107 protein-coding genes and 1 pseudogene (1 of these 108 cut by a window edge) are annotated in these 110,563 nt (G+C 63.2%); 61 read left to right on the forward strand and 47 right to left on the reverse strand.

Features of this window, described 5'->3' with window-relative positions; genetic code table 11:
- Nucleotides 1-160: 160 nt before the first annotated feature.
- On the reverse strand, nucleotides 161-1,390 hold the full coding sequence (locus BUB23_RS12360) for a nucleoside recognition domain-containing protein (protein WP_073103459.1): 1,230 nt from the start codon (nucleotides 1,388-1,390) through the stop codon (nucleotides 161-163).
- A 193-nt stretch (nucleotides 1,391-1,583) separates the two neighbouring features.
- Here BUB23_RS12360 and BUB23_RS12365 point away from each other — a divergent pair, with 193 nt between their 5' ends.
- Nucleotides 1,584-2,495 carry an AraC family transcriptional regulator gene (locus BUB23_RS12365; protein ID WP_073103461.1) on the forward strand — a complete coding sequence of 304 codons (912 nt, stop codon included), beginning with the start codon at nucleotides 1,584-1,586 and terminating at the stop codon, nucleotides 2,493-2,495.
- A 21-nt stretch (nucleotides 2,496-2,516) separates the two neighbouring features.
- Here BUB23_RS12365 and BUB23_RS12370 read toward each other — a convergent pair whose 3' ends face one another.
- Nucleotides 2,517-4,661 (reverse strand): ATP-dependent helicase, encoded by a 2,145-nt coding sequence (locus BUB23_RS12370; protein ID WP_073103462.1) that lies wholly within the window; start codon nucleotides 4,659-4,661, stop codon nucleotides 2,517-2,519.
- 179 nt (nucleotides 4,662-4,840) lie between these two features.
- On the opposite strand from BUB23_RS12370, the gene BUB23_RS12375 reads away from it, so the two are divergent.
- The 3 genes from BUB23_RS12375 to BUB23_RS12385 all read left to right on the forward strand — a co-directional run bounded on the left by BUB23_RS12375 (nucleotide 4,841) and on the right by BUB23_RS12385 (nucleotide 7,077).
- Nucleotides 4,841-5,476, forward strand: coding sequence for a TetR/AcrR family transcriptional regulator (locus BUB23_RS12375; protein WP_342743841.1), 636 nt, complete (start codon nucleotides 4,841-4,843; stop codon nucleotides 5,474-5,476).
- A 116-nt stretch (nucleotides 5,477-5,592) separates the two neighbouring features.
- Nucleotides 5,593-6,300: an SDR family oxidoreductase gene (locus tag BUB23_RS12380; RefSeq protein WP_073103464.1), complete on the forward strand. Its 708-nt coding sequence runs from the start codon at nucleotides 5,593-5,595 to the stop codon at nucleotides 6,298-6,300.
- A 72-nt stretch (nucleotides 6,301-6,372) separates the two neighbouring features.
- Nucleotides 6,373-7,077: a glutathione S-transferase N-terminal domain-containing protein gene (locus BUB23_RS12385; protein WP_073103465.1), complete on the forward strand. Its 705-nt coding sequence runs from the start codon at nucleotides 6,373-6,375 to the stop codon at nucleotides 7,075-7,077.
- Between the two features lie 5 nt (nucleotides 7,078-7,082).
- Here BUB23_RS12385 and BUB23_RS12390 read toward each other — a convergent pair whose 3' ends face one another.
- Nucleotides 7,083-7,448: a DUF2784 domain-containing protein gene (locus BUB23_RS12390; RefSeq protein WP_073103467.1), complete on the reverse strand. Its 366-nt coding sequence runs from the start codon at nucleotides 7,446-7,448 to the stop codon at nucleotides 7,083-7,085.
- 183 nt (nucleotides 7,449-7,631) lie between these two features.
- Between BUB23_RS12390 and tkt the strand changes: the two genes are divergently transcribed.
- From tkt to BUB23_RS12435, 9 genes are all read left to right on the forward strand, one after another.
- Entirely contained in the window at nucleotides 7,632-9,677 is a 2,046-nt protein-coding gene (tkt, locus tag BUB23_RS12395; RefSeq protein WP_073103468.1) for a transketolase, read from the forward strand.
- Between the two features lie 15 nt (nucleotides 9,678-9,692).
- A complete protein-coding gene (gene gap, locus BUB23_RS12400) occupies nucleotides 9,693-10,706 on the forward strand; it encodes a type I glyceraldehyde-3-phosphate dehydrogenase (RefSeq protein WP_073103470.1) in 1,014 nt (337 codons plus the stop codon).
- 72 nt (nucleotides 10,707-10,778) lie between these two features.
- Nucleotides 10,779-11,978, forward strand: a complete 1,200-nt coding sequence (locus BUB23_RS12405) for a phosphoglycerate kinase (RefSeq protein WP_073103471.1) — start codon at nucleotides 10,779-10,781, stop codon at nucleotides 11,976-11,978.
- A gap of 30 nt (nucleotides 11,979-12,008) precedes the next feature.
- Nucleotides 12,009-12,632 carry a molybdopterin adenylyltransferase gene (gene mog / locus BUB23_RS12410; protein ID WP_073103473.1) on the forward strand — a complete coding sequence of 208 codons (624 nt, stop codon included), beginning with the start codon at nucleotides 12,009-12,011 and terminating at the stop codon, nucleotides 12,630-12,632.
- Nucleotides 12,633-12,714: 82 nt separating this feature from the next.
- Entirely contained in the window at nucleotides 12,715-13,779 is a 1,065-nt protein-coding gene (gene fba / locus BUB23_RS12415) for a class II fructose-bisphosphate aldolase (RefSeq protein WP_073103475.1), read from the forward strand.
- Nucleotides 13,780-13,845: 66 nt separating this feature from the next.
- A complete protein-coding gene (locus tag BUB23_RS12420) occupies nucleotides 13,846-14,727 on the forward strand; it encodes a phosphoribosylaminoimidazolesuccinocarboxamide synthase (protein ID WP_073103476.1) in 882 nt (293 codons plus the stop codon).
- 49 nt (nucleotides 14,728-14,776) lie between these two features.
- On the forward strand, nucleotides 14,777-15,304 hold the full coding sequence (gene purE, locus BUB23_RS12425) for a 5-(carboxyamino)imidazole ribonucleotide mutase (protein ID WP_073103478.1): 528 nt from the start codon (nucleotides 14,777-14,779) through the stop codon (nucleotides 15,302-15,304).
- An 84-nt stretch (nucleotides 15,305-15,388) separates the two neighbouring features.
- Nucleotides 15,389-16,570, forward strand: coding sequence for a 5-(carboxyamino)imidazole ribonucleotide synthase (locus BUB23_RS12430; RefSeq protein ID WP_073103778.1), 1,182 nt, complete (start codon nucleotides 15,389-15,391; stop codon nucleotides 16,568-16,570).
- Complete coding sequence (locus tag BUB23_RS12435; RefSeq protein ID WP_073103479.1) at nucleotides 16,567-17,604, forward strand: L-threonylcarbamoyladenylate synthase; 1,038 nt, start codon at nucleotides 16,567-16,569, stop codon at nucleotides 17,602-17,604. The genes BUB23_RS12430 and BUB23_RS12435 overlap by 4 nt, the downstream gene beginning before the upstream one ends.
- On the opposite strand, the gene BUB23_RS12440 is transcribed toward BUB23_RS12435, so the two are convergent.
- Both BUB23_RS12440 and BUB23_RS12445 read right to left on the reverse strand, forming a co-directional pair.
- Nucleotides 17,564-18,412 carry an alpha/beta fold hydrolase gene (locus BUB23_RS12440; protein WP_073103481.1) on the reverse strand — a complete coding sequence of 283 codons (849 nt, stop codon included), beginning with the start codon at nucleotides 18,410-18,412 and terminating at the stop codon, nucleotides 17,564-17,566. The two genes, BUB23_RS12435 and BUB23_RS12440, sit on opposite strands and share 41 nt — an antisense overlap.
- Nucleotides 18,413-18,537: 125 nt before the next feature.
- Entirely contained in the window at nucleotides 18,538-19,104 is a 567-nt protein-coding gene (locus BUB23_RS12445; RefSeq protein ID WP_073103483.1) for a nucleotidyltransferase family protein, read from the reverse strand.
- A 121-nt stretch (nucleotides 19,105-19,225) separates the two neighbouring features.
- Between BUB23_RS12445 and BUB23_RS12450 the strand changes: the two genes are divergently transcribed.
- A complete protein-coding gene (locus BUB23_RS12450; protein ID WP_073103484.1) occupies nucleotides 19,226-19,669 on the forward strand; it encodes a MaoC family dehydratase in 444 nt (147 codons plus the stop codon).
- Nucleotides 19,670-19,693: 24 nt separating this feature from the next.
- Here the strand turns inward: BUB23_RS12450 and BUB23_RS12455 are convergent, their stop codons facing one another.
- Both BUB23_RS12455 and BUB23_RS12460 read right to left on the reverse strand, forming a co-directional pair.
- The gene (locus BUB23_RS12455) at nucleotides 19,694-20,887 is read right to left on the reverse strand and encodes an acyl-CoA dehydrogenase (RefSeq protein ID WP_073103486.1); all 1,194 of its coding nucleotides are present in this window, start codon (nucleotides 20,885-20,887) and stop codon (nucleotides 19,694-19,696) included.
- A 66-nt stretch (nucleotides 20,888-20,953) separates the two neighbouring features.
- Complete coding sequence (locus tag BUB23_RS12460; protein ID WP_073103487.1) at nucleotides 20,954-22,651, reverse strand: thiamine pyrophosphate-binding protein; 1,698 nt, start codon at nucleotides 22,649-22,651, stop codon at nucleotides 20,954-20,956.
- Nucleotides 22,652-22,792: 141 nt separating this feature from the next.
- Here BUB23_RS12460 and BUB23_RS12465 point away from each other — a divergent pair, with 141 nt between their 5' ends.
- Entirely contained in the window at nucleotides 22,793-23,701 is a 909-nt protein-coding gene (locus BUB23_RS12465) for a LysR substrate-binding domain-containing protein (RefSeq protein WP_073103489.1), read from the forward strand.
- A 143-nt stretch (nucleotides 23,702-23,844) separates the two neighbouring features.
- Nucleotides 23,845-25,569, forward strand: coding sequence for a gamma-glutamyltransferase (gene ggt, locus BUB23_RS12470; RefSeq protein ID WP_073103780.1), 1,725 nt, complete (start codon nucleotides 23,845-23,847; stop codon nucleotides 25,567-25,569).
- Between the two features lie 1,135 nt (nucleotides 25,570-26,704).
- Here ggt and purU read toward each other — a convergent pair.
- The 5 genes from purU to BUB23_RS12495 form a co-directional block, all read right to left on the reverse strand.
- Nucleotides 26,705-27,559 carry a formyltetrahydrofolate deformylase gene (gene purU, locus BUB23_RS12475; RefSeq protein ID WP_143160971.1) on the reverse strand — a complete coding sequence of 285 codons (855 nt, stop codon included), beginning with the start codon at nucleotides 27,557-27,559 and terminating at the stop codon, nucleotides 26,705-26,707.
- A gap of 3 nt (nucleotides 27,560-27,562) precedes the next feature.
- Nucleotides 27,563-28,687, reverse strand: coding sequence for an NAD(P)/FAD-dependent oxidoreductase (locus tag BUB23_RS12480; RefSeq protein ID WP_073103492.1), 1,125 nt, complete (start codon nucleotides 28,685-28,687; stop codon nucleotides 27,563-27,565).
- Between the two features lie 41 nt (nucleotides 28,688-28,728).
- On the reverse strand, nucleotides 28,729-29,253 hold the full coding sequence (locus BUB23_RS12485; protein ID WP_073103494.1) for a flavin reductase family protein: 525 nt from the start codon (nucleotides 29,251-29,253) through the stop codon (nucleotides 28,729-28,731).
- Nucleotides 29,254-29,277: 24 nt separating this feature from the next.
- On the reverse strand, nucleotides 29,278-29,910 hold the full coding sequence (gene pdxH / locus BUB23_RS12490; RefSeq protein ID WP_073103496.1) for a pyridoxamine 5'-phosphate oxidase: 633 nt from the start codon (nucleotides 29,908-29,910) through the stop codon (nucleotides 29,278-29,280).
- A gap of 101 nt (nucleotides 29,911-30,011) precedes the next feature.
- On the reverse strand, nucleotides 30,012-30,671 hold the full coding sequence (locus BUB23_RS12495; protein WP_073103781.1) for a gamma-glutamylcyclotransferase: 660 nt from the start codon (nucleotides 30,669-30,671) through the stop codon (nucleotides 30,012-30,014).
- Nucleotides 30,672-30,791: 120 nt separating this feature from the next.
- Between BUB23_RS12495 and BUB23_RS12500 the strand changes: the two genes are divergently transcribed.
- The 7 genes from BUB23_RS12500 (at nucleotide 30,792) to BUB23_RS12530 (ending at nucleotide 37,371) form a co-directional block, all read left to right on the forward strand.
- Nucleotides 30,792-31,646 carry a tRNA threonylcarbamoyladenosine dehydratase gene (locus BUB23_RS12500; protein ID WP_073103497.1) on the forward strand — a complete coding sequence of 285 codons (855 nt, stop codon included), beginning with the start codon at nucleotides 30,792-30,794 and terminating at the stop codon, nucleotides 31,644-31,646.
- Between the two features lie 94 nt (nucleotides 31,647-31,740).
- Entirely contained in the window at nucleotides 31,741-32,229 is a 489-nt protein-coding gene (locus tag BUB23_RS12505; RefSeq protein WP_073103783.1) for a hypothetical protein, read from the forward strand.
- A gap of 179 nt (nucleotides 32,230-32,408) precedes the next feature.
- Entirely contained in the window at nucleotides 32,409-33,059 is a 651-nt protein-coding gene (locus tag BUB23_RS12510; RefSeq protein ID WP_073103499.1) for a TetR/AcrR family transcriptional regulator, read from the forward strand.
- Complete coding sequence (locus tag BUB23_RS12515; RefSeq protein WP_073103500.1) at nucleotides 33,049-33,939, forward strand: hotdog family protein; 891 nt, start codon at nucleotides 33,049-33,051, stop codon at nucleotides 33,937-33,939. The genes BUB23_RS12510 and BUB23_RS12515 overlap by 11 nt, the downstream gene beginning before the upstream one ends.
- Nucleotides 33,936-35,198: a CaiB/BaiF CoA transferase family protein gene (locus BUB23_RS12520; protein ID WP_073103502.1), complete on the forward strand. Its 1,263-nt coding sequence runs from the start codon at nucleotides 33,936-33,938 to the stop codon at nucleotides 35,196-35,198. Before BUB23_RS12515 ends, BUB23_RS12520 begins: the two co-directional genes overlap by 4 nt.
- A 20-nt stretch (nucleotides 35,199-35,218) precedes the next feature.
- A complete protein-coding gene (locus BUB23_RS12525) occupies nucleotides 35,219-36,199 on the forward strand; it encodes a Bug family tripartite tricarboxylate transporter substrate binding protein (protein WP_073103504.1) in 981 nt (326 codons plus the stop codon).
- Nucleotides 36,200-36,429: 230 nt separating this feature from the next.
- Nucleotides 36,430-37,371 (forward strand): aldo/keto reductase, encoded by a 942-nt coding sequence (locus tag BUB23_RS12530; RefSeq protein WP_073103505.1) that lies wholly within the window; start codon nucleotides 36,430-36,432, stop codon nucleotides 37,369-37,371.
- A gap of 41 nt (nucleotides 37,372-37,412) precedes the next feature.
- Here BUB23_RS12530 and BUB23_RS12535 read toward each other — a convergent pair whose 3' ends face one another.
- Together BUB23_RS12535 and BUB23_RS12540 are read right to left on the reverse strand one after the other, a co-directional pair.
- Nucleotides 37,413-38,270 (reverse strand): PA4780 family RIO1-like protein kinase, encoded by an 858-nt coding sequence (locus BUB23_RS12535; RefSeq protein ID WP_073103507.1) that lies wholly within the window; start codon nucleotides 38,268-38,270, stop codon nucleotides 37,413-37,415.
- A 120-nt stretch (nucleotides 38,271-38,390) separates the two neighbouring features.
- Nucleotides 38,391-39,038 carry a VOC family protein gene (locus BUB23_RS12540; RefSeq protein ID WP_073103509.1) on the reverse strand — a complete coding sequence of 216 codons (648 nt, stop codon included), beginning with the start codon at nucleotides 39,036-39,038 and terminating at the stop codon, nucleotides 38,391-38,393.
- 144 nt (nucleotides 39,039-39,182) lie between these two features.
- Here BUB23_RS12540 and BUB23_RS12545 point away from each other — a divergent pair, with 144 nt between their 5' ends.
- A complete protein-coding gene (locus BUB23_RS12545) occupies nucleotides 39,183-39,821 on the forward strand; it encodes an aminotransferase class IV (protein ID WP_073103510.1) in 639 nt (212 codons plus the stop codon).
- Nucleotides 39,822-39,861: 40 nt separating this feature from the next.
- Here the strand turns inward: BUB23_RS12545 and BUB23_RS12550 are convergent, their stop codons facing one another.
- Both BUB23_RS12550 and uvrA read right to left on the reverse strand, forming a co-directional pair.
- Nucleotides 39,862-40,992, reverse strand: coding sequence for an aminodeoxychorismate synthase component I (locus BUB23_RS12550; RefSeq protein ID WP_073103512.1), 1,131 nt, complete (start codon nucleotides 40,990-40,992; stop codon nucleotides 39,862-39,864).
- On the reverse strand, nucleotides 40,992-46,715 hold the full coding sequence (uvrA, locus tag BUB23_RS12555) for an excinuclease ABC subunit UvrA (protein ID WP_073103785.1): 5,724 nt from the start codon (nucleotides 46,713-46,715) through the stop codon (nucleotides 40,992-40,994). Before uvrA ends, BUB23_RS12550 begins: the two co-directional genes overlap by 1 nt.
- A gap of 143 nt (nucleotides 46,716-46,858) precedes the next feature.
- Between uvrA and BUB23_RS27585 the strand changes: the two genes are divergently transcribed.
- Both BUB23_RS27585 and BUB23_RS12560 read left to right on the forward strand, forming a co-directional pair.
- The gene (locus BUB23_RS27585) at nucleotides 46,859-46,987 is read left to right on the forward strand and encodes a hypothetical protein (RefSeq protein ID WP_281255556.1); all 129 of its coding nucleotides are present in this window, start codon (nucleotides 46,859-46,861) and stop codon (nucleotides 46,985-46,987) included.
- 173 nt (nucleotides 46,988-47,160) lie between these two features.
- Complete coding sequence (locus tag BUB23_RS12560) at nucleotides 47,161-48,087, forward strand: glycosyltransferase family 2 protein (RefSeq protein ID WP_073103787.1); 927 nt, start codon at nucleotides 47,161-47,163, stop codon at nucleotides 48,085-48,087.
- 17 nt (nucleotides 48,088-48,104) lie between these two features.
- Here the strand turns inward: BUB23_RS12560 and BUB23_RS12565 are convergent, their stop codons facing one another.
- Nucleotides 48,105-48,614 carry a hypothetical protein gene (locus BUB23_RS12565; RefSeq protein WP_073103514.1) on the reverse strand — a complete coding sequence of 170 codons (510 nt, stop codon included), beginning with the start codon at nucleotides 48,612-48,614 and terminating at the stop codon, nucleotides 48,105-48,107.
- Between the two features lie 138 nt (nucleotides 48,615-48,752).
- Between BUB23_RS12565 and ettA the strand changes: the two genes are divergently transcribed.
- The 3 genes from ettA (at nucleotide 48,753) to BUB23_RS12580 (ending at nucleotide 51,338) form a co-directional block, all read left to right on the forward strand.
- Nucleotides 48,753-50,426, forward strand: coding sequence for an energy-dependent translational throttle protein EttA (gene ettA / locus BUB23_RS12570; protein WP_073103515.1), 1,674 nt, complete (start codon nucleotides 48,753-48,755; stop codon nucleotides 50,424-50,426).
- A 28-nt stretch (nucleotides 50,427-50,454) separates the two neighbouring features.
- The gene (locus BUB23_RS12575; protein WP_073103517.1) at nucleotides 50,455-50,997 is read left to right on the forward strand and encodes an isochorismatase family protein; all 543 of its coding nucleotides are present in this window, start codon (nucleotides 50,455-50,457) and stop codon (nucleotides 50,995-50,997) included.
- A 113-nt stretch (nucleotides 50,998-51,110) separates the two neighbouring features.
- Complete coding sequence (locus BUB23_RS12580) at nucleotides 51,111-51,338, forward strand: glycine zipper 2TM domain-containing protein (protein WP_073103519.1); 228 nt, start codon at nucleotides 51,111-51,113, stop codon at nucleotides 51,336-51,338.
- Nucleotides 51,339-51,464: 126 nt separating this feature from the next.
- On the opposite strand, the gene minE is transcribed toward BUB23_RS12580, so the two are convergent.
- From minE to BUB23_RS12600, 4 genes are all read right to left on the reverse strand, one after another.
- Nucleotides 51,465-51,725 (reverse strand): cell division topological specificity factor MinE, encoded by a 261-nt coding sequence (minE, locus tag BUB23_RS12585; protein ID WP_073103520.1) that lies wholly within the window; start codon nucleotides 51,723-51,725, stop codon nucleotides 51,465-51,467.
- A 1-nt stretch (nucleotide 51,726) separates the two neighbouring features.
- On the reverse strand, nucleotides 51,727-52,542 hold the full coding sequence (gene minD / locus BUB23_RS12590) for a septum site-determining protein MinD (protein WP_073103522.1): 816 nt from the start codon (nucleotides 52,540-52,542) through the stop codon (nucleotides 51,727-51,729).
- A 117-nt stretch (nucleotides 52,543-52,659) separates the two neighbouring features.
- On the reverse strand, nucleotides 52,660-53,442 hold the full coding sequence (gene minC, locus BUB23_RS12595) for a septum site-determining protein MinC (RefSeq protein WP_073103523.1): 783 nt from the start codon (nucleotides 53,440-53,442) through the stop codon (nucleotides 52,660-52,662).
- Nucleotides 53,443-53,479: 37 nt separating this feature from the next.
- Nucleotides 53,480-55,246 (reverse strand): glutamine--tRNA ligase/YqeY domain fusion protein, encoded by a 1,767-nt coding sequence (locus BUB23_RS12600; RefSeq protein WP_073103525.1) that lies wholly within the window; start codon nucleotides 55,244-55,246, stop codon nucleotides 53,480-53,482.
- A gap of 111 nt (nucleotides 55,247-55,357) precedes the next feature.
- On the opposite strand from BUB23_RS12600, the gene BUB23_RS12605 reads away from it, so the two are divergent.
- Nucleotides 55,358-56,698, forward strand: coding sequence for a cytochrome ubiquinol oxidase subunit I (locus BUB23_RS12605; protein WP_073103526.1), 1,341 nt, complete (start codon nucleotides 55,358-55,360; stop codon nucleotides 56,696-56,698).
- Nucleotides 56,695-57,792, forward strand: coding sequence for a cytochrome d ubiquinol oxidase subunit II (locus tag BUB23_RS12610; protein ID WP_073103528.1), 1,098 nt, complete (start codon nucleotides 56,695-56,697; stop codon nucleotides 57,790-57,792). Before BUB23_RS12605 ends, BUB23_RS12610 begins: the two co-directional genes overlap by 4 nt.
- Nucleotides 57,793-57,802: 10 nt before the next feature.
- Here the strand turns inward: BUB23_RS12610 and BUB23_RS12615 are convergent, their stop codons facing one another.
- Both BUB23_RS12615 and BUB23_RS12620 read right to left on the reverse strand, forming a co-directional pair.
- Nucleotides 57,803-59,251, reverse strand: a complete 1,449-nt coding sequence (locus tag BUB23_RS12615) for an ATP-binding protein (RefSeq protein ID WP_245801256.1) — start codon at nucleotides 59,249-59,251, stop codon at nucleotides 57,803-57,805.
- A complete protein-coding gene (locus BUB23_RS12620; protein WP_073103529.1) occupies nucleotides 59,221-59,922 on the reverse strand; it encodes a response regulator in 702 nt (233 codons plus the stop codon). Before BUB23_RS12620 ends, BUB23_RS12615 begins: the two co-directional genes overlap by 31 nt.
- A gap of 108 nt (nucleotides 59,923-60,030) precedes the next feature.
- Here BUB23_RS12620 and BUB23_RS12625 point away from each other — a divergent pair, with 108 nt between their 5' ends.
- From BUB23_RS12625 to recQ, 3 genes are read left to right on the forward strand one after another with little or no spacing between them, the layout of a single operon-like run.
- Nucleotides 60,031-61,818: a ClcB-like voltage-gated chloride channel protein gene (locus BUB23_RS12625; protein WP_073103530.1), complete on the forward strand. Its 1,788-nt coding sequence runs from the start codon at nucleotides 60,031-60,033 to the stop codon at nucleotides 61,816-61,818.
- A gap of 47 nt (nucleotides 61,819-61,865) precedes the next feature.
- Nucleotides 61,866-63,011: a fimbria/pilus outer membrane usher protein gene (locus tag BUB23_RS12630; RefSeq protein WP_073103532.1), complete on the forward strand. Its 1,146-nt coding sequence runs from the start codon at nucleotides 61,866-61,868 to the stop codon at nucleotides 63,009-63,011.
- Nucleotides 63,012-63,014: 3 nt separating this feature from the next.
- Nucleotides 63,015-64,829 carry a DNA helicase RecQ gene (gene recQ / locus BUB23_RS12635; protein WP_073103533.1) on the forward strand — a complete coding sequence of 605 codons (1,815 nt, stop codon included), beginning with the start codon at nucleotides 63,015-63,017 and terminating at the stop codon, nucleotides 64,827-64,829.
- Between the two features lie 6 nt (nucleotides 64,830-64,835).
- Here the strand turns inward: recQ and ruvB are convergent, their stop codons facing one another.
- A complete protein-coding gene (gene ruvB, locus BUB23_RS12640; protein ID WP_073103791.1) occupies nucleotides 64,836-65,900 on the reverse strand; it encodes a Holliday junction branch migration DNA helicase RuvB in 1,065 nt (354 codons plus the stop codon).
- Nucleotides 65,901-66,026: 126 nt separating this feature from the next.
- Between ruvB and BUB23_RS12645 the strand changes: the two genes are divergently transcribed.
- The 3 genes from BUB23_RS12645 (at nucleotide 66,027) to BUB23_RS12655 (ending at nucleotide 67,802) form a co-directional block, all read left to right on the forward strand.
- Entirely contained in the window at nucleotides 66,027-66,995 is a 969-nt protein-coding gene (locus tag BUB23_RS12645) for a threo-3-hydroxy-L-aspartate ammonia-lyase (protein WP_073103534.1), read from the forward strand.
- A gap of 118 nt (nucleotides 66,996-67,113) precedes the next feature.
- Nucleotides 67,114-67,368, forward strand: a complete 255-nt coding sequence (locus BUB23_RS12650) for a type II toxin-antitoxin system Phd/YefM family antitoxin (RefSeq protein WP_073103536.1) — start codon at nucleotides 67,114-67,116, stop codon at nucleotides 67,366-67,368.
- Nucleotides 67,365-67,802 carry a type II toxin-antitoxin system VapC family toxin gene (locus tag BUB23_RS12655; RefSeq protein ID WP_218598990.1) on the forward strand — a complete coding sequence of 146 codons (438 nt, stop codon included), beginning with the start codon at nucleotides 67,365-67,367 and terminating at the stop codon, nucleotides 67,800-67,802. The genes BUB23_RS12650 and BUB23_RS12655 overlap by 4 nt, the downstream gene beginning before the upstream one ends.
- On the opposite strand, the gene ruvA is transcribed toward BUB23_RS12655, so the two are convergent.
- Genes ruvA through BUB23_RS12685 form a run of 6 tightly spaced genes read right to left on the reverse strand, consistent with a single transcriptional unit; the run spans nucleotide 67,799 to nucleotide 73,053 of the window.
- Nucleotides 67,799-68,374, reverse strand: coding sequence for a Holliday junction branch migration protein RuvA (gene ruvA, locus BUB23_RS12660; protein ID WP_073103538.1), 576 nt, complete (start codon nucleotides 68,372-68,374; stop codon nucleotides 67,799-67,801). The two genes, BUB23_RS12655 and ruvA, sit on opposite strands and share 4 nt — an antisense overlap.
- A gap of 21 nt (nucleotides 68,375-68,395) precedes the next feature.
- Nucleotides 68,396-68,941: a crossover junction endodeoxyribonuclease RuvC gene (gene ruvC, locus BUB23_RS12665; protein WP_073103540.1), complete on the reverse strand. Its 546-nt coding sequence runs from the start codon at nucleotides 68,939-68,941 to the stop codon at nucleotides 68,396-68,398.
- Nucleotides 68,941-70,533 carry a bifunctional phosphoribosylaminoimidazolecarboxamide formyltransferase/IMP cyclohydrolase gene (gene purH, locus BUB23_RS12670; protein ID WP_073103541.1) on the reverse strand — a complete coding sequence of 531 codons (1,593 nt, stop codon included), beginning with the start codon at nucleotides 70,531-70,533 and terminating at the stop codon, nucleotides 68,941-68,943. Before purH ends, ruvC begins: the two co-directional genes overlap by 1 nt.
- Before the next feature lie 27 nt (nucleotides 70,534-70,560).
- Nucleotides 70,561-70,800: a helix-turn-helix domain-containing protein gene (locus BUB23_RS12675; protein ID WP_073103542.1), complete on the reverse strand. Its 240-nt coding sequence runs from the start codon at nucleotides 70,798-70,800 to the stop codon at nucleotides 70,561-70,563.
- A 36-nt stretch (nucleotides 70,801-70,836) separates the two neighbouring features.
- A complete protein-coding gene (gene dusB / locus BUB23_RS12680) occupies nucleotides 70,837-71,847 on the reverse strand; it encodes a tRNA dihydrouridine synthase DusB (protein WP_073103543.1) in 1,011 nt (336 codons plus the stop codon).
- 42 nt (nucleotides 71,848-71,889) lie between these two features.
- Nucleotides 71,890-73,053 carry an FAD-dependent monooxygenase gene (locus BUB23_RS12685; RefSeq protein WP_073103545.1) on the reverse strand — a complete coding sequence of 388 codons (1,164 nt, stop codon included), beginning with the start codon at nucleotides 73,051-73,053 and terminating at the stop codon, nucleotides 71,890-71,892.
- Between the two features lie 79 nt (nucleotides 73,054-73,132).
- Between BUB23_RS12685 and BUB23_RS12690 the strand changes: the two genes are divergently transcribed.
- The 4 genes from BUB23_RS12690 (at nucleotide 73,133) to BUB23_RS12705 (ending at nucleotide 76,697) form a co-directional block, all read left to right on the forward strand.
- Nucleotides 73,133-73,570 (forward strand): NINE protein, encoded by a 438-nt coding sequence (locus BUB23_RS12690; RefSeq protein ID WP_084136002.1) that lies wholly within the window; start codon nucleotides 73,133-73,135, stop codon nucleotides 73,568-73,570.
- A 359-nt stretch (nucleotides 73,571-73,929) separates the two neighbouring features.
- Nucleotides 73,930-74,268, forward strand: coding sequence for a hypothetical protein (locus BUB23_RS12695; protein ID WP_073103546.1), 339 nt, complete (start codon nucleotides 73,930-73,932; stop codon nucleotides 74,266-74,268).
- A gap of 28 nt (nucleotides 74,269-74,296) precedes the next feature.
- Nucleotides 74,297-75,160 (forward strand): cytochrome c oxidase assembly protein, encoded by an 864-nt coding sequence (locus tag BUB23_RS12700; protein WP_073103548.1) that lies wholly within the window; start codon nucleotides 74,297-74,299, stop codon nucleotides 75,158-75,160.
- A gap of 28 nt (nucleotides 75,161-75,188) precedes the next feature.
- On the forward strand, nucleotides 75,189-76,697 hold the full coding sequence (locus BUB23_RS12705) for a M48 family metalloprotease (protein ID WP_073103549.1): 1,509 nt from the start codon (nucleotides 75,189-75,191) through the stop codon (nucleotides 76,695-76,697).
- Nucleotides 76,698-76,779: 82 nt separating this feature from the next.
- On the opposite strand, the gene BUB23_RS12710 is transcribed toward BUB23_RS12705, so the two are convergent.
- From BUB23_RS12710 to BUB23_RS12725, 4 genes are read right to left on the reverse strand one after another with little or no spacing between them, the layout of a single operon-like run.
- The gene (locus BUB23_RS12710) at nucleotides 76,780-77,871 is read right to left on the reverse strand and encodes a YheT family hydrolase (RefSeq protein WP_073103550.1); all 1,092 of its coding nucleotides are present in this window, start codon (nucleotides 77,869-77,871) and stop codon (nucleotides 76,780-76,782) included.
- Between the two features lie 10 nt (nucleotides 77,872-77,881).
- Nucleotides 77,882-78,304 (reverse strand): YybH family protein, encoded by a 423-nt coding sequence (locus BUB23_RS12715; RefSeq protein ID WP_073103552.1) that lies wholly within the window; start codon nucleotides 78,302-78,304, stop codon nucleotides 77,882-77,884.
- Between the two features lie 53 nt (nucleotides 78,305-78,357).
- Nucleotides 78,358-78,570 carry a zinc-finger domain-containing protein gene (locus BUB23_RS12720; RefSeq protein WP_073103553.1) on the reverse strand — a complete coding sequence of 71 codons (213 nt, stop codon included), beginning with the start codon at nucleotides 78,568-78,570 and terminating at the stop codon, nucleotides 78,358-78,360.
- A gap of 41 nt (nucleotides 78,571-78,611) precedes the next feature.
- The gene (locus tag BUB23_RS12725) at nucleotides 78,612-79,532 is read right to left on the reverse strand and encodes a branched-chain amino acid transaminase (protein WP_073103555.1); all 921 of its coding nucleotides are present in this window, start codon (nucleotides 79,530-79,532) and stop codon (nucleotides 78,612-78,614) included.
- A 186-nt stretch (nucleotides 79,533-79,718) separates the two neighbouring features.
- Here BUB23_RS12725 and BUB23_RS12730 point away from each other — a divergent pair, with 186 nt between their 5' ends.
- The 3 genes from BUB23_RS12730 to BUB23_RS12740 all read left to right on the forward strand — a co-directional run bounded on the left by BUB23_RS12730 (nucleotide 79,719) and on the right by BUB23_RS12740 (nucleotide 82,437).
- Complete coding sequence (locus BUB23_RS12730) at nucleotides 79,719-80,483, forward strand: AzlC family ABC transporter permease (protein ID WP_084136004.1); 765 nt, start codon at nucleotides 79,719-79,721, stop codon at nucleotides 80,481-80,483.
- A complete protein-coding gene (locus tag BUB23_RS12735) occupies nucleotides 80,480-80,815 on the forward strand; it encodes an AzlD domain-containing protein (protein ID WP_073103556.1) in 336 nt (111 codons plus the stop codon). Before BUB23_RS12730 ends, BUB23_RS12735 begins: the two co-directional genes overlap by 4 nt.
- 236 nt (nucleotides 80,816-81,051) lie before the next feature.
- Nucleotides 81,052-82,437, forward strand: coding sequence for a DEAD/DEAH box helicase (locus tag BUB23_RS12740; protein WP_073103557.1), 1,386 nt, complete (start codon nucleotides 81,052-81,054; stop codon nucleotides 82,435-82,437).
- On the opposite strand, the gene BUB23_RS12745 is transcribed toward BUB23_RS12740, so the two are convergent.
- Entirely contained in the window at nucleotides 82,417-82,806 is a 390-nt protein-coding gene (locus BUB23_RS12745) for a thioredoxin family protein (protein WP_073103559.1), read from the reverse strand. The genes BUB23_RS12740 and BUB23_RS12745 overlap by 21 nt on opposite strands.
- A 60-nt stretch (nucleotides 82,807-82,866) precedes the next feature.
- On the opposite strand from BUB23_RS12745, the gene BUB23_RS12750 reads away from it, so the two are divergent.
- The 3 genes from BUB23_RS12750 (at nucleotide 82,867) to BUB23_RS12760 (ending at nucleotide 85,370) form a co-directional block, all read left to right on the forward strand.
- The gene (locus tag BUB23_RS12750; RefSeq protein WP_073103560.1) at nucleotides 82,867-83,685 is read left to right on the forward strand and encodes an EI24 domain-containing protein; all 819 of its coding nucleotides are present in this window, start codon (nucleotides 82,867-82,869) and stop codon (nucleotides 83,683-83,685) included.
- 2 nt (nucleotides 83,686-83,687) lie between these two features.
- Nucleotides 83,688-84,494: a competence/damage-inducible protein A gene (locus BUB23_RS12755; protein ID WP_143160982.1), complete on the forward strand. Its 807-nt coding sequence runs from the start codon at nucleotides 83,688-83,690 to the stop codon at nucleotides 84,492-84,494.
- 63 nt (nucleotides 84,495-84,557) lie between these two features.
- Nucleotides 84,558-85,370: an IclR family transcriptional regulator gene (locus BUB23_RS12760; protein ID WP_073103563.1), complete on the forward strand. Its 813-nt coding sequence runs from the start codon at nucleotides 84,558-84,560 to the stop codon at nucleotides 85,368-85,370.
- A gap of 66 nt (nucleotides 85,371-85,436) precedes the next feature.
- On the opposite strand, the gene BUB23_RS12765 is transcribed toward BUB23_RS12760, so the two are convergent.
- Nucleotides 85,437-86,183, reverse strand: a complete 747-nt coding sequence (locus tag BUB23_RS12765; RefSeq protein WP_073103564.1) for an IclR family transcriptional regulator — start codon at nucleotides 86,181-86,183, stop codon at nucleotides 85,437-85,439.
- A gap of 99 nt (nucleotides 86,184-86,282) precedes the next feature.
- Between BUB23_RS12765 and BUB23_RS12770 the strand changes: the two genes are divergently transcribed.
- The 5 genes from BUB23_RS12770 to BUB23_RS12790 are packed head-to-tail and all read left to right on the forward strand — an operon-like array spanning nucleotide 86,283 to nucleotide 90,161.
- Nucleotides 86,283-87,458 carry a thiolase domain-containing protein gene (locus BUB23_RS12770; RefSeq protein ID WP_073103565.1) on the forward strand — a complete coding sequence of 392 codons (1,176 nt, stop codon included), beginning with the start codon at nucleotides 86,283-86,285 and terminating at the stop codon, nucleotides 87,456-87,458.
- 4 nt (nucleotides 87,459-87,462) lie between these two features.
- Nucleotides 87,463-87,879 carry a Zn-ribbon domain-containing OB-fold protein gene (locus tag BUB23_RS12775; RefSeq protein WP_073103567.1) on the forward strand — a complete coding sequence of 139 codons (417 nt, stop codon included), beginning with the start codon at nucleotides 87,463-87,465 and terminating at the stop codon, nucleotides 87,877-87,879.
- On the forward strand, nucleotides 87,869-88,534 hold the full coding sequence (locus BUB23_RS12780; protein ID WP_073103568.1) for a 3-oxoacid CoA-transferase subunit A: 666 nt from the start codon (nucleotides 87,869-87,871) through the stop codon (nucleotides 88,532-88,534). The genes BUB23_RS12775 and BUB23_RS12780 overlap by 11 nt, the downstream gene beginning before the upstream one ends.
- A 3-nt stretch (nucleotides 88,535-88,537) precedes the next feature.
- Nucleotides 88,538-89,188 (forward strand): 3-oxoacid CoA-transferase subunit B, encoded by a 651-nt coding sequence (locus tag BUB23_RS12785; protein WP_073103570.1) that lies wholly within the window; start codon nucleotides 88,538-88,540, stop codon nucleotides 89,186-89,188.
- 4 nt (nucleotides 89,189-89,192) lie between these two features.
- Nucleotides 89,193-90,161 carry a Bug family tripartite tricarboxylate transporter substrate binding protein gene (locus BUB23_RS12790; protein ID WP_073103572.1) on the forward strand — a complete coding sequence of 323 codons (969 nt, stop codon included), beginning with the start codon at nucleotides 89,193-89,195 and terminating at the stop codon, nucleotides 90,159-90,161.
- Between the two features lie 169 nt (nucleotides 90,162-90,330).
- On the opposite strand, the gene BUB23_RS12795 is transcribed toward BUB23_RS12790, so the two are convergent.
- Nucleotides 90,331-91,311: a tripartite tricarboxylate transporter substrate binding protein BugD gene (locus BUB23_RS12795; protein ID WP_073103574.1), complete on the reverse strand. Its 981-nt coding sequence runs from the start codon at nucleotides 91,309-91,311 to the stop codon at nucleotides 90,331-90,333.
- A 445-nt stretch (nucleotides 91,312-91,756) separates the two neighbouring features.
- On the opposite strand from BUB23_RS12795, the gene phaP reads away from it, so the two are divergent.
- Nucleotides 91,757-92,338, forward strand: a complete 582-nt coding sequence (phaP, locus tag BUB23_RS12800; RefSeq protein WP_073103575.1) for a TIGR01841 family phasin — start codon at nucleotides 91,757-91,759, stop codon at nucleotides 92,336-92,338.
- Nucleotides 92,339-92,396: 58 nt separating this feature from the next.
- On the opposite strand, the gene BUB23_RS12805 is transcribed toward phaP, so the two are convergent.
- From BUB23_RS12805 to BUB23_RS12825, 5 genes are read right to left on the reverse strand one after another with little or no spacing between them, the layout of a single operon-like run.
- Entirely contained in the window at nucleotides 92,397-93,440 is a 1,044-nt protein-coding gene (locus tag BUB23_RS12805) for a quinone-dependent dihydroorotate dehydrogenase (RefSeq protein ID WP_073103577.1), read from the reverse strand.
- 6 nt (nucleotides 93,441-93,446) lie between these two features.
- Complete coding sequence (locus BUB23_RS12810; RefSeq protein WP_073103578.1) at nucleotides 93,447-94,175, reverse strand: arginyltransferase; 729 nt, start codon at nucleotides 94,173-94,175, stop codon at nucleotides 93,447-93,449.
- Between the two features lie 39 nt (nucleotides 94,176-94,214).
- Nucleotides 94,215-94,955 (reverse strand): leucyl/phenylalanyl-tRNA--protein transferase, encoded by a 741-nt coding sequence (gene aat, locus BUB23_RS12815; protein ID WP_073103580.1) that lies wholly within the window; start codon nucleotides 94,953-94,955, stop codon nucleotides 94,215-94,217.
- A 44-nt stretch (nucleotides 94,956-94,999) separates the two neighbouring features.
- Nucleotides 95,000-95,587 (reverse strand): NUDIX hydrolase, encoded by a 588-nt coding sequence (locus BUB23_RS12820; RefSeq protein WP_073103581.1) that lies wholly within the window; start codon nucleotides 95,585-95,587, stop codon nucleotides 95,000-95,002.
- A 24-nt stretch (nucleotides 95,588-95,611) separates the two neighbouring features.
- Nucleotides 95,612-96,301: a DUF2946 family protein gene (locus tag BUB23_RS12825; protein WP_073103583.1), complete on the reverse strand. Its 690-nt coding sequence runs from the start codon at nucleotides 96,299-96,301 to the stop codon at nucleotides 95,612-95,614.
- A 265-nt stretch (nucleotides 96,302-96,566) separates the two neighbouring features.
- Here BUB23_RS12825 and BUB23_RS12830 point away from each other — a divergent pair, with 265 nt between their 5' ends.
- The 8 genes and pseudogenes from BUB23_RS12830 (at nucleotide 96,567) to BUB23_RS12865 (ending at nucleotide 104,981) form a co-directional block, all read left to right on the forward strand.
- Nucleotides 96,567-97,598 (forward strand): TRAP transporter substrate-binding protein, encoded by a 1,032-nt coding sequence (locus tag BUB23_RS12830; RefSeq protein ID WP_073103585.1) that lies wholly within the window; start codon nucleotides 96,567-96,569, stop codon nucleotides 97,596-97,598.
- A complete protein-coding gene (locus BUB23_RS12835; protein ID WP_073103586.1) occupies nucleotides 97,595-99,481 on the forward strand; it encodes a TRAP transporter large permease in 1,887 nt (628 codons plus the stop codon). Before BUB23_RS12830 ends, BUB23_RS12835 begins: the two co-directional genes overlap by 4 nt.
- Before the next feature lie 29 nt (nucleotides 99,482-99,510).
- Nucleotides 99,511-100,272 carry an SDR family NAD(P)-dependent oxidoreductase gene (locus BUB23_RS12840; protein ID WP_073103588.1) on the forward strand — a complete coding sequence of 254 codons (762 nt, stop codon included), beginning with the start codon at nucleotides 99,511-99,513 and terminating at the stop codon, nucleotides 100,270-100,272.
- A 30-nt stretch (nucleotides 100,273-100,302) separates the two neighbouring features.
- Nucleotides 100,303-101,475, forward strand: coding sequence for an acetyl-CoA acetyltransferase (locus tag BUB23_RS12845; protein ID WP_073103589.1), 1,173 nt, complete (start codon nucleotides 100,303-100,305; stop codon nucleotides 101,473-101,475).
- 18 nt (nucleotides 101,476-101,493) lie between these two features.
- Nucleotides 101,494-103,074, forward strand: a pseudogene (locus BUB23_RS12850) (acyl-CoA synthetase); the annotation flags it as partial.
- A gap of 205 nt (nucleotides 103,075-103,279) precedes the next feature.
- A complete protein-coding gene (locus BUB23_RS12855; RefSeq protein WP_073103593.1) occupies nucleotides 103,280-103,684 on the forward strand; it encodes a hypothetical protein in 405 nt (134 codons plus the stop codon).
- A complete protein-coding gene (locus BUB23_RS12860; protein WP_073103594.1) occupies nucleotides 103,674-104,072 on the forward strand; it encodes a PPC domain-containing DNA-binding protein in 399 nt (132 codons plus the stop codon). The genes BUB23_RS12855 and BUB23_RS12860 overlap by 11 nt, the downstream gene beginning before the upstream one ends.
- Nucleotides 104,073-104,102: 30 nt before the next feature.
- Nucleotides 104,103-104,981, forward strand: coding sequence for a LysR family transcriptional regulator (locus BUB23_RS12865; RefSeq protein ID WP_073103596.1), 879 nt, complete (start codon nucleotides 104,103-104,105; stop codon nucleotides 104,979-104,981).
- 78 nt (nucleotides 104,982-105,059) lie between these two features.
- Here BUB23_RS12865 and BUB23_RS12870 read toward each other — a convergent pair whose 3' ends face one another.
- The 5 genes from BUB23_RS12870 to BUB23_RS12890 all read right to left on the reverse strand — a co-directional run.
- A complete protein-coding gene (locus BUB23_RS12870; protein ID WP_073103598.1) occupies nucleotides 105,060-105,860 on the reverse strand; it encodes a MetQ/NlpA family ABC transporter substrate-binding protein in 801 nt (266 codons plus the stop codon).
- Between the two features lie 49 nt (nucleotides 105,861-105,909).
- The gene (locus BUB23_RS12875) at nucleotides 105,910-106,563 is read right to left on the reverse strand and encodes a methionine ABC transporter permease (protein ID WP_073103599.1); all 654 of its coding nucleotides are present in this window, start codon (nucleotides 106,561-106,563) and stop codon (nucleotides 105,910-105,912) included.
- Nucleotides 106,544-107,602: a methionine ABC transporter ATP-binding protein gene (locus tag BUB23_RS12880; protein ID WP_073103797.1), complete on the reverse strand. Its 1,059-nt coding sequence runs from the start codon at nucleotides 107,600-107,602 to the stop codon at nucleotides 106,544-106,546. Before BUB23_RS12880 ends, BUB23_RS12875 begins: the two co-directional genes overlap by 20 nt.
- Nucleotides 107,603-107,830: 228 nt before the next feature.
- Nucleotides 107,831-109,879, reverse strand: a complete 2,049-nt coding sequence (locus BUB23_RS12885) for a polysaccharide biosynthesis protein (protein ID WP_073103601.1) — start codon at nucleotides 109,877-109,879, stop codon at nucleotides 107,831-107,833.
- Nucleotides 109,869-110,563: the 3' portion of a DegT/DnrJ/EryC1/StrS family aminotransferase gene (locus BUB23_RS12890; RefSeq protein WP_073103602.1), read on the reverse strand. The gene runs 502 nt beyond the window's last position; the window shows 695 of its 1,197 coding nt (coding positions 503-1,197); the start codon falls outside the window, past its right edge; the stop codon is at nucleotides 109,869-109,871. The genes BUB23_RS12885 and BUB23_RS12890 overlap by 11 nt, the downstream gene beginning before the upstream one ends.

Consider the following 110,563-nt stretch of genomic DNA (forward strand, 5'->3'; position numbering starts at 1 on the left):
CCCTGCGGACTGTCCTATGCCTGGCGAATCCGAGCGGCCTGCAGGCCGCGAGGTGGATAAGCCCGGACACTGAACAGTCCCCTGCGGACTGTTCAGTGCCTGGCGAATCGGAGCGGCATGCAGGCCGCGAGGTGGACGAAGGTCCTCACCGGTTCGGGCTTCAGCCGAAAAACCAGTAGCACACGCCTATGGACGCCAGCACGCCGGCCAGATCGGCGATCAGGGCGCAGCCTATCGCGTGGCGCGCCCGCTGTATGCCGACCGCGCCAAAATACACGGCCAGTACATAGAAGGTGGTTTCAGTGCTGCCCTGCACTGTGGCGGCCAGCAGGGCCGGAAAACTGTCCACGCCGAAATGCTGCATGGTTTCGATCAGCATGCCGCGCGCCGCGCTGCCCGAAAACGGCTTGACAATGGCGGTGGGCAGGGCGTCGACAAAACGGCCGTCCAGCCCCGCGGCATGGACGGCCCAGCGGATGCTGTCCAGCAAGGCGTCAAGCGCGCCCGACGCGCGCAGCACGCCGATGGCGCAGAGCATGGCCACCAGATAGGGCAGCAAATTCTTCGAGATGTCGAAGCCTTCCTTGGCGCCTTCGATAAAGCATTCGTAAACCGGAACTTTCTTCCTGGCGCCCGCCAGCAGAAAGACCATGATGATGCCGAACAGGGTGAGATTGCCCATGAGCGACGATGTGGCGCTGATGGCGGCGCTGCTGAGGCTGGCCAGCACGGCCATGAGGCTGCCGATGGCGAGGGCCAGCCCGCCGCCCCAGGCGAGCACGACCGGGTCGTAGAGCTTGAGCCTTTGCATGAAGGCCACGGCCAGCAGCCCGGCGACGGACGAGGCGGTGGTCGCCAGCAATATGGGAAGAAAAACCAGGGTGGGATCGGCGGCGCCCTGCTGGGCCCGGTACATGAAGATGGTGACGGGCAGCAGGGTCAGCGATGACGAATTGAGCACCAGAAACAGGATTTGCGCATTGGTGGCGGATTTGGGATCGGGATTGAGGGTTTGCAGTTCGCGCATGGCGCGCAGGCCTATGGGGGTGGCGGCGTTGTCCAGCCCCAGTCCGTTGGCGGCGAAGTTCAGGGTGATCAGGCCCAGGGCCGGGTGGCCGGCGGGAACGCCCGGCATCAGGCGCCGGAATAGCGGGCCGAGCAGGCGCCCAAGCAGTTCGATCAAGCCGGCGGCTTCGGCGATGCGCAGGAAGCCCAGCCAGAGTGTGAGGGTCCCGAACAGCAGGATCATCAGTTGCACCGAGAGCTCGGCCATGCCGAACAGGCTCTGCACGATGCGCGAAAAGACTTCGCTGTCTTGCAACACGATCCACTGGTACAGCCCCGAGAGGGCGGCGACGATGAAGAAGGCAAGCCAGAGGGTATTGAGCATGGAGCTTGATGGTTGGCTGTTTGGTGAGGAAGAGCACGATTGTCGCAGAGTCTGCGCTTCGGCGCCTATGCCGCGCGCCCCGGGGGTTTGCCGGGAGCTATCCGCTTCTTATACAATCCTCTCAAAACAGGGCGCAGGCTTGAAATGGCGGCGGCGAACGGCGTATCGCTGGGCCTTGAGGAAACTGGGTCTTATGATGGAATCGCTCACGGAATTACGCGTTCTGATTGAACAATACTGTAGCGACGGCGGTGTCGCTGCGGTCCTTCCGCGCGTCTCGCTGCTGCGTTCCGACGCCAGCACGCTGCCGATACAGGCTGTGTACGAACCCATGCTGTGCATCGTCGCCCAAGGGCGCAAGCGCGTATTCCTGGGCAATGGCTCGTTCGAATATGACGCCGCCAAATACCTGATCGTTTCCATTGATTTGCCGGTGACCGGCAGCATATGCGAGGCCAGCGCCGATCATCCTTATCTCGCCTTCAGCCTCAAGCTGGATCTCGCGGCGCTTGCGGCCCTGGTGCTGGACATGTCCGAGCCCGCCAATGACGCCAGGCCGCCGGCGGGGCTGGCGGTAAGCGCGCTTACCGCCGACTTGCTGGATCCGGTGGTTCGCCTGCTGCGCCTGCTCAGGCAGCCGCGCGAGATCGCCATACTGGCGCCCTTGATCGAACGCGAGATCCTTTATCGCCTGCTGCTGGGCGAGCAGGGCGCCATGCTGCGCCAGATCGCGCTGGCCAACAGCCACCTGGCGCGGATCAGCGGCGCGATCGACTGGATCAAACGCAATTATGCGCAGCCCTTCCGTATCGAAAGCGTGGCCAGAATCGCGAACATGAGCGCCTCGTCCTTCCACCGCCATTTCAAGGCGGTGACGGCGATGAGCCCGCAGCAATACCAAAAGCGGATCAGGCTCCAGGAGGCGCGCCGCCTGCTGCTGACGCAGCAGGCGGATATTGCCAGCATAGGTTTTACCGTCGGCTACGAAAGCCCCTCGCAGTTCAGCCGTGAATACAGCCGCCTCTTTGGCGCCCCGCCGGGACGGGACGCGGGCCGCCTGCGCGGTTCGCCCCAGGATCCGCAACGGCTCATGGAGCCGGTCTAGGATGGCCGCCAGGCATGCCGCCTATTCTTCGGGGAACCATGGCTTGAAAGGCTCGCGATCCAAGCCCGCCTTCACATACCAGACCTTGCGCGCCGCGTCCCACTGCGCTCCCAATGACTTGACGGTATCCTTATCCGAATAGGGGACGCGCAGCTCGAGGCGGCTCGGCGCGGCGCCGGTCTGCGCCAGGTTTTTCTGCACGGCCGCAAGGGCCCGCGCGCGCGACGACGCCAATTCCATTCTCCTGATGAACGGGCTGCGGGTCGACTCGTCTTCGGGCGAGATCAAAGTGAGCCGCGACCTGGCGCGGGTGGCTCCCACGTAGAAGAGATTCTCTTCCTCCTTGAGGTCGCGCATCGGGCTGGGGAATTCTCCGTTCTCAAGAAAGGGCAGAATGACGTGATCGAACTCCTTGCCCTTGGAATTGGCCACGCATTCCAGCAAGACAAGATTCCTGCTTCGTCTTGTCGCCACAAAGGCGTCGGCCGCGCCTATCCATTCGGAGAACTGCCGCAGATTCATGCCGGACTGCCGGGCCACCTCGATGAAGCCGTCGACCGATTTCGCGACGACCGCGGCGTCGTGAGGATGAACATAAATGCGCTGGGCGACCGCCACCAGGTCCATGCGTTCGCATATGTCCCGCAGCACGGCGTCCGCCGGCGTCTCGGCAGCGACGCCTTCCATATAGGCCACCGCGCTGGAGATGCGGGTTCTGGCCTTTTCGGATTGGCTCCTCTGGATCTGGCCGGTGAAGAACGAGTTCAATATCTGCGGGTCTTTGGCGATCACGCTCTTGGCGTAGTCCATCTCTTGCGGGGTGAATGCCACTTCGCCAAATATCGCCAGCGATTCGACGATCGCTTTCCGGATGGCCGCCGACTCGACCGATGCCAGGTTTTTCAGGGCGATGGCGATCATGCCTCGAAGGAAAAGGATTTCTTCGCGCTGCAGATAGCCCTGCATCCCTTGCGTGCGGTAGCCGATATTGGCGCGCATCAATGCGTTTTCGATGGCGACCGATTGATGCCGTTCGCGCAGCAGGATGGCGCAGGCCTCCAATGGGAAGCCGTCCGACTTCCACTTGCCGATGGCGTCAACGACGCGGGCCGCGCCTTCCTCAAGCCTTGCCTGGCCATAGTGCAACTGGATGATTTCCGTAATGACCGGCAGACTGGAGTCGACCGGCTTCTGCTTGAACGCCTCCATGGCATAGGCCAGATGCGGACCATGGCGATACGTCATGGTCAGGGGATAGCGCACACAGCCCGCATGCTTGTCGGTAAAGCGGTGTCCCAGATAACTTTCGTCGGCGCCGAGGCTGGAGTGAATCACCTGATCCCTGTCTCCCGCGCCGACGAAATACAGATCGTCCATATCGAGCAGGGCCTCCAGGACGCGGAACGAGGCTTCATTCAGGTCGTGCAGTTCATCGCCGGCCACTAGCCCGTAGCGGGGCAGCGCATTTTTCGTTTCCGGAAAATCATCCAGCTGCCGCGCAAGGTCGTATGTCGCGTCAAACGGGCCCCGGAAAAGAACCTCGTCAAAAACCCCCAGGCGGATGCGTTCATATTCGAGCGTCCACAAGTAATCCGTCAGGGGAACGCCCAGCCGTTCGGCGCTTTCCTCCAGGCCCGTATCGCCATCGTTTTCGTCAAGGGCCATCGTAGCCTTGAGGCGCAGCTGGCATTCAAGAAACTGGCTGATGGCGACGTTATGGCTGCGTATGTCCAGGAACTCCGTTGCGCCGGCATAGCCCAGGCTGACCTGCTCTATCGCGGCGAGGGCATGCGGCTTCAGCTCTTGCGCCGACCCCAGTCGCGCGGGGCCCGGCCCCTCGATGGCGCCAAGCACCTCGCCGGCGAATTCCTCGAAGGTGCGCACCTGGATCTGCGCCGCCGTGGAATGAGGGATGCCGATATCGACCAGGCGGGTTTTCATGACATCCCTGGCTTGCGGCGTAAACACCAGGGCCAGGATTTTCCCGGGCGGCATGCCCCGCGCAATCGCTTCGCCGATACGAAGCGCCAGGGTAGTCGTTTTGGCGGCCCCCGCATTGGCTTCGATCAGCGTCACCCTATGCCGGGACAGTTGTATGTCTTGTTGTTCCCGCGTGGGAACGAATCCCCGCGGGACAAATCGCACTGGGTTGGCTTTGCTCGTCATTGATTTGGCTCCAAGGCACGAATCTTACCCCGCTATGGCCCCGCCATGGCGGGGTGTCAATCGCTTTCATTCTCCCCCATGCCTCGCTGCCCGGAAACACCGCCGCGGCGCCCGCCGCCGAACCGCCGCCGCCGGCTCGCGAAATATTTCTTGACTGGCATCCAGTTTGGCATTTTAATATGATGGTCATCATATTTATCGGTTTTGATCGCATGGAAGCGAAACTCACGCGCAAAGAGGCCTCCCATCGGCGCATTGTCGAGGCCGCCGCGCGGGCGATCCGCCGTGGCGGCTACGGCGGCGTCGGCGTAGCCGACATCATGAAAGAAGCCGGCTTGACCCATGGCGGTTTCTACGCCCATTTCCCCTCGCGCGATGCCATGCTGGCCGAGGCGCTGGAGTACGCGGGGCAAGATGCCTCGGAGGCGGCCGCCAGGCGCGCGGATCAATTGCGCCGGAAGGGGGCCAGCCCGTTTCGGGCGCTGGTCGAGACTTATCTTTCCGATGCGCATTGCAAGTCGCTGGAAGCCGGATGCCCCGTCGCCGCGCTGGTTTCGGACATGCCGCGGCAGTCGCCCCAGCTGCGGGAAGCCTCAAGCCATCGCGTGCGGGACTTGCTCGGCGCGGTTCAGCGCGCTTTACCCGCCGCGGTGGCGCCCGGCGAGTCGGCGGTAATCGCCAGCACCCTGGTCGGCGCGCTGCAGCTCGCCCGCGCCCTGGGCGAGGGCGAGCAAAGGCAAGCCTTGCTGGCCGCGAATCGGGCAGCCTTGATTTCGCAGTACGACATACCCGGCGACGCCATCGCCACGCAATAACGCAGTTAGCCGGAACCCTGCCTGCCGCCGCGCAGGATTTTCTTCACCCATGAATATGATGATCATCATATTCATGGGTGGTTTGTCTCAGCAATGATTTTCGAGGAAAAAACATCATGAATATCAAGGATGCCGTCGTTCTTATCACCGGAGCCAATCGCGGCCTGGGATTGGCGTTTGCCAAAGAAGCCCTCGCGCGGGGCGCGCGCAAGGTCTATGCCGGCGCGCGCGATCCGGCCAGCGTCACGCTGGCCGGCGTGATTCCCGTGCGTCTCGACGTTACCGACGCTGGCGAGGTGAGCGCCGCGGCCGCCCTGTGCGATGACGTGACGCTGCTGATCAATAACGCCGGCATAGCCCATCTGGGCGGGTTCCTGGAAACAGGCAGCGTGGACGCGGCGCGCAAACACCTGGAAACCAATTTCTTCGGTGTCCTGCGCATGAGCCAGGCTTTCGCGCCGGTGCTCGCGCGCAATGGCGGCGGGGCGATGTTGAATGTGCTCTCGGTGGCCAGTTGGTTGAATTTGCCCTCGCTGGGCGTATACGGCGCCACCAAGTCGGCGGCGTGGAGTCTTACCAACGGCTTGCGCCATGAGCTGCATGATCAGGGCACACAGGTGCTGGGCCTGCATGTGGCCTTTGTCGACACCGACCTGACGCGAGGGCTGGACGTGCCCAAGACGCCTCCCTACGCCGTGGTGAACCATGCGCTGGACGGCCTGGAAGCCGGCGCGCAAGAGGTGCTGGCCGACGACCGCACACGCCAGGTGAAACGCTGCCTGTCGGCCGAGCCGTCCATCTATTTGAGCCATCCGCAGCGTTGAGCCAGCGGCGCTGGCGGCGGGGTCGCATTGTGGGTATTCTTTCAGTCCCGACACCCAGCGCAAGGATACATAGTGACCGATCTTTCCAGCTTTCCCATCACCAAGAAGTGGCCCGCGCAGCATCCCGACCGCATCCAGCTTTATTCCTTGCCGACTCCCAACGGCGTCAAGGCGGCTATCATGCTCGAAGAGACCGGCCTGCCTTATGAGCCCCATCTCGTGCGCTTCGATGCCGATGACCAGATGTCGCCGGAATTCCTGTCGATCAGCCCCAACAACAAGATCCCGGCCATCCTCGATCCCGACGGCCCCGGCGGCAAGCCGCTGCCCCTGTTCGAATCCGGCGCCATCCTGATCTATCTGGCCGAGAAGACGGGCCAATTCATGCCGCAGGACGCCGCCGGCCGATACCAGACGATCCAGTGGCTGATGTTCCAGATGGGGGGCATAGGCCCGATGTTCGGCCAACTGGGTTTTTTCAACAAGTTCGCCGGCAAGGACTACGAGGACAAGCGCCCGCGCGACCGCTACGTCGCGGAAGCCAGGCGGCTGCTCGGCGTCCTTGACCGGCGCCTGGCCGGCCGCGACTGGATAATGGGGGATGCCTACACCATCGCCGATATCGCCACCTTCCCATGGGTGCGCAATTTGATAGGCTTCTACGAGGCGGGGGATCTGGTCGGAATCACGGATTTTCCGGATGTCCTGCGCGTGCTCGACGCGTTCGTCGCCCGTGCGGCGGTCGTGAAAGGGCTTGAGATTCCCAAGCGGGCCTGACGGGCTCAGCCCTTTTTGCGGCGCAGGCAGAGGGCTGAGTAAACAGCCAGGTTGCCGATGACCAGCAGCGCGGCCAGGAGCATTTGTATTTCGCGCGTCAGGCCTTGTGGATATATCGCAAGCAGCAGGTAATGTTCGATAAAGCCGCCATGGTGGTTTTCCTGGCCCGCCATTTGCCGCAAGATGGCTTCGAGCGGCGTAAGTGGGCATATCCAGCCCATGGCGATGACAGCGCTTCCCCATGCCAGAGCGGGCAAATGCAGCCACGCCAGCCAGCGCTTCCATAAGGCCAGCAGGCCGCCGAAGACGACGAAGCCCACGAACAGGGCGTGCGTCAGCAGGACGAGATCGGCCAGGATACGATAAATCATGGTGGGCATGCTCCTCGATGGATTATCGGCCTTCGGATGGCAGAAGGACAATCACCGTACGCGGCCGTTCCCTGCCTCGGCGATCCGGCGCCATATTTCCCGGGTGTTAAAATCAAAGGCTTTGTAAACCTTAATATCGGGGCCAGGCCATTTTCGGCTTTCGGCGCCTCTTGCGAGTTTTGAATGAGCCACACGCCAGCCCAAGATTCCTCCATGGCCAATGCTATCCGAGCACTGGCCATGGACGCGGTTCAACAAGCCAATTCCGGTCATCCCGGAGCCCCCATGGGCATGGCCGACATCGCCGAAGCGCTATGGACGCGCCACCTGCGCCATAACCCCGCCGACCCCACCTGGGCCAACCGCGACCGCTTCGTGCTGTCCAACGGTCACGGCTCCATGCTGATCTACGCCCTGCTGCACCTGACCGGCTACGACCTTCCCATCGAAGAACTCAAAAACTTCCGGCAACTGCATTCCCGCACGCCAGGCCATCCCGAAGTCGGCATCACCGCCGGCGTGGAAACCACCACCGGCCCCCTGGGGCAAGGCCTGGCCAACTCCGTGGGCATGGCCCTGGCCGAAGCCCTGCTGGCCCAGGAATTCAACCGTGAAAACCATGCGATCGTCGACCATCATACCTATGCCTTCGTGGGCGACGGCTGCCTCATGGAAGGCATCTCGCACGAGGCGTGCTCGCTGGCCGGCACGCTGCGCCTGTCCAAGCTCATCGTCTTCTACGACGACAACGGCATTTCCATCGATGGGCGCGTCGAGAACTGGTTTGGCGACGATACCCCCAAGCGCTTCGAAAGCTACGGCTGGAACGTCCTGCGCGGCGTCGACGGCCACGACTCCGCGGCGGTCGATGCGGCCATCGTCAAGGCCAAGCAGTTTTCCGCCCAGGGCGCAGGCCCCACGCTGATTTGCTGCCGCACAGTCATCGGCAAGGGCGCGCCGCACGCCGCCGGCACCGAAAAAGTGCATGGCGCGCCGCTGGGGGCCGACGAAATCCAGGCCGCCCGGACCGCATTGAGCTGGCCCTACGAACCCTTCGACATCCCGGCCGAAATCTACGCGCTATGGGACGGCAGGGAAAAAGGGCGGCAGCTGCAGTCTGAATGGCAGACCCGTTACGACGCCTATGCCCAGGCGTTTCCGGCCGAGGCCGCCGAACTGCGGCGCCGCCTGGCCAGCGTCCTGCCCGCCGACTTCGCCGAGCAAGCGCAAAAATTCATCGAAGCCACCAACCAGAAGGCCGAAACCATGGCCAGCCGCAAGGCGTCGCAATTGGCCATCACCGCCTTCGCCGAACTGCTGCCCGAATTCCTGGGCGGCTCCGCCGACCTGACCGGATCGAACTTCACCGACTGGAAGGGCGTGGCGCCGGTGCGCGCCGGCGAACTGCACCTGCGCTTTGGCCGGCACATCAACTACGGCGTGCGCGAATTCGGCATGGCCGCCATCATGAACGGCATAGCCCTGCACGGCGGCTACCTGCCTTTTGGCGGCACCTTCCTGACATTCTCGGATTATTCCCGCAATGCCTTGCGCATGGCCGCCCTCATGAAGCAGCGCGTGGTGCATGTGTTTACCCACGACTCCATCGGGCTGGGCGAAGACGGCCCCACGCACCAATCGGTCGAACACGCCGCCAGCCTGCGCCTGATTCCCAACCTGCATGTCTGGCGACCCTGCGACACCACCGAAACCGCCGTGGCCTGGGCATATGCGATCCAGCGGCCGGCCAGCGTAGGCATGGACGTCAAGGACGGCGGCCCCAGCGCCTTGCTGCTGTCGCGCCAGAACCTGCCCTTCGTCCCGCGCGATGCGCAGGCTATCGCGGCCATCGGCCGCGGCGGCTACGTGCTGCGCGACGCCGCCGGCGCCCAGGCCATCATCATCGCCACCGGTTCCGAAGTCGCGCTGGCGCTGGGGGCGCAGGAACAGCTTGCCGCCAAGGGAATCGCCGTGCGCGTGGTCTCCATGCCCTGCACCAATGTCTTCGACGCGCAAGATGCGCAGTGGCGCGAATCCGTATTGCCCAAGGGCCTGCCGCGCGTGGCGGTCGAGGCCGGCGTCACGTCGGGCTGGTACAAATACGTCGGGCTGGACGGCGCGGTGGTCGGGATCGACACCTACGGCGAGTCCGCTCCGGCGGGGGTGTTGTTCAAGTTCTTTGGCTTGACCGCCGAGCGCGTTGCTGCGGCTGTCGAACAGGTTTTATAAAACAGGAGAGTAATAATGACTATACGCGTGGCGATTAATGGTTATGGCCGCATCGGCCGCAATACTTTGCGTGCCCACTACGAAAGCGGCAAGAAGCACGATATAGAAATTGTGGCCATCAACGACCTGGGCGATCCCAAGACCAATGCGCACCTCACCCGCTATGACACCGCCCACGGGAAATTCCCCGGCACGGTCACGGTGGACGGCGACTACATGGTGGTCAATGGCGACAGGATACGCGTGCTCGCCAACCGCGATCCCGCCGCCTTACCCTGGGGCGAGCTGGGCGTGGACGTCGTGCTGGAATGCACGGGCTTCTTCACCAGCAAGGAAAAGGCCAGCGCCCATATCCGGGGCGGCGCCAAGAAAGTCATTATCTCCGCGCCGGGCGGCAAGGACGTGGATGCAACCATCGTGTACGGCGTGAACCACGGCGTGCTCAAGGCCAGCGATACCGTCATTTCCAATGCCTCGTGCACCACCAACTGCCTGGCCCCCCTGGTCCAGCCCCTGCATCAGAAACTGGGCCTGGTCAACGGGCTGATGACGACCATCCACTCCTACACCAACGATCAGGTGCTGACCGACGTCTACCACGAAGACCTGCGCCGCGCGCGTTCGGCGACCCACAGCATGATCCCCACCAAGACCGGCGCGGCGTCGGCGGTGGGCCTGGTGCTGCCCGAACTCAACGGCAAGCTGGATGGCTACGCGATACGCGTTCCGACCATCAATGTATCGATCGTCGACCTGTCCTTCGTGGCGGCCCGCGCAACCACGGTCGAGGAAGTCAACGGCATTCTCAAGGCCGCCGCCGACGCGGGCCCCTTGAAGGGCATCCTGCAATACAGCGATGAACCCCTGGTGTCGGTGGACTACAACCACGACCCGGCATCCAGCACCGTGGACGCCGGCCTGACCAAGGTGTCGGGCTCGCTGGTCAAGGTGTCTTCCTGGTACGACAACGAATGGGGTTTCTCCAATCGCATGCTCGATACCACCGTCGCCCTGATGTCGGCCAAATAATCGGCTTCGTTCAAGCAAGAGGGCGGGGCGACCCGCCCTTGCCATGTCTGTCCACCGGCTGGGGATCCTCTTATGTCTACCATCAACGTTAAAACTCTTTCTTCCTTGGCGAAATCGGGCGCCCTCGCCGGCAAGCGGGTGTTCATCCGTTCCGATCTGAATGTGCCGCTCAAGGATGGCGAAATCACCGAGGACACGCGCATACGGGCTTCGGTGCCGGCCATACGCCTGGCGCTGGACGCGGGGGCGGCCGTCATGGTGACCTCGCACCTGGGCCGTCCGACGGAGGGCGCGGTGGGCAAGGCCGATACGCTCGCGCCGGTCGCCTCGCGCCTGTCCATGCTGCTGGGCCAGCCCGTCACGCTGGTCGCCGACTGGGTCGATGGCGTGGCGGCCAGCGCGGGCCAGGTCCTCCTGCTGGAAAACTGCCGCTGCAACGTGGGCGAGAAAAACGACGATCCCGAACTGTCGCGCAAAATGGCGGCACTCTGCGATGTCTATGTCAACGACGCCTTTGGCACCGCACATCGCGCCGAAGCGACCACGCACGGCATCGCCAAATACGCGCCGGTCGCTTGCGCCGGCCCCTTGCTGGAAGCCGAATTGCTGGCGCTGGGCCGGGCGCTGCACGACCCCAAGCGTCCGCTGGTGGCCATCGTGGGCGGCTCCAAGGTTTCCAGCAAGCTTTCGATCTTGCAGGCCCTGGCCGACAAGGTCGACCAACTGGTGGTGGGCGGGGGCATCGCCAATACCTTCATGCTGGCCGCCGGCCTTGCCATAGGCAAGTCCCTGGCCGAACCGGACCAGGTGGATCAGGCGCGCGCGGTGATCGATGTGATGAAACGGCGCGGCGCGGCCGTGCCCATCCCGGTCGACGTGGTGTGCGCCAAGGAATTCAGCGCCGATGCCGCGGCGACGGTAAAAGCGGCGGACCAGGTCGCCGACGACGACCAGATACTGGATATCGGTCCGCAGACCGCGCAGCAGCTGGCCGCCATCCTGAAACAGGCGGGCACCATAGTCTGGAACGGCCCGGTAGGGGTCTTCGAGTTCGACGCCTTCGCCAACGGCACCAAGGTGGTGTCCCAGGCCATTGCCGATGCCGCCGGGTTCTCGATCGCGGGCGGCGGCGATACGCTGGCCGCCATCGCCAAATACCACATAGGCGACAAGGTGGATTACATCTCGACGGGCGGCGGCGCCTTCCTGGAGTTCCTGGAAGGCAGGACGCTGCCCGCCGTCGATATCCTTGCGCAACGCGCGCAAAACTAGGCGCTTGCCATTCAGCGCCAAGGGAGGAACATGTCCGCAAATACCCGTCTGGTCCGCCGCCATCCCGATGACTTGCTGGTCGGCCTGGTTTCCATTTCCGACCGCGCGGCTGGCGGCGTCTACGAGGATCAGGGCATTCCCGCGCTGCAGGCCTGGCTGGGCGAGGCCCTGGCGCAGCCGCCCCAATTCGCGGCGCGCCTGATTCCCGACGATGCGCAGGGGATATCGGCCACGCTGGTCGAACTGGTGGACCAGCTGGGCTGCGACCTGGTGCTGACCACCGGCGGCACCGGCCCGGCCCGGCGCGACGTGACGCCGGAAGCCACGCTGGCGGTGGGCACCCGGGAAATGCCCGGTTTTGGCGAGCAGATGCGCCAGATCAGCCTGAAGTTCGTGCCGACCGCGATTCTGTCGCGGCAAGTGGCGGTGATACGCGAGACGCCCGGCCATGCGGCCCTGATCATCAACCTGCCGGGCCAGCCCAAGGCCATCAAGGAAACCCTGGAGGGCCTCAAGGACGCCGACGGCAAAGTGCTGGTCGCCGGCATTTTCGCCGCCGTGCCGTATTGCATAGACCTGATCGGCGGCCCATATATCGAAACGCGCCCGGCGCTGGTTGCCGCCTTTCGGCCTAAGTCGGCAGTCAGGTCCTGACCGCCAGCAATTAATCTCATTCCCTCGTAAAATCGAGGCTAATCATACATTCATACTTATTTTGCTTCCAGGAGGTCTTGTCATGGCCCTAGTTTCCATGCGTCAGTTGCTCGATCATGCGGCCGAGAACGGCTACGGTATCCCAGCTTTCAACGTCAACAACCTGGAACAGGTCCAGGCCATCATGGAAGCGGCCGCCGAAACCGATAGCCCGGTCATCATGCAGGCATCGGCCGGCGCGCGCAAATACGCCGGCGAAGGTTTCCTGAAATACCTGATCCAGGCCGCGGTCGAAACCTACCCCAACATTCCGGTCGTCATGCACCAGGACCACGGCCAGTCGCCGGCGGTCTGCCAGGGCGCCATAGACCTGGGTTTTTCCAGCGTGATGATGGACGGGTCGCTGAAGGAAGACGGCAAGACCATAGCCGACTACGAATACAACCTGGACGTCACCCGCCGCGTGGTCGAAATGGCCCACAAGGTGGGCGTCACCGTCGAAGGCGAGCTCGGCTGTCTGGGTTCGCTCGAAACCATGCAGGGCGACAAGGAAGACGGCCACGGCGCCGACGGCAAGCTGACCATGGAGCAGCTGCTGACCGATCCGGAGCAGGCCGCCGATTTCGTGCGCCACACGCAGCTCGATGCCCTGGCCATCGCCATCGGCACCAGCCATGGCGCCTACAAGTTCACCCGCAAGCCCACGGGCGACATCCTGTCGATCTCGCGCATCAAGGAAATCCACCACCGCCTGCCCAACACTCACCTGGTCATGCACGGCAGCTCCAGCGTGCCGCAAGACCTGCTCGCCGAAATCCGCGAGTTCGGCGGCGACATGAAGGAAACCTACGGCGTGCCGGTCGAGGAAATCCAGGAAGCCATCAAGTTCGGCGTGCGCAAGATCAACATCGACACCGATATCCGCCTGGCCATGACGGGCGCGATTCGCCGATTCATGGGCGAAAACCCGTCCAAGTTCGATCCGCGCGAATACCTCAAGCCGGCCCGCCAGGCGGCCAAGGACGTCTGCAAGCAGCGCTACGAGCAGTTCGGCACGGCCGGCAACGCTAGCAAGATCAAGCCCATCGCGCTGGCCGAAATGGCCAAGCGCTACTCGGCCGGTGAATTGGCCCAGGTCGTTCAATAAGTGCCCTAGGTTTTTGTTCTGGCTTCCGTCCCGCTCGGCGGGACGTTTTTATTCCAAGGATACATCGTGGCCCAGGCCCTCCATCAATCAACCATCAAATCGCTTCCCCTGCTGGCCCGCGGCAAGGTGCGCGACATGTACGCGGTAGGCGACGACAAGTTGCTGATCGTGGCATCCGACCGCATTTCGGCCTTCGACGTCATTCTCGACGATCCGATTCCCGGCAAAGGGCAGGTGCTTACCGAGCTGACCGAATTCTGGCTCAAGAAGCTGGCCCATGTCCTGCCCAATCACTCGACCGGCATCGCGCCCGAGGATGTCGTGGCCGCCGATGAGCGCGACCAGGTGGCAGGCCGGGCCATGGTGGTCAAGCGCCTGAAGCCGGTCATGGTGGAGGCGGTGGCGCGCGGCTACCTGATCGGATCCGGCTGGAACGATTACCGCGCCAGCGGCAAGATCTGCGGCATCAGCCTGCCCGCCGGCCTGCAGCAGGCCAGCCGCCTGCCCGAGCCCATTTTCACACCCGCGGCCAAGGCTGAATTCGGCTCGCACGACGAAAACGTGGATTTCGGCTATGTCGTCGACCAGGTCGGGCAGGAACTGGCCGGGCAAATCCGCTCGGCGACCCTGCGGCTATACACCGAAGCGGCCGAATTCGCCGCGACCAAGGGCATTATCATTGCCGATACCAAGTTCGAGTTCGGCCTGGACGACGAAGGCCGGCTGCACCTGATGGACGAAGTGCTGACGCCGGACTCATCGCGTTTCTGGCCCGCGTCGGACTATGCGGTCGGCATCAGCCCGCCATCCTTCGATAAACAGTTCGTGCGCGACTGGCTGGAGACCCAGGCGTGGGACAAGACGCCGCCTGCGCCGCGCCTGCCCGCCGAGGTCGTGGAAAAGACCGCCGCCAAATACCGCGAGGCCGCTGCGCGCTTGATGGGGTAATTGAAACACATCGCCGCCCTGTGCGATCTTATCTTATAGGTGAGCTGTCATGACCATATTTACTGAAACCAATACCGCCGGCCCTCCCGTCGTGGGCATCATCATGGGCTCTTCCAGCGACTGGGACATCATGAAACACGCCGTGGCCGTGCTGGAGGAATTCGGCCTGCCTCATGAAATGAAGGTCGTGTCGGCGCACCGCATGCCCAACGATATGGTCGAATACGGCGCGCAGGCCGTCGACCGCGGCCTGCGCGCGATCATCGCCGGCGCGGGCGGCGCCGCCCATTTGCCCGGGATGATGGCGGCGCTTACGCCAGTGCCGGTGTTCGGCGTGCCCGTCCCTTCCAAATACCTGCGGGGCGAGGATTCGCTGCTGTCCATCGTGCAGATGCCCAAGGGGGTGCCTGTCGCCACCTTCGCCATAGGCGAAGCCGGCGCCGCCAACGCCGCCCTGCATGTGATCGCCTGCATGGCTACGACCGACTCGGCGCTGCTGCAGAAATTGATCGCCTACCGCCACCGGCAGACCGAGGCGGCGCGCGCCATGGCGGTCCCGCCCCACGTCGTGATGTAGCCGGCGGGGCCTGGCGGCCCTGGCTGGCCTTGCCATTTCCATCTCTTATTTTTTCCCATTTTTCTTGCCGACAGGTTGTTTTTCATGAACGAAGCCTCTATTCCTTTTCCGATACCGCCGGGCGACTGGCTAGGCATGATCGGAGGAGGGCAGTTGGGGCGCATGTATTGCCATGCCGCGCAGAGCCTGGGCTACAAGGTCGCGGTGCTGGATCCCGATCCGGACAGCCCGGCGGGCGCCGTAGCCGATATGCACATCCGCGCCGGCTACGACGATCAGGCCGGGCTGCGGCAATTGTCCGAGCGCTGCAAGGCGATCACGACCGAATTCGAGAACGTCCCGGCGCAAAGCCTGCAGGCGCTCGCGGCCCGATCCGCGGTCAGGCCCGCGGCGCAGGCGGTCGCCATCGTCCAGGATCGCATACAGGAAAAGGCCTTCATCCAGAGCGCAGGGGCGCCGGTGGCGCCATATGCCGCCGTCCACACGCCCGAGGACATCGCGGCCGCGCCCGATGCGCTCTTTCCCGGCGTGCTGAAAGCGGCCCGCCTGGGCTACGACGGCAAGGGCCAGGCGCGGGTCCGGACCCGCGCAGAGGCGCAGCTGGCCTTTGCGGAGTTCGGCGCGATTCCCTGTGTGCTCGAGGCTTTCCTGCCGCTGGCCAGCGAACTGTCGGTGGTCATGGCGCGCGGCGCCGATGGCCAGGCGGTCTTTTATCCCTCGGCCCGCAACGAGCATCGCGATGGCATCCTGGCCGTTTCCACGGTCGACGCCCAGGCGCGCGATCAGGTCACGGCCGGGCAGGCCGCCAAGGCGGCCCTGGCTATCGCCCAGCGCTTGCAGTATGTGGGCGTGTTGTGCGTGGAATTTTTTGTATTGCGGGACGGCAGCCTGGTCGCCAACGAGATCGCGCCGCGCCCGCACAACAGCGGCCACTACACCATGGACGCCAGCGTGAGCAGCCAGTTCGAACAGCAGGTGCGGGTGACGGCCGGCCTGCCTTTGGGCAGCACCGACTGCCTCTGCTCGGTGGTCATGCTGAATATCCTGGGCGATGCCTGGTTCGATCCGGAGACAGGCGCCAGGCGCGAGCCGGACTGGCCCGCCGTATTGGCGGTGCCCGGCGCCAAGCTGCATTTGTACGGCAAGGCCGAAGCCAGGCGCGGGCGCAAGATGGGCCACGTCAATGTGCTGGGCGCGACGCTGGCGGACGCCCAAAGCGCGGCCGCGCGGGTTGCGCGGGCGCTGGCCATCCCCTTCCAGCCATGAGCGGCGGCCTGCCGTCTTCCGACATGGGCCTGCTGCTGGCCCGGGCGGCGCAACGCCTGGCCGCCGGCGGCCTGGTGGCCTTTCCCACGGAAACCGTCTATGGCTTGGGCGCCGATGCGGAAAATCCCGAGGCCATAGCGCGCATTTACGCGGCCAAGGGGCGTCCCGCCAACCATCCGGTCATTGTGCATGTGGCGCCCGAAGCCGATATCGGCTATTGGGCGAGGTCGGTGCCGGCCGAAGCCCGAGCCTTGATGCAGGCCTTCTGGCCTGGCCCGCTTACGCTTATCCTGCCGCGCGCCCGACATATCCCGGCGGCGGTCAGCGGCGGCCAGGACAGCGTGGGCCTGCGCTGTCCTTCGCATCCCATAGCCCAGGCCCTGCTGCGCGAGTTCGCCCGTCTCAAGCCCCACGGGCAAGGGGGGGTTGCGGCCCCTTCGGCCAATAAGTTCGGGCAGGTGTCGCCGACCCACGCGTCGCACGTGCGCAGCGAATTTCCCGAATTGAGCGAGGCGGATCTGATGGTGCTGGAAGGCGGACCGGCGCAAGTGGGCATCGAATCCACGATAGTGGACCTGTCGCGCCTGGACCAGGGCGTGGGCCCTGTGCTGTTGCGCCCCGGCCATGTCTCGGCGGCGCAGATAGCCGCCGTGCTCGGAATCGAGCCCGCCCGCCCCGACGCGGCGGCTCCCCAGGTATCGGGCTCCTTGAAGGCGCATTACGCGCCGCGCACTCCCTTGTCGGTGCTGCCCCTGGCGCAATTGCTGCCGGCGCTGGCCGAGGCGGGGGGCGGCGGCGCGCCGCGCGTGGCGGCAGTGGTGTTCAATGCGCCCGCGCATGACGCCGCGCTGGCGCATGTGGACTGGCTGGTGTGCGCCGCCGATCCCGATGCCTATGCGCGCGAGCTGTACGCGCTGTTGCGCCGCCTGGATCAGCAGGGCTACTCGCGCCTGCTGTTCGAGCAGCCGCCGCGGACACCCGCCTGGCAGGCGGTCAATGACCGCCTGGGCCGCGCGGCGGCGGCTTTCCGCTGAAACCGGGTGGGCGGCGGGACAGGAAATCCGCGACACCCCGCGACAATGGCTGGGCTTGTTCCTGATGGGGAATATGCCGGCAGTTTTCCAGGATCAGCGACTCGGCATGCGGAGCGCGGCGGATGATTTCGTATATTTGATCCAGCGTGCCGTATTGATCCTGCCTGCCTTGCACCAACAGAAGAGGGCAGGAAATATCGGCCAGGCCCGCGGCAATATTCCAGGCCCGGAATTCAGGCGCCAGCCAGCGGCCGCTCCAGCCGCGGAAGACCAGGTCGGGATTTCGGTGGAAGGGCAGCAAGGCCTTGCGCAAGTTCGAGCTGCCGTAGTTGGCTTGCATATGCGCAATGCGCTCCAGCGCCATGCTTTCGGTGAATACATGCGGTGCGACGGCGACCGCTGCCGATAGCGCGCCGGGATGGCCGGCCGCGTACAGCAGGGCTATCGAGCCGCCGTCGCTATGGCCGAACAGGATGGGCTTGTCGACCGATGCATCGATATCCAGAGCCCGCAGCAGCGCCGGCAGAGCCTCGTTCGCCTCCCACTCCAGATAATCGTTGGGCCATGGCCCTTCGGCCCGGGCCGTGGAATGCCCATAGCCATAGCGTGAATACACCAGGCCGCGGCACCCTGTGGCATCGCACAAGCGGGCTGGCCAGTCGCCCCACATCGCCAGCGAACCCAGCCCTTCATGCAGAAAAACAATCAAGGGCGCGTTCTTGCGGTGGGGTGAAATCCACTGGATTTCCAGCTGGATCGTTATGCCGTTGAGAAGCAGGGCTATCGTTTTCAGGGGGGTGTTGGACATGGTATGTCGGCGCTAGTCAAAGGCTCGCCAGGCAGCGGTATTGGAAGCGCCCATGATAGCACCGCCCATGCCGGGGCTATGCCGGCCGAGCCGCTGTCCGCCATGTCGGCGCCAGCGCCTGGCCCCTAGGACAGGTCCAGGTCTTGCGGACGGTCGATGTCGCGCACGCAGCCCGGGTCGTCGACCGGAACGACATATAGCTTGCCGGCCGCCGCCTGCAGGATGGATTTGGCGCCCTCGGGGCCGGACAAGGCGCGCAAAGCCTCGAAATGGCACTGGCCGAGCCACACCGGATGGCCCCGCCGCCCCTGGTAGGCGGGCGCCGCAAGCGCATGGCTTCCCGCCGAAGTCAGGATGCTTTGTATGGTCGACGCCTGAACGAATGGCAGGTCGGCCGGAGTCACCAGCCACCCCAGGGACCGTGGCCGCCGGGCGATGCCATAGGCCAGGCTGTTTCCCATGCCTGCCGGGGCTTGCGGGCATTTCCCTGACTCTATGCCGTGCTCGTCCAGAAGTCTTTCGTGCTCGATATCGCCGGGGCCCAGCACAACGAAAGTATCCGGAACCATCCGCTTGTACATAAGAGCGGTGCGCAATAGCATGGGAACGCCGTCTATCGGCTCCCATCGTTTGTCTCTTCCAAAGCGTCGCGACCGGCCGGCAGCCAGAATTATTGCGGATATTGTGTCCATAGCCCATCCTTCCGGTGAAAGCTTATACCAACTCTTGGGAAGATCCACCACAAGTCGACCAGGATCTGTAAGAAGGTTAAACTGCCCGGTTTACTAATCGAATCAGTTCTTGGGTTTTGCTATGAAATTCAGCGAGTTTGAAGTGGGGATGGTGATTACCCATCCACCCGTCGTGGTCACCGAAGAAGAAATGCTGGCGTTCGCCAGATCGTATGATCCGCAGTGGTTTCACGTCGATGCCGAACGCGCCAAGCAGGGCCGCTGGGACGGGCTCATCGCCAGCGGCTGGCTGACTTGCAGCATGGCCATGCGCATGGCCGTGGATGCGGCCTTGCACGATTCCGAGTCATTCGGCTCGCCAGGCCTGGAAAAGGTGCGCTGGCTGGCGCCTGTGCGTCCGGGAGACGCCTTGCGGCTCGAAGCTTCGGTCGATTCGAAGCGTATTTCATCGAGCCGCGACGACCTGGGCATCATCCGCTGGTCGTGGCGTCTGTTCAACCAGCGCGGCGAGCAGGTCCTCGAACTGGAGGCGACCAGCCTGTTCGATCTGGGTTCCGGCGCTTAGCAAGCCCGCGGCGGCTTTTCCGTCCTAGAAAAACGCCTGCAGGCCAGTCTGGGCGCGGCCCAGGATCAAGGCATGCACATCATGCGTGCCTTCATAGGTATTGACCACTTCCAGGTTGACCAGGTGGCGGGCCACGCCGAATTCGTCCGAAATGCCGTTGCCGCCCAGCATGTCGCGCGCCAGGCGGGCGATGTCCAGCGCTTTGCCGCAGGAGTTGCGCTTCATCATCGAGGTGATTTCGACGGCGGCCGTGCCCTCGTCTTTCATGCGCCCGAGGCGCAGGCAGCCTTGCAGCGCCATGGTGATCTCGGTTTGCATATCGGCCAGCTTCTTCTGGATCAGCTGGTTGGCGGCCAGCGGACGGCCGAATTGCTTGCGGTCCATGGTGTACTGGCGGGCGGTGTGCCAGCAGGCTTCGGCCGCGCCCAATGCGCCCCAGGCGATGCCGAAGCGGGCCGAGTTCAGGCAGGTGAAGGGGCCGCGCAGGCCGCTGACGCCCGGCAGCATCTGTTCGGCGCCGATTTCGACTTCGTCCATGACGACTTCGCCGGTGATCGAGGCGCGCAGGCCCACTTTGCCATGGATGGCGGGGGCGGAAAGGCCTTTCATGCCCTTGTCGAGGATGAAGCCGCGGATCTTGCCATCGTCGCCGCCGCCGACGACCTTGGCCCATACGACGAAGACGTCGGCGATGGGCGAGTTTGTGATCCACATCTTGCTGCCGCTCAGCTTGTAGCCGTCGGCCGTCTTGACGGCGCGGGTTTCCATGCTGCCGGGATCGGAGCCGTGGTTGGGTTCGGTCAGGCCGAAGCAGCCTATCCATTCACCGCGCGCCAGCTTGGGAAGATATTTGCGTTTCTGTTCTTCACTGCCGAATTCATTGATGGGAACCATGACCAGCGAGGACTGCACGCTCATCATCGAGCGGTAGCCGGAATCGATGCGTTCGACTTCGCGCGCGATCAGGCCATAGCTGACGTAGTTCAGGCCCGCGCCGCCGTATTCCTCGGGTATGGTCGCGCCCAGCAGGCCGAGTTCGCCCATTTCGGAAAAAATGGCGGCATCGGTTTTTTCGTGGCGGAAAGCTTCCAGCACGCGGGTCGCCAGCTTGTCCTGGGCGTAGGCTTGCGCGGCATCGCGCACCATGCGCTCTTCTTCGCTAAGCTGGGCGTCCAGCAACAGGGGGTCTTGCCAATGAAAGGAGGGGGCTGCCGACATGATGGGCTCCGTGTCAAATAAGTGTGAGAGAGTGCCATGCCTGCCGGGGCGGGCATGGGCTGAACGTTATGCCTGGGCGGCCTGCGCCTGCTGGCGAATCTTTGCCAGCGTCGTCGAGGGCGAAATGGTTTCAGGGTCTATCAGGCAATGCAGGATGGCGGGCTTCCGGCTGGCCATGGCTCGCTCGAAGGCGGGAGCGAACTGCCCGGTGGTTTCGACCCGTTCGCCGTAGCCGCCGAAGGCCTGGGCGTAGGCGGCGAAATCCGGGTTCTGCAAGCTGGTGGCCGACAGGCGCGCGGGGTAGTGGCGTTCCTGGTGCATGCGTATGGTGCCGTACATGCCGTTATCGATCAGGATCACGATGATGGGCAATTGGTATTGGACGGCGGTGGCGAATTCCTGGCCATGCATCATGAAGCAGCCGTCGCCGGCAAAGCAGATCACGGTTTTCGAGGGATCGATGCGTTTGGCGCCCACCGCGGCGGGCAGGCCATAGCCCATGGACCCCGAGGTGGGGGCCAGCTGCGTGCCAAAGCGCTTGAACTGGTGAAAGCGGTGCAGCCAGGTGGCATAATTGCCTGCGCCATTGCACATGATGGCGTCGTCGGGCAGGGCCGAGCGCAAATAGGACATGACCTGGCCCATTTGCAGCGCGCCTGGGTGGCTGATTTTTTGCGGATCGGTCCAGGCGAGATAGCTGGCGCGCATGCGCTCGAGTTCGGCCGACCAGGCCGCCGGCTGGGCGGGCTGCAAGGCGGCCAGGGCCTGCGTAAACGCGGCCGGCGACACATTGATGGCCAGGTCGGCGCGGTATACGCGGTTCAGTTCGCCGGCGTCCGGGTACACGTGCACCAGGGTCTGCGCGGGAACGGGAATGTCGAACAGGGTATAACTCTGGCTGGCGATTTCCGACATGCGCCCGCCCACCAGCAGCACCAGGTCGGCGTCCTGGATGTATTGCATCAATTCGGGGTTGCTGCCCAGGCCCACGTCGCCGACGAAGCAGGGGTGTTCGACGGAACACAGCATCTGCCGGCGAAACTGCACCGCCACCGGCAGCTTGTAGCGTGTGGCGAATTCGGCGAATTGGTCGACGGCGGCCTGGTCCCAGCGCGTGCCGCCCAGGATCGCAATCGGCTTGCCGGCCTGCGCCAACTGCTGCGCCAGGGCGTCGAGCTGGGCCGTGGTGGGGCTGCTTTCCACCACACCATAGCGCGGGGCGTCGGCCACTTCGGCGTATTCCACCAGCATGTCTTCGGGCAGCGCGATGACGACAGGGCCGGGGCGGCCCGAGGTCGCGACGTGAAAGGCGCGGGAAATGATTTCGGGTATGCGCTCGACCTGGTCGATTTCGGTGACCCATTTTGCCTGAGTGCCGAATACCGCGCGATAATCCATTTCCTGGAAGGCCTCGCGCTCGCGCATGCCGCGTTCGATCTGCCCGACGAATAGAATCATGGGGGTGGAGTCTTGCGAGGCGATATGCACGCCGGCCAGCGCATTCGAGGCGCCAGGCCCGCGCGTTACCATGCAGATGCCGGGCTCGCCCGTCAGCTTGCCATGGGCGTCGGCCATCATGGCGGCGCCGCCTTCCTGGCGGCACACGGTGACCTGTATGGCGGCGCCGTGCAGGCCGTCGAGCACGGCCAGATAGCTTTCTCCCGGCACGCAAAATACATGTTTGACGCCTTGCGCGATCAACTGATCGACGAGGATATGGCCGCCCAGGCGGGGACGTAGTGCGGAATTTGAGCTTGCTTTCATAGGAGGTGAGGATAATGTGCGTTGATGGCACAATGCAATTGATAAAATTGCACAATGTCTTGCCTATTATGCAAGACATTGCGGCGGCGGGTCGCAATATCCGATTCTACGCCCGCGCAGCTATCGCTACAGGACAGGACCATGAGAAACGGGATTCCCAATTTGGGCGCATTGCAGGCTTTCGAGGCGACGGCCAGGCTGGGTTCGTTTTCGCGCGCCGCCGAAGAGCTTTCCTTGACGCATAGCGCGGTGTACCGGCAGGTGACGGGCCTGGAGCAGCGCCTGGGCGTCGAACTGCTGACGCGGGTGCGCCGCCGCGTGGCCGTGACCAGCGCAGGGGCCGAGTACGCGGCGCGCGTGCGGCACCATCTGGAGCAACTGGAAAAGGACACCCTGGGGGTGATGTCGCGCTCGGGCATGGGGCGCAGCCTGCATGTGGCGGTGCTGCCCACGCTGGCCACGACCTGGCTGGTGCCGCGCCTGCCCGATTTCCAGCGCCTGCATGGCGACATCGCGGTCAGCCTGTCGGTGCGCACCTTGCCTTTCCAGTTCAATGACCATCCCTTTGACGCGGCCATTTATCACGCCGAGCAGATCTGGCCGCAAACCGCGGGGATCAAACTGTTCGACGAAGGCGAATTGCTGCCCGTCTGCACCGCCGGCGTGCTGGCCGCGGCGGCGGACCCCGCCCATCCCATGGCCGGGCTGACGCATTTGCACATGTCGTCGCGCCCGGATGCCTGGCGCCAGTGGTATCAGGCGCAGCAAAAAGCCTATCTGCCTTCCATAAGCGCCGGGCCGCGCTACGAATTGTTCACCATGACCCTGGCCGCCGTGAAGGCGGGCATGGGCGTGGCGCTGATTCCCCGCTTTCTTGCGCAGGACGAACTGGACGCGGGGCGCCTGGTCGCTCCGGTGGAGGGGGTATTGAAAGTGCGCGCAGCCTATTTTTTCAGCTATCCGGCGGCAATCGAACAAAGCGAGGCGCTGCGGGCGTTCGAAGCCTGGCTGGCCGGCATCACGCATCCCATGCAGGAGGCGAAGACATGATAGCGAAGCGCGCCATCCCGATTCCTGCCGCCGTCGCGGGAGAGCCCGGCGGGGGCCACGCGGCCCCGGGGCGTTCGCCGTGCTCACGCCGGGCGGCGCGGGCGCGGCGGCTGGCCGCGGCCTGTGCGCTGGGCCTTGCCGTTATGCTGGCATGGCCCGGCGCCTGGGCGTTCGAGGCGGGCATGCCCGCCAGCGCGCAGGACGTCAATCCCGAAGCCGCCACTGCGCCTTCCTGGCGCCCCGGGAGTGTCGCGCATGCGCCGCGCTATATGGTCAGCAGCGCCCATCCCCTGGCCACCCAGGCGGGCGCCGACATCCTGGCGGAGGGCGGCAGCGCGGCGGACGCCCTGATTGCCAGCCAGATGGTGCTGAATCTGGTCGAGCCCCAGTCTTCCGGCATAGGCGGCGGGGCCTTCATCGTCGCCTATGACGCGGCAACGCAATCCGTGCAGGCCTATGATGGCCGCGAAACGGCGCCGGCGGCCGCGCGCAGCGACCGCTTCATGAAAGGCCGCCAGGCCATTCCTTTCTGGGAGGCGGTCAATAGCGGCCGCTCGGTGGGCACGCCCGGCTTGCTGCGGGTTCTGGCGCTTATGCACGAGCAGCACGGGCGCTTGAGCTGGGCGCGCCTTTTCGCGCCGGCGATTGCCTTGGCCGAGGCGGGGTTTCCTGTATCGGAGCGCCTGCATGCCTTGCTGGGAGACAACAAGGGCCTGCGCGACCAGCCCGCCGCGGCCGCTTATTTCTATGATGCGCAAGGCGCGCCCTGGCCAGTGGGCCACAAGCTGGTCAATGAAGCGCTGGCGCATGTGTTCCGGCAAATCGCCGAGCAGGGCCCCAAGGCGTTCTACGAGGGCGCCATCGCCCAGGACATCGTCGATGCGGTCGCCGGCCATGCGGTTCCGGGCGACCTGGCGCTGCGGGATCTGGCCGGTTATCAGCCGCTGGAGCGGACTGCGCTGTGTACGATCTACAAGATATATACTCTGTGCGGCATGCCGCCGCCCAGTTCGGGGCCGCTGGCGGTCATGCAGATGCTGGGCATCCTGTCGCACACGCCGATTGCCGGCCTGCGGCCCGATACGCTGGAGGCCGTGCATTACTTCGCCGAGGCCGGCAAGCTCGCCTACGCGGACCGGGATGTCTATGTGGCGGACCCGGATTTCATCGATGTCCCGGTGAAGGCTATGCTGGACCCGCAATACCTGGCCATGCGCGCCAGCCTGATCCGCCCCGGCCGGACGATAGGCCGCGCGCCGCCGGGCGATCCGGCCGCCATGCTGGCGCTGCGCGGCAAGGATGGCTCCCCCGAATTGCCTTCCACCACGCATGTGGCGGTGGTCGATGCCCAAGGCAATGTGGTGTCGATGACCAGCACGATAGAATCGGCATTCGGCAGCAAGATCTTTGTGGACGGGTTTCTGCTGAACAATCAACTGACCGATTTTTCGCTGTCGGACGTCGATGCCGAGGGCAAGCCGGTGGCCAACGAGCTTGAGCCTTTGAAGCGTCCGCGCAGTTCCATGGCGCCGATGCTGGTTCTCAAGGATGGCAAGCCGATCATGGCGATAGGTTCGCCGGGCGGCAGCGCGATCATCAACTATGTGGCGAAAACGCTGTTGGGGGTGCTGGACTGGGGGCTGAATATCCAGCAGGCGATCGAGCTTCCGAACCGGGGCAGCCGCAACACGTTTACCGAGCTGGAGAAGAACACGTCCCTGCATGGCCTGGCGGCTGGCTTGCGGGCCATGGGGCACGAGGTGCGCGAGGTGGATTTTCCCAGCGGCTTGCAAGGCATAATGCTGACGCCGCAAGGCCTGGAAGGCGGTTCCGACCCCAGGCGAGAGGGCGTTGCGCAGGGCGGCTGACGGCTGTGAGTGTCTTTAACACGTCGCTGTCGTGCATTGATGGTTTGTCTTTATCGTGCATTGATGGTTTGTCTTTAACACGCCGCTGTTGCTGATGCGACTGCGGTTCTTCTTAACACGCCGCTTGGCTGTTGGGGGTGTCCTTAACACGCCGTTGGCGCGGTGGAGGAAGGTAGCGGTCCGCGTTGCCTGGTCCGCCGCCCAGCGCGGCGGACCCCGCCTCGCCTCGCTCGTTCGCCCCATTCGGGGCTGCCTTCGCGGCCGGCTCGCTCGGCCCCGGACGGACCGCTACCTTCCTCCACCGCGCCAACGACTGCATCCCAGGTTTTGTATCTCTGCTGGGACGGGCTGGGTGCTTGGCATTCTTGCGTGATGGTTGCGGGTGGCGGAAGAGCTTGCGCGCTCGCCCGGCGCGGGCCGCCAGCCGGCCCGCTTGGGCATAGGGGCAGGTCCGGCCGATGGTGGTGCTGTCTAGCTCCTCCGGTCATGCTATCTAGCCTACGGTATCGTATTGCCCAGCTTATGCGCTAACGATCCGTATATTGATGGCTCGTACAAGATGATTCTATGCCTATCGAATTCGTCAATCAGAGCTCGTTGACCGATCGCGAGTCGTAGGTCGCGTTAGCTATAAAGCGACCTTTTCCCCACATTCAGGCAGCAATCCAATTAACGATCCAACGATCAAATAAATATAAGCGAGCCTCAAACCCAGTATAAGCAAGCCTCAAACGCAGTATAGGCAAGCCTCAAATCCAGCAGCCTCTCAACCCACCAGCCCGTATGCCAAAAAGGCGATCCGGCGGGGATCGACTTTTTGGCGGCCCCGCAAAATCTTCGGCCAGCCGTCGACACCACAGAAAAATGCCAAGCACCCAACCCGTCCCAGCGGCCTGCCAAACCAACGATACGCAGTGGGTCGGGTCCTGGGGGCCTTGTGGCGCGACGTCCGGGGCCGAGCCAGCCGATCGCGAAGGGAGCGCGAAGGCGCGGACGAGCAAGGCGGGGCGGTGTCCAGCGCGCAGGCGCTGGACCGGCAACGCGTCGCAGAACAAGGTCACCAGGAACCGGCACACGTCTTAAGAACAGCAACAGATCAAGAACCGGCACACGTCTTAGGCACCAAAAACGCCATCTACCGGAAAACCACCGTCCGCTGGCCGTTCAGCAAAATGCGGTGCTCCACATGCGAACGCACCGCCCGCGACAGCACCAGCGACTCCACGTCGCTGCCTACCTGCGTCAAATCGTGCGCGCTCATCGCGTGATCCACCCGCTCGATATCCTGTTCGATGATCGGGCCCTCGTCCAGATCCGCCGTCACATAATGCGCCGTCGCGCCAATGATCTTCACCCCCCGCGCGTGCGCCTGATGGTAGGGGCGCGCGCCCTTGAAGCTGGGCAGAAAGCTGTGGTGGATATTGATCGCTCTGCCCGACAGCGCCCGGCACAGATTGTTCGACAGAATCTGCATATAGCGCGCCAATACCACCAAGTCGATATTTTCGCGCTCCACCAGCTCGAGAATCTGCCGCTCCTGGGCCTCGCGGGTTTCCGGCGCAACCGGAAAATGATAGAACGGCACCCCGTATGAATCGGCCATTGCCGCGAAATCATCGTGGTTGGACACGATACCCGCGATCTCCACCGGCAACTGCCCGCTATGCTTGCGAAACAGCAGATCGTTCAGGCAATGCCCCTGGCGGCTTACCAGGATCAGCAGGCGCGCCTTGCGCTGGGCGTCATAGATCTGCGCCTGCATATCGAATTTTTCCGCCACCGAGGCGAAAGAGCGCTCCAGCTCCTGCACGTCGGCAGGCAGCGGCAGGTGAAAATGCACGCGCAGGAAAAAGCGTTCCGTTCCCAAGTCGCCGAACTGTTGGGCATCGATGATATTGCCGTGCAGCGTCAGCAGCCAGCCGGATACGCTGTGCACGATGCCGATGCGGTCGGGGCAGGAAAGGGTAAGAATGTAATCGTTCATCTTCAGGGTTCAGGCCAGGTGGGGTGTTTGCGTAAGGGCGTCGCGGACGGTTTGGGCGAGGGCCAGGCAGGCGGTGAGGCCCGGCGACTCGATGCCGAACATATTCACCAGGCCCGCGACGCCATGGGTCGATGGCCCGGCGATCACGAAGTCGGCGGCCGGCGAGCCGGCGCCCACGATCTTGGGGCGTATTCCCGTGTAGCCCGGATTCAAGGCGTTGTCGGGCAGGGCGGGCCAGTAGCGCCGCACCGCATCGTAAAAGCCCTCGGCGCGCCGGGCGTCCAGCGAATAATCCTCGCGGTCTATCCATTCGGTGTCGGGGCCGAATTTGGCTTGTCCGCCCAGGTCCAGCGTCAGGTGCACGCCGAGTCCGGCGCTGTCGGGCATGGGGTAGATAAGCCGGCTGAAAGGCGACCGCCCGGAGAGCGTGAAATAGCTGCCTTTGCAGAAATAGGCCTGGGGAATCGCGTCCCGCGGCTGGCCTTGCAGCCGGCGCGCCACCGTCGGCGCCGACAAGCCCGTGGCATTGACCACGCAATTGGCGGTCAGTTCCATGGCTTCATCGCCTTCGAACTGCAGCAGGAATTCGCCGGAATCCAGTATCCGGCCCTGGCTGAATCGGGTATGGAACACGCATTGGGCGCCATGGTTTTCCGCAACGCCTTGCAGCGACAGCATCAAGGCATGGCTGTCGATGATGCCGGTCGATGGCGACACCAATGCCGCATCGCAGCTCAGCGCCGGTTCCAGTTCGCGGGCCTGGGCGCCGCTGATTTCATAGAGGTCGTCGACGCCATTGCGCCTTGCCTGCAGGGCGATCTGCCCCAGTTGCGCGCTTTGTTCGGGGGTGGCCGCCACAATCAGCTTGCCCAGGCGGCTATGGGGTATGCCGTGTTCGGCGCAATACGCGTAGAGCATATGCTTGCCTGCGACGCAGAGCCGCGCTTTCAGGCTGTTTGGCGGATAGTAGATGCCTGCGTGTATCACTTCCGAATTGCGCGAACTGGTGCCCGTGCCGATGGCCTCGGCGGCCTCCACCACCAATACTTCGCGCCCCGCCAGGGCCAGTTCGCGCGCCACGGCCAGGCCGACGACGCCGGCTCCCAGGACGACGCAGTCGATATCTACAGCCATAATGTGTCCTGCATAATGTGTGTGTTGCCCCCGCCGATGGCCTAGTCGTTGGACAGCGGCTCGGTGGAGGGCGTCAGGTCAAAGTCGCCGGCATGATACACCAGCGGCTGGTTGAAATTGCGCTGGCAGCGTTCCACCTGCCCTATGAAAATCAGATGGTCGCCCGCCTCGTGCTGCGTCAGGTTGCAGCATTCGAACCAGGCTGCGCATTCGGGGTCGTCCAGCATCAGCGTGCCGCCGGGCGCGCGTTGCAGCGCCAGGCCCGCAAAACGGGCCGCCTGCGGGCCATGGGCGAATCGTTTGGCCAGGTGCAGCTGTGTCGCGGCCAGGACATGAATCACATAGCGCTCCGCCTGCAGGAAATGGCGCAGGGAGGACGCCGTGTTCGACAGGCTCCAAAGCACCATGGGCGGCTGCAGCGACACCGAATTGAAAGAGCTGATCGTCAGGCCGACAGGACGCCGGTCATCGCAAGTTTCGGCCGTAATGATGGTAACGCCGGTCGCGAACCGGCCTAGCGCGGAGCGGAAGAAATCAGCATCGAAATCGGGTGGCGTTGCCGTCATGGCGATCTTGCTTGGCGCCGGCGCTCAAGGCGCCAGGCGCGTGCGCGACCATGCTCCGCCGGCATCGCGCTGGAACGCCAGGCGGTCGTGCAGGCGCGAAGGCCGGCCCTGCCAGAACTCCACATAGTCGGGCTGCAGCCGGTAGCCGCCCCAGTGCTCGGGGCGCGCGGGATTGGCGCCCAGCGACTCGGTCAGGGCGAGCGTGCGCGCTTCGAGCTCGGCGCGGGTAATGGGCTGGCTTTGGGGCGAAACCCATGCGCCTATGCGCGAGTCCAGCGGCCGGCTGTGGAAATATTCGTCGGACTCCGCCGCCGAGACCTTTTCTATGCTTCCTTCCAGCCTCACCTGGCGTTCCAGCGCCGGCCAGAAGAACAGCAGGCTGGCGTAAGGATTGGCGGCCAGTTCATGGCCCTTGCGCGAGCCGTAGTTGGTGAAGAACACGAAACCGCGCTCGTCGAACCCTTTCAGCAGCACGATGCGCGCCGAGGGGCGGCCCGCGGCTGTCGTCGTGGCCAGCGTCATGGCGTTGACCTCGGGCAGCTGCGCCTGCAAGGCCTCGTTGAACCACAAGGTGAACTGCTCCAGCGGAGTAGCGGCCAGCGACGCTTCCAGCAGCTCGAACTTCTCATATTTCTGGCGGATATCGGCAACGGACATGGATGATGGCAGGAAAAGGGTGAGGGGTTAGTAGTTTACCGGAGTATGCGGCCCGATACCCGGAAGCGGCCGTTTTGCCGGCCGCGCGCCGTCCGTCCGGATCAAAGGCCGTCGGCCAGCGAATCGCGCAGGTCGCGGACCAGGGCCTGCAGGCGCTTGTCCTGGATATTGGACTGCTTGAGCGCCCGCGCGGTTTCAAGCACGTATTCGATGCAGGGGCCGTAGCTGCCGTGGGCGTTGCGCACGATGCTGATCAGCCTTTCGGTGGGCAGGCCGCGCACGTAGGCGTCGGTGTTGCGGTTCATGGTGAAGGCCAGCGCGCTGACCACGCCGTGTTCCGTCCGGCAGTTGAGCCATCTGGGAATATAGGCGCCGCTGGGCATTTCGCGGCGCCACAGCGCTTCCATGGTGGAGGGCACGTCGCCGGCGGGAATCCGGTAAGCCATGCCGCGGCAGGAGCCGCCGATATCCAGCCCGAACACCAGCCCGGGCTGGTCCGGCGTGCCGCGATTGACCCGCGACCACAGGCACAGCGCGCGATGGTAGCCGTGCAGCAGCGCCGTCCTTTGCTCGGCGAAATCGAATTCGGGCCGCCAGATGAGCGAGCCGTAGCCGTAGACCCAGACATCCTCGTCGGCCGTCCAGCCGGCCAGCGCATCCAGCATCGACGCATGGCGCTCGGCTTCTGTCAGCAGGCGAAAGCTCTTGGGCGCCGCGGCGGGATGCGGCTCGGGTGCAAAGATCGGGTTCACGTGATTCAGGCCAAAACGATTCAAGTAGGCAATATTGCCATTTTAAATCACTTGCGGGGGCGCAGGCTTTATCATGGGCATGGACGTGATACCGTTGCACCACTCTTTCTTCCAGCTTTTTATCCCGATATGCCCGATACCTGCCAATTTGACTCCGAACGCCGTTTTGCCGGCCTTGAGCGTTTATACGGCCCCGAAGGCCAGCAGCGCTTGCGCGGCGCGCATATCGTCGTGGCGGGCATAGGCGGGGTGGGCTCCTGGTGCGCCGAGGCTCTGGCCCGCTGCGGCGTCGGCGCGCTCAGCCTGATAGATCTCGACCATATCGCCGAATCCAACGTCAACCGCCAGTTGCATGCCTTGACCGAAACCCTGGGCCAGTCCAAAGTCGTGGCCATGGGGCAACGCGTGCATGGCATCAACCCAGCCTGCCGCGTCCGGATGCTCGACGACTTCATCGGCCCGGATAATGTATCCGAATTGCTTGCGGCGGACGCCAGCCTGGTCATCGATTGCACGGATCAGGCGCAGGCCAAGATCGCCATGATCCTCGAGGCCCGCCTGCGCAAGATTCCCATGGTGGTGTGCGGCGGCGCCGGCGGCAAGACCAATCCGCTCAGCCTGCGCGCCGGCGACTTGTCGCTGGCCGTCAACGATGCCTTGTTGGCCAAGCTGCGCAACACCTTGCGGCGGCAGCACCGTTACCCCAAGGCGTCCGACCATGCCGGCAAGCCGCGCAAACGCGTGCCCAGGATGGGTGTGCGGGCGCTGTGGTTCGATCAGCCGGCATTGCTGCCCGCGCAGTGGCTGGAACCCGCGGCCGCTGCGCGGGCGCCGGGGCTGGCGAGCGCTGGCGGGGAGGCGCCCGGCGCGCTGCAAGGCTTGTCCTGCGCGGGTTATGGCTCGGTGGTGACCGTTACCGCCGCCATGGGCATGGCGGCGGCGAACGAAGCGGTGCAATGGCTGCTGAACGGGCGCTACGCCTAGAACGAAAACCGGCAAGCCGTGGCTTGCCGCAATACCCACGAACGACTTCATTGGAGCGAACATAGTGAGCGATACCCCTCTTTCCGGGCCCGAAATGCTGGACGCCGAGCCTGGCCATGATGCCAAGACGCAAGAGCCGCGGCTTTGGTGCGACGATGGCTGGACCGCGCGCGTCATCAAGAACCAGGATGACGACGGCTGGGCGGTGGAAATGATACTGGACGGGGAGGACGAGCCCGCCCTGGTCGGCCCATGGACCATGGGCCGCGACAAGAAAAACCCCAAGCCGCTGGATTCCGCCGCCTTCTATACGCTGGTCAAGACGGCGACCGAAGTCTTGCGCCGGCACGAACAGCAACTGCATGCCATGCTGCACAAAAGCCTCAAGGTCCGCACGGCGTCCGGCCGCTTGACGATCAAGCTGGACATCGTTCCCGATGACGATAACCCCTATGCCCTGTTGAGCGCCTGCGACGAGGGCGGCGAGCAGCTTGCGCAGGTCGAGGTGGCGACCAGCTTCAAGCTCAACCCCGACAGCGCCACGGCATGGATAGCCAACGACTTCAGCAAGCCGGGCCGCTAGGCGGGCTCCCGCCCTCGGCGAAGAAAAGCATGCTTGGCGCCGGCTAGGGCGCCGATAAACCGCCGCCGCGAGTTTTCGGGATTACCCTAGTTCTTTATTTTGTAGACTGGTCTATTATAAACAGGAGGCGGCGGTATTTCTGGCCCAGCCCAGGGCAAATGCACAGATTAGAGAAATCCATGATGGTCGAAGAAACTAGAAAAGCGAGCAGCCGCGCCGGACGGCCTTCCTCGAAAGCGTCGACGCGCGAACGGCTGATACAGGTCGGCACCGAAGTGCTTTCCGAGAGAGGATTCAGCAGCACGGGCATCGATGAAATCCTGCTGCGCGCCAGGGCGCCCAAAGGCGTCTTTTATTACTACTTTGCAAGCAAGCAGGAATTCGGCCTGGCGGTCATCGCCAATTACGAGCAAGTGTGGGATCAGCGCCTCGAGCGCATTTTTTCGAATCCCCAGGCCAGCCCTTTGCAGCGGCTCAGGAATTACATCGAAGAAGGCATGCACGGCATGGAAAAGTACAGCTTCAAGCGCGGCTGCCTCATCGGCAATCTTGGCCAGGAGCTCGGCAGCCTGAACGATGCTTTCAGGCAGCGCATCGAACTTGTCTTCATCAACTGGGCCTTGTGCATCAAAACCTGCCTCGACGAGGCCATCGCCATGGGTGAAGTGCGCGACGACCTGGATACCACGGAAATCGCACGGTATTTCTGGACCGGCTGGGAAGGCGCCATCCTGCAGTGCAAGCTGGCGCGCAGCGTCAGGCCGCTCGAGGACTTCAGCCGTATTTTGTTCAAATATATCTTGGGTAAAGGAAACGCGAATGTTCAGTGAGCATAAACCCACCACGCACAATGTGGTGGCGAAGGTCGTGGCGCGGCCGGAGTTTGTCGGGACGCTTCATGATGACGATATGGCGCGCTCCCTGGGGTACCCGGCGGCGTTGGTGCCGGGTATCGATATCTATGCGTATCTGGCGCGCCTCGCCCTGCAAACCTGGGGCTCCGACTGGCTGTTCAAAGGCGTTCTGTCGTCGACGTCCTTGCGCCCGGTCTATCACGGCGATGATCTGGTCGTCTATGCGGGCCCCATCGAGCACAAGGACGGCGAAAAATCCGTCGAAATGGCCGTGCATAATGCCAATGGCGCAATGGTTGCAAGCGCCCGCGCCGCCCTATCCGACAGCGTGGACGAAGCGCCGGATCCGGCTGGCTATCCGATTCTGCCGCGGCCCGCGGACATTCCGCCCGGCGATCCGCAAGCGCTACGCACCGGCATGCGCTTCAGTTCGAGCGCCGAGACGGTATCGGCCAGCGCGAACGCCCGCCAGGTCAAGGAATTCCTGGAGCCCTCGTCGTTCTACGAGCAAGAGGGCATCGTGCATCCGGCATATTTGCAACGGCTGGCGCTGAAAAACGCGCATGCCAGCTTCGCCCATGCGACACCGCCCATTTTCATTTCCACGGAAGGCCGGCATTTCGGCCCGGCCAGAACTGGCGAGAAACTCGATACCCCCGGTGCCATCACGCGCTTGTGGGAGCGCAAGGGACATCACTACATGGAGTCGGAACAATTGGTGCTGGCCAATGGCAAGCGCCCGGTCATGCTGATCAGGCGGGTCACCATTTATCAGGCGCGCCAGGAAGTTTCCGCTCCCGCGCCCGCTGCAGGGGGCGCCGTGGCGGGTTCTGGCAATCCGGAGGGGCGGCCATGAGCGCCGCGCCATCGAGGGGCATTACCTCTGGCGCCCTTGCCGGACTCAAGGTTCTCGACCTGACGCTGATGCTCTCGGGGCCATACTGCACCATGCTTCTGGCGGACCAGGGCGCCGACGTGGTCAAGGTCGAGCCTCTGGGCGGTGAATTCGCGCGCACCAGTGGCCCATTTATGGACGAAGACACGAGCAAGCTCATGGGCGGCTCCTTTGTCAGCATCAACCGCAACAAGCAGAGTATCGTCATCGATCTCAAAACGGCGCAGGGAAAGGAAATCCTGAAGCGGCTGGTGCGCGAGTTCGATGTCCTCGTGGAGAATTTCAGGGCCGGGGTGATGGATCGCCTGGGCCTCGGCTACGAGGCGCTCAAGGCCGAAAATCCGAAACTGGTATACGCATGCGTGCGGGGATTTGGCGACCCGAGAACGGGGGAGAGCCCTTACGCCGACTGGCCCGCATATGATGTCGTCACTCAGGCAATGGGCGGCATCATGGGCATAAATGGTCCGGGTCCGGGGCAGCCCATGAAAGTGGGGCCGGGAGTCGGCGATATCGTGCCGGGAATGCTGCTGGCATTCGCCATTGTGTCCGCCGTTCGCCACGCCGAAAGAACGCAGGAGGGCCAGTTTGTCGATGTGGCAATGTACGACGCCGCGCTTGCCTTGTGCGAACGTGTCGTTTACCAGCACTCTTTTACGGGAGAGGTGCCACAACCCCAGGGCAATTCACATCCCATCTATGTGCCTTTCGGCGTGTTTCCGGCGCAGGACGGCTGGGTCAGCATTGCCTGTCCCGTCGATGATTTCTGGCGGCAGCTCTGCGCCATCATGGGCCACCCCGAACTGGCCGGCGATCCGCGCTTTGCCACGCTTGCCGCGCGCCAATCCAGGCGCGCAGAGGTGGACGCGATGGTGTCGTCGTGGACCAGCGCCAAATCCATGTCGGAGCTCAAGGCGTCCCTGGGCGGGATCGTTCCCTTTGGAACGGTCAATAATATCCAGGACATCTTTGCCGATCCGCACGTCGCCGCGCGCGGAATGCTTATTGAGCTTGAGCAAACGGGGCTTGAACGCCGCGCCGTCATCGCCAATACACCGATCAAAATGACCCGGACGCAAGGAGGCGTGCGTAATGCCGCGCCATTGCTGGGCGAGCATACCGAACAGGTTCTTCTGGGCCATGGCTACACGGCCGAGGAACTGGCGTCATTGCGCGCCGCGCACGTAATAAATCCCGCATTCAAGCCGACCCCCATCTAATACAATAATCAGGAGACAAAATGAAAATCACAAAACTTTTGACGGCGGCGTTTCTGCCCTTGTTCTTCATTGCACCGTCAAGCGCTCAGGACGGCGGCTACCCGACCCGGCCCATTCGTTTGATCGTCGGCTTTTCCGCTGGCGGCGCGACCGATGTTTCGGCGCGGCTGTTCGCCAAGAAGATGGGCGATGTGCTGGGCCAGCCCGTCATTGTCGAAACCAAGCTGGGCGCGGCGGGGACCATTTCCGCCGATTACGTCGCCAGAAGCCCTGCGGACGGCTATACGCTGCTCTATACCACCAGCTCCATTCATGCCATCAGCCCGCATCTTTACACTGACCTGAAGTGGGATCCCGTCAAGGACTTTGCACCCATTGCCCTGGCGGCGAAGTATCCCCAGGTTCTCCTGGTGAACAATGACCTGCCCGTCAAGACGCTTTCCGAGCTGGTCGCGCTGATGAAGAAGAATCCCAACAAGTATTCCTACGCCTCGGCGGGCGTCGGGGGAACCCAGCATATGGCGGGCGCGATACTTGCGGCGCGCGCCCACGTCGATGCCGTCCACGTGCCATACAAGGGAATGTCCGCCGCCTATCCTGACTTGATCGCCGGGCGCGTGCAGATCATGTTTGACAATTCTCCATCCGCCATTCCTTTCGTCAATGACCGGCGAGTCCGGGCTCTGGCCGTTTCCTCCGCCGAGCGCGTTTCGAATCTGCCTGATGTTCCTACGATCAAAGAGTCTGGTTTTCCGGATTTCGATATCAACGGATGGAGCGGATTCGTGGCGCCGGCCGGTACCCCGCAGGCCATCATCGATAAGCTGAACATGGCGGTGATCAAATCGTCGCAGTCGCCCGAGGTCCAGCAGTGGCTGACGGAGAACGGAAGCCCAACGAATCTGTCCGGCACGCCCGCGGAATTCGCAACATTCTTGAAGGACGAGCTGGCTTTCTGGAAGGGCGCCGTCGAGCTTTCGGGCGCCAAGCAGCAACAATAAAATCGCCATCCAGGGCGGGCAGCCTGTCCGCGGGCATCGCCCTGTGCCGGCCAGACTTATCCACACTCTCTGTGAATAAGCCTGAGCATAACTTCTGCATAGCTGGCGCAGGGGCAGGAAAACCGCCACCCTCTGGTTGATTGAGCGTCAACTGGCCATTTGGCCGGTATCCGCGTTGACCGCCCGGGATCCTCGCAGTAGTATGGCCTGCAACCTACAGGAGATTCGCCATGCTGAAGCGCCCGCTTGGACAATCCGGAATCGAGATCGCGCCGCTGGTCTTCGGCGGCAATGTATTCGGCTGGACGGTGGATCAGGCCAGCTCGTTCACGCTGCTGGACCGGTTCGTGGAACAGGGCTTGAACGCCATCGACACCGCCGACGTCTATTCGGCGTGGGCGCCGGGCAATGCCGGCGGCGAATCCGAGACGATAATCGGCGACTGGCTGAAGCGGCGCGGGCGCCGCGACGACGTGGTGCTGATCAGCAAGGTCGGCATGTGGGAAGGGCGCAAGGGGCTGTCCGCGCGCAATATCGAAGCGGCCATCGAGGACTCCCTGCGCCGCATGCGGACCGACTATCTGGACGTCTACTTCGCCCATGTCGATGACGAGGACGTGCCCCTGGAGGAAACACTGGGGGCGTTTTCCCGCCTGGTCGCCGCGGGCAAGGCGCGCGCGATAGGCGCGTCGAACTATGCGCCCGCCCGGGTCGAGGCGGCGCTGTCAGCCTCCGCGCAGCGCCAGCTGGCGCGCTACGAGGTGCTGGAACCCTTGTATAACCTGTATGACCGCGATGAGTTCGAGTCCGGCCTCGCCGGGCTGGCCGCGGAAAAGAAGCTGGGCGTGATCTGCTACTTCAGCCTGGCCAGCGGCTTCCTGACCGGCAAGTATCGTTCGGAAGCGGATCTGGCCGGCAGCAAGCGGGCCGGCATGCTGAAAAAGTATTTCGACGCCCGCGGTCAGCGCATTCTGGCGGCGCTCAATGACATGGCGCGGGAATTGGCCGCGACGCCGGCGCAGATCGCGCTCGCCTGGCTTATCGCCCGCCCCGGCGTCACCGCGCCGATCGCCAGCGCGACCAGCGTGGCCCAGCTCGACGACATCCTGGGCGCGGTCCGCCTGCCGCTATCCGACGCGGCCATGCGCAAGCTCGACGAGGCCAGCGCCTAGGGGCTGTGGCGCGGGCCTCCCGCCATCACCAGGGGTACGGTTCAGTTGGCGCCGCGCAGTCCCTGTTCAAAGCGCAGCCGCGCCTCCTCCTCGAAGCGGGCGTCTTCGAGGTCGTCCATCAGCGCGGCCAGGTCCACCGGGCGGGAGTCGACTTCCACGCTGCCGGTCAGGACGGAATCCACCGCCAGCTCGCCGGCTTCGAAGAGCGCCCAGATTTCCTTGCCATAGCTTGTGCCGAGCAGTTGCGGCGCGAATTGCGCGAAGAATGTCGCGAGGTTTTCGACATCGCGCTCCAGCATGGCGGCGGCTTCGTTGTTGCCGGCGGCGTCGACGGCCTGCGGCAGGTCGATGATGACCGGGCCGTCGGCGGCCAGCAGGATGTTGTATTCGGAAAGGTCGCCATGAATCACGCCGGCGCACAGCATGCGCACGACCTGGTTGATCAGCAGCGCGTGCAGTTCCATGGCGCGCGCTTCGTTCATGTCGACATCGTTGAGGCGCGGCGCGACATTGCCCATGTCGTCGACCACCAGTTCCATCAGCAATACGCCGTCGGTGCAGATATACGGCTGCGGCACGCGCACCTCCGCATTGGCCAGGCGGAACAGCGCGTCGACTTCGGCGTTCTGCCATAGCTCTTCCTGCATCTGGCGCCCGTAGCGTGTGCCTTTCTCCATGGCGCGCGCCTGGCGGCTGTTCTGGACCTTGCGGCCATCGCGGTAAGAGGCGGCTTGCCGGAAACTGCGCTGTTTGGCGTCCTTGTAGACCTTGGCGCAGCGGATGGAGGCGCCGCTGCGCACCACATACACCGTCGCTTCCTTGCCGCTCATCAATTGGCTGATGACTTCGTCGATCAGCCCTTCCTCGACGAGGGGGATCAGCCGTTTAGGTGTTTTCATGCGGCCGCCCGCGGCGGACTGCCGGGCTTGGCGCCGTTGGTGGGTAGGGTAGCCGGTCTCGCCCGCGGTGACGCGGCATAGGGAAAAATTTGGATCATGGCTGATTATACGGGCCAGCGCCTATATGCCGCCCAACCTGCGCGGCCCGGCCGGCGTCTGGATATGCGCAATCAGGTAGGGCTGCCGGCCCTGCTCCAGGGGAAACGCCGCGAAACGCCCTTCGAAACCTATGCTGTCCAGCATGCCGGACAGCATGGCGGCTTGCGGATGGAAGGCCTCCAGGCGGATCAGGGAGCAGCCCGCGTCCTGCATGCCGCTGGCCGGATGCGCCTGGGTGCGCCATTGGATCAGGGCCGGCGCGGCGCCCTGGAGCGCCAGGGCGCCGTCTTCCGGAATGGTGATCAGCCAATCCAGGCCTGCGCGCGTCATGGCTTGGACCGCGCCAGGCGCGAGCGGCGATGCCGCTTGCGCCGCCCCATATATGTCATTGCTGCGGACCACCCACGTGGCCAATTGCGGGCGGCTGTTCCAATGCGCGTCGTCGAGCTGGAACCAGCGCGGCCGGGGCGGCGCCGGCGCCTGGGGATCGGCGGCAATGACTTCGAGATAAAGATCGTCGCCCAGCCTCAACAGGCAGTTGTGAGTGCCCATGCCCGGATGTTCGCCGCCCGCTTGCGGTTCGACGCCAAGGGCCTGGCGCAGATAGTCCCTGCCCTGCGTCAATGACGGGGCGGTGACGACGATGTGGTCGATGCGTGATTGGAGCATGGCGGGTTTCTCCTTATGTAGCGGGGATTTTAGCTTGCATGGTCGCGCTGGCTCGTCACGCCTTGCTCTTGCAGCGGCGGCCGCCTTGTACAATCCGGCTGCATACGCATCGGTAAAACACACCATAGGGATCTTGCATCTGCCATGCCTGCCTCGGACGTTCAACTCATAGAAACCCTGCGCGTCGAGCCGGGACGCGACGCGCCCCTGCTGTCCGGCCACTGGCGGCGGCTGCGGGATTCATGCGCGGCGCTGGGCTACGACTGGCCCGGCGCGGCGCTGGTCCAGGCCGTGCAGCAGCATATAGGCCAGCTGGATCCGGGCGGCAGCCACCGCCTGCGCCTCTTGTTGGGCAAGAACGGGCAATATTCCCTGGAATCCAGCCCGCTGCCCGCCACGCCGCAGCCTGTGCGCCTGCGGCTGGCCCGCGCCGCGCTGCAAGCCGACCCTTGCTGGCTGCGCCACAAAACCACGCGGCGCCCCTGGTATGCGCCTGCCCAGGACTGGCTGGCCCGGCACCCGGAATACTTCGACGTGGTGTATTGCAATGGCGAGGACGAGGTCTGCGAAGGCAGCCGCAGCAATATATACATCCTGGATGCCGGCAATGTGTGGCTGACCCCGCCGCTGGATTGCGGATTGCTGCCGGGAGTGCAGCGCCAGGCGCTGCTGGACGGCGGCCTGGTCCGGGAATCCCGCATCACCCGGCGCCAGCTTGTCGACGCCCGCGCCATTCGCGTGTCCAATGCGCTGCGCGGCTGGCTGGACGCGACGCTGGGCTAGGCGCTACGGGCGCCGCCCTTGCGCAGCACGGCTGCGGCTGTTATGAGGCGGGCTGCAGGATACGGGCTTTCCACAGGCATTCCTGCCATTCGAGTTCGGGCGCCGAGTCGTATACGATGCCGCCGCCCACCCCGAAGATGCCGCAGCCGTCCTGCCGCATTTCTATGGTCCGTATGGCCACGTTCAAGGAGCAGTCGCCGCCGGGCGCCAGCCACCCCACGCTGCCGCAATAAATCCCGCGCGGCGCATCTTCCAGTTCGCGGATTTTCTTCATGGCGGCGATCTTGGGGGCGCCGGTAATCGACCCGCAGGGAAACAGCGCCCGCAGCAATTCTTCCAGGCTCTTGCCAGGCGCCTGGGCCGTAATGGTGGACGTGAGCGTCCAGACCGAGGGATAGCGCTCGAGGGAGAAAAGCGACTCGACCTTGACCGACCCCGGCGTGGCCAGCCGGCCCAGGTCATTGCGCAGCAGGTCCACGATCATGAGGTTTTCCGCAAGGTTTTTCTCGCTGCGCAGAAGATCCTGCCCCGAGCGCTGATCGAGCGCCGGGTCGACATGGCGCGGCGCCGTGCCCTTCATGGGGCGCACGGTCAGCGTCGCGCCTTTGCGCGCAAAAAAAAGCTCGGGTGAAAACGACAGAATGCGGCGCGCCCCGTCTTCGATATAGGCGGCGTGGCCCGCGGGGTGGCACGCGGCTATGCCGCGGTACAAATCGCGCGGCGGAGTGGAGGTCTCGACCTCGATGGGAAACGTATAGTTGGTTTGATACAGTTCGCCGCGGCCTATGCCGGCGCGTATCTCCTCGATGTTGCGCAGATATTGTTCTTTGTCGACCAGGGGCCGGCTTTCCAGGGCGGCGGGGCTGTCGGCGGCGGGGGCGTCCCATGCCGGCACATGCGCGGCCCGCTTGTAGGCCAAGGCTGTCAATCGGGGAAGTTCGGCGTCATCGGCGCGCGCCCGCGGGCGCGCCGATGACGCCGAGGCCGGCTCCAGCCATTCGCCCAATTCATAGTCCAGCAGCAGGGCCAGCCAGCAGCCCCGCCGCTGAGCGGCCTCGATGGCGTCGAACGCGGCCGGCAGCTCGGCGGCGCGGCGCGCGCTGATGCGATGGCTGAAGTCTAGCAGTTCCAGCGCCTGCCCCGACAGGCGGTCTTCGAAACGGCAGAGCATCAGCGGGCGGCTTCCATGAAAGGCCCGAGCACGGCTCCTGTATGGGATTGCTTCTTCAGCCCTACGATATGTTCGGGCGTGCCTTCGGCCACCAGGCGCCCGCCGCCATTGCCGCCTTCAGGCCCCAGGTCGAGTATCCAGTCGGCTTCGGCGATCACGTCCAAGTTGTGCTCGATCACGACGACAGTGTTGCCGGCGTCGACCAGGCGGTGCAATACATGGATCAGCTTTTCGACATCGGCCATGGACAGGCCCACGGTGGGCTCGTCCAGCACATACAGGGTGTGGGGGATGCGCGAGGCGCGGCCGGTTTTTATCACGCCGTCGGTCAGCCTGGCCTTGGTCAGTTCGGTAACCAGCTTGATGCGCTGGGCTTCGCCGCCCGACAGCGTGGGCGAGGGCTGGCCCAGCGTCAGATAACCCAGGCCGACGTCCTGCATCAGTTGCAAGGGCCGCGAGATTTTCGAATGCGCGGCGAAGTAGGCGATGGCTTCGTCCACTTCCATTTTCAGCACCTCGCCGGCATTCTTGTCGCGCCATGTCACGTTCAGCGTATCGCGGTTGAAGCGTTCGCCCGTGCAGGCGTCGCACAGCACTTTCACGTCGGGCAGGAAGCTCATTTCTATGGTGCGCAGGCCTTGCCCTTCGCACACCGGGCAGCGGCCCTCGCCGGTGTTGAAGGAGAAGCGCGCCGCCGTCCAGCCGCGTATACGCGCATCGCGCGTCTCGGCGAAAAGCTTGCGCACGTCGTCCCAGAATCCGATATAGGTGGCCGGGCAGGAGCGTGGCGTCTTGCCTATGGGGGTCTGGTCGACCTCCAGTACGCGATCGATGTGCTCCCATCCCGTGATCTCCACGCAGCCGTGCCAGCCGGGCGCGCGGCGTTGAGAAACCGCCTGCGCCAGGTTGTCCAGCAATACATCGCGCGCCAGCGTGGATTTCCCTGACCCCGACACGCCGGTCACGACGCTCAGGCGCCCTATGGGCAGGCGCGCCGTCACGTTATGCAGATTGTGCAGATGCGCTTTGCTGACCTGGATCATGGGGGTGTCGGCGCCGACCGGGCGGCGCGCCTGCAATGGATGGCGCAGAGGCGTTTTCAGGTAGCGCCCGGTGACCGAAGCGGGGCTGTCGATGATATCCTGCGCCGTGCCTTGCGCCACGACCATGCCGCCGCGCACGCCCGCTCCGGGGCCGATATCGATGATGTGCGAGGCGCGGCGTATGGTGTCTTCGTCGTGCTCCACCACCACCAGTGTGTTGCCATTGCCTTCCAGCGCCGCCAGGGCGTTGAGCAGGATCTGATTGTCGCGCGGATGCAGGCCTATGGTGGGCTCGTCCAGCACATAGCACACGCCTTGCAGGTTGGAGCCCAATTGCGCGGCCAGCCGTATGCGTTGCGCTTCGCCGCCCGACAAGGTGGGCGCGGCGCGGTCCAGGGCCAGATAGCTCAGGCCGACCTCGTGCATGAAGTTGAGCCGGCCCTGGATCTCCACCAGGATATCGCGGGCGATTTCGACTTCGCGGCCGCGGCTGACCAGGCCGGCAAAAAAGGTTTGCGCGTCGGATACGGGCAAGGCCGCCAGTTCGGCGATGGATCGCCCGCGCCAGCGGAAAGCGCGGGAAACCGGATTGAGCCGTTCGCCATGGCAACTGCTGCAGGTTTCGGTATTGCCTTCGTACCAGGCGTTCCAGGCGGTTTCCTCGCCAGTCTGTTCGGCATCGAAGCCCGAAAGCTGCAGGCCGGTGCCGAAGCAACTGGTGCACCAGCCGTGCTTGGAATTGTAGGAGAACATGCGCGGGTCGGGCTCGGGAAAGCTGGTGCCGCAGCTAGGGCAGGCGCGCTTTACCGAGAAATGGCGCTGTTCGGCGGCCTGGCTCAGCCCGCCCAGGCGCCTTTCATCCAGCGTCGCGGCGTCGCCGTCGGTCAGGCCGACCAGCACGCTGAAGCTGCCCTGGCCATGCTCGAGCGCGCTGCGTACGGCTTCGCGCAGGGCGGGTTCATGATTGGCATCGACGACCAGGTCGGCGACGGGCAGTTCTATGCTGTGTTCCTTGTAGCGGTCCAGCCGCGGCCACGGGGCGACGGGGATGAAATCGCCGTCCACGCGCAAATGCGTATAGCCTTTGCCCGCGGCCCATTTGGCCAGGTCGGTGTAATAGCCTTTGCGCGCGGTGACCAGCGGCGAGAGCACGCCGATGTGGCGCCCCTTGTAGTCGCGCAGCAACTGGGCGACTATCTGTTCGGCCTTTTGCGGTTCGACCGGGACGTCGCAGGTGGGGCACATCTGCGTGCCCAGCTTCACATACAGCAGGCGCAGGAAGTGATGGATTTCCGTCATGGTCGCCACGGTGGACTTGCGCCCGCCCCGGCTGGTGCGCTGTTCGATGGCGACCGTCGGGGGAATGCCGTAGATGGCGTCCACATCGGGCTTGCCGGCCGGCTGGACGATGGCGCGCGCGTAGGCGTTGAGCGATTCCAGGTAGCGGCGCTGGCCTTCGTTGAACAGGATGTCGAAGGCCAGCGTCGATTTGCCCGACCCCGACACCCCGGTGATCACCGTGAAGGTATCGCGCGGAATGCTGACGTTGATGCCTTTCAGATTGTGCTCGCGGGCGTTGACGATATCTATGCTCTGCACGCGGCCGCGCTGATGCCTGAGCAGGCTTTGCAGCGGCGTGCCGCTTGCGCCGGCATACTCGGCGGCGGGTTCGGCGAGCAGCCGCGCCTGATGCGATTTGTCTTCGTAGACAATGGCGCTGGTGTAATCGACCAGCGCCCGTCCGGTATGCGAGGCATGGTTGTCCATCAGGTCTTCGGGAGTGCCCACGCCGACCACCGCGCCGCCGGCGTCGCCGCCCTCGGGGCCGAGGTCGATCAGCCAGTCGGCCGCCCTGATGACATCGAGATTGTGCTCGATGATCAGCAGCGAATGGCCGGCGGCCAACAGCTTGCGGAAGGCGCGCATGAGCCTGGCCACATCATCGAAGTGCAGGCCGGTGGTGGGCTCGTCGAACAGGAAGAGGCTGCCTTTTTTCGCGACCTTGGCGGACGAAATGCCGCTGCGCGTGGCGGCGGCCAGGTGGCCGGCCAGTTTCAGGCGCTGGGCCTCGCCGCCGGAAAGCGTGGGCACAGGCTGCCCGAGGCGCACGTATTCCAGCCCGACATCGGCCAGCGGCGCGAGGCCCCACTGCACGTCGCGCAGCCCGCTGAAGAACGCCAGGGCTTCGCTGATGGTCATTGCCAGCACCTGGTCGATCGACGCGCTGCGCCCCAGGTGTTCCACCTTGACTTCCAGGATTTCCGGCCGGAAGCGCTTGCCGTCGCAATCGGGACAGCGCAGGTAGACATCGGACAGGAACTGCATCTCGACATGTTCGAAGCCTGTGCCGCCGCAGGTGGGGCAGCGGCCGTCGCCGCTATTGAAGCTGAAGGTGCCCGCGGTGTAGCCGCGTTCCTTGGACAGCGTGGCCTGGGCAAACAGCTTGCGTATGGCGTCGAAGGCGCCGACATAGCTGGCCGGGTTGGAACGCGCCGTCTTTCCTATGGGCGTCTGGTCCACCATGACCACGTCGGCCAACTGCTCCACGCCCAGCAGGCAGGCATGCTCGCCGGGCGCCTCGGTGGGCTTGCCTTTTTGCTTGAGGATGGCGGGGTACAGCACGTCCTGGATCAAGGTCGATTTGCCCGATCCCGACACGCCGGTCACGCATACCAGGCGCCCCAGCGGGATGGCGACCGAGACGTTCTTGAGGTTGTTGGCATTGACGCCTTCGAGCACCAGCCGCGGCGTGCCGGGCGTCACCGGCATGGGCCGCGGCGCTTCGACGCGCAGCCGCCCGCCCAGATAATTGCCGGTGAGCGTATCGGCATTGCGCAAGGCCTGCGGCGTGCCGTCGAACACGATTTGCCCGCCGCGCTCGCCCGGCCCCGGGCCTATATCCATGATGCGGTCGGCGGCGATCATGACTTGCGGATCATGCTCGACCACGACCAGGGTATTGCCGTTGGCGCGCAGCCTGTGCATGACTTCCACGACCCGGTGCATATCGCGAGGATGCAGTCCTATGGAGGGTTCGTCGAGCACGAAAAGCGTGTTCACCAGGGACGTGCCCAATGCCGTCGTGAGATTGATGCGCTGGACTTCGCCGCCCGACAGGGTGCGGCTCTGCCTGTCCAGCGACAGGTAGCCCAGGCCGACATCGCACAGGAACTTCAGGCGCGTGCGCACTTCATTGAGCAGCAGGTCTATGGCCGCGTCTATGCTGGCGCCGAAGCTGATGTCGAAGAAATGGTCGCGCACCCGGCCGATGGGCAGGCGCATGAGATCGTGTATGCCCAGGCCGGGCAGCGCATCGAGCTGTTCGCGGGTCCAGCTGGCGTGGACCGGCATGAAGCGCGGGTAGGTATCGTCGCCGTCCGCGGCGGGGTCATTGCCCAGGCGCCACAGCGTGGCGTCGGGCTTGAGGCGCGAGCCGCCGCAAGTGGGGCAGGGCGTGTAGCTGCGATACTTGGACAGCAGCACGCGCACGTGCATCTTGTAGGCGCGCGATTCCAGCCAGTCGAAGAAGCGCTGCGCGCCATACCATTGGGTTTTCCAGGCGCCGGGGCCGCCTTTCCAGTCGGGCGTGCCGTCTATCACCCAGCGCTTTTCATGCTCGTCCAGGGCCTCCCAGGGCGTGTCCAGGCGTATGCCGGCCGCCGGGGCGTATTGCTCCATTTCGGCCTGGCATTCTTTGTAGCTGGTCGTTTGCCACGGCTTGACGGCGCCGCCGCGCAATGTCTTTTTTTCGTCGGGCACGACCAGCCCGTAGTCTATGCCCATGACGCGGCCGAAACCGCGGCATGCCTCGCAGGCGCCCAGCGGCGAGTTAAAGGAAAAAGTGCTGGGCAGTGGCGTGGTGTATTCAATGTCGCAGTGCGCGCAGTGCAGGCGATTGCTGAATCGCCAGGCCGTTTCTTCGCCACCGGCTTCGGCCATGGCGTAGATCGCGATGTGGCCGTCGCCCTGTTTCAGCGCGGCGTCCAGCGCTTCCATGACGCGCTGCGGCTCGGCCGTGCCGTAGCGGAAGCGGTCCTGGACCACATACAGCACGCGCAGCTTTTCGGCCTTGCCGGGGCGCTTGCCCTTGCCCTTGGATTTCGGCGCGGGCGGCGCCTGCAGGCGTGTTTCCTCGTGATGGATGCGAGTGTAGCCTTGCTGGTCGAGGAAGCCGCGCACTTCTTCTTCGGTGAAGTTGGCCGGGATCACGATGGGAAAGGTGATCACCAGGCGCGGATCGCCGGCCTGCGTGCGCGCCGCCAGTTGCTGCTGGATGGACTGCGGCGTGTCGCGCTGCACCTGGGTGCCACAGCACTGGCAATACAGCCGGCCCAGGCGCGCGTACAGCAGCTTGAGGTGATCGTTGAGTTCCGTCATGGTGCCGACGGTGCTGCGCGAATTGCGCACCGGGTTGACCTGGTCGATGGCGATCGCGGGCAGGATGCCCTCGATGCGGTCGACCTGCGGCTTATCCATGCGGTCGAGGAACTGCCGGGCATAGGGCGAGAAGGTTTCTACGTAGCGCCGCTGGCCTTCGGCATACAGGGTGTCGAAGGCCAAGGAGCTTTTGCCCGACCCCGATACGCCTGTCAGTACCAGCAGCTCGCCGGTGTTGATGGAAACATCAAGATTCTTGAGATTGTTCTGGCGTGCGCCAAAGATGCGTATGTGTGAGCTCATGGCATTATGATAATCGTTCTTTTTATGGATGTTGCGCATGACCCTTTTTGTGCAAGGGGCCGGTTTTGGGGTAGAATGGCGAGTTAACCAATTTTCAGGGTCGCGTCTTTGCGAGCCTATGCATGTAAAGATCGGAGATCATCATGGCAGACATCAAACGTACGCGTCGCAACACTCTGGAGCGCCGTTGCCTGGGCAAGGCATTCAAGCGCCTCTTCATTCGCGCTCCCAAGGGCGTTTTCAAGATGCTTGAAAAAGTCAAACGCGCCTGAGCTTTCGATACCGGCATGAACATGGCTGCGCCAGGGTTTTCGGTTTCGAAAGCCGTATCTGTTGCACAAATTATGTCGTGATGTAAGTAAGGCAAGGAAACCGCAGATTCAATGTCTGCGGTTTTTTTTTGGCCTATGATCCCTTGCATTGGCAGAATATATAGAAAATGACCATGCTCACTTGGCGCCACCTTTTTACGGTTGTAACGCCCACTTATAACCGGGCCCATACCTTGGAAAGAGTGTATCTTTCCTTGCGTGAGCAGTCGTTCCAGGATTTCGAATGGGTCATCGTCGACGATGGCTCGACGGACAATACGCGCGCCATGGTGATGGGCTGGCAGCAGGAAGCCAGTTTTCCGATTCATTATGTCTGGCAGAAGAACCAGCACAAGAAAACGGCTTTCAACCGCGGCGTCAAGAAGGCCAACGGCGAGCTGGTCGTGGCGCTGGACAGCGACGACAGCCTGGACACCAATGCCTTGTACGCGATGGCGGGGGCCTGGGCGGCGATCCCGCCGGCCGAGCGCTCGCGCTTCGTGGCGATCACCGGGCTGTGCGCGCGCCCCGACGGGCATATCGTGGGGGACATGTTTCCTTGCGATATCTTTGACGCCACGGCGCTCGACATGACGTTCAAATACCACATCAAGGGCGAGAAATTCGGCTGTCTGCGCACGGATGTCCTCTTGCAGTTTCCGTTTCCGGAGGAAATCGCCGGCTTCGTGCCCGAAAGCCTGGTATGGCGCGCGATTGCGCGGGCGGGCTACCTGACCCGCTTCGTGAATCAGGTATTCAGGGTTTATCACGATAGTACGGATTCGTTGTCCAGGCAGAGCCGCGAAAACCAGCAGCATGCGCTGGGCCTGTGGCTGCTGGCGCAGGATACTGTCGTCGAATGCCTGCCGTGGTTTCGCTACCAGCCGCAGACATTCTTGATGGCGGCGGCGCGCTATACGCGGTTTTCGCTGCACCTGCGGCACATCAACCAGCCCATTCCGCGCGGACGGACGCTGCGCGGAATAGGGCCGCGGGCGCTGGTGGGCTTGATGTGGCCGATAGGCGCATTATTGTATATGCGCGACCGCGCGCGGGCCTGACGCCGCGCGCCAAGGCGTCAATGCAAGGTGCGCGGTGTTTCGGTTTCGTGGGGGTCGAAGATGTCGTCGTCATCGTCCGGGCCGTCATCTTCGAGGTCGTCGATGTCGTCGCTGACCGGCTCATCGGCCATGACGAAGGGCAGGACGTCGCGCAGGTTTTCGGACCAGGCGATTTCCTCGCCTTCCTGGTCCACCTTGATGAAGCGCACGCCTTCGAGGTCGGACAACTGGATCGCCCACAGGTATTCGCAATCGAAAATGTCGCCATCGGCAATGACCAGGCCGCCCTGGTTGCCCACGATGCGGCTGTCCGAGCCGCCGATCTGCACCACGACCAGGTCTTCGGGGTTCTCTTCGATGTCCAGGGGCACGGCGAATATCACCCATTCGAAGCCGGTTTCGTCGGCGGCTATGACCTCGGCCAGGACAGGCTTGCCCATGTAGGCGCTCAACGCATCGGCCGTGCGGCCGATCAGGTCGAGTTCGTCGGCGGTAAAGAGCAGGGGGGAGTCTTGATTGGTGGACATGGCTATCGTGATCAGGGATGAATCATTTATTTTAAGGCATGTGCGCGCGCTGCGAGGATAGGCGTTGTAGCGGAAGCAACACTTTATTTTCTTGTCCGGCCTACAATCGACCCTTTACCATTTCTTTATTTTGTTGCTATGGCTCAATACGTATACACGATGAATCGGGTGGGCAAGATTGTGCCGCCGAAACGGCAAATCCTGCGCGATATCTCCCTGTCTTTCTTTCCCGGCGCCAAGATCGGCGTGCTGGGCCTGAACGGTTCAGGCAAATCCACCCTGCTCAAGATCATGGCGGGCCTGGATCGCGAAATCGAGGGCGAAGCCATTCCCATGGCCGGCATCAAGATCGGCTATCTGCCCCAGGAACCCATGCTCAACGCCGGGCATACGGTGCGGGAATCGGTCGAGGAAGGCATGGGCGAGCTGTTTACCGCCCGCAAGCGCCTTGAAGAGGTCTACGCCGCCTATTCCGAGCCTGATGCGGACTTCGACCAGCTGGCCACCGAACAGGGCGAACTGGAAGCGGTCATCGCGGCGGCCGCCTCCAGCGGCGCCGACGATATTGAGCACCAGATGGAAATCGCCGCCGACGCTTTGCGCCTGGCGCCCTGGGACGCGGTGATAGGCAATTTGTCCGGCGGCGAAAAGCGCCGCGTGGCGCTGTGCCGGCTGCTGTTGTCCAAGCCGGACATGCTGCTGCTCGACGAGCCCACCAACCACCTGGACGCGGAAAGCGTGGAATGGCTGGAACAGTTTCTGCGCAAATTCCCCGGCACCGTGGTGGGCGTGACCCATGACCGCTATTTCCTGGACAACGCCGCCGAATGGATACTCGAACTGGACCGCGGCTACGGCATACCCTGGAAGGGCAACTACAGTTCCTGGCTGGAGCAGAAGGACGACCGCCTGAAGCAGGAGGATGCCTCCGAATCGGCGCGCCAGCGCACCATCAAGAAAGAGCTGGAATGGGTCAGGCAGAACCCCAAGGGCCGGCAGGCCAAGGCCAAGGCGCGCCTGGCCCGCTTCGAGGAGCTTTCATCGCACGAATACCAGAAGCGCAACGAAACGCAGGAAATTTTCATTCCCGTTGCCGAGCGCCTGGGCAACGACGTGATCGAATTCGACAATGTCAGCAAGGCGTTCGGCGATCGCCTTCTCATCGACAATTTAAGCTTCAAGATCCCCGCCGGCGCGATCGTCGGCATCATAGGCCCCAATGGGGCCGGCAAATCCACGCTGTTTCGCATGATCGCGGGACAAGACCAGCCGGATTCCGGCGCGCTCAAGGTTGGCTCGACGGTGAAGCTGGCCTTTGTTGATCAATCGCGCGAGTCGCTGCCCGACGCCAAGACGGTGTTCGACGCGGTTTCCGACGGCGCCGATATCCTGACGGTGGGCCGCCACGAGATGTCGTCGCGCGCCTATCTGGGACGCTTCAATTTCAAGGGGGCGGACCAGAACAAGCTCGTGGGCAAATTGTCGGGGGGCGAGCGCGGCCGCCTGCATCTGGCCAAGACCCTGCTTACCGGCGGCAACGTGCTGTTGCTGGATGAACCGTCCAACGATCTCGATGTCGAGACCCTGCGGGCCCTGGAAGACGCCTTGCTGGAGTTCGCCGGCAGCGTGCTGGTCATCAGCCATGACCGGTGGTTTCTCGATCGCATCGCGACCCACATACTGGCGTTCGAGGGCGACTCCCAGGTCGTATTCTTCGATGGCAATTACCAGGAATACGAGGCCGACAAGAAACGCCGCCTGGGCGAAGAGGGTGCCAAACCCAAGCGCCTGCGCTATAAAGCATTGAAATAAGCCGCTGGCCTACCCGACGGAGCCCCCCATGCCCATACTAAGCACCCACGATACGCTGGTCCTGGTGGTCGATATGCAATCGGCCTTGCTGCCCGCCATAGACGATAGCGAAGCCCTGCTGGGGCGCGCAGAACGCCTGCTGCACGGGGCGCAGTTGCTGGGGGTTCCGGTCGTCGCCACGGAACATTGCGCCGGCAAGATAGGCGCTACCGCGCCCGACTTGCGGCGCTGGGTCGACCATGTCATACACAAGGCGCATTTCGATGCGACGCGCGAAGCCCGTTTCCGCCCGGAACTGCCCAAAGGGCGGATCAATGTGTTGCTAATAGGCACGGAAGCGCACGTGTGCGTGTTACAAACAGGCCTGGGGCTTGCCCGCCTGGGCCTGAATCCCATCCTGGTCGCCGATTGCGTCGGTTCGCGGCGGCCGGCCGACCGCGAGGCAGCAGGCATGCGCTGGTCCCATTACGGGCTGGAACAAATCACCTCGGAAATGGCCTTGTTCGAATGGCTGGAAACGCCGGCGCATCCTCAATTCAAGGAAGTGCTGGCATTGATTAAGGCGCTATGAACTTTTCCGGATACATCTGTTTCGCAAGCTAACAAGCGATACGATTCAAACCTGCCCGCCGGGTGGAAAATCGGGTAACGTAAAGCATTGCTCGTATCGTTTGGAGATAAAAAATGAAATTGACGACCCTCACTAAACTGGGTGCTGCAGGCTTGCTGGCGTTGGCGCTGGGCGGCTGCTCTTCGTGGGATAACATGAGCTCTCGGCAGAAAAGCACCGTAACGGGCGCGGGTATCGGCGGAGTAGGCGGTGCCGTGCTGTCGAATGGCGGCATCCTGGGCACAGTCGGCGGCGCGGCCATAGGCGGCGTCATCGGTGATCAGATCGGCAAGAACCGCTAGCAGCACCATCGCGATTGAAAAAAAGCCGGCTCATCGAGCCGGCTTTTTTCTCGCCGCGCCGGGCTAGCCGCCGGGCGCGGCCCTGGCTATTCCCAGAGAGCCGCCAGGCGCATGCGCTTTTCCTGCCTAGCGCGTTTCCGGCTGGGGCATCTCGATCTTGACTTCGAGAATTTCCAGGGAATCCTGGCGGTCCAGGTTGACCTTGATGTCTTCGGGATTGATCTTCACATAGCGGGAGATCACCTCGACAAGTTCTTTTTGCAGGCGCGGCAGGTAGTCGGGAGTGATGCCGTCGCCGCGTTCGTTGATGAGAATGAGCTGCAGGCGGTCCTTGGCGACGCTGGCAGAAGTCTTTTTTTCACCGAGCAGGAAAGACAGGAAGGACATATCACTTCCCTCCGAAGAGGCGCTTGAACAGGCCGGGTTTTTCGTAGTCGACGAAGCGCAGGGGCTTTTCCTCGCCCAGGTAGCGGGCCACGATGTCCTGGTAGGCGACCGACACGTCGCTATCGCGGATGTGGATGGCCGGAACACCCTGGTTGGACGCCTGCAATACCGATTCCGACTCGGGCACGACACCCAGCAGCTTGATGCGCAGGATGTCTTCGATGTCCTTGAGCGAGAGCATTTCGCCATCGGCGACACGTTTGGGATTGTATCGAGTGAGCAGAAGGAACTCCTTGATGGGGTCTTCGCCTTTTTCGGCACGGCGCGACTTGGAGGACAGTATCCCCAGGATGCGGTCGGAATCACGTACCGAAGAGACTTCGGGGTTGGTAACCACCAGGGCGTCGTCGGCGAAATACGATGCCATCAGGGCCCCGGTTTCGATGCCGGCGGGCGAGTCGCACACGATGTACTCGAAGCCCATGCCGGCAAGGTCTTTAAGCGCCTTTTCCACCCCTTCTTTGGTCAGGGCGTCTTTGTCGCGGGTTTGCGACGCGGGCAGTATGAACAGGTTTTCCAGCTGTTTGTCACGGATAAGGGCCTGGTTGAGGCTGGCCTCTCCCTGGATGACATTGACGAAATCATAGACCACACGACGTTCGCAACCCATGATCAGATCAAGATTGCGCAAGCCTACGTCGAAGTCGATAACCACCGTTTTATGGCCTCGCATCGCCAGCCCTGAAGAGAAGCTCGCACTGGTGGTCGTCTTACCCACCCCGCCTTTGCCGGAAGTCACCACAACAATTCGCGCCATGACGATTGAATTCCTTTAGTTTTTGGTAAATCACGTAATCGTATAGCAAAACAGCAACAAAGTTGCCTGATCTTGCACTTACTTAACCTTTGCTTGGCAACAAAAAATATCTCTGCTTTACTTGCCCAGCGCGGTAATCCTCAACTGGTCGCCGTCCAGCTGCACGATGGTCGGCTGGTTCAGCAGGCCGGGGTCGAGCCGGGTTTCTATGACGCGGTACACCCCGGCAATCGCCAGCAATTCCGGATCGAGCTGGGTGGTGAAGATGCGCGCGCTGGTATCGCCGCGCGCCCCCGCCATGGCCTTGCCGCGCAAGGGGCCGTATACATGGATGTTTCCGTCGGCGATGATTTCCGCGCCCTGGCTGACCACGCCTATCACGATCAAATCGGTGTTGCGGGCGTAAATGCGCTGCCCCGAGCGCAACTGGCGGTTGATCACCATGGCGGCGGGGGCGACTTCAGGGACAGCCGCCGCGGCCGGGACGGGGGGAGCGGCCTGCTGGCCCGACGGGGGCGGCGCCACGACAGGCACGTCCTTGTCGGCTACCGGGGCGCTGGTGGGGCGCGGGGCGGGATTGCCCAGGTCGACCGCGGCCAGGCCGCAGCCCTTGGCCGCATCCAGGTTGGCCCCTTGCGCGACGACGCCTACCGGATGCAGGCTATGGTCGCTCAGCGCCCGGACCAGCGCGGCCCAGTCCAGGGCCTCGTCGATCTGGCTGGCGTCGACGACGACCGGCTCGTTCTCGAAAAACGATCCGGCGTCGCGCATGCGCTGTTCCAGCGCCGCGATGAGCTCGGCCGTATCGTGGCTGTGCAGCACTACGCGCAGGGCATAGAGCGTGGCGCTTTTGAAGTCCAGGGCCAATTGGCCTTTGCGGTTTGGGGAAGAGTCGCTCACGTATCGGTTTTCACAAATAAATACATCGGTTTGCGCATTAATTTTTCTGTGCCCAGGAATCCCTGAGCGTAATGGCGCGGTTGATGACGGGTTGGTCGGCGGTGGATTCCTCGCGGTCCGCCACAAAATAGCCCAGCCGCTCGAACTGCCATGTCGCGCCGGGCACGGCCTGGGTGCCGGGTTCCAGCCAGCCTTGCACGACCTGGCAGGAATCGGGGTTGAGGGCGGCCAGGAAGTCCTTGTCGCCGGCGTCGGGATGCGGGTCGCAAAACAGGCGGTCGTACATGCGTATTTCGGCCGGAATGGCGTGCGCCGCGCTGACCCAGGTGATATTGCCTTTGACTTTCACCGAGTCCGAGCCCGGCGTGCCGCTTTTGGTGTCGGGCAGGTATTCGGCCTGGACCTCCGTGACATTGCCCTGCTCATCCTTTACGCAGCCGGTGCAGCGGATAATGTAGCCGTACTTCAGGCGCACCGTATTGCCGGGGAACAGGCGGAAATACTTCTTGGGCGGGTCTTCGCGGAAATCGTCGCGCTCTATCCAGAGTTCGCGCGACAGCGGGAACTCGCGCATGCCGGCGTCCGGATCATGCGGATTGCGCGGGGCGTGGCAGAGCTCCGACCGGCCCTGCGGGTAATTGGTGATGACCAGCTTGAGCGGGTCGATCACCGCCACCGCGCGCGTGGCCTTGGGGTCGAGGTCGTCGCGCAAGGCTTGTTCGAGCAGGCCGTAGTCGATGCGCGAGTCGGCCTTGGAAACGCCCAGGCGCTCGCAGAACAGGCGTATGGCCTCGGGAGTGTAGCCGCGCCGCCGCAGGCCCGCCAGGGTGGGCAGGCGCGGGTCGTCCCAGCCGGTGACGCGGCCTTCGCGCACCAGTTGCAGCAGCTTGCGTTTGCTGGTCACGACATAGCTCAGGTTGAGCCGGGCGAACTCATGCTGCCTGGGCAGCGGCTGGGCCAATTGGCCCAGCTCGGCCAGGTGGTTCAGGATCCAGTCGTAGAAGGGGCGCTGGTCTTCGAATTCGAGGGTGCAGATGCTGTGCGTGATGCCTTCCAGCGCGTCTTCCACGGGATGCGCCCAGGCATACATGGGATAGATGCACCAGTCGGTGCCGGTGCGATGGTGGGCCACATGCCGTATGCGGTACAGCACCGGATCGCGCATATTGATATTGGGCGAGGCCATGTCGATCTTGGCGCGCAGGGCCAGGCTGCCGTCCGGGTGCTTGCCTAGGCGCATTTCCTCGAGCAAGGCCAGGGATTCGCCGGCAGGGCGGTTGCGCCAGGGCGAATCCTTGCCTTTTTCGGTAAGGGTGCCGCGCATGGAGCGCATCTGCTCGGCGGTCTGCTCGTCCACATAGGCGTGGCCGGCGCGCACCAGCGCCTGGGCAAACTGATACATGTAGCCGAAGTAATCGCTGGCGAAATAGCAGTTCGATTCCGCGCCGTAGTTCCAGTCGAAGCCCAGCCACTTGACCATGTCGATAATGGCTTTGACGTATTCGTCTTCTTCTTTTTCGGGATTGGTGTCGTCAAAGCGCAGGTGGCAGGCGCCCAGGTAGTCGCGCGCCAGGCCGAAGTTCAGGCATATGCTTTTTGCGTGGCCGATGTGCAGATAGCCATTGGGCTCCGGCGGAAAGCGGGTGCGTATGCGGGCGGTGTCGATGCCGCCCTGCTGCTGGACCGATGCCGGCCCCGGTTTGCCCGCCCAGCGCTTGCCGGCGTAGCGGCCTTGGGCAAGGTCGTTATCGATGATGGTGCGCAGAAAGTTGGAAACGGGTGCGGGGCTGGGTACAGAAGTCATACAGTATAAGCAATGAAAAGGCGGGCGAAGTAAGCATTTTGCCACGTTCAGGGTTATTTGCTTGCAGGCTGTGGTCACAAATGACGAACTGGCTCTAAACTAGCGCACATTATGACGTACTCGACCTTGTGGTTATCGCAGATCCAGTTCTTTTCGAGCCTGGGCTTTATGTTGCTGTTCCTGGTCATAGAGCTTGGGCTGGCGTGGGTGCTGCTGTACTTCAAGCTGCGTTCGCTGGGCGCGGACCATGCGCCGTGGACCGAAGCCTACCGCTTCTGGGTGCGGGTTTTCGCCCTGGCTTTCATTTTGAGCTTCGCCTCCGGCATGCCGGTGCTGATCCAGTTCGGCAGCCTGTGGCCGGCGCTCATGGACAAGATCGGCGATGTGGCCGGCCCGCTGCTGGCGGCGGCCATTCTGTCGGCCTTCATCTTCAAATCCTGCTTTCTGGGCGCCATGCTGTTCGGGCAGCGCTATGTTTCGGACAGAGTCCATGCCGTGCTGGTCTTCATGGTGGCCGTGGGTGTCCTGGTGTCGTCTTTCTGGCTGCTGGTGCTGCTGTCATGGATGCATACGCCGGCCGGCGTGACCTGGGCCGAAGGGCAATACCACGTGCTGGACTGGTGGGGCGTGCTGTTCAACCCGGCGCTGCCCTGGTATGCCGGCCTCTTCATTCTTGCCAGCGCGCTGGCGGTGGCTTTCCTGATGCTCGGCGTCATCGCCGGGCAGGCCTTGCGCCGGCCCGTCGACGAAAGCGGGCGCCTGGTGTTCAAAACCGCCCTCTACCTGGCCAGCGCCGCGGTCCTCCTGCAGGCCCTGGCCGCGGCCGGGACAGGCCAGATGACGGCCAGGCACCAGCCCGCCAAGGCGGCGGCCGCGGCCGCCTATTGGCACAGCGGGACGCAGCCCGACCTGGTCTTGTCGGCCTGGCCCGACGCTCAGGCCGGAGCCAATCGCGCGGCCTGGGTCTGGCGCCACGCCGGCGGCAAGTGGCTGGGCCGCGATGACAGCGGCAATTTGCGCGGGCTCGACCGCTTTCTGGGCATGACGCCGCCGGTGGCGGTCACGTTCTGGTCATTCCGCCTGGCCGTGCTGGCGGGCCTGCTCATGGCGCTGGCGGCCCTGTTCACCCTCTGGCGCGCGCGCCGGGTCCACTATGATCCGGGCGCGCTGTCGCGCGGGTGGCGCCGGGTGCTGGCGGGCATGACGTTTTCGGGCTGGGTCCTGCTTCTGGCCGGCCTGGCCTACCTCATGTTCGGCTCCTACCCGTACGCGGTCACCGGCACGATCACCGTCAGCGAGATCGCCGGCGATACCCATTTCGACGTGTTGCTGGGCGGATATATCGCCTATCTGCTGTTCTATGGCGTATTCCTGGCGGGCTTCTTCCAGCTTCTGCGGCATATCGCCCGCTATGGCGTGGTGCCCATCGCCAGAAGAAGGGGGCGCGCATGATAGATACGCTGGCCATCGCGCTGGGGGTGAGCGCCCATGACCCCGCCTTCTGGATGCCGCTGGTGTTCATGGCCTTGCTGTTCGCCATCATCGTGGCGGGCACGGTGCTGGACGGCTTCGATATCGGCGTGGGCTGCCTGGCCTTGTTCGCCCCGGCCGACCTGCGTCCGCGCATGCTGTCTCTGCTGAGCCCCTGGCGCGATGCCAACGAATTCTGGCTGTTCCTGGGCATGGGGCTGTTCGTGGCCGCCTTTCCCAATGCCTGGGGCAGCGTCATGGGCGCGCTGTATCTGCCCTTGTGCGCGCTGGCGCTGGGCGTGCTGCTGCGATCCGTTTCGTTCGAACTGCGTTTGCGCGCGCCGCAGGAACTGCAGTCGCGCTGGCTGTTCGGCTTTGGCCTGGGTTCGCTGATCACCGCGCTGGCTCACGGTTTCCTGCTGGCCCAGATCGTCGTCACCTACCAGACCAACGCCGGCTATCTGTGGTTTACCCTGTTCGTGGGCCTGTGCGCCGTGGCCGCCTACTGCCTGCTGGGGGCGGCCTGGCTGATCATGCGCGTCGCCGGCGAGCTGCGCGCCCGCGCGGTCATGTGGGGCCGGCGGGCCGTGCGCTGGGCCGCGGGAGGGGCGGTGGGGGTGTCGGTGGTGCTGGCCTTCGCCAATGCGGGCATTTTCCTGAAATGGAGCGACGGCCCGCACTGGCCCCTGGTGGTCATGCTGTGGTTCTGCCTGCTGGCCTGTTTCGTGTCCATCGAAATGTGTTTCCAGCGCATGATCAACAGCAGCTACCGCACGACGGCCTTGCCCTTTGTCATGACCTTGCTGGTGTTCCTGATCACCCTGGGGGGCCTGGGCTATAGCTTTTTCCCTTACCTCGTGCTCGACGACATCACGATCTGGGACGCTGCGGCCTCGGTCGATTCCCTGCGGCTCGTGCTGGCGGCCAGCATCGTCGCCTTGCCCGTGGCCTTGATATTCAATATCTGGGTGTATTGGCGCATGTTCGGCCTGTCCATCGCGCCTACGCCGCCCGATTTCAAGGAAAGGGCGGCGGATGACGGCGCCGCAACCCCGCCGCCCGCCGCGCAGGCGTAAAGCCGCTGCTTTACGTGGCCGTATCCGCCAGCGGCAACAGAATGCTGACTTCCAGCCCGCCCCAGGGGGCTTGGCCCAGGGCCAGGCTGCCGTGGTGCGCCTTGACGATGGCCTCGGCCAAAGCCAGTCCCAGCCCTACCGAACCCGTGAGGGTGCGGGCCTCGTCCAGCCTTGAAAAAGGCCGCAGCGCCTCGACCCGCCGTTCCGCCGAAATCCCCGGGCCATGGTCCGACACCGTAATCCTGGCGTGGCCGTCCTGGGCCTCCAGGGCGATCTCCACCGGCGCCTGGCCGTGATTGAGCGCATTGGTGATCAGGTTGTCCATCAGCCGGCCCAGCGCCAGCTTGTCGGCGTCCAGGCGCAGGATGCCGGGCGGCATCCGGACCAGCTTCACCGGGCTACCGGCGCTTTCCCATGCGGAAATCTGCTCTTCCAGCCAGGTGTTCAGCGCCAGCGGGGCGAACTGGTAGGAGCCCGGATCGGACCCGCGCACGAAGCCTATGAACTGGTTGACCATGCGCTGCATGTCCTGCACATCATTGCGCATGCCTTCTTTGAAGGTCGGGTCGTCGACCATTTCGATGCGCAGCCACATGCGCGACAGCGGCCCTTTCAGGTCGTGGGGCAGCCCGGCAAGCAGCGTGCGCTGCACGGCGCTGGATTCGGCCAGCGTGTCCAGCATGGCATTGAAGCGCTCGCCCAGAATGCGGGTTTCGCTCGGGCCGGAAGGCGTGACGCGCTGGGGCTGGCCGGCGGCCAGCTGGTCCGCGGCCTTGGCCAGCCGGGTCAGGGGACGGGTGATGTGCCAGGAAAAAGCCGCCGACAGCAGCAGGAACAGCCCCATGCCGGTCAGCCATACGATGATCATGGGCGTGGCCACGGGCGGGGCGATCCGGTCCAGCGGGATGACCAGCCATTCCCGGTTGTAGCTGGTCTCGTCCAGGCCGGAATCGGACAGCATCGATATATAGAGCCGCGGTTCGGGCCCGCGCGAAAGCGCTACGCGCGTGTCATCGCTGAGCCGCCTGTTCAGCGCCTGGACGAAGGAGCGCAGATTGTTGCGTATGTCGCTCGCGGGCGGTGGCGGCGGGCGGTGCCCGCGGCGCCTTTCGGGCGGAGGAGGGGGGCGGCGCTCTTCCAGGCTGGCGTCCGGCGGCAGGCTGCGCGACCATAGGTGCCATTGGTTTTGCGATGCCCTGCGCACGAAATCGGCGCGCTGTTCGACGGGAATTTCCGCCAGCGCGGCCCTCAGGGTGCGTATGGTGGTCGCCGTGAATTCCACGGCGACTTCCTCCGTGAACTGTTTGCGGTAATAGGAAATGGTGGTGAAAGTGGCCGCCTGCACCAGCAATATGGTGCCCAGCGTGAGCAGCACCATGCGCGCGCGCAGGGAGCGGGGCAATAATGAACGCAGCATGGCGGCGGGCTTCAGGGCGAAAACCGGTACCCGACGCCCCATACCGTCTGGATCCAGCGCGGTTGCTTGGGGTCGTCTTCTATTGCGCGCCGCAGGCGCAGCACGGCGATATCGATGGCGCGGTCGTTGCGCTCGCCCTCGTCATCGTCGCGGGCCAGCGCCAGCAGGCGATCGCGCGACAGGGGCTTGCCGGGATTGTTCACCAGGGCTTCCAGCAAGTTGACTTCGCCGCCGGTGAGCTTGATGATCGCGTTTTCCTTGCTCAACTGGCGCGTCGTGGGGTCGAATACGAAAGGACCGAACACTACCGGTTTGTCTTTGTTCAGTGCCGATGCGCCTTTCTTGCGGCGCAGGACGGCTTCGATGCGCGCCAGAAGTTCGCGCGGGTCGAAGGGTTTGCCCAGGTAGTCGTCGGCTCCGGCTTCCAGTCCGATGACCCGGTCCACCGTTTCATCGCGCGCCGTGAGTAAAATGACGGGAATGTCCTCGCCTTGCTGGCGCAGGCGCCGACATGCTTCGGCGCCGTCGCCATCGGGCATCATGCGATCGAGTACGATCAGGTCCGGCGAGTATCGCTGGATGCGGGACGAGAGGTCGCTGGCATCGGGCGCGAGCAGTGTGTCGTAATTGTGGCGATTGAGGTAATCGGCGAGCAATTGACGCAGGGCCGGGTCATCGTCGACGACCAGTACTTTTACTAGGGGATTTTCCATAGGCCAGAGTGTGCCCCTTGGCCATGCGTCTGGCAAGCGCCTGGAAATCGATTGAAATAGGTGTCGGGCTTGCGGCGAGGCCGGCGATTTATCTTGCACAGGAAACACATGATAGGGCACACCGTACAGGCCATGCGCCAACGCCTGGGAAGCTGCTTATGGCTTTCCGAACTGCCCGCCATGCTGTGCTGGGCGGTGCTGGTGGGCGTGCTGGGGGCATTCGCCACCATACTCTTCCACGAAGGCATGCGCCTGGTCCAGCAGGTAGTCACGGGGCGGAGCGGGTCGATAGTGGGCGTGACGCAGGCGCTGCCGTGGTATGGGCGCCTGCTGTTTCCCGCGTTCGGCGGCCTGGCGGCGGGCTTCCTGCTGTGGGCGGCCTCGAAAACCAAGGCCAAGGCCAATTCCGACTACATGGAAGCGGTGGCCATTGGCGATGGCCGCCTGTCGATAGGACAGGGCCTGCTGCGCTCCCTGTCTTCTTTGTGCACCGTGGCGTCCGGCGGCTCGATCGGGCGCGAGGGCGCGATGGTGCATCTGGCGGCGCTCAGCGCGTCGGCGATAGGCCGCTTCACTTATTTCAGCACCTCGCGGCTGCGCCTGCTGGTGGCTTGCGGCGCCGCGGCCGGCGTGGCCTCGGCCTATGGCGCGCCCATCGCGGGGGCCTTGTTCGTGGCGGAGATCGTCCTGGGCACCATGAGCATGCAGAGCTTTGGCCCGCTGCTGATTGCCGCGGCATCGGCCAATATCGTCATGCGCATGACGGGGCATTATCAGACGACCTACGCCATCGCCGATATGCCCGAGATTCCGGGAATAGAGGTGCTGCCTTTTGTCCTGCTGGGCGCGCTGTCGGGCTTGACCGCTCCCATGTTCCTGAAGTTCCTCGATTTTTCCCGCAACCGGTTCAAGAGCACGGGCTTGCCTTTGCCGGCGCGATTGGCGCTGGGGGGCTTCCTGCTGGGGCTGCTGCTTATCGTCGTGCCCGAAGTCGCGGGCAACGGCTATAGCGTGGTGTTCTCTCTGCTGCACAATTCCTGGGCCTGGTATGCCGTCGTGCTGATGCTGGTCTGCAAGGTGCTGGCCACCGCCTTGACGGTGGGCTCGGGCGCCGTGGGCGGGGTGTTCACCCCGGCGCTCTTCGTCGGCGGGGCGTTCGGCACCCTGTTCGGGATGGCCCTCGGCTACCTGTGGCCGGGCATGACAGCCGGCGTCTACATGTATACCCTGGTCGGCATGGGCAGCTTCCTGGGGGCGGCCACCAGCGCGCCCCTGATGGCGATACTGATGATCTTCGAGATGACGCTCAGCTACCAGCTGGTCCTGCCGCTCATGCTGGCCTGCGTGGTGGCCTATTTCGTATCGCGCGCCGTGGCCGAAGTGGCCATGTATGATGTGACGGTGGTGCGCGAACGCGACATCCTGCTGCGCCAGCAATTGCGCCACACGCTCATCGACGAACTCCTGCGGCCCGCCGCCACCGTCGTCGCCACCACGGCGCCTGTGCGCGACGCCTTGCAGATGTTCCAGGAATATCCCGTCAAATATCTGTATGTGGTCGACGAGGACAATGTCTATCAAGGTGTGATTGCGCAACAGGACCTGACCAGTTTATTGTTGAGCCAGAGCGATGCGCAGCAAAAGCTGGCCGGCGAGGTCCTGCGCCGCGATTTCGTCAAGACCTTGCACCCCGGCATGACGCTGGACCAGGCGCAGGATTATTTTGTGCAGTTCCAGGGCGAACGACTGCCTGTGGTCAGCCGCGATGAATTTCCCCGGCTGCTGGGCGTGGTGTACAAGTCCTCGGTGCTGGAAAAGTACAGCGCCATCAAAAGGTCCATGGACGCCAGCGGCGAGGCCATGCTGGATTTCGGGCCGATACGGCGTCCGCGGTAGTCAATGTTCTTGCGGTGCCCTGATATAAAGCGAGTTTCCTGGTTTCAATGAAGTTTTTTTCACCGATACGACGACTGGCCGCCGCGCTCGCATGGAGCGCGGCGGCATCCTGCGCCCTGGCCGCCGGCGGCCAGCCTGGCCCGGCCTTGCACGACCTGGCGCCCATACGGCTGTACTCGGTGCCCGAGGTCGAGGTCGGTCCCCCGGTTCCCCTGCCCGATCCGGCCGAGGCGCCATCCGGCCAGGATGCCTTGCCGCCGGAGCAGGGCATACCCGACATCTCTTACGATTTTTTCTGGGATCAGGGCGATTCCCGCAAATGGCGCGCCGCCAAGGTGTCCAGCGCGTCGCCCGGGCTGCGCGGCACGTCCGGGCGGGGCCGCGCCCCTGGCCTGCGCGCGCCCTGGCTATCGGCGCCCTCGAAGGATCCCTGGACCTTCGGCGCCAGCAACTGGCGCTATACCGGGGAGCAAGGGCTGGGCATTACCCTGGGCACCAATGAAATCACCGTTCCCGCATGGGGCAATACCGCCCGGATAGGGGGAGTCAGCGTATCGCAGTCTTCCCAGCTCAGTTCCGGCGAGGTCCATGCCTGGCAATACTCGATGTCGGTGGGCGCGCTGGATTATTCGCCCAGCCAGACCCAGGGCGATCTCGTTTATGGCCCCACCGCCAGCAATACGATGCTGCGCTATCGGCTCAGCCCGCAGTTCACGCTGGAATCCCAATTGGAGATGGCGCCCCAGCTCGTCACCACCGGCGTGGGCGGGCGCTACACGACGCGCGGCTGGGGCGCATGGAGCGCCGGGCTGGCCAAGGCGAACCATGGCATGCAGCAGGGCTGGCGCTATCAGGCCGCCTACGAGGTCGATGTCCTGGACGACTTGAAGTTGTCCTGGCTCAACGAAAGCCATACGGCGGGGTTTGCCGACCTCAGCCGCTACCAGGATGCGGCGGCATCCCTCGGCGGAGTCCGGCAGCGTCTCACGGCCACCGTGCCGCTGGGGCGCTGGGGGGATCTCGCCGGCATGTACGAAAATTCCCGCTCGACGCTGGGGGATACGCAACGCAGTTTCGGCTTTACGCAGCAGTTCTGGTACAGCCCCAACCTGCGCATCGGCCTGCAGGCGGAACGGCAACTGGTGACCGGCGACTATGATGTCGGTATTCGTTTTTCAGTACCTATCAATTAGCACATGACCATCTCGTCCCTCGAAACACTGCAGCAAGTCTTTGGCTACGATTCCTTTCGTGGCGACCAGCAGGCCATTATCGATCACGTCGTCCAGGGCGGCGACGCCCTGGTGCTCATGCCGACCGGCGGCGGAAAATCGCTTTGCTACCAGATCCCCGCCCTGGTCCGTCCGGGCACCGGGGTGGTGATCTCGCCCCTGATCGCGCTGATGCAGGACCAGGTCGATGCCTTGCTCGAATTGGGCGTAAGAGCGGCCTTCCTGAATTCCTCCCAGGACTGGCGCACTTCGCGCGACGTCGAGCAGGCCTTCCTGGCGGGCCAGCTGGACTTGCTCTACGTGGCTCCCGAGCGGCTGCTGACCGAGCGCTGCCTGGAAATGCTCTCCGCCGGCCGCATATCGCTGTTCGCGATCGACGAAGCGCATTGCGTATCGCAATGGGGCCATGATTTCCGCCCGGAATACCTGGGCCTGTCGATACTGCACGAGCGCTGGCCGCAGATTCCGCGCCTGGCCCTGACGGCGACCGCCACCACCGTTACGCGCCGGGAAATCGCCGAGCGCCTGGCGCTGGACGGCGCCCCTCATTTCGTGGCGAGTTTCGACCGCCCGAATATACGCTACCGCATCATCGAGAAAAACGAGGTCAGGCGGCAGTTGCTGGCCTTCATCCAGGCCGAGCACCAGGGCGATTGCGGCATCGTCTATTGCCTGTCGCGGGCGCGCGTCGAAGAAACCGCGGAATTCCTGTGCGAGAACGGGATCGCGGCCCTGCCCTACCACGCCGGGCTCAGTCCCGCCGTGCGCGCCGCCAACCAGGCGCGATTCCTGCGCGAGGATGGCATGGTGATGGTGGCGACCATCGCCTTCGGCATGGGGGTCAACAAGCCCGACGTGAGATTCGTGGCGCACATCGATCTGCCCAAATCGGTGGAAGGCTACTATCAGGAAACCGGCCGGGCCGGCCGCGACGGCCTGCCGGCGACCGCCTGGCTGGCCTACGGCCTGCAGGACGTGGTGCAGCAGCGCCGCATGATCAATGAATCGGCCGGCGACGATGCCTTCCGGCGGCGCCTGGGCGCGCAGCTCGACGCCATGCTGGGCCTGTGCGAAACCGTATCGTGCCGGCGCCAGCGCCTGCTGGCCTATTTCCAGCAGGACACGGGCCCTTGCGGCAATTGCGACACCTGCCTGGAGCCGCCGCAGGCGTGGGACGGCACCGTCGCCGCCCAGAAAATACTTTCGGCGGTCTACCGCCTGTGGCGCGAGCGCGGCCAGCGCTTTGGCGCCGGCCATCTCATCGACATATTGCGCGGCAAGCCGACCGACCGGATCAAGCAGTACGAGCACGAGACCATGACGGTCTTCGGCATAGGCGCCGACCTGTCGGAGCAGGCCTGGCGCGGCGTGCTGCGCCAGCTGCTGGCGCAGAGCCTGCTGGCGGTCGACCAGGAAGGATACGGCACCCTGGCGCTGACCGAGACCAGCCGCGCGGTATTGAAGGGCGAGCAGACCTTGATGTTCCGGCGCGAGCCCGAAAAGAAGACGCGCAATTCGCGCCCCGCGAGCACCCGCGGCAAAGAGGCGATAGTCTTGCCGGGCGAGGCCCAGCAGCGCTTCGAAAACCTGCGCGCATGGCGCGCGGAAGTGGCCCGCAGCCACGGGGTTCCGGCCTATGTGATTTTCCATGACGCCACGCTGCGGGAAATCGCCATGAACTGCCCGCAGTCGCTGGAGGACCTGGGCGGCATCAGCGGGGTGGGCGTGCGCAAGCGCGACGCTTACGGCGAGGATCTGCTGCGTTGCGTGCGGGAGTAATCGCGCCTACGCGAACAAGTCCGGCGCGCCGGCGGGCTTGGGCGGCGTGAGGCCCAGGTGGCGCCAGGTGGCTTGCGTGGCCATGCGGCCGCGCGGGGTGCGCTGCAGGTAGCCGTGCTGTATCAGGAAGGGCTCGATCACATCTTCGATGGTGTCGCGTTCTTCGCCTATGGCGGCGGCCAGGCTGTCGACCCCCACCGGCCCGCCGTCGAACTTGTGGATGATGGCTTCCAGCAGCTTGCGGTCCATCAGGTCCAGCCCTTGCGGGTCGACCTCCAGCATGGCGAGAGCCGCGCTGGCCACCGCGACATCGATGCGGCCGTCAGCCTTGACCTCGGCATAGTCGCGCACGCGGCGCAGCAGCCGGTTGGCGATGCGCGGGGTGCCCCGGGCGCGCCGGGCTATTTCCGCCGCGCCGTCGGGCGTGGTTTCGGCATTCAATAGATGCGCGCTGCGCTTGACGATATGGGTCAGGTCTTCGGCGTTGTAGAACTCCAGGCGCGACACGATGCCAAAGCGGTCGCGCAAGGGATTGGTGAGCATGCCGGCGCGCGTCGTCGCCCCTACCAGGGTGAAGGGCTGCAGGTCGATTTTCACGCTGCGGGCCGCCGGCCCTTCGCCGATCAGGATATCGATCTGGAAATCTTCCAGCGCCGGGTACAGGATTTCCTCGACCACCGGCGACAGGCGGTGGATTTCGTCGATGAACAGCACGTCGTTCTTTTCGAGATTGGTCAGCAGGGCGGCCAGGTCGCCCGGGCGTTCGAGCACCGGCCCCGACGTCTGCCGCAAATGGACGCCCATTTCGTTGGCCACAATGTGGGCGAGCGTGGTCTTGCCCAGGCCCGGCGGGCCGAACAGCAGGACATGGTCCAGGGCTTCGCCGCGGTTTTTTGCCGCGGCAATGAAGATTTCCAGCTGTTCGCGCACCCGGTGCTGCCCGATGTATTCGCTGAGGGCGCGGGGCCGCAGCGCCCGCTCGACCGAATCTTCGTTGGGCGAAGCGCTTTGCGGCGCCACGATGCGTTCGATCGCGGCAGCGCTGGAGAGGGAGTCGGAGTGTATGGCCATGGGATTCATGCTGATGATATTTACAGTGCCTATCGTACTCTACTAGGTGATGGTCGCGCAGCCTTGCGGCGATTCCAGCATAATTCCGGGTATTGCGCTTCGCTTCATATTGGATGCTTGCTTATCATGACCGCCACACTACCTATTTATGACGATGTTGTCGATGCCGGCCGAACCCTGGAGGGGGTGGCGCATCGCACGCCGGTGCTGACTTCGCGGACTCTCGACGCGCGGCTGGACGCCCGGGTGTTTTTCAAATGCGAGAACTTTCAGCGCGTAGGCGCGTTCAAGTTTCGCGGCGGCTACAACGCCGTGGCGAAATTGTCGGCCGCCCAGCGCGAGGCGGGGGTCGTGACCTTTTCATCGGGCAACCATGCCCAGGCGATCGCGCTGGCTTCCCAGCTGCTGGGTGTCGCCGCCACCATCGTCATGCCGCGGGACGCTCCGGCGGCCAAGAAAGCGGCCACCCTCGGCTATGGCGCCCGGGTCGTCGAATACGACCGCCGCAGCCAGGACAGGGAGCAGGTGGCCCGCTCCCTGGTCGAGGAACAGGGCCTGACGCTGATTCCTCCCTATGATCACCCGGATGTCATTGCCGGGCAGGGCACGGCGGTCAAGGAGCTGCTCGAGGAAACCGGCCCGCTGGACGCGCTGTTCATCCCTTTGGGCGGCGGCGGCCTGTTGTCGGGCTCCTTGCTCGCGGCCCATGCCCTGAGCCCGGATTGCGCCGTTTACGGCGTCGAGCCGCAGGCCGGCAACGACGGCCAGCAGTCATTCCGCACAGGCCGGATCGTGCGCATTGCCACGCCCGATTCGATCGCCGACGGCGCGCTCACGCAGGGCCTGGGCGAGCTGACTTTCCCTCTCATCAGGCAGTATGCGCGCGACGTTCTTACCGTCAGCGACGGGCAACTGGTGCAAGCCTTGCAGTTTTTTGCCGAGCGCATGAAGATGGTGGTCGAGCCCACCGGCTGCTTGGGCGCCGCGGCGGTCTTCAACGAAATCGTCCCCGTCAGGGGCAAGCGTATCGGCGTGCTGCTGAGCGGCGGCAATGTCGACCTGTCGGCATACGCGGGTTTCCTGCAATCCGCCTAGCAGGCCCGGTTTCTAACGCCTCTGTGCAGCCAAGACAGCAAAGAGCATTGACGAAAGAAGGTCGTTGTAGTAACGTTTATACAAAAGCGATTTGCCTCTGCAAACAGGAGTGCCGCCCATGACTATCACCACTCTTTCCAGCCGGGAGTTCAATCAGGACACCAGCCGGGCCAAGAAAGCCGCCTCAGAGGGGCCGGTGTTCATCACCGACCGGGGCAAGCCCGCCCATGTCCTGCTCAGCATCGAGGAGTATCAGCGCATCACTGGCAAGCGCCGGAGCATCGCCGACGCGCTGGCGATGCCCGGTCTCGCAGACATCGAGTTTGATCCGCCCCGCGTCAATATCGGCATTCGGCCGGCCGATTTCTCCTGATGTTCCTCCTCGATACCAACGTCGTTTCCGAGCTGCGCAAGATACGCTTGGGGAAAGCCGACCCCGGCGTCGAGCAGTGGGCGGACAGCGTGGACGCGGGCAGCCTGAACATATCTGCCATCACCATCCTTGAACTGGAGATCGGTATCTTGCAGCTCGAACGCAAAGACCCGAGGCAAGGCACGGTGCTGCGCACATGGCTCGATACGCTCGTTTTGCCCGAGTTCGACGGCCGGATTTTTCCTGTCGATACGGCCGTCGCGCAACGCTGCGCGCGCCTGCATGTGCCGGACCCGCGCGCCGAGCGCGATGCGTTCATCGCGGCGACAGCCTTGGTGCATGGTATGACGGTCGTGACCCGGAACGTCGCCGATTTTGCGCCGACCGGCGTTGCGCTCTTGAACCCGTGGAATTGTTCCAGCGGTTCGGACTAGGCCCTGGCCAGCGATTTCAACGCAAACCGTATCCCTTCGGCCACTTCCAGGCCTTCGGGCAGGTTTTTCAGGGCGGCCTGGGACTCGTTGTTGGAATAACCCAATGACAGCAGGGCGTTGAGGATGTCGTCGCGGCCGGCGGAATGCGAACCGGGGCTGTGCCCCAGGTCGGCGCCCAGCTTGCCGCGCAATTCCAGCAGCAGGCGCTCGGCTGTTTTCTTGCCTATGCCCGGAACCCGCGTCAGGCGCCCGCTTTCCTGCTGCGTAATGGCGCTGGCCAGCTCTTCGACCGTCATGCCCGACAGCACCGCCAATGCGGTGCGCGCGCCTATCCCGCTGACCTTGATCAGCAGCCGGAATGCCGTGCGTTCGCCGGCGGTGGAAAAGCCGTACAGCGTATGCGCGTCTTCGCGCACCGCCAGGTGGGTATGCAACGTCACCTTGGCCCCGTTTTCCGGCAGGTTGTAGAGCGTGCTCATGGGCACGTCGATTTCATAGCCGACCCCGCCCACGTCTATACAAACCACGGGAGGAGTTTTTTCCAGCAGAGTGCCGGTGATGCGTCCGATCATGGGACCGTCCTTTCTGAAAAATTAACCGACCAGGCGCCCGCCGCGCACGCGACTGGTATGGTTGGGCTTGAGCTGACCGGTTTCCTTCAGGCGTTGGGTCAGGGGATGGCAATGCGCATGGCAAATGGCGCAGGCCAGGGCGTCGGCCGAGTCCGCGGCGGGCAGTCCGCTCAGGGCCAGCAGGTGCTGCACCATTTTCTGGACTTGTTCCTTGGCGGCGTGGCCATTGCCCACCACGGCCTTTTTTACCTGCAGGGCGGTGTACTCATGCACATCCAGGAGGCTGTCGGCCAGGGCGCACATGGCGGCGCCGCGCGCCTGCCCGAGCAACAATGTGGAGGCGGGGTTGGTGTTGACAAAGACCTTTTCCAGCACTGACACCGTGGGCTGGGTGCTTTGCACGACTTCGCGGATATTGTCCAGTATGACCTTGAGGCGCTGCGCCAGCGGCCGGTCGGCCGGCACGATAATGGTGCCGCTGGCCACATATAGCAGGCGCGAGCCCTGGACGTCGATGACGCCAAAGCCGGTGCGCCGCAAGCCCGGATCTATCCCCAGTATGCGCATCAGTGGCGGAAATGCCGGGCGCCGGTGAACACCATGGCAATACCCCTCTCGTTGGCGGCGGCGATGACTTCTTCGTCGCGCACGCTGCCGCCGGGTTGAATCACGCAGCTGGCGCCGGCTTCAGCCACGACATCCAGGCCGTCGCGGAACGGGAAGAAGGCGTCCGAGGCGACGGCCGAGCCGGCCAGCGTCAGGCCGGCGTTTTCCGCCTTGATGGAGGCGATGCGGGCCGAGTCGATGCGGCTCATCTGGCCGGCGCCCACGCCCAGGGTCATGCCATTGCCGACAAAGACGATGGCATTGGACTTGACGTATTTGGCGACCTTCCAGGCAAACATCAGGTCCTGCATTTGCTGCGCGGTGGGGGCCAGGGTGGTGACCAGCTTGAATGCGTCTTGCGGGACCTGGTAGTCGTCGGGGTTCTGCACCAGCCATCCGCCGCCTATGCGCTTCACGTCGAAGGCATTGTGGGCGCCGCCTTGCGGGACCTGCAGCACGCGCACATTCTTCTTGGCCGCGAAGACGGCCAGGGCCTCGGAAGAATAGTCCGGCGCCAGCAGGACTTCCACGAACTGGCCGCTGACGGCCTGGGCGGTGGCCTCGTCCACGGGGCGGTTGAAAGCGATGATGCCGCCGAAGGCCGAGGTCGGGTCGGTCTTGAATGCCTGCTGGTAGGCATGCAGGGGGCTGTCGCCCACGGCCACGCCGCAAGGGTTGGCGTGCTTGACGATCACGCAGGCGATGCTGTCGAAGCTGCGCGCGCATTCCCAGGCGGCATCCGCGTCGGCAATATTGTTATAGGACAGTTCCTTGCCCTGCAACTGGCGATAGCTGCCCAGCAGGCCCGCGCCCACGGGCTGGTCCACATAGAAGGCGGCGGCCTGATGGGGGTTCTCGCCGTAGCGCAGGACTTGCTGCTGCGTCATTTGCAGGGTCAGAGTGCGCGGCCATGGGCGGCGTTGCGCTTCCTCGTCCTGGACGGGCTCGGCGGCCGCCAGGCTGCTCAGGTAGGCGGCGATGGCGCCATCGTAGGCCGCGGTGTGGGCATAGGTTTTGGTGGCCAGCTCCAGGCGCAGGGCATACGAAGGGTGCCCATGCGGGCCGTCCATGTCGGCCAGGACGCGCTGGTAGTCGGCCGGGTCGATCACGACGCTTACGCCGCCTTCGGGCGTGCCGTGGTTCTTGGCGGCGGCGCGCAGCATGGCCGGACCGCCGATATCGATGTTTTCCACGGCATCGGCAAAGGTGCAGCCGGGCCTGGCGATGGTCTCGCGAAACGGATACAGATTGACGACCAGCATATCGATGCGGTCGATTCCATGTTCTTCCAGCGTCTTCAAATGTTCAGCGCTATCCCGGCGCGCCAGCAGCCCGCCATGTATCTTGGGGTGCAGGGTCTTGACCCGGCCGTCCAGGATCTCCGGCGAGCCGGTATGCGTGGCGACCTCGGTTACGGCCAGGCCGGCTTGCGCCAGCAGCTTGGCGGTGCCGCCGGTGGACAGCAGTCGCACGCCGCGCTGGGCCAATGCCTGGGCGAATTCGACGATACCGGTTTTATCGGAAACCGAGAGTAGGGCAGTCTGGATTTTCATAAGATCAAAGTCTAGGGTTCAAATGGATTAGGGTTGCAGGTTATGGGCGAGCAGTTTCTTGCGCAAGGTGCTGCGCGTAATGCCCAGCATCTCGGCGGCCTTGGATTGGTTGCCGTGGGATTTTTCAAGAGCAACCTGCAGGACGGGGCGTTCGACGCAATTGATGACCATGGCCAGCATGTCGCGCGGCTCCGAGTCGCCCAGGTCCGTAAAATAGCGTTCGAGCCGGTCGCGCACGGATTGCTCTAGGGGATTTGTGTTACTCATGATCCTCGGTTGATATTCTGTGACGTGCTGCGGGCTTTACGCCTTTGCCGTCTGAGCCATCATCGGCTCGTTGGGTGGATGGCGATCAAACCATAGCTCTAGGGCGCGGGTCTGGTCGCGGGTATTGCTGATCTGGTTGATGCCAGGCAGCAACTCGTCGACATCGGGCATATCGGCCAGGTACCAGCCTATATGCTTGCGCGCCGAGCGGACTCCTGTGTATTCCCCGTAGAATTGATAATGGTCCTCGAGGTGGTCCAGCAGGCAGTCGCGCAGCTCGCCATAGGTGGGGGGCGGCAAATGGGCGCCGGTCGCAAGGTAATGGCTGATTTCCCGGAAAATCCACGGCCTGCCCTGGGCAGCGCGGCCGACCATCACGGCATCGGCACCCGTATACTCTAGTACGTATCTGGCTTTTTCGGGACTATCGATATCCCCATTGGCAATTACCGGAATCTTCAGTTCCCGCTTCACTTCCCGTATCGTATCGTACTCGGCCCGGCCCTGGTATAAATCGCAGCGCGTGCGTCCGTGCAGGGTGATGGCGGCGATGCCTATGTCTTGCGCCAGCCTGGCGACCCTGACGGCATTGCGCGATTCGCGATCCCAGCCCGTGCGGGTTTTCAGCGTCACGGGCACGCCCAGCGGCTGGCAGGCCCTCACCACGCTTTCAAGTATGCGCGCCACGCGGTCCTCGTCGCGCAGCAGCGCCGAACCGGAGGCCACATTGCATACCTTTTTCACGGGGCAGCCCATATTGATGTCGATGATGCGGGCGCCTTTGCCGACATTGAACAGCGCGGCCTCGGCCATCATGGCGGGGTCCGATCCGGCGATTTGCACGGCTATGGGGTCGATTTCTCCGTCGTGGTCCAGGCGCCTCGATGTCTTGACGCTATCCCACAGGCGGGGATTGCTGGCCGCCATTTCCGACACGGCATAGCCCGCGCCCAGCATTTTGCAGAGCTTGCGGTAGGGGCGGTCGGTCACGCCGGCCATGGGCGCGACGAAAACCGGGTTGGGAAGGGACCAGGAGCCTATGAACATCGGGGGATTTTAACCCCCGATCGGAATTCCCGGGCCAGGGCCTCAGCTGCGCAGGCCCTGGAGCAGTTGGCGAGCCAGGGTGTTGCGCAAGGCAGGCAGCAGGTCCAGCGTCAACAAGGCCAGCCCGCAGGCATGTTCCACCAGGGGATTGCCGGTAGTGAACACCCGCGGCAGAAAATCGGTGATTCCCGCGGTCAGCCAGCGGTCCGGGCGGCGATTGCGGGCGAACTGCGCGAGCAGATGGCCTGCGTCGGTATGGGGCCGGGCCAGCCATGGCGCCAGCGCCTGGCCCAGTTGCGCCGCATCGCGCAGGCCCAGGTTCAGCCCCTGGCCCGCAACCGGATGCAGGGTCTGGGCGGCGTTGCCTATGGCCACCGTGCGGGCATCGAGCAGGGACGGCCCGGCGTGCAGCGACAAGGGAAACACATGGCGCTCGCCCAGGCAAAGGAAACGCCCCAGCCGGTCTCCGAAAGCATCGTGCAAGGCGGCTTCGAAGGCCGGGCCGTCCAGGGCGAGCAGCCTTTGGGCCTGCGCGGGCGGACAGCACCACACGATGCCGTATACATCATTCCCCTGGGGATGGGGCAGAACGGCCAGCGGCCCCTGGGCGGTGAAGCGTTCGAAAGCCCATCCTTGCCGCGGCCGCGCCGCGCGCACGGTGGCCAGCACGGCATGCTGCTTGTAATCGCGCCGTATGCCCTGGGGCCGGGAGCCGTCGGACTGCACGGCAAGCGCGCTGCTGACGCGGCGTCCGCCGCGGTCCGGTTCCACAGGGCCGGTAACCGCCCGCCCCGGCGGCGCTTCCAGCAGCGCTACGCCGCTCCTGGCCAGCGCCCGGCGCAGGCTGGCGAGCAGCGCGTCGTAGGCGACGACGCTGCCCAGGCGCGCGACGCCCAGCTCGGCGCAATCGATGAGGGTGCGCCCCAGCCTGCCGCGCTGTGAAACGTGCACGACATCGATGCTGGCCGATGCGCCGGGCCAGGCGCCCAGCTGTTCCAGCAAGACTCGGCTGCCATGGTTGAGCGCCAGCGTGCGGGGGTCCGGGGGCGCCTGCGCTGCCGGCGCGGCGCCCGGCAGCGCGGCCGCGTGCCGGCCGATCAGGGCGATGCGCCGCGGATCGGGCGACTTGGCGGCCAGGATCAGGGCCAGCGCGCTGCCGACGGGGCCGGCGCCGCTGATGGCGATATCGTATGTGGGGGCATCCATGCGCGTTCCATGCTCTACTACAATAGACAGGATTTTAAAGTTTTTGCATCAAGGCCCGAAGGGCCGACCGAGGCCATGCATGAAGCAATTTACCACTCCCGCCCCTCATCGCAGCAAGGTGGCCGCCGCCTGGCTGGCCTGCCTGCTGGGCGTCTTTGGCGCCCACTGGTGGTACATAGGGCGGCGCGGAGCCTGGATGGTCACGGCCTTTTCGGCGCTGATGCTGGCGCTTGCGCAGTTTTACCCGGTCTGGTGGGACAATCCTGCGTTCCTGATCCTTATTGTTCCCATTACCGATGGCTTCATCGAGGCCCTGGTCTTTGCGCTCAAGCCTGACGAGAAATTCGACGCCAAATACAACCCGGGCTCCGCGAGGGCCACGCGCACAGGCTGGAATGCGGTGATCGCCGCCATTGTCACCACCTTCGTGGGCGGCGTCGTCGTCATGTTCGGCATTGCCCTGATCGTCGTGCATGTCTACACGTCCATGGGCTGGCTGGACGGCTACGTGCTCTAGCGCGCCGCGCGGTGGGCTGGCGGCCCCCGCCGCTTCCTGTTTCGCAGGCCAAGGCTTGTTTGCGCCGGCCTAAGACGTTACAATGTGACGTGTTCAATTTATAGGAGCTCTGCGGTGAATCCCGACCCCGGCGACAGTTGCGGCCGATCTAGTATCGGTCATTCAATCACCAGGCGCGTCTAGGCAGCAGCGGTTCACACCCAGCTCTTGCCACGCCCCTGGTCATTCAAGGGCGTGGCAGTTTGAAGAATACCTTGCGTATTCAAACTCCCGTCGTTTTTCAATAAACAAACCTGTTGCGCATGCCGCGGCAGGTTGGTGTGTCGCCTTGGCGGTGCACACAGGCAATGGGAGTTTCCATGCGTCTTTTCAATTTGTTTCTGCGCCGTGCCGGCGTGCAATCCTCCGCGGCGGTCCGCGCGCCGAGTTCCTTGTCGCGCCTCACCGTGGTGTGCCCCCGCCATCTGCTGGCCGATGTGCGCAAGCAGATCTACCTGGACTTCGAAGGGGCTGGCCTGCGGGTCGCCAAGGTGCTGGTGGACAAGGCCAGGCAGCACGACATGGCGCGCGCCTGCGTCACCGTGAACTGCCCGCCCGAATTGCGCCCGGTGCTCATGTCCCAGGCGCGCCAGCTCAGTTCCTATCCTGGCGTGCAGCAGGTGCAATGGGGCGATCGGCGCCATATTGCATTAAACTAGCAAGGTCGCGCTTACCGGATTTCCGCCCATGAATATTATCGATTGGCTTACGCCCTGGGAATTTTCCCCCGCGCTGCTGCTGATGTTTTTCATGGGCGCCTGGCTGTTCACGCGCGGCACCCGCGTTCATCGCGTAACGGCGGTGCGCCAGGCTTTTTTCTGGATAGGCGTCGCGCTGCTGTATCTGTCCATGCATACCCGCATCGACTATTACGCCGAGCGCATGTTCTTCATACACCGCTTGCAGCATCTGGTGCTGCACCATCTGGGGCCGCTGCTGATCATGGGCGCCTACCCCGGCCAGGTCATGCGTGCCGGCCTGCCCATGTCGTGGCGCCTGCGCCTGCGCGACTTCCGCGCCAGCAGGCCGGGGCGGGCGCTGGTCGCCGTCCTCACCAACAAGATACTGGTGCCTGTGCTGTTCGTGGCGCTGGTGCTGGGCTTCCTGATACCCACCGTCCAGTTCTATTCGATGCTCGACTGGCGCTTGTACCGCTTCATGAACTGGTCGGTCGTCATCAGCGGCTTCATGTACTGGAACCTCATACTCGATCGCCGCCCCAGTCCGCCGGCCGTGCTTTCGCCTGGCGGGCGCATCATTTCCCCGGTCATCACCATGGTGCCGCAAATGGTGACGGGCGCCGTCATCACCTTCACCGAGCGCGATCTCTACCCCATCTTCGATTTGTGCGGCCGCGCCATACCCGGCATGACAGCCGTCACCGACCAGGCTATCGGCGGGCTAACCATGTGGGTGCTGGCGGGCTTTGTCGAGGTGTTCGGCTTGTTGTTTGCCTTGGCCACGCTCATGCGCTTGTCGGCCAGAAACCGCCTGCCCAACAAACAGGATGCCCTGCGCGCCAGGCAGTCGGTGGCGGCTGCCGCCTCCTGAATCAGCCTCTGAATCACCTTGCGGACCCATGACAGCTTCCCGCCCTGACCTGCGAACCCCTACCTATGCCAAACTGATCTGCGCCAGCCTGATCTGGGCCTCGTGCTGGTCGGCTCCCGTGCAGGCCCAGCCCATGGGCCTGCCCAGCATGGGCTCCGCTTCCGCGGCGGAACTTTCCCCCTCGCTGGAGCGCACCCTGGGGGACGCCATCATGGAGCAGGGGCGCCGCGATCCCGACTACATCGCCGATCCCGACGTCAGCCAGTATCTGACCAACATGGGCCGCGGCCTGGCGGCCCACTCTCCCATCACTGTGCAGCAGCCCATCACCGTCTTTGGCGTGCGCGATCCGCAGGTCAACGCTTTTGCCTTGCCCGGCGGCTATGTGGGCATCAATAGCGGCCTGGTGGTGCAGGCGCAAAGCGAATCGGAACTGGCGTCGGTCCTCGCCCACGAAATCGGCCACGTCGCGCAGCGCCACATTGCGCGGGGCATGACGCAAAGGTCGCAAAGCAGCGGCGTCATGATGGCGGCGCTGGCGGCAGCCTTGCTGGCGGCGCTGTCGGGCAGCGGCGATCTGGCCATGGGCGTGGCGGCTTTCGGGCAGGCGGCGGCGGTGGACCGGCAACTGGGTTTTTCCAGGCAGGCCGAACAGGAAGCCGATCGCGCCGGCTTCGAAATGATGCGCAAAGCCGGCTACGACCCGCGCGGCATGGTGCGCATGTTCAAGCAGCTCGCGAATGCTTCACGGCTCAACGAGGGCATGGGCGGCGGCGACTACACCAGCACCCATCCTTTGTCGATTCAGCGCATGGCCGATATCGAGAACCGCGTAAGCGAAATGCCCGCGGCGCATCCCAAGGGCAGCGACTCATTCTGGTATATACGCGCCAAATTGCGCGTCATGCAGGCGCGCGACGGCCAGTCGCAGCGCAACGCGGTCGAGAAGCTGCAGCTGGACGCGAGCCAGGCCGCGGGCGTGGAGCAGTCCGCGGCATGGTATGGCCTGGCCTATGCGGCCTTGCAAAAGAAGGACACGGCCCAGGCGGAGCAGGCGCTGCGCAATGCCCAGAAGAACGGCCAGGGTTCGCCGGAAGTGGCGGGCCTGGCGGTATCGCTGGCCTTGGCGCAGGGCGACAACGCGCAAGCCTTGGCGCTGGCCCAGGCGGCTTCGGACCGCTGGCCCGATAGCCAGGGCATTGCCCTTGCCAGGGTCGAGTCGCTGCAAAAAACCGGCCAGGACGAGGCGGCGGTACAGTTTCTGCAGCAAAGGATCAAGCAATGGCCGGACGTGCCGCGCCTGTACCAATTGCAGGCGCAAAGCCAGGAGCGCCTGGGGCAGAAGGTCGCCGCCCGGCGCACCATGGCCTCTTATTACGACATGACGGGCGCCCTGGCCACGGCGGTCGAACAGCTGCAGCAGGCGCGCAATATGACCAAGGATTTCTACGTGCAGTCGGAGCTCGACGTGCAGATACGCACGCTGAAGGAACGCCTCAAGGCCGACCGCGAACTGCTCGAACGGTTCAAGTCGTGATGGCTAGTGTCCTGTTTGCTTGGTCCGCGCGCTCGAATTCGGATGCGCCGAAGGTGAGTATTGGGATTAGCCAGACAGGACACTAGGCGCCGGTCTCGAAGAAACGCGCCAGGCGCGTGGGCAGCCAGCCTATGTGGCCGGGAAAGCTCCCGGTAACGAAACCCACGTGTCCGCCTTCGGCCGGCTGGTGCAATACGACCCTGGGCGAACAGTCGTGCGAGCCGGGCAGGGAGGGCTCGGGAATGAAAGGGTCGTTCCTGGCGTTGAGCACCAGCGCCGGCACGGCTATGTTCTTCAGTTGCGGCTTGCTTGACGCCCGCGTCCAGTAATCCAGCGCGTTCTTGTAGCCGTGCATGGGGGCGGTGTACATGTCGTCGAACTCGCGCAGGCTTTTGACCTGGCTCAGGCGCAGGGCATCGATGTTGCCCGGAAAGCGCTTGGCTTTTTCCAGGGTCTTGGTTTTCATGGTCTTGAGGAAATTGCGCGAATACAGATGCTTGCCCAGCCAGGTTTCTGACAGGCGGGTGCCGCAAGCGACCAGGTCCAGGGGCACCGAGACGGCGGCGCAGGCGGCCAGCCACGCCATGGCCGCGCCTTTCTCGCCTATATGCTTGAGCATGGCGTTGCCGCCCAGGGACACGCCGACGGCGTGCCAGCGGGCATTGGGCAGGCGCTGGCGCACCGTGTCGAGAATGAACCCGATATCGTCGGAATCGCCCGAGAAGTAGGCGCGCGCCATGCGGTTGGGAAAGCCCGAGCAGCCGCGGAAATGGGCGATGACCACCATCCAGCCGCGCGCCCGGAAATGCTGGGTGATGGCTTGCGCATAGTGGCTGTGGCTGCTGCCTTCGAGGCCATGGAAAAGCACCAGGGCGGGGCTGTCGGTGGCGGTGGGCAGAGTCGCCCAGTCGTTATCCTGCATCCAGCGCCGGGCGGCGGTATGGGCCAGGCGGCTGTCGGGGCGGGACGCCGAGCCATTGGCCAGCTTGTCTGAAAACAGCCCCGGGCCGGTCCAGTCCAGGTCGAGGAAATCGCCGTCGGGCGTATCGATGCGTTCGCGGACGAAAGAAATGTGGTGATAGCGCGCGGCCAGCGCGCCATAAAGCGTTTGCAGATGGCCGCTGGGCAGCCACGCAGGGGTAGGGCAGGGAGAAGTGTCTATCTGTGCTGTCACGTACCGGCTTTCAGTGCAAAGTGTCGGGGCGATCCTGCAAGCCGAGCTTGTCGATGTCTTGCGGAGCATGTGAGGCGTGATGCAGTATCATTTTCCATCCCGCCCGGCCTTTGTGAAAAACGTTGGTGGTGTAGCAGTTGGCAGTCTTGTCGCCGTCCGGGGTCTTGAGCACGATCTGCTCTATCAGCACATGCACCGAACTCATCGCGCTGGACATGGCCATGGGCCGCAGCGTGTTGACCGCCATGGGCCCGTTGCCCAATATTTTCTGCCAGGCGCTCTGGACGGCGTCGTGGCCGACCAGGCGCATGCCGCCCGGGTGCACGCAGACGATTTCTTCGTCGTCGGACCAGACGCGCATCATCAGGGCGAGGTCCGCTTTCTGAAGCGCCTCGTAGAAGGCCTGTTCAGCTTCTTGTGGAGTCGTAAACATAAAACAGCAACCGTTGGTTATTGCCCCGCGCCGCCGGCGGCGCGGGGCGTCGATTAATGCCCGTGAACCTTTTCGCCTTCTTTCAGTTCATAAGCGGCGCCGCAATACGGGCAAATCGCCCTGCCGGTCTTGACGACTTCGATGTAGACGCGCGGATGCATGCTCCAGACGGGCGCATTCGGCCCGGGACAGTAGACGGGCAAGTCCTTGGCTTCGACGAAAATGGTTTGGTCATGCGGAACGACGGATTTGGGGGCGCTGCTCATGGTGTGTCCTAAGGATGGGGTCCGGTACGGCCGGACGGATTTTATACCTTGCTTAGCCAGTGGTGGTATTTGGCGTTCTTCCCGTTTACCACATCGAAGAAGGCTTGCTGCAACTTTTCGGTAATGGGGCCGCGGCTGCCTGCGCCGATAACGCGGCGGTCGACCTCGCGTATGGGCGTGACCTCGGCCGCCGTGCCGGTGAAGAAGGCTTCGTCGGCAATGTACAGATCGTCGCGGGTAAGGCGCTTGGTCAGCACGGGTATGCCCAGGTCGGCCGCCAGGGCATGAATGGTCGAGCGCGTGATGCCGGTAAGCGCCGAGGCGATTTCGGGCTCGCACAGCACCCCGTCCTTGACGATGAAAATATTCTCGCCGGAGCCTTCGGCGACGAAGCCGTCGGTGTCCAGCAGTATGGCCTCGTCGTAGCCGTGGTCCAGGGCTTCGGCGTTGGCGATGATCGAATTGGCGTAGGTGCTGGCCACCTTGGCGCGCGGCATGGTGACGTTGACGTGCTGGCGGGCGTACGACGAGATTTTCACCCGTATGCCCTGCTGCAGCGCTTCTTCGCCCAGGTATGCGCCCCAGGGCCATGCCGCTATCGCGACATGGACTTGCGCGCCCTTGGGCGAAACCCCCATTTTTTCAGAGCCGTAGAACACCAGCGGGCGGATATAGCAGGATTCCAGCTCGTTGGCGCGCACCACTTCGAGGTGAGCGGCGTTGATCGCGTCCCTGTCGTAGGGCATGGCCATCTGGTAGATGTGGGCCGAATTGAACAGCCGCTTGGTGTGGTCCTGCAGGCGGAAGATGGCCGTGCCGATGTCGGTGTTGTATGCGCGCACGCCCTCGAAAACGGCCAGGCCGTAATGCAGGGAATGGGTCAGGACATGGGTCGTGGCGTCGCGCCAGGGCACCAGCTTGCCGTCATACCAGATAAAACCATCGCGATCGGACATGGACATTCGGCTCTCCCAAAGTTGAGGCTTGATTGTAGCAAGGGCGGCGGCCTTACAATAATCCCTTTTCGAAAACTTGCGTCCCACGCTTGGCGGCGCCGCAGGCGCCCCTGAATGGTGGCGGAGAGGCTCCGGGCGACAGCCCGGATTTCTTCACTTGGCTCGGTGTTGTGGCATGCCTTGCGGCTTGCCATGTTGTGTAAGGTATGCGCAGTGGTGAAGAATAGATTTTTTTCCAGTTTTCCCGGCGCCCAGGCCAGGCGCGACTTCGGGAAGGGGCTGGGCGACGTTCTGACCGCTCTGGTCGCCGTGAGCACCTGGGGCTTTGTCACCGGTATCGCGCTGGTCAAGTCGGGCCTCACCGAAAGCATGGCGACGTTGATGACCTTGCTGGTGTACGCCGGTTCGGCCCAGTTGACTGCTTTGCCGCTCATGGAAACCTTGTCGCCCTTGCTGCTGATTTTCGTGGCCGGCCTCTTGGTGAACATCCGCTTTCTGATCTTCGGCGCGGCGCTGCAGCCTTTTTTCCGCCATCTTTCCTGGCCCAGGCGTTTATTCCTCGGATTTTTCTCCAGCGATATCGCTTTCGTGCTGTTCATGGGGCGCTACGGCGACAGCAAGCTCAAAGGTAGCGGTGAACAGCTTTGGTATTTCCTCGGGCTTATCGTTCCCTGCTGGTTCGCCTGGAATCTTTCGTCGCTGCTGGGCATCTACCTGGGCGGGCTGGTGCCGGCGTCGTGGTCCCTGGAGTTCGCGGCGATACTGGCGCTGATGGCTATCATCATTCCCCTGGTCCAGACGCGGCCCATGGCCATGTGCCTGCTGGTGGCCGGCCTTATCGCCTGGGCCGGCCAGCCATGGCCCCTGCGGCTGGGGCTGGCGGCGGCGGTGGCCGGCGGTATCTTCGCGGGCGTGCTCAGCGAGCGCCTGCAGCGCAAAAACAGGAAATCCCCATGACCGGCGACCTGGATTACGATCTGTACATACTCGGGGCGATCCTGGTTCTCGCCTTGTGCAGTTTGCTGACCCGCGCGGGCTATTTCGTGTTTGGCGACTACTTTCCCCTCAGCGATCCGGTGCGCCGCGCCTTGCGTTATGCGCCCACCGCGGCCCTGATCGGCATCGTGGTGCCCGAGCTGCTGCCATGGAGCCCCGCCGCCGGCCTGCAACTGGACATCAAGGTGTTCGCCGCGCTGTTCGCCATCCTGATTTACTGGCGCACCCGCAGCACCTTGATGGTGATAGTAGGGGGGATGGTCTCTTTCTGGGTGCTGCGCGCCTTGCTTTAGGCTTTCTTTAGGTATTCTTTGGGCCATTTTCAGGGCTTTTCATGGCTCGCGGGCGTGGGGAAGGCGGCGCCTGGGCCGGTGAAACCGTATGCTTTTAACGACACTCTGGGGTATTTAAGGCCTGGCACGGCCGTCGGGCCACGCTAATTACAGATCCTCGTCCGCACTGCGTTAAAATAATTGGGTTATAAAAGCTACACGCGGGGTACTCCTGCGCCGGGCGCAAACCACTTTCAATGACAGACACTACAAACACACGCATCGATACACCTGCCGCCACTTTTTCCGATTTCGGCCTGCATCCCAGCATTCTCCTGGCGGTCGCCGCAACCGGATACACCATACCGACGCCCATCCAGGCTCAAGCCATACCGATAGTGATGGATGGCCGCGATGTGATGGGGGCCGCGCAAACGGGAACCGGCAAGACGGCGGCCTTTACCCTGCCTATCCTGCATCGCCTGATGCAGTTCGCGAGCGCCAGCGCATCGCCGGCCCGCCATCCGGTGCGCGCCCTTATCCTTACCCCCACGCGGGAATTGGCCGACCAGGTGTCCGACAGCGTCATCGAATACAGCAAATCGACGCCTTTGCGTTCGGCCGTGGTGTTCGGCGGGGTGGATATCGGCCCTCAGCGCGACGCCCTGCGGCGCGGCTGCGAGGTCCTGATCGCCACGCCGGGCCGCCTGCTCGATCATGTCGAGCAGAAAAATGTCAATCTCGGCCAGGTCGGCATATTGGTGCTGGATGAGGCCGATCGCATGCTGGACATGGGCTTCCTGCCCGATCTCGACCGCATCATGCGTTTGCTTCCCGCCAAGCGCCAGGGCCTGCTTTTCTCGGCGACATTCAGCAACGAGATCCGCAAGCTTGGCCGCACCTACCTGAACAACCCCGCCGAGATCGAAGTGGCGGCGCGCAATGCCACGGCTGACAACGTCACCCAGGTCGCCTATGCGATGCCCAGCAGCGAAAAGCGCGCGGCCGTCGTGCATCTGGTCAAATCGCGCGGGTTCAATCAGGTCATTGTGTTTTCCAATACCAAAATCGGCACCAGCCGCCTGGCGCGCGAGCTTGCCCGCGACGGCGTCAAGGCCGAATCGATACACGGCGACAAAAGCCAGCTCGAGCGCATGAAGGCGCTCGAGGCGTTCAAGGCCGGCGAACTGGAAGTCCTGGTGGCGACCGACGTCGCCGCGCGCGGCCTGGACGTGGCCGGCGTGCCTTGCGTGATCAACTACGATCTTCCCTACAACGCCGAGGACTACGTGCACCGTATCGGCCGCACGGGCCGAGCCGGGGCGTCGGGCGAGGCGATCGCTTTCTTTGCGCCGGAAGAAGAACGGTTCCTGCTGGACATCGAAAAGCTGATCAAATTCAAGATACCGCGCGCCCAGCTGAGCCTGCCGGCGCCGGTGCGCCATGCGCCTGCGAGCGCCCGCGGCGAGCGCCGGCCATATTCATCCGGCGCGTCATCGACGCGCAAGCCGGTGGATGATTTTTTCTCCCGGCCTTATGTGGCGTCGGCCTCCGCATCGAGCGGCGCTTCCGATATTGCCAAGTCCGGCGCCCCCGGCCCCAGCAAGAAATCGGTCGGCGTGCTACTGGGCGGCAGGCATTAACAGCGTTTGAAGCAAGGCCGGCCCGCTATCCACAACGGGCGTGGCGTCGTCCATGTGGCTGATCAGGCGCTCCAGATGGCTGATATAAGGCAGCAGGGTTCCATAGAACAGGTTCCCCCGGGCGCTTTGTATCAGCACGGTCGGGAAGTTCTCGACGTCTTCATCGTCCAGCAGTTCAGGGCTTTCTTCGATATCCACCCACACGAAGGTATGCTGCGGCCATTGCTGCGCCAAGGCGTCGAAGCCTGGCCGGTACTGAGTGCAGGTGTCGCACCATGCGGCGCAATAGCAGGCGATGACCATGCCCTGCGCCTGCTCCAGGCGGGCGCGCAGCGCTGGCGCATCATATTGGGGATCGAATACTGGCATAAAGACAAATGGCCTCTGGTTTGACTATGATAGTCATGTCATTAATTCTAGACTTGCGCAATGAGCAATAACTTCAATCTGGCAGTCCGGGCCCGGCGGCCCGCCGCAACCGGCATGTCTGCCGTGGGCGTGGCGTTCAAGCGGGCGCTGGTGTCGCAGTGCCACCCCAAAATGCTGGCGGCCCTGCTGCTGCCCTTCATCATCGCCTTGCTCGGGGCCATTATATTGCTTTGGGCATTCTGGGAGCCCCTGACTGGATGGCTCAACAGCGAGGCCGCCAACTGGGAGTTCGTCAATCAGATCGACCAATGGATGCTGGCCATAGGGCTGTTTTCCATAAAGCTGTACCTCATCCCCCTGCTTGCCGCCGGCATCCTGTTGCCCATGTCCGGGATACTGGGCTTGGTGATAGCCGCCGTTTTCGTCATGCCTATCGTGCTGCGCCATCTCGAGGCGCGCGAATACCGGGGGTTGACGCGCCAGGGCCAGTACAGCACTGCCGTGGGCGCATGGAACGCCGTCTGGGTGGGTGTTTTGTTCGTCCTGGCGTGGCTGCTGACCATGCCCTTGTGGCTGATCCCGCCGCTTCCGATGCTGCTGCCCGTCGTCTTGTGGGCGTTCGCCTTCACCCGCATGCTGCGCGTCGACGCCATCGTCGAGCATGCCAGCGCCCAGGAGCGGCGCCTGCTGTGGCGCCGGCACAACCGCCAACTGTGGCTGATAGGCTTCTGCCTCGCGCTGATCAATCTGTTTCCTCCCGCCTGGCTGTTCCTGCCGGTGTTTTCGGCGCTGGTGTTCGCCCATTTCAGCCTTGAAGCACTGCGCCAGCTGCGCGCGCAAACCGTCATCGATGCCGAACCAAACAGAACAAGGCCATGATTATGCATACTGCTGCGAACCCCAAGGTGCGACTGATCATCATCGGTGACGAAATCCTTTCCGGCCGGCGCCAGGACAAGCATTTTTCCAAGCTGATCGAGCTGTTGTCGCAGCGTGGCATGCAGCTGGCGGGCGCTGAATTCGTCTCCGACGAGCGCGACGTCATCGCCGCCACGCTGGCGCGCAGCTTCGCGACGCCGGATATCGTGTTCTGTTGCGGCGGCATCGGCGCCACGCCGGATGACCAGACGCGCCAGGCGGCGGCGCAGGCGCTGGGTGTCGAACTGGCATTGCATCCCGAGGCCGAGCGCCTGATCGCCGAGCGCTGCGCCGACAACGAACGCCGCGGCCAAGGCAGCGCCGACATGTCCTTGCCTGAAAACCAGCAGCGCTTGCAGATGGGCGTGTTTCCGGCCGGCGCGGAAATCGTCCCCAACGCCTACAACAAGATACCGGGCTTCTATATCCGGAATCACACATTCATGCCGGGCTTTCCCGTCATGGCCTGGCCCATGATGGAATGGACGCTCGATACCCGCTACCAGGCGCTTCATCACAATATCACCCGCGTGGAGCACTCCTTCCTGGTCTTCAAGCTGCCTGAATCGCGCATCACGCCCGCGCTGGAAGAACTGGAAAGAAAGTGGCCGGGCGTCAAGGCCTTCAGCTTGCCCAGCATGGGCGAGACCGGCCATGCCCATATCGATCTGGGCGTCAAGGGCGAGCCCGGGGCGGCGGCCGAAGCCCTGGCCTATTTGCGCGCCGAGGTCATCAGGATAGGGGGGCAACTTGCCCCGCCGCAAAAATAAATCTTGCCAGAAGGATGGTTTTTTTCATATTATGGAATTGTTGCATTGCGACATAACCTGATCATGCCTAGAACCTCTACTCTTTCTTCCGCGCCCGCCAGCGTATCGGCCGTCAGCGGCTCCCCCATCACCATCCAGGTGCTGGAGCGGGCCATGCGCCTGCTGGATGTCCTGGCGCGGCATTCGGATCCGGTCCCGCTCAAGGACCTCGCCGCCACCACCGGGCTGCATACCTCCACGACCCACCGCATCCTGAACGACCTGGTGGTGGGGCGCTACGTGGAGCGGGTCGACAGCGGCTTGTATCAACTGGGCATGCGGCTGCTGGAGCTGGGTTCCCTGGTCAAAGGCCGCCTGAACGTGCGCGAGGTGGCGATCGAGCCCATGCGCGAACTGCACAAGATAACCGGCCAGACGGTCAACCTGTCCTTGCAGCAGGGGGACGAAATCGTCTACATCGAGCGCGCATGGAGCGAGCGCTCGGGCATGCAGGTCGTGCGCGCCATCGGCGGGCGCGCGCCCCTGCACCTGACTTCTACCGGGAAGTTGTTCCTGTCGGTCAGCGATCCGCGCCAAGTGCGCGCCTACGCCATGCGCACCGGCCTGGCCGGCACCACGCGCAATAGCATTACGCAAACGGAACAGCTGGAGCGCGATCTGGCGCTGGTGCGCCGCCATGGCTATTCGCGCGACAACGAAGAATTGGAGATGGGCGTCAGGTGCATCGCCGCCGGCGTGTACGACGACACCGGCAAATTGCAGGCCGGCCTGTCGATTTCGGCGCCCGCCGAGCGCATGCGCGACGAATGGATACCCATTCTGCTGCGCACCGCCGCCCAGATATCCGAGGCGCTGGGCTACGAGGTCGATCACTGACGGGCTATGGCCGCGGGCCTTGTCGCGCGCGGTGTCCGCCTGCACGGCCGAAGCTCCGATAGCGGATCAGGAGCGGTAGGGGGAAATCCCGCCCAGGTCTTCCGAAAGTTCGAACGCGGTCCGCTTCATTTCCGGAACCAGCTTCTCGACTATGCTTTCATTGAAGCGATACAACGGAATGACGACCGAGATCGCGCCCAGCAGCGTGGTGCCTCTGGAAAAGACGGGGCATGCGATAGCGGCGCTTTCGGGGTCGCGCTCGCCTTGCGTTACCGCGTAGCCCAGCCGCCGGATCGCTTCATAGCGTTCACCCTGGGCCGCGTCGCCAATCGCGCGGATGACGTGGCCCGCCGCTCCCACATCCAGCGAGAACTGTTTTCCCTCGACTACGTGCATGCGCACGGCCCGGTGTGGCTGCACGTGATGCAAGCAGACGCGCTGTTCGCCCTCTCTTACATACAGGCCGGCGCACTCGCCGGAAACGGACACCAATTGCCTCAGGCGCGGCAGCACATAGTCCGCCAGGCTGAAGGATCTGCGGTACATCTCGCTGAGGATCAATACCTTGGGCCCGACGACATACCGCCCATCCGCCAGCCGCTTCACGAAACCGGCCAATATCAGCGAGTCCAGCAGCCGGAGAATGGTGCTTTCATAAAGGCCGGTTTCAGCCGCCAGCATGGAAAGCGTGAGACCGTCTTCCGATGATTCAAACGCCCCCAGGATCTGCAACGCCCGGTTCACGGCGGCCACGCCCTCTTTCTTTGCCGGCTCAACAAGGGTTTTCCCTGGTGTCTTTTCTTTTTTCGTCATAATAGAATTCGTTTCTGAAATTATATTTTAATAGAAATTTATTCTATTAAATAGGCGAGATTGCCTGCTGGCAATAAGAATAATCTGGAAACTCTACTCATGGCCACTAGCCACCGGAACAAGGCATGCATTATCGGCGCCTACGAGCACCCGACGCGCCACGCCCCGCATACGACTGTTGCGCGACTGCATGCGGATGTGGCGATGGGCGCGATACAAGACGCGGGCATCGCGAAAAACGACATTGATGGCTATTTCTGTTCGGGCGATGCGCCGGGGATGGGGCCGACCTCTCTGGTCGAATACCTGAACCTCCAGACCAAATATGTCGATTCGACCGACGTTGGAGGCGCATCGTATCTGAATCTGGTCAATCATGCGGTTCGCGCCATTCAGGAGGGCAAATGCTCCGTGGCGCTGGTGACGCTGGCCGGCCGCCCCTTGAGCGAAGGAGTCGCCACGGGGCTCAAGCCCAAGGTCCGCAGCCCGAATCAGCCGGATTATCCATGGGAGCAGCCTTATGGCATGGCCAATGTGGCGGGCTATGCCATGTGCGCCATGCGGCATATGCATGAATACGGCACCACCCAAGAGCAGCTCGCAATGATCAAGGTGGCCGCGTCCCATCACGCGCACCATAATCCCAACGCGAAGCTGCGCAAGATACTGAGCGTGGACGATGTGCTGAATTCGCCCGTCATCGCCGACCCCCTGCATCGCCTGGACTGTTGCGTGATTACCGACGGGGGAGGGGCGGTCATTGTCGCCCGCCCGGAAATCGCCCGCAGCCTGAACAGGCCCGTCGTGCGCATCAGAGGCGCAGGAGAAACGGTGAAGCATCAGAGCGGGGGTTATATCGATCTCACATACTCGGGGGCCGCCTGGTCCGGCGCCGCGGCGTTCGAAGAAGCCGGTGTTGCGCCCCGGGACATCCAGTACGCGTCGATATACGACAGCTTCACCATAACCGTGCTCATGCTGCTGGAAGACCTCGGCTTTTGCAAGAAAGGCGAAGGCGGCCGCTATGTGCAGGACGGCAACTTGATTTCGGGGATAGGGAAGCTTCCTTTCAATACCGATGGCGGCGGCCTATGCAACAACCATCCGGCCAATCGCGGCGGCATGACAAAAATCATAGAGGCCGTAAGGCAGCTGCGCGGTGAAGCGCATCCCGCCGTACAGGTACCCAATTGCGAGCTGGCGCTGGTGCAGGGAATAGGGGGGATGCTGGCGACGCGGCATGGAAGCAGCACGTTAATCCTTGAGCGAGATTAGAAATATGAGTCCGGCGGAAAAAGAATACTCGGCGCCCATTGTCGATGAAGATTCCGGCCCTTTCTGGCAGGCCGCCAGCGAAGGCCGGCTCCTCATCAAATACTGCAACGCTTGTGAAAAGCCGCATTGGTATCCGCGGCCCAGGTGCCCATTCTGTCTTGGCGAGGACACCATATGGCAGGAGGCCGCCGGGACGGGCGCGATCTATTCATACAGTGTCATGAGGCGGGTGGCAAAGCCTTATGTCGTGGCGTTTGTCTCGGTCGACGAGGGCCCGAGCATTTTGACCAATATCGTGGATTGCGACATCGACCGGCTGCATATCGGAATGAAGGTGGCAGCGGCATTTCGCCCGGTGGAGGGTGGAGCAATTCTGGTTTTTCGGCCAGTAGAAGAAGGGTGGCAAGGGCATGATGGATAAAACGATCTCCTCATTCGCGGAAGCAGTGGAGGATGTGCATGACGGGGCGTCGGTGATGATCTCCGGATTTGGAGGAGCCGGCCTGCCCGCGCATCTTATCGAGGCTGTGTTGGAAGCAGGCGTGAAAGAGTTGACGATCATCAGCAATAACGCCGGCAGCAAGGGTCTGGGCATCGCAAAGCTCGTCAAGGCGGGCCGGGTGCGCAAAGTGGTTTGCTCCTTTCCGCGCCAGCCCGGTTCCGATGAATTCGATCAGATGTACAGGAAAGGAAAGCTCGAGCTCGAGCTGGTTCCTCAAGGAACACTGGCCGAGCGCATCCGCGCCGGGGGCGCGGGAATCGGCGGGTTCTTCACACCGACCGGTGTAGGAACGGAACTTACGGCGGGCAAGGAAATCCGGACCATCAACGGCCTGGACCAGGTCCTGGAGTACGGCCTGACCGCCGATTTTGCGCTGATCAAGGGAAACCTGGCGGATCGCTGGGGCAACCTGACCTATCGCGGCACCGCCCGGAATTTCGGACCCGTCATGGCGACCGCGGCGCGATGCACCATAGCGCAAGTCAGCCATGTGCTTCCCTTGGGCGATATTTCTCCGGAGCATGTCGTCACGCCGGGTATTTTCGTTGATCGGGTCGTCGTTTCAGGAAGGTGATATATGGCAAAAAGTTATGTACCGAGGACGTCCGGGCAGATGGCCAGGCGGGTCGTTGAAGACATACACGATGGCGCGTATGTGAATCTGGGCATCGGCCGCCCCATGCTGGTGGCGAACCACCTGCCGCCGGACAAGGAAATTATTCTGCACAGCGAAAATGGCGTCCTGGGAATGGGCGAGATCGCCGTGGGGGACGATGCGGATCCCGATTACGTCAATGCGGGGAAGCAATCCATCTTGTTGCGGAAGGGGGCGGCGCTGTTTCACCATGCCGACTCGTTTTCGATGATACGGGGGGGCCACATAGACATCTGCATACTTGGCGCGTTTCAGGTTTCCGAGAGAGGCGATCTGGCGAACTGGCGCACCCTGGACGAGGCCGCGATCCCCGCCGTCGGCGGCGCGATGGATCTGGCCAAAGGAGCGAAACAGGTTTTCATCATGATGGAACACTTGACCAAGGACGGACAGTCGAAACTGGTCAAGAGCTGTTCCTACCCCTTGACGGCGATGGGGGTGGTAAAGAGGGTTTACACCGACTTGGCGACATTGGAAATCGGGGATAACGGTTTCCGGCTCGTCGACAAGGTGGCAGGGCTTTCACATAACGAACTGGAGTCTATCTCCGGGTTGACCATACAGGAGACGTAGTTTTATGCAATCTTGGACTATAAAAAAAGTAATCGCGGCGGCTTCGCTCACCGTTGTCGGCGGTATCGCATCTGCCGCTTATCCCGACCGGCCCATAACCATGGTCGTGGGTTTCTCGCCGGGCGGGACGGCCGACAGCACCGCGCGCATACTGGCCGAGTCGATGGGTCCATTGCTGGGCCAGTCCATCATCGTGGACAATAAAGCTGGCGCGAACGGGAATATCGCCACATCGTTCGTGGCGCGCGCGGCGCCGGATGGATACACGCTGTTTGTGACCTCGATCGGGCATGCCGTGAATCCCGCCATGTATAAAAACGTCACGTACGACCCCATCAAGGACTTCACCCCTATCGGGCAGGTGCTGACCGCGCCCAACATTATGGTGGTTCCCAAGAGCTCGCCGTTCAATAATGTCAAAGAGCTGATCGACTATGCGAAAAAGAATCCCGGCATGCTGAATGTCGCCTCATCGGGAGTGGGTACGTCGGTGCACCTGTCCGCGGAGCTTTTCAAGCAGTTGGCGGATGTGGACGTCACCCATGTCCCTTATAAGGGCACCGGCACCGCCATGCCCGATTTGCTTGCGGGGACTACCCAGCTGATGTTCCCGAATCTGCCCAGCGCCTTGCCTCACGTAAAACGCGGAGATCTGAAGGCATTCGGCGTTACGACGAAGCAGCGGTCCAGCGCGGCGGATGACATTCCAACCCTCGCGGAAGCTGGCGTTCCCAACTACGATATGTCGACGTGGTACGGAATGATCGGGCCGGCCGGCATGAGCAAGGATGTCGTCGCACGCCTGAACGAGGCGCTGCAGAAAGTCTTGAACGACCCCTCCGTCCGGGCGAGGATGAATTCGCAAGGAGCCGACCCCGCGCCCGGCAGCCCCGAAGAATTCGGAGCTTTTATTGAACAGGAGACCGGGAAGTGGGCCAGGCTCGTCAAGGAATCGAAGCTGGAAATCAACTGACGCCGGCGCATCGTGGGTGTTCGCGGCGCCCCGCCGGTGCGGGGCCCGCCATCTGAACAAATAAAAAGGCCGGGTCTTGCGCAATGCAGGACCCAGCCCCTATAAGAAAGAACGCTCGGGTTTCAGAGGCTAGGCTCAAAACCCGCGGCGGCCGGTTGCCGGAACCGGCTTATTGCGGTTCCAGGCCGGCTTTCTTGAACATCTCGGCCCATTGCGGAACCTGTTGGTCGACTTTCTTGGTCAAGGCTGCCGGATTGGCTTCGTCGGCCAGGACGGTGGCGCCCAGTCCGGCCATGCGCTTCTGGAACTCGGGGCTGGCCAGGCCCGCCTGCAGCGCGGCGACCAGCTTGTCCGTGACGGGTTTCGGGGTGCCGGCGGGGGCCCACATGCCGTGCCAGATGCCGACTTCGAAATCTTTATAGCCGGATTCCTGCATGGTGGGCAGGTCGGGCAGCGTGGGGACGCGTTCCTTGCTGGTTACGGCATAGGCCTTGACCGTGCCGGCCTTGATCTGCTGGGAGGTATTGGTGGTCTGGTCGCACATAAGGTCGACCTGCTTGCCCAGCAGGTCATTCATGGCCGGGCCGGTGCCCTTGTAGGGTATGGTCAGCAGGTCCACGCCTATGGCCTGGGTAAACATGGTGCCGCACAGCTGGCTGGCGGCGCCTATGCCCGCATTGGCCAGGGAAACCTTGTCTTTGTTGGCCTTGATGTAGTCGACCAGTTCTTTCATGTTATTGGCGGGGAAATCGGAGCGCGCAATAATGGTCATGGGAACATCGACCACCAGGCCTATGGGCTCGAAGCTGCTTTTCGGATCATAGCCAGGGCTTTTGTACAGCGAAGGGGCGGTGGAGAAACCGATGTGCATCAGCAAAATGCTGTAGCCGTCCGGCTTGGCGCGCGCAACCTGGCTGGTGCCTATGGTGCCGCCGGCGCCGGCTTTGTTTTCGACCACGACGGTCTGGCCCAGGGTGGGGCGCATGGCTTCGGCCAGCGAACGCGCTACGTTGTCGGTCGGGCCGCCTGCCGAGAACGGCACAACCATATTGATGACATGGTCGGGGTAATCGGCGGCCTGCGCGGCGCCTGCCGCAAGCAGGGCGCCGACGAATACAGCGGAACTGAGCTTCAGGGTGCGGTGCTTCATTGCGTCTCCCTTTGCCTGTGAGCAAAGTAAAAGTTGTTAAAAGAATTTTTCTTGTGGAAAAGGACGGTAGGTGTACCACGCTGGATACGCCGCCGCTTTGCGTTAACACAAACGGTTCCCATCCGGAAACCGCTATCATCAAGCTGCCCTGCATGCTAGGGCAAAACGCCGCGGCTGTCGCCTAGGTTTACCCCTTATGGCCTAGGCTTTTTTCCGGATATTCCTTGTGTTTTCCGTCGCTTGGCTATTTTTGCTGCAGTGCAGCAAATAATGCTTGACATCATTTTCGAATCAGGTAGAATTCGTTTTGTGCGATGCAGCATGGAAGGTTTTCACAGGTGTAGGTGATTTGCTTAGCCTTCTTTATTTTTTACGCTTGAACCCCCTAGTTCAATTATCACGAGCCGACCGGCGAACCGGACGGTTCACTTATAAAGGAAACATCATGAGCGCGATCCCTCAACAAGTTTTGGCCAATCAAAAAGCCACCCTGGACAATTTTCTTGCCATCCAAGGCACTTTCTTCGGCGGCTTCGAAAAGCTGATCGACTTGAACCTCAAGGTCATCAAGGCGACGCTGGACGAAGTAGCCCAAAAGTCCCAGCAAGCCATCGAAGTCAAGGACGCCCAGGAAGCCCTGGCTTTCACGTCCGCGCTGGTGCAGCCCGGCGCCGAAAAAGCCCTGGCCTACAGCAAGCATGTGTACGACATCGTTTCGGGCATACAGGTCGACCTGTCCAAGCTGACCGAAGAGCAGATCGCCCAAGGCCAGCAACAAGTGTCCGCGGCCATAGACCAGCTCGCCAAGAATGCGCCTACCGGCTCCGAAGGCGCCGTGGCATTGCTGAAGTCCTCGCTGGCAACGGCCAATAGCGCTTACGAATCGGTTGCCAAGGCAACTCGCCAGGCCGCCGATGCCGCCGAATCGAATATCACTGCCGCGACCAACGCCACTTTCAAGGCCGCCTCAGACGCCGCCGAAGCCGCCAAATCGGGCGCTCCCCGCGCCCGCCGCAGCGCTGCCTAAGACAGCTCAAGGCTCTGGCAAGCCCCGGCCCCCGAAGAAGAGATTCTTCGGGGGTTTTTTATTTGCCGCCCAGCGCCCGCACGCATTCGGCTATCAGCGCGGGGCCGCGATAAATAAGGCCGGTATATAGCTGTATGGCATTGGCGCCGGCCGCAACCTTTTCGCGCGCCTGCTGGCCCGACATGATGCCGCCCACGCCGATAATGGCGAATGGCGCTCCCAACTGCTGCCGCAGGCGCGCAATGACTTTCAAGGACAGTTCATGCACCGGCGGCCCGGACAGGCCGCCGGTTTCGTCGGCATGCGGCAAGCCTTGCACCGCGCCGCGCGACAGGGTGGTGTTGGTGGCGATCACGCCATCGACCCCATAGCGGGGCAGCAGGTCGGCGATGATGTCGATCTGGTCCGTGGTGAGATCCGGCGCGATCTTCACCACCATGGGAACCTGCCGCCCATGCTGGTCGGCCAGGGCCTTGCGCTTCTCCTGCAGGGGCAGCAGCAAGCCCGCCAGCTCGTCCTGGCCCTGCAGCGCGCGCAGGTTCCGGGTATTGGGCGATGAAATATTCACCGTGACGTAGTCGGCATGGGGGTACACGCCTTCCAGGCCCAGCAGGTAATCGTCCACGGCCCGCTCGATGGGGGTCGCCGCGTTCTTGCCGATATTCAGGCCGAGGATGCCGCCCGTGCTGCGCCAGTTGCTGTTGCGCACGTTGGCGATGAAGGTGGCGAGCCCCTGGTTGTTGAACCCCAGCCGATTGATCAGGGCCTGGGCGCGCGGCAACCGGAACATGCGCGGCTTGTCGTTGCCAGGCTGGGGCTGCGGAGTGACCGTGCCGACTTCCACGAAACCGAAACCCAGGTGCCCCAGCGCGTCGATATGCGCGCCGTTCTTGTCCAGGCCGGCGGCCAGTCCAACGGGATTGCGGAACGACAGGCCCATGAGCGAGCAGGGCTGCACCGGGCTGGAGGCCAGCAGGGCCCGCGTGAGACGGCAGTCATAGGCCTTTTGCAATGACGCCAGGGTGAGATCGTGCGCGGCTTCGGCATCCAGCGAGAAAAGCGCGGGGCGAGCCAGGGGATAGGTATTGAATAAAAATGACATTATTGTTTATGTTGCAGCCGGCTCGGTCCAGACGCCATGTTGCAGGATCTGGTAGGGGGTGTATTGCGATTTGTACGCCATTTTACGGCTTTCGCGTATCCAGTAGCCCAGATAAAGCCATGGCAGCCCCAGGCTGCGGCATTGCTCCAGTTGCCACAGGATGCCATAAGTGCCCAGGCTGCCGGCCGCGTCCGGATCGTAAAAGGTATATACCGATGACAGGCCGGTTTCCAGCACGTCTATCACCGACACCATTTGCAGCTGGCCCGAAGGCAGCCGGAATTCGACCAGGCGCGAATCGACCCGGCTGGTCAGCAGGAATTGCCTGTATTGGGTCTGGCTGTCTTCGTCCATGCCGGCGCCCGGATGGCGGCCCTGCTGGTAGCGGTCGTACAGCTGGAAGTGTTCGGGGTCCCAGAGCAGCGGCATGGTCCGGGCGGACAGGTTGGCATGCCTTTTCCAGGCTTTGCGCTGGCTGCGATTGGGTGTGTGGCGTTCGGTGTCCACCCGTATCGGCAGGCATGCCTGGCAGCTGTCGCAATGGGGACGGTAGGTAAACAGGCCGCTGCGCCGGAAGCCCTGTTCGACCAGGCTGGAATAGGTCGCCGCGTCGATGAGATGGGTGGGCGCCGCCACTTGCGATCGCGCATCCAGGCCCGGCAAATAACTGCACGGGTATACGGCCGTGGAGTAGAACTGCAAGGTTTTGAACGTTAGCTCGGTCGGATGGCTCATGACTGGACTCGGTAAGGCTGTGCTTCATTATGGCGTCATTCATCCTGTCGGTGCAAGCTCGCCCGATTGCAGTATTTGCCCCGGGTTCCAGGCCGGCGCATCGCCCTGCAAGGCGGCTTCCAGCAGCGCCAGGAAATCCTTGCGGCTCATCGGCCTGGCGCCCAGGCTCGCGAGATGCCCGGTTTGTTGCTGGCAGTCGATATGCCGTATGCCCCGCGCCCGCAGGAAGTTGACCAGATAGGCCAGCGCCAGCTTGCTGGCGTCGCTGGCGCGGCTGAACATGGATTCGCCGAAGAAAAAGCCGCCAAGGTTGACGCCGTAGACGCCGCCCATCAGTTGGCCGTCCATCCATGTTTCTATGCTATGGGCGGCCCCCGCCCGGTGCCAATCCAGGTAGGCCGACTGTATGGCGGGCGAGATCCAGGTGTTCTGCTGGATGGCCCGGGGCGCGGCGCAGGCCGCCATGACCTGGGCAAAGGCGGTATCCGTCGTGACGCGTATCCGCGCATCGGCCGCGCGCTCGCCGCGCCCGACCTGGCGCAGCTTCTTGGCCAGGGAGCGCGAGGCCTTGAAGTCGGCGCATGCCAGCACCATGCGCGGGTCGGGGCTCCACCACAATACCGGCTCTCCTTCGTTGAACCAGGGGAAGATGCCCTTGCTGTAAGCCTCGGTCAGCCGGGCTATCGACAAGCCGCCGCCCGCCGCCAGCAAACCCTCGGGCGGAGCGCTGCGGGGATGCGGCAGGGGGGTGGCTTCATCGAGCCAGATCAAGCGTGTCATGCCGACGCCCGGGCAGAAGGGTTGCGTATTGCGCCATGATCGTCCTAGCGGGCGTCGGGCAAGGGTATATCGTAGTGATGCACGGGAAACACGCCCGTCTTGGCGTCGGCCAGATAATGCTCCAGCGTCGTGACGACAGTACGGAAAGACAGGTCCGCCCAGGGTATGTCTTCGATGTCGAAGAAGGCGGCCTCCAGGCTTTCAGGGCCGGGATACAGTTCATCGCTGAGCACTTTGGCCAGGTAGAAGAAATGGACCTGTTCCGCATGCGGCACGTCTATCACCGTATATAGCGGCCCCAGCTCGATTTGGGCGCCGGCTTCTTCCTGGGTTTCGCGCATGGCGCCCTGCGCCGTGGTTTCGCCCAGCTCCATGAAGCCGGCCGGCAAGGTCCACTTGTCGTAGCGCGGCTCGATCGCCCGGCGGCAGAGCAGGATCTTGTCCTGCCAGACAGGCAATACGCCCACCACGTTGCGCGGGTTTTGATAGTGCACCGCCCCGCAATTGTCGCAAACATCGCGCACGCGATTATCGTCTGGCGGTATGCGCTGGATGATGAGAGCGCCGCACTGGCTGCAGAATTTCTGCACGCGCGGAGCGGGGAAGTAAAAATTGGGGGCTGGCGATGTCATGGCATGATTCTACCCAAAGCGAGCCTATCGCGCCGGCCTGGGCAGCCGCAGGAACCCCAGCTTCCGCGGTATTGCCGCCGCCGCGCACATCCGGAGCGCAACCGCAGGCCGGACGGGCGCCGCCGCCGCGCAATCCCGCGCTGCCAGCGGCCGCAGGGCGATGGGGCCGCGAGGCTGCGGGTCGCGTTCCAGGACAGCCAGCAGGCTGTCCCCTTCGGCGGTGTAAAGCCCGTCGAGCACCGCCGCCAGGTCCCGGCCGGCGATCAGGCCCGGGCCATGCTCGGTTTGCGCATACAGCTTGCCCGCGTCGTCCAGCCACCATTCATGGACGTCCCGGACGTCCAGCCCATTATGGGTGCGCAGGCGCATGGCCGCGCCGCCGCCCGCTGTGCGCACGATGTACGGGGCCGCGTCCAGGCGCACATAGACTCTTTGCGGACCGTTCTGGAAGAACCATTGCCCCCGGTCGTCGCGGGCGTAATTGCGGTCGATGAATTGGAGGATCTGCGGGCTGATGATGGACTCGCCGGCGCCATGGCCTTCAGCCGGCGGCCCGGAGTCTTGCGCCGGCATGCCTTCGGCATCCCCGCCTTGCGGCCAGGCGTCGCCCAGCGGATGCAGGCGCCACTGGCCGCTTTCGGTCAAGGACAGCCAGCCATATACATCGGCGACATCCGGCCAGCGCGCCATTGCGGCGATTACGTTCGCGTCCATGAGCCAGTCCGGTGAGTTTGCATGTCTGCACGATAGCACTAGTGGGAAAAAAAAGCGGGCATGCCCGGCAAGTAAGCGCAGCTTCATCGAGAACGCAAAATTACGCGTTTGACCGTGTCAAACCCCGGCTGATAGATTGCTGTCCATAGCCGATCGAGCCAAACCGGCGCCGCAATAGCGCGATTCGTGACTGCTGCGCCGGCATCTGGATGGGCGGCTATTTTTGAACAATAAATATTCTTATAAAAAAACAGGAGACAAATACATGTCGCAGTTATCCCGCCGTAATTTCTTGAAAACCGTGTCCCTCGCCTCGGGGGCCGCGCTGGCCGGCTTTTCAGGCATGCAAAGCGCATGGGCCCAGCGCGCCAAATACCGTTTGAAGTTCGCCAACAATCTGCCTGTCGCCCATCCTATGAACATCAGGGCCAAGGAAATGGCCCAGCATGTCCTTGCCGATACGGGGGGCGAAGTCGATATCCGCATATTCCCCAGCAGTCAGCTGGGCAACGACACCGATACGCTTTCCCAGATTCGCGTCGGGGCCGTCGATTTCTTCATGTTGTCGCCCATCATCCTGGGAACTTTCATTCCCGCGGCGCAAATCAGCGGCGTCGGATTCGCATTCAGCGGCTATGACCAGGTCTGGCCCGCCATGGACGGCGCACTGGGCTCGCACGTGCGCAAGGAAATCGCCAAGTCCGGCACTTTGACCGCCTTCGAGAATATCTGGGACAACGGCTTTCGCATCATCACCACCAGCACCGCGCCCATCAGGACGGCGGCGGACCTCAAAGGCGTGAAGCTGCGCGTGCCGCCCAGCCCTTTATGGACCTCGATGTTCGAGGCGCTGCAGGCATCGCCGACGACGATCAACTTTTCCGAGACGTATTCCGCCTTGCAGACCAGGATCGCCGACGGCCAGGAAAATCCCATCACCCTGGTCGAGAGCGCCAAGCTGTACGAAGTGCAGAAATATGTGTCCACCTCGAACCATATGTGGGACGGTTTCTGGTGCCTGGCAAACCAGAAGAATTTCGCCAAATTGCCCCAGGGCCACCAGGACGTGATCCGCAAACGGATCAATGAAGCCGGCCTGGCTCAGCGCCAGGACCTGGCGGCGCTGAGCACCACAGTGACCGATACGCTCACCAGCAAAGGAATGGCTTTCAATGAGGTCGACACGGCGTCGTTTCGCAAGGCCTTGCGCGATGCCGGCTTCTATACCAAATGGCATGATGCCTTTGGCGAAGAGGCATGGACGCTGCTGGAATCCGCGGTAGGCAAGCTGTCATGAGCGCCACGGCCCTTGCCTTGCCAGGCCGGAACGCGGGGACGCTGACAAAAGGAGCTGTGGCGCTGAACAGGGCGATCATGCGCATGGTCGCCGCCCTGGCCGTGGCGCTGATGGTTGTCGAGACCCTCGTTCTTTTTACCGGCGTCGTTTCAAGATACTACTTCCACCGTCCTATCGTATGGTCCGATGAGCTGGCGCAGATATTGTTCATCTGGATGACGATGTTCGGCGTCGTGCTGGCCATGGACCGCGGCGAGCATATGCGGCTGACGGCGGTGGTGGCGCGCTTCTCCAGGGGCAGCCAGTTGTGGCTGGAAACCATGTCGCTGATCATTGTGCTGTTGTTTTCCTGGCTGGTGCTCATGCCCGGCGTCGAGCATATGAGCGCGCAGATGGCGATCACTACGCCGGCCCTGAGCATGCCCGATGGCTACCGCGTCGCCGCGATACCGGTGGGTTTCGGCCTGATCATCTTCTCGTGCCTCGTGCGCCTGGCCAGTTCCTGCACGCTCAAGGCATCCGCCTCCTGCTTTGCCGTCGCGGCCCTGACCGCCTATGTCTTGTGGTATTTCGCCTATGACCTGCAGGACCTCGGAAACCTGAACCTGGTGCTGTTCTTTTTTGTATTGCTGGGCGCCTGCGTCCTGGGCGGAGTTCCGATAGCCTTCGCTTTCGGCATCGCAACACTGGCCTACATCGTCAATATCGCCGAAGTGCCCACCTCTATCGTCGTGTCGCGCTTCGACGAAGGCGTGTCGCACCTGATCCTGCTGGCCGTGCCCTTGTTCGTCTTGCTCGGCGTGCTGTTGCAACTCAGCGGCATGGCCAAGGCGCTGATCGATTTCATGTCCTCGCTGTTGGGGCATATCAAGGGCGGGCTCCAGTATGTGTTGCTGGGCGCAATGTTCCTGGTGTCGGGCATATCCGGCTCGAAGGTGGCGGATATGGCGGCCGTCGCGCCGGCGCTGTTTCCAGAGATGAAAAAGCAGGGCGCCGATGAAAATGAGCTGGCCGCGCTGCTTGCCGCTTCGGGGGCGATGACTGAAACCATCCCGCCCAGCCTGGTATTGATTACGGTGGGGGCGGTGTGCGGCGTGTCGATAAGCGCCCTGTTCATCGGCGGCCTGATGCCGGCGTTCGCCTGCACGGTGGTGCTGGGCTTCGTATGCTGGCGGCGCGCCCGCCGCATCCAGCTCAAGGACGTGACGCGGGCTCCTTTCAGCCGGATTCTGCGCACCTTCATCATCGCCCTTCCCGTGCTGGTGCTCCCCGTCCTGATCCGGGTATGTGTGATCGAAGGAATTGCGACGGCCACGGAAGTGGCGACGGTTGGCGTTGTATACGTATGCCTCTATTCGGTCATCGCCAATTTTTTCATACAGAGGATTGCGCTCCGGACGGTATACCCGCTCATGGTCGAGGCCGCTTCCTTGTCGGGCGCCATCTTGCTGATCATCGGGGTGGCCACGTCGATGGCCTGGGCCTTGACGCAGTCCGGCTTCTCGCACGCGCTGGTCGATTTCATGACGCACCTGCCTGGCGGCGCGACGGCATTTCTCGCCGTAAGCATCGTGCTGTTCATTGTATTGGGCAGCGTCCTGGAAGGCATACCGGCGATAGTGCTGTTTGGCCCGCTCATCTTTCCGGCCGCGCATGCCTTGAATATCAATGAAGTCCATTATTCGATGGTCATCATCCTGGCCATGGGCATAGGCCTGTTCGCCCCGCCCCTGGGCATCGGTTTCTACGCCGCGAGCGCAATCAGCAAGGTGAACGCTGATCTGGTGATTCCCCGCATGTGGATGTACCTGGCGGTATTGACCGTGATGGTCTTTGTGGTGGCGTTCATTCCGTGGCTTTCGACGGGGTTTCTGCCTCAGTAAAAAAATCAACCCATAGTCGGAGATCTTCAATGCATCATGAGAATAGAGTCGCCCTTGTAACGGGCGGCGGGAAAGGTATCGGCCGCGCCATCGTGGATCGCCTGGCGGCCGACGGATTCACCGTCGTCATTGGCGACCTGGACATCGAGTCGGCGCAGCAGGCTTGCGCCGCATTGCAGGAGCGGGGCCTGTCCGCGCTGGCCGTGGTGCTCGATGTGGCGCAGGAGGAGAGCATCCGCGGTGTTTTCGAGCGCCTGGAGGCGGATTACGGCCGTTGCGATGTGCTGGTCAACAACGCAGGCATCGCAAAAATATACCCATATCTGGAGTATCCCAAGGACCACTGGGACCTGGTCTTCAGGATCAATGTCACTGCGCCCTTCCTGTGTTCGCAGCATGCGGGGCGGCTGATGGTGCAGCATAAATGGGGGCGCATCATCAATGTGGCGTCCATCAGCGGATTCCGGGCGAGCACGGGGCGCGCGGCCTACGGCACATCCAAGGCGGCGGTGCTGGGCCTGACGCGGCAGATGGCGATCGAGCTGGCGCCGCACGGCATCACGGCCAATGGCATTGCGCCGGGGCCGGTCGACACGCCCCTGACGCGGGCGCTGCATTCGGACGAGGCGCGCGATGGATTCAATCGGGCGGTGCCCGGCAAGCGCTATGGGACGCCCGACGAGATCGCATGCGTCGCCTCGTTTCTCGCGTCTGAAGGCGCTTCCTATGTCAACGGACATGTGATTCCGGTCGATGGCGGATTCCTGGCGGCGGGCGTGCTGGAAAAATAGATTTATCTTCTATATGTAATGAGGTGAGATATGGCATTGGCGGCAATAACTGGATGGGCCCATTCCAAGTTCGGGAAATTGGATGGCGTCGATCCCGAGGAAATGATCTCCCAGGTGGCCATGGATGCAATCATGCATGCCGGCTTGAGTTTCGATGAAATAGATTCCATACACTTGGGCACCTTCAATGGCGGCTTCCTGTATCAGGACTTTCCTTCATCCCTCCTGCTCAACAAGATTCCCGAGCTGCGGTTTCGTCCTTCGACCCGTGTGGAGAATGCATGCGCCACCGGGTCGGCGGCATTTCATTCGGGCCTGAATTCGGTGCGCGCGGGCGACAGCCGGCATGCATTGGTCATCGGCTTCGAAAAAATGACGGAACGCAGCAACGCGGAAGTGGGCGAGATCCTGCTGAAATGCTCCTACGCCAAGGAAGAAGCGGGGGTCGCCGGCGGCTTCGCGGGCGTCTTCGGCAACATCATTGCGCGGGCCTACTTTGAGCGCTACGGCGATCAATCCGACGCCATTGCCGCCATTGCCGCCAAGAATCATCGGAATGGCGCGGCCAATCCCTATGCGCACATGCGCCGGGACCTGGGCTATGAGTTCTGCCGCCATGTCTCGGATAAGAACCCGTTCGTGGCTGGGCCTTTGAAACGCACCGACTGTTCCATGGTGTCCGATGGCGCCGCGGCCCTGATCATCAGTGCCCCGCCGCAGGCACTGGCCCGTCCGCAGCGGGTGAGCATCAAGGCGGTGGCGCATGTCAACGATTTCCTGCCCTTGAGCCGGCGCGATCCGACGGCGTTCGAGGGCGGCCGGCTTGCCTGGGGCAAAGCTTTGTCGCGGGCCGGCATAGCGCTGGAGGACCTTTCTTTTGTGGAAACGCACGACTGCTTCACCATCGCCGAGCTGATCGAATACGAGGCAATGGGGCTGGCCAAGCCGGGGCAAGGCGCGCAGATCATTCTTGACGGGGTGACGCGCAAGGATGGGCGCTTTCCCGTCAACCCTTCCGGCGGACTCAAGGCCAAGGGCCATCCGGTAGGCGCCACCGGCGTTTCCATGCACGTGATGGCGGCCATGCAGCTGGCCGGGCAGGCCGGCGACATGCAGTTGGCCAGGGCCGACCGCGCCGGCATATTCAATATGGGGGGAGCCGCGGTGGCAAATTATGTCAGCATTCTTGAAAGCGCGAAGTGAGAACGGGAAAATCGACGAAAGGTTATGCACATGCTCAAGCAGGTAAAGAATTTGGGGGCGATCTTGCGCGACATAAGCGCCCGCTTGCCCAGCGAGCCGGGTTTTATCAAGGGAAGCGAGACTTTCTCGTGGCTGGCGATCAACCAGCGCGTCGATGCCATGGCCCATGCGCTGTCGCGGCTGGGTATCGGCAAGGGCGACAGGATCCTGGTTCACTCCACCAATAACATTCAGCTGTTCGAGAGCGCATGGGTGGCATTCAAGCTGGGAGCCGTGTGGGTCCCCACCAATGTTCGGATAACTGAACGTGAAATCGCCTATCTCGCCTCATCGAGCAAAGCGGCGGTAATGATTTACGACGCGGGCTACGGGACCCACGCCGACGCCTGCCTGGCTGCAACGGATACGCTCAAGCACATGATCGCCATCGGCGAACCCCGCGGCGGCGAACTGGCCTACGAGCGCTTGCTGGAAGCGGGCAGGGCGCATGGGGCGTTCGATGTGGCCGAGGTGGTTTTCGAGGATCCAGCATGGTTCTTCTATACCTCGGGAACCACCGGGCATCCAAAGGCCGGCGTATTGTCGCATGGGCAGATGGCCTTTGTGATCGTCAATCATCTGGCCGATTTGATGCCTGGCCTCAGCCATCGCTCACGGTCGCTGGTCGTGGCGCCGCTGTCCCATGGCGCGGGCATCCATGCCCTGGTGAATACCGCGAGGGGCGCGGCCAGCGTTTTGCCGGAATCGCCGCGCCTGGATTGCGCCGAAGCCTGGCGGCTGGTCGAACGGCACCGGGTCGACAATATGTTCACCGTGCCGACCATCGTCAAAATGCTGACCGAACACCCGGCGGTCGATCGCTGCGATCACAGTTCCCTGAAGTACGTAGTCTATGCCGGAGCGCCGATGTACAGGGCGGACCAGCAGCATGCCTTGCGCAAACTGGGCAAAGTGTTGGTTCAGTATTATGGCCTGGGAGAGGTAACGGGAAACATCACTGTCCTGCCGCCGGAACTGCACGAGATCGAAGACGGGCCGGACAGCCGCAAGGGCAGCTGCGGGTATGCGCGCACCGGCATGGAAATAGGCATACTGGACCCGCGCGGCGCGCAGCTGGGCCCTTTTGAAACCGGCGAAATCTGCGTGCGCGGCCTTGCCGTCTTCATGGGCTACAACGATAATCAGGCGGCCAACGACAAGGCTTTCAAAGACAACTGGTTCCACACGGGCGATATCGGCCACCTCGACGCCGCGGGCTTTCTTTATATTACCGGCCGCGAATCCGATATGTATATCTCGGGCGGCTCCAATGTGTACCCGCGCGAGGTCGAAGAGGCGCTGCTTACCCATGAGGCCGTTTCGGAAGTGGCGATCCTGGGCCTCGCGGACGAAAAATGGGGCGAAGTCGGCGTTGCGGTGATTGTCTTGCGGCAAGGAAAAATGGCAAGCCCGGGGGACCTCGAAAATCATCTGGCGAATAAAGTCGCCCGCTACAAGCAGCCTGTCCGTTATCATTTTTGGGAAGCTCTGCCCAAATCAGGGTATGGAAAAATCGTAAAAAAGGAAATCAAGTCGATCTTGATGAATCAGGGGCGATAACAATACTGTCATAGCCGCCCTCGTCCCAAAAGGACAAGAGAGGCATTTACCGCCGTGCTGAATGCGCCTTATGCCAAAAGCATAAGGTGTCTTTTAAGGGGTTTGCATTATGGGTAGCAGAATTCTGTCTGTAAATGACTGGGAGTCTCATGGCTTTCTTCTCCATATCGCTGCGGGGGACTCGATATGGAACGGAGTAAGCGGGATGCTGAAAAAGGCGGGTATTGAGTTCGCCCAATTGGAATTCATGCCAGGCATGCTTGATGTGTCGATATTCCACACGGCTCCGCCGGAGGCCAGCGGCAAGACGCTGGTGAAGTATGGCGAGGGCATCAATATCGGCCGCGCGCTTTTGTTTTCGGCCAATGCGGTGTATGGACTGGGCCTGCATGGCCAGCCGCTGCTGCATTGCCATGGCTCTTTCCTCGACGCCGAAAGCGGGCTGTGCGGCGGGCATGTCAATGTCCAGGAGTGCCGGGTGGGCCGCGGGGGCCTGTCCGCCCAGGTAACGGCCACTCCCAATATAGGGTTTGCGGTGGATCTGGACCTGACATCGAATATGCAGGTATTCCACCCCGTCAGCTATCCGGGAGGCCGGCATGGAAGCTAGCCTCGTAAGCGGCAAGGCGGGCCGGGTGTTTACCGCGCGCTTGTTGTGCAACGATGACCTGGTCGCCAGCGTCGAGGAACTTTGCGCGACGCACCGGATCGGCCACGCATTCATTAAAGGCGGGCTGGGCAGCCTGTTCCGGGCCCAACTGGAGCAATCGCTCGATGACCGGACCCGAATCATCGATGTGCAGGGCTTCGCCGTCGAACTGTTGTCCATATCCGGCCAGGTGCTGACAGATGCATCCCGGCAAAGGCCTGTCGCCTCCTTGTATGGTATCGTTGCCGACAACCTGGGCGCCGTATACGCCGGAAAATTCGTACGCGGCTCCGCTCCGACCTGCATTACGATAGAACTAATGGTTCAGGAGTGGCTGCCTTGCGCATAGGCATTCATTTTTTTGGCTTGTTGGTTCGGCATGCGCGTTCAACTGTATTTGAGCAATCTTGAGATTTTTGAAGTTGCCGCGAGGCTGGCGTCGTTCAAGCTCGCCGCGCAGGAACTGTGCCTGTCGCCCAGCGCGGTGAGCCAGGCCATACGCAAACTCGAGAAAGACCTGGATCAGGAGCTTTTCCTTCGGAATGGCAAGACCTTGGCTTTGACCGGGCAAGGCGCCGCGCTGCTCGCCAGCGTGGCCATCGGCTTCAAGCATATCCGTGAAGGCGTGGCCGACATCAGGAAGTCGAAAGAGCGCGCCATAACGCTGTACTGCCCGCCGACGTTCTCGATGAAAATCGTGGGACCGCTGCTGCAACGGTTTCTGTCAAAACACCTGGACATCGACATACGGGTTACCGCGGCGCACACGCCCAATTCGGAATTCTATAAAGAATTCGATATCGCCGTTCTGTATGGCAGCGACTACGCCGCGCGCAGCGATGTGAGGCCCCTGGGCGTGGATGTACTGACGCCGCTCTGTTCCGCCGAGGTCGCGCGCGGGGTTCATTGCCTGCGGGATGTATTCAAGACGCCGCTGATTGTCAACGATACGCAGGAAGCGCAATGGGGAGACTGGCTGGCCGTGAACGCCGCCACCAACTTCCAGGGCAACGAAGTGCACTTCAACCGCGGCTACGAAGCCATAGCCGCGGCCGTGGACGGGCTGGGCTTCGTGCTGGAATCGCAAAGGATAGTGCGCCATGATCTTGAGAAGGGCATATTGGTGGCCCCGCTGCAGACAAACACAAAAAGCCTTACGACATCCTTGTACTCCATATTCGTCGGCCCCAGGAGCAAGGACAGGCCCGAGGTAAAGGAATTCGTCGAGGCCATCTGCAACAGTTTCCAGACGGATTAGCCGGACAAGGAAAAACCCGTCATCGGGGCTGCGCCGAGACGGGTTTTTTCCTGCGGAGCGCAGCGGCGCAAACGCGGATTACCAGGAAGTGATGACCGAGTCCTTGAAGGTGCTGGCCACGAACGCCTTGGTTTCAGGCGAGCGATACGCCTTCACTAGCTTGGCGACCCAGGCCTGGTCCTTGTCCTCGGTGCGCACCGCGATGACGTTGGCATAAGGCCCTTTCGCATCTTCGATGGCAATGGCGTCGGTTACCGGATTCAGGCCGGCGGAGGCGGCGTAATTGCCATTCACGGCGGCGGCATCCAGGTCGGACAGCGAACGGGGCAGCTGCGCCGCGTCGAGTTCGATGATATTCAGCTTCTTGGGGTTTTCGGTGATATCCAGCGGGGTCGCCTTCAAGCCGGCGTCGGCCTTCAGCTTCAGGACGCCCTGAGATTGCAGCACCAGCAGGGCGCGGCCGCCGTTGGTGGGATCGTTCGGGATGCCGACGCGGGCGCCGTTGGGCAATTCGGCCAGGGTCTTGACCTTCTTGGAATAAATGCCCATCGGGAAGGTGATGGTGTAGCCGACATTGGCCAGCTTGTAGCCGCGATCCTTGATTTGCGCTTCGAGGTAGGGCAGGTGCTGGTAGCTGTTGGCGTCCAGGTCGCCGGCGGCGAGCGCGGCGTTGGGCTGCACATAGTCGCTGAATTCAACGATTTCTATCTTCAGGCCGTCTTTGGCGGCGAGGCCTTTGACGAATTCCAGAATCTGGGCATGCGGTCCGCCGGTGGCGCCGACTTTATAGGTCTTGTCCTGGGCCAGGGCGGGGGCGGCCGCAAGGCCGGCGACGACACCAAGCCCGGCGATGAGTTGCAATAATTGACGACGCTTCATTTTCTTCCTTTTGAAAAGTAAAACTAAATTCGCAAAGGCCGGGATGCGGCTAGCGATGGCTTAAACGGCGCACCAGTGCATCGCCCAGCGTCTGCACCAGTTGAACAAAAACAATCAGGATCAAGACGACCAGCAGCATGACCTCCGGCAGGAAGCGCTGGTAGCCGTAGCGTATGCCCAGGTCGCCCAGGCCGCCGCCGCCCACCGCGCCGGCCATGGCCGAGTAGCCCACCAGGCTGACCAGGGTGATGGTCAGGCCGGCCACTATGCCCGGAAAGGCTTCCGGCACCAGCACTTTGTAGACGATCTGCCAGGTGGTCGCGCCCATGGCCTGCGCCGCCTCGATCAGTCCGCGGTCGACCTCGCGCAAGGCGGTTTCCACCAATCGCGCGACAAAGGGGGCGGCGGCTATCGTCAACGGTACGATGGCCGCCGCGGTGCCGATGGATGTGCCGACGAAGAAGCGCGTAAGCGGAATAATGGCCACCAGCAGGATGATGAAGGGCGTGGACCGCACCGCGTTCACGACAATGCCTAGCGTGCGGTTCAGGCTGAGCGCGGGCAGCACGCCGTTGCGATCCGTCAGGTGCAGCAGGATGCCCAGCGGCACGCCCACCAGCGCGCCCACGAGGCCGGACACGCCCACCATCAGCAGGGTCTCGAGAAACGACTTTATAAACAGGTCAATCAACTGCGATGACATGATTCAACTCCTCTACCGTTACGCCGCGCGAACGCATGAAGGCCTTCGCCTGTTCGATTTCATCCTTGTTGCCCGTGGCCAGGATCGCCAGCGAGCCGAAGGCCTGGCCCTGGATTTCATCGATCTGGCCGTGCAGGATATTGAAATCCAGCCCGAAGCGGCGCACGACTTCCGAAAGCAGCGGCTCTTCCACTTCCGTGCCGGTGAAGGCCAGGCGCAGCAGGTGGTCCTGGCCTTCGCCTTCGCGCGTCTGCGCCAGCCTGGCGCGCACTCGCTGCAAGACGCCCTTGGGCAGATCCTGCGAGATGACGTCGCCTATCATGGCCCGCGTCACCGGGTGCTGCGGAGCCCGGAACACATCGAGCACCGAACCGTGTTCGATCAGCTCGCCCGCCTCCATCACCGCCATGCGGTCGCAGATCATCTTGATCACTTCCATCTGGTGGGTGATCAGCACGATGGTCAGGCCGAGTTCCTGGTTGATTTTTTTCAATAGATCCAGGATGGATTTGGTCGTCTCGGGGTCCAGCGCCGAGGTGGCCTCGTCGGACAGCAGGACCTTGGGGTCATTGGCCAGCGCCCGGGCTATGCCGACGCGCTGCTTTTGCCCGCCGCTGATCTGCGCGGGATAGCGGTCGGCCAGGGCGGTCAGGTCGACCAGTTGCAGCAATTGGCGCACTTTGCGGTCGATTTCGGCCTTCCCGGCGCCGGCCAGCTCCAGCGGCAGGGCGATGTTGCCGTACACCGTCCGCGATGACAGCAGGTTGAAATGCTGGAAAATCATGCCGATATGGCGGCGCGCCTTGCGCAGGGATTCGGCGTTCAGGGAGGTCATGTCCTGGCCGTCGAGGATGATGTGGCCGGAGGTAGGGCGGTTCAGCAGATTGAGGGTGCGCACCAGGGTGCTTTTGCCCGCTCCGCTGCGCCCGATGATGCCGAAGACTTCCCCCTTGCGTATCGAGATGCTGACGTCGCGTATGGCGTCCACAGGCCCTGAAGGGCCGTCGAAACGCTGGGAGACTGCTTGTATTTCTATCATGGGGGGAAACAAAAAAGCAGCAGGCCGTTTTCGAGCGACGGTTCTGCTGCCGTAGGTGCTGTAGAAGTTGAGGAATTGTAATTGTAGGTGGGTACTATACCGAAGTAATTTTTTTGAACATTTATATAATAATAAGTTATAAAGAAACGGAAATTTACAGCGCTTGGCTATGTGATTGAACGGTGTGTTAAAGAGCCTGCGGCCGTACAAAAGAACCAAAACAGACCGCTAAGCCCGCTGATCCGCCCCCCGCCGCTCAACCGCCCGCTGCTGATGAATCAGGTCCACGATGGCATCGTCGGGCTTGTACCCGTCGACCAGGCGGAAAAACAGCTCCCGGACCTCCGGGTAATTGTCGTCCTTGATCGCCGTTGCCAGCTCCACGAGCGCCGCCTTCAGCGTATCCCAATCCAGCTGCTTCTCCTGCGCCCGCATAATCATCGGATGTTCCGTGTCGGTGACATTGTCGCCAATCAGCAGTTCCTCATACAGCTTCTCCCCCGGACGCAGCCCCGTAAACTCGATTGCAATATCGCCATCCAGATTGCGCGCCGAACGCACGCTCAAGCCCGACAGCTGCACCATTTTTTCCGCCAATTGCGATATCTTCACAGGCTCGCCCATATCCAGCACGAACACATCGCCGCCCGCGCCCATGGAACCCGCCTGGATAACCAGCTGCGCCGCTTCCGGTATCGTCATGAAATAACGCGTGATATCCGGATGGGTCACCGTAACCGGGCCGCCCTTGCGGATCTGCTGGCGGAAAAGGGGAATGACCGACCCCGACGAACCCAGCACATTGCCGAACCGCACCATGGTGAAGCGCGTGCCATTGGCCGTGGCCTGCCCGTCGCTTCGTCCATACAGTTGCGGCATCGCTTCGCTGGCCAGGGCCTGCAGCACGAGCTCGGCGAGCCGCTTGGTGCTTCCCATGATATTGGTCGGGCGCACCGCCTTGTCGGTCGAAATCAGCACGAAATTCTTGACCCCGGCGCGCAAGGCCGCCTGGGCGGCATACAAGGTGCCAAACGTATTGTTCACTATCCCTTCGGCGATATTGCGTTCCACCATAGGCACATGCTTGTACGCCGCCGCGTGGTACACCGTGCTGACTTTCCAGGAGCTCATCACATCGAACAGGCGGCTCTGGTTGCGCACCGAACCCAGTATGGGGACCACGCGCAGATGCGACCCGGCGTTGCGCAAGTGGGTCTCCAGCTCGGTCTGAATGCTGTAGAGCCCGAACTCCGAATGCTCGAAAAGAATCAGCGTCCGCGGCGCGCTGCGCACGATCTGGCGGCACAGCTCGGAGCCGATGGAGCCGCCCGCGCCGGTGACCATGACGACCTGGCCGCGTATGCAGCGTTCGAACAAGTCGGGGCGCGGCTGCACGGCATCGCGGCCGAGCAGGTCGTCTATGTCCACTTCGCGCAGCGCTTCGACCTGCACCCGGCCGCTGGCCAGGTCCATGAAGCCCGGAATGGTGCGCACGTAAATGGGGTAGGACGTCAGGATGTCGATGATCTCATTGCGCCGCATGCGCGAGGCCGAAGGAATCGCAAGCAGCACTTCGTCGGCGCCGGTGTCCTCCAGCAACTGGCCCAGATCGCCAGGGTTGTGCACCGGCAGCCCGGCCATGATGCGCCCCGCAAGGTCGGGATTGTCGTCGACGAACGCGACGGGGATCATTTCGCGGCCTATGCGCAAGGCCAGCAGCAGTTGGTTGCCGGCCGCGCCGGCGCCGTAGATGATGACATGGGGCCGCACATCCTTGCGTTTGCCATGGCGGCGATCCGACGGCTTGGTGCGCAGGCTGATCCGGTCGCTGCTGAAATATTGCCTCATGACGACGCGCAAGCCGCCGATCAGCATCAGGCAGAGCATCCAATAGATGATCACGACGGACCGCGGTATCACGGCGGGCGGCTGGCCGTAGATATAAATGGCCAGGGCCAGCAAGGCCGTGGCGGAGGTGACGGCCTTGGCGATGGTGGTAAAGGCCTCGTTGCCGAAATAGCGCATCACGGCGCGGTACAGGCCGAACCTGGCGAATAGCGGTATGGAGATGACCGGCGCGAGGGCGAACAGCCACGCATGCCCGTGCAAGGGCTCGATCTTCGACATATCATCGAGCCGTATGAAAAAGGCCAGCCACAGCGCTATCCAGATGAGAAGCGCGTCGGTGATGATTTGCAGCAAGCGCTTCTGGTCGCGCGACAAGGCCAGCAGGCGCTCGCGCAGATTGGGGAGATTGTCCCTGATTTCAGCGAACATCGCGCTCACCGCTGCCGGCAGCCAGGGCCATGACTTCTTCGAGCGCCGCGCAGGTCGCCTCGATTTCCGCAGCGCTGAGCGTAGGATGCACCAGGAACATCAGCGCGGTTTCCCCCAGCTCGCGCGCCACGGGCAGGCGCAGCGGCGGGCGCCAGCCGGTATGCTCGAAAGCCTTTTCCAGGTATACCTCGGAGCACGATCCCGAATAGCAGGGCACGCCGCGCGCGCCGATTTCGCCCAGTATGCGGTCCCGGCTCCAGCCGGGCCGCAGTTGCGCCGGGTCGACGAATACATAGCATTTATAGGCGGCGTGGCGGATGTCCTCAGGCGGAGCCGGCGCGCGCAGCCCGGGCAAGCGGCTCGCGGCATCCCAGATGCGCTGGGCGTTGTCCAGGCGCCGCGCCTGCCACTGGGGCATGCGGCGCAGCTGGATGCGTCCGATCGCCGCTTGCGTTTCCATCATGCGCCAGTTGGTGCCGAAGCTTTCGTGCAGCCAGCGGAAGCCCGGCGGGTGTTCGCGCTCATAGACGGCGTCCCAGCTTTTCCCATGGTCTTTGAAGGACCACATTTTCGACCAGAGCCCGCGGTCGCTGGTGGTCGCCATGCCGCCTTCGCCGCCGGTGCTCATGATCTTGTCCTGGCAGAATGACCAGGCGCCGATATGCCCGATGGAGCCGACCGGGC

Origin of the sequence: Pollutimonas bauzanensis (genome assembly GCF_900129885.1) — a bacterium.
In the GTDB taxonomy this organism is placed as follows: domain Bacteria; phylum Pseudomonadota; class Gammaproteobacteria; order Burkholderiales; family Burkholderiaceae_B; genus Pollutimonas; species Pollutimonas bauzanensis.

Bases quoted from the DNA above. Each gene is read 5' to 3' on its own strand.
- BUB23_RS12360 (WP_073103459.1), bottom strand. From the start codon at position 1,390: ATGCTCAATACCCTCTGGCTTGCCTTCTTCATCGTCGCCGCCCTCTCG.
- BUB23_RS12365 (WP_073103461.1), top strand. From the start codon at position 1,584: ATGATGGAATCGCTCACGGAATTACGCGTTCTGATTGAACAATACTGT.
- BUB23_RS12370 (WP_073103462.1), bottom strand. From the start codon at position 4,661: ATGACGAGCAAAGCCAACCCAGTGCGATTTGTCCCGCGGGGATTCGTT.
- BUB23_RS12375 (WP_342743841.1), top strand. From the start codon at position 4,841: ATGATGGTCATCATATTTATCGGTTTTGATCGCATGGAAGCGAAACTC.
- BUB23_RS12380 (WP_073103464.1), top strand. From the start codon at position 5,593: ATGAATATCAAGGATGCCGTCGTTCTTATCACCGGAGCCAATCGCGGC.
- BUB23_RS12390 (WP_073103467.1), bottom strand. From the start codon at position 7,448: ATGATTTATCGTATCCTGGCCGATCTCGTCCTGCTGACGCACGCCCTG.
- tkt (WP_073103468.1), top strand. From the start codon at position 7,632: ATGAGCCACACGCCAGCCCAAGATTCCTCCATGGCCAATGCTATCCGA.
- gap (WP_073103470.1), top strand. From the start codon at position 9,693: ATGACTATACGCGTGGCGATTAATGGTTATGGCCGCATCGGCCGCAAT.
- BUB23_RS12405 (WP_073103471.1), top strand. From the start codon at position 10,779: ATGTCTACCATCAACGTTAAAACTCTTTCTTCCTTGGCGAAATCGGGC.
- mog (WP_073103473.1), top strand. From the start codon at position 12,009: ATGTCCGCAAATACCCGTCTGGTCCGCCGCCATCCCGATGACTTGCTG.
- fba (WP_073103475.1), top strand. From the start codon at position 12,715: ATGGCCCTAGTTTCCATGCGTCAGTTGCTCGATCATGCGGCCGAGAAC.
- purE (WP_073103478.1), top strand. From the start codon at position 14,777: ATGACCATATTTACTGAAACCAATACCGCCGGCCCTCCCGTCGTGGGC.
- BUB23_RS12430 (WP_073103778.1), top strand. From the start codon at position 15,389: ATGAACGAAGCCTCTATTCCTTTTCCGATACCGCCGGGCGACTGGCTA.
- BUB23_RS12435 (WP_073103479.1), top strand. From the start codon at position 16,567: ATGAGCGGCGGCCTGCCGTCTTCCGACATGGGCCTGCTGCTGGCCCGG.
- BUB23_RS12440 (WP_073103481.1), bottom strand. From the start codon at position 18,412: ATGTCCAACACCCCCCTGAAAACGATAGCCCTGCTTCTCAACGGCATA.
- BUB23_RS12445 (WP_073103483.1), bottom strand. From the start codon at position 19,104: ATGGACACAATATCCGCAATAATTCTGGCTGCCGGCCGGTCGCGACGC.
- BUB23_RS12450 (WP_073103484.1), top strand. From the start codon at position 19,226: ATGAAATTCAGCGAGTTTGAAGTGGGGATGGTGATTACCCATCCACCC.
- BUB23_RS12455 (WP_073103486.1), bottom strand. From the start codon at position 20,887: ATGTCGGCAGCCCCCTCCTTTCATTGGCAAGACCCCCTGTTGCTGGAC.
- BUB23_RS12460 (WP_073103487.1), bottom strand. From the start codon at position 22,651: ATGAAAGCAAGCTCAAATTCCGCACTACGTCCCCGCCTGGGCGGCCAT.
- BUB23_RS12465 (WP_073103489.1), top strand. From the start codon at position 22,793: ATGAGAAACGGGATTCCCAATTTGGGCGCATTGCAGGCTTTCGAGGCG.
- ggt (WP_073103780.1), top strand. From the start codon at position 23,845: ATGCTGGCATGGCCCGGCGCCTGGGCGTTCGAGGCGGGCATGCCCGCC.
- BUB23_RS12480 (WP_073103492.1), bottom strand. From the start codon at position 28,687: ATGGCTGTAGATATCGACTGCGTCGTCCTGGGAGCCGGCGTCGTCGGC.
- BUB23_RS12485 (WP_073103494.1), bottom strand. From the start codon at position 29,253: ATGACGGCAACGCCACCCGATTTCGATGCTGATTTCTTCCGCTCCGCG.
- pdxH (WP_073103496.1), bottom strand. From the start codon at position 29,910: ATGTCCGTTGCCGATATCCGCCAGAAATATGAGAAGTTCGAGCTGCTG.
- BUB23_RS12500 (WP_073103497.1), top strand. From the start codon at position 30,792: ATGCCCGATACCTGCCAATTTGACTCCGAACGCCGTTTTGCCGGCCTT.
- BUB23_RS12505 (WP_073103783.1), top strand. From the start codon at position 31,741: ATGCTGGACGCCGAGCCTGGCCATGATGCCAAGACGCAAGAGCCGCGG.
- BUB23_RS12510 (WP_073103499.1), top strand. From the start codon at position 32,409: ATGATGGTCGAAGAAACTAGAAAAGCGAGCAGCCGCGCCGGACGGCCT.
- BUB23_RS12515 (WP_073103500.1), top strand. From the start codon at position 33,049: ATGTTCAGTGAGCATAAACCCACCACGCACAATGTGGTGGCGAAGGTC.
- BUB23_RS12520 (WP_073103502.1), top strand. From the start codon at position 33,936: ATGAGCGCCGCGCCATCGAGGGGCATTACCTCTGGCGCCCTTGCCGGA.
- BUB23_RS12525 (WP_073103504.1), top strand. From the start codon at position 35,219: ATGAAAATCACAAAACTTTTGACGGCGGCGTTTCTGCCCTTGTTCTTC.
- BUB23_RS12530 (WP_073103505.1), top strand. From the start codon at position 36,430: ATGCTGAAGCGCCCGCTTGGACAATCCGGAATCGAGATCGCGCCGCTG.
- BUB23_RS12535 (WP_073103507.1), bottom strand. From the start codon at position 38,270: ATGAAAACACCTAAACGGCTGATCCCCCTCGTCGAGGAAGGGCTGATC.
- BUB23_RS12540 (WP_073103509.1), bottom strand. From the start codon at position 39,038: ATGCTCCAATCACGCATCGACCACATCGTCGTCACCGCCCCGTCATTG.
- BUB23_RS12545 (WP_073103510.1), top strand. From the start codon at position 39,183: ATGCCTGCCTCGGACGTTCAACTCATAGAAACCCTGCGCGTCGAGCCG.
- BUB23_RS12550 (WP_073103512.1), bottom strand. From the start codon at position 40,992: ATGCTCTGCCGTTTCGAAGACCGCCTGTCGGGGCAGGCGCTGGAACTG.
- uvrA (WP_073103785.1), bottom strand. From the start codon at position 46,715: ATGAGCTCACACATACGCATCTTTGGCGCACGCCAGAACAATCTCAAG.
- BUB23_RS27585 (WP_281255556.1), top strand. From the start codon at position 46,859: ATGGCAGACATCAAACGTACGCGTCGCAACACTCTGGAGCGCCGTTGC.
- BUB23_RS12560 (WP_073103787.1), top strand. From the start codon at position 47,161: ATGCTCACTTGGCGCCACCTTTTTACGGTTGTAACGCCCACTTATAAC.
- BUB23_RS12565 (WP_073103514.1), bottom strand. From the start codon at position 48,614: ATGTCCACCAATCAAGACTCCCCCCTGCTCTTTACCGCCGACGAACTC.
- ettA (WP_073103515.1), top strand. From the start codon at position 48,753: ATGGCTCAATACGTATACACGATGAATCGGGTGGGCAAGATTGTGCCG.
- BUB23_RS12575 (WP_073103517.1), top strand. From the start codon at position 50,455: ATGCCCATACTAAGCACCCACGATACGCTGGTCCTGGTGGTCGATATG.
- BUB23_RS12580 (WP_073103519.1), top strand. From the start codon at position 51,111: ATGAAATTGACGACCCTCACTAAACTGGGTGCTGCAGGCTTGCTGGCG.
- minE (WP_073103520.1), bottom strand. From the start codon at position 51,725: ATGTCCTTCCTGTCTTTCCTGCTCGGTGAAAAAAAGACTTCTGCCAGC.
- minD (WP_073103522.1), bottom strand. From the start codon at position 52,542: ATGGCGCGAATTGTTGTGGTGACTTCCGGCAAAGGCGGGGTGGGTAAG.
- BUB23_RS12600 (WP_073103525.1), bottom strand. From the start codon at position 55,246: ATGACTTCTGTACCCAGCCCCGCACCCGTTTCCAACTTTCTGCGCACC.
- BUB23_RS12605 (WP_073103526.1), top strand. From the start codon at position 55,358: ATGACGTACTCGACCTTGTGGTTATCGCAGATCCAGTTCTTTTCGAGC.
- BUB23_RS12610 (WP_073103528.1), top strand. From the start codon at position 56,695: ATGATAGATACGCTGGCCATCGCGCTGGGGGTGAGCGCCCATGACCCC.
- BUB23_RS12615 (WP_245801256.1), bottom strand. From the start codon at position 59,251: ATGGGGCGTCGGGTACCGGTTTTCGCCCTGAAGCCCGCCGCCATGCTG.
- BUB23_RS12620 (WP_073103529.1), bottom strand. From the start codon at position 59,922: ATGGAAAATCCCCTAGTAAAAGTACTGGTCGTCGACGATGACCCGGCC.
- BUB23_RS12625 (WP_073103530.1), top strand. From the start codon at position 60,031: ATGATAGGGCACACCGTACAGGCCATGCGCCAACGCCTGGGAAGCTGC.
- BUB23_RS12630 (WP_073103532.1), top strand. From the start codon at position 61,866: ATGAAGTTTTTTTCACCGATACGACGACTGGCCGCCGCGCTCGCATGG.
- recQ (WP_073103533.1), top strand. From the start codon at position 63,015: ATGACCATCTCGTCCCTCGAAACACTGCAGCAAGTCTTTGGCTACGAT.
- ruvB (WP_073103791.1), bottom strand. From the start codon at position 65,900: ATGGCCATACACTCCGACTCCCTCTCCAGCGCTGCCGCGATCGAACGC.
- BUB23_RS12645 (WP_073103534.1), top strand. From the start codon at position 66,027: ATGACCGCCACACTACCTATTTATGACGATGTTGTCGATGCCGGCCGA.
- BUB23_RS12650 (WP_073103536.1), top strand. From the start codon at position 67,114: ATGACTATCACCACTCTTTCCAGCCGGGAGTTCAATCAGGACACCAGC.
- ruvA (WP_073103538.1), bottom strand. From the start codon at position 68,374: ATGATCGGACGCATCACCGGCACTCTGCTGGAAAAAACTCCTCCCGTG.
- ruvC (WP_073103540.1), bottom strand. From the start codon at position 68,941: ATGCGCATACTGGGGATAGATCCGGGCTTGCGGCGCACCGGCTTTGGC.
- purH (WP_073103541.1), bottom strand. From the start codon at position 70,533: ATGAAAATCCAGACTGCCCTACTCTCGGTTTCCGATAAAACCGGTATC.
- BUB23_RS12675 (WP_073103542.1), bottom strand. From the start codon at position 70,800: ATGAGTAACACAAATCCCCTAGAGCAATCCGTGCGCGACCGGCTCGAA.
- dusB (WP_073103543.1), bottom strand. From the start codon at position 71,847: ATGTTCATAGGCTCCTGGTCCCTTCCCAACCCGGTTTTCGTCGCGCCC.
- BUB23_RS12685 (WP_073103545.1), bottom strand. From the start codon at position 73,053: ATGGATGCCCCCACATACGATATCGCCATCAGCGGCGCCGGCCCCGTC.
- BUB23_RS12690 (WP_084136002.1), top strand. From the start codon at position 73,133: ATGAAGCAATTTACCACTCCCGCCCCTCATCGCAGCAAGGTGGCCGCC.
- BUB23_RS12695 (WP_073103546.1), top strand. From the start codon at position 73,930: ATGCGTCTTTTCAATTTGTTTCTGCGCCGTGCCGGCGTGCAATCCTCC.
- BUB23_RS12700 (WP_073103548.1), top strand. From the start codon at position 74,297: ATGAATATTATCGATTGGCTTACGCCCTGGGAATTTTCCCCCGCGCTG.
- BUB23_RS12705 (WP_073103549.1), top strand. From the start codon at position 75,189: ATGACAGCTTCCCGCCCTGACCTGCGAACCCCTACCTATGCCAAACTG.
- BUB23_RS12715 (WP_073103552.1), bottom strand. From the start codon at position 78,304: ATGTTTACGACTCCACAAGAAGCTGAACAGGCCTTCTACGAGGCGCTT.
- BUB23_RS12720 (WP_073103553.1), bottom strand. From the start codon at position 78,570: ATGAGCAGCGCCCCCAAATCCGTCGTTCCGCATGACCAAACCATTTTC.
- BUB23_RS12725 (WP_073103555.1), bottom strand. From the start codon at position 79,532: ATGTCCATGTCCGATCGCGATGGTTTTATCTGGTATGACGGCAAGCTG.
- BUB23_RS12730 (WP_084136004.1), top strand. From the start codon at position 79,719: ATGTTGTGTAAGGTATGCGCAGTGGTGAAGAATAGATTTTTTTCCAGT.
- BUB23_RS12735 (WP_073103556.1), top strand. From the start codon at position 80,480: ATGACCGGCGACCTGGATTACGATCTGTACATACTCGGGGCGATCCTG.
- BUB23_RS12740 (WP_073103557.1), top strand. From the start codon at position 81,052: ATGACAGACACTACAAACACACGCATCGATACACCTGCCGCCACTTTT.
- BUB23_RS12745 (WP_073103559.1), bottom strand. From the start codon at position 82,806: ATGCCAGTATTCGATCCCCAATATGATGCGCCAGCGCTGCGCGCCCGC.
- BUB23_RS12750 (WP_073103560.1), top strand. From the start codon at position 82,867: ATGAGCAATAACTTCAATCTGGCAGTCCGGGCCCGGCGGCCCGCCGCA.
- BUB23_RS12755 (WP_143160982.1), top strand. From the start codon at position 83,688: ATGCATACTGCTGCGAACCCCAAGGTGCGACTGATCATCATCGGTGAC.
- BUB23_RS12760 (WP_073103563.1), top strand. From the start codon at position 84,558: ATGCCTAGAACCTCTACTCTTTCTTCCGCGCCCGCCAGCGTATCGGCC.
- BUB23_RS12765 (WP_073103564.1), bottom strand. From the start codon at position 86,183: ATGACGAAAAAAGAAAAGACACCAGGGAAAACCCTTGTTGAGCCGGCA.
- BUB23_RS12770 (WP_073103565.1), top strand. From the start codon at position 86,283: ATGGCCACTAGCCACCGGAACAAGGCATGCATTATCGGCGCCTACGAG.
- BUB23_RS12775 (WP_073103567.1), top strand. From the start codon at position 87,463: ATGAGTCCGGCGGAAAAAGAATACTCGGCGCCCATTGTCGATGAAGAT.
- BUB23_RS12780 (WP_073103568.1), top strand. From the start codon at position 87,869: ATGATGGATAAAACGATCTCCTCATTCGCGGAAGCAGTGGAGGATGTG.
- BUB23_RS12785 (WP_073103570.1), top strand. From the start codon at position 88,538: ATGGCAAAAAGTTATGTACCGAGGACGTCCGGGCAGATGGCCAGGCGG.
- BUB23_RS12790 (WP_073103572.1), top strand. From the start codon at position 89,193: ATGCAATCTTGGACTATAAAAAAAGTAATCGCGGCGGCTTCGCTCACC.
- BUB23_RS12795 (WP_073103574.1), bottom strand. From the start codon at position 91,311: ATGAAGCACCGCACCCTGAAGCTCAGTTCCGCTGTATTCGTCGGCGCC.
- phaP (WP_073103575.1), top strand. From the start codon at position 91,757: ATGAGCGCGATCCCTCAACAAGTTTTGGCCAATCAAAAAGCCACCCTG.
- BUB23_RS12805 (WP_073103577.1), bottom strand. From the start codon at position 93,440: ATGTCATTTTTATTCAATACCTATCCCCTGGCTCGCCCCGCGCTTTTC.
- BUB23_RS12810 (WP_073103578.1), bottom strand. From the start codon at position 94,175: ATGAGCCATCCGACCGAGCTAACGTTCAAAACCTTGCAGTTCTACTCC.
- aat (WP_073103580.1), bottom strand. From the start codon at position 94,955: ATGACACGCTTGATCTGGCTCGATGAAGCCACCCCCCTGCCGCATCCC.
- BUB23_RS12820 (WP_073103581.1), bottom strand. From the start codon at position 95,587: ATGACATCGCCAGCCCCCAATTTTTACTTCCCCGCTCCGCGCGTGCAG.
- BUB23_RS12825 (WP_073103583.1), bottom strand. From the start codon at position 96,301: ATGGACGCGAACGTAATCGCCGCAATGGCGCGCTGGCCGGATGTCGCC.
- BUB23_RS12830 (WP_073103585.1), top strand. From the start codon at position 96,567: ATGTCGCAGTTATCCCGCCGTAATTTCTTGAAAACCGTGTCCCTCGCC.
- BUB23_RS12835 (WP_073103586.1), top strand. From the start codon at position 97,595: ATGAGCGCCACGGCCCTTGCCTTGCCAGGCCGGAACGCGGGGACGCTG.
- BUB23_RS12840 (WP_073103588.1), top strand. From the start codon at position 99,511: ATGCATCATGAGAATAGAGTCGCCCTTGTAACGGGCGGCGGGAAAGGT.
- BUB23_RS12845 (WP_073103589.1), top strand. From the start codon at position 100,303: ATGGCATTGGCGGCAATAACTGGATGGGCCCATTCCAAGTTCGGGAAA.
- BUB23_RS12855 (WP_073103593.1), top strand. From the start codon at position 103,280: ATGCTGAAAAAGGCGGGTATTGAGTTCGCCCAATTGGAATTCATGCCA.
- BUB23_RS12860 (WP_073103594.1), top strand. From the start codon at position 103,674: ATGGAAGCTAGCCTCGTAAGCGGCAAGGCGGGCCGGGTGTTTACCGCG.
- BUB23_RS12865 (WP_073103596.1), top strand. From the start codon at position 104,103: ATGCGCGTTCAACTGTATTTGAGCAATCTTGAGATTTTTGAAGTTGCC.
- BUB23_RS12870 (WP_073103598.1), bottom strand. From the start codon at position 105,860: ATGAAGCGTCGTCAATTATTGCAACTCATCGCCGGGCTTGGTGTCGTC.
- BUB23_RS12875 (WP_073103599.1), bottom strand. From the start codon at position 106,563: ATGTCATCGCAGTTGATTGACCTGTTTATAAAGTCGTTTCTCGAGACC.
- BUB23_RS12880 (WP_073103797.1), bottom strand. From the start codon at position 107,602: ATGATAGAAATACAAGCAGTCTCCCAGCGTTTCGACGGCCCTTCAGGG.
- BUB23_RS12885 (WP_073103601.1), bottom strand. From the start codon at position 109,879: ATGTTCGCTGAAATCAGGGACAATCTCCCCAATCTGCGCGAGCGCCTG.